The organism is Variovorax boronicumulans (assembly GCF_030812215.1).
GTDB lineage: Bacteria > Pseudomonadota > Gammaproteobacteria > Burkholderiales > Burkholderiaceae_C > Variovorax > Variovorax boronicumulans_C.
Genome location: NZ_JAUSSG010000002.1, coordinates 499,646 through 611,667, shown reverse-complemented (window position 1 = coordinate 611,667; position 112,022 = coordinate 499,646). Strand labels below are relative to the sequence as shown.

The 112,022-nt window shown below is 67.7% G+C and carries 104 protein-coding genes and 1 tRNA gene (2 of these 105 running past the window's edge); 52 read left to right on the top strand and 53 right to left on the bottom strand.

The features are described from left to right. The 9 genes from J2W23_RS09140 to J2W23_RS09100 form a co-directional block, all read right to left on the bottom strand. A protein-coding gene (locus J2W23_RS09140) for an ABC transporter ATP-binding protein (protein ID WP_307648474.1) crosses the window boundary here: on the bottom strand, positions 1–767 show its 5' portion. The gene continues 640 nt to the left of window position 1, outside the view; only the first 767 of its 1,407 coding nucleotides appear in the window; it begins with the start codon at positions 765–767; its stop codon lies off the left edge, out of view. Beyond that, positions 764–1,600 carry an ABC transporter permease gene (locus J2W23_RS09135; RefSeq protein ID WP_307648473.1) on the bottom strand — a complete coding sequence of 279 codons (837 nt, stop codon included), beginning with the start codon at positions 1,598–1,600 and terminating at the stop codon, positions 764–766. The genes J2W23_RS09140 and J2W23_RS09135 overlap by 4 nt, the downstream gene beginning before the upstream one ends. Beyond that, on the bottom strand, positions 1,597–2,574 hold the full coding sequence (locus J2W23_RS09130) for an ABC transporter permease (protein WP_307648472.1): 978 nt from the start codon (positions 2,572–2,574) through the stop codon (positions 1,597–1,599). The genes J2W23_RS09135 and J2W23_RS09130 overlap by 4 nt, the downstream gene beginning before the upstream one ends. 17 nt (positions 2,575–2,591) lie before the next feature. Further along, positions 2,592–4,157, bottom strand: a complete 1,566-nt coding sequence (locus J2W23_RS09125; RefSeq protein ID WP_307648471.1) for an ABC transporter substrate-binding protein — start codon at positions 4,155–4,157, stop codon at positions 2,592–2,594. 1 nt (position 4,158) lies between these two features. Beyond that, positions 4,159–6,354, bottom strand: a complete 2,196-nt coding sequence (locus tag J2W23_RS09120; protein WP_307648470.1) for a TonB-dependent siderophore receptor — start codon at positions 6,352–6,354, stop codon at positions 4,159–4,161. A gap of 101 nt (positions 6,355–6,455) precedes the next feature. Beyond that, positions 6,456–6,842 carry a DUF2946 family protein gene (locus J2W23_RS09115; protein ID WP_307648469.1) on the bottom strand — a complete coding sequence of 129 codons (387 nt, stop codon included), beginning with the start codon at positions 6,840–6,842 and terminating at the stop codon, positions 6,456–6,458. A 207-nt stretch (positions 6,843–7,049) separates the two neighbouring features. Next, a complete protein-coding gene (locus J2W23_RS09110; protein ID WP_176656341.1) occupies positions 7,050–8,369 on the bottom strand; it encodes a sulfatase family protein in 1,320 nt (439 codons plus the stop codon). Between the two features lie 16 nt (positions 8,370–8,385). Then, the gene (locus tag J2W23_RS09105; protein ID WP_307648468.1) at positions 8,386–9,381 is read right to left on the bottom strand and encodes a Bug family tripartite tricarboxylate transporter substrate binding protein; all 996 of its coding nucleotides are present in this window, start codon (positions 9,379–9,381) and stop codon (positions 8,386–8,388) included. A gap of 37 nt (positions 9,382–9,418) precedes the next feature. Continuing rightward, complete coding sequence (locus J2W23_RS09100) at positions 9,419–10,417, bottom strand: Bug family tripartite tricarboxylate transporter substrate binding protein (RefSeq protein ID WP_307648467.1); 999 nt, start codon at positions 10,415–10,417, stop codon at positions 9,419–9,421. A gap of 93 nt (positions 10,418–10,510) precedes the next feature. Between J2W23_RS09100 and J2W23_RS09095 the strand changes: the two genes are divergently transcribed. Both J2W23_RS09095 and J2W23_RS09090 read left to right on the top strand, forming a co-directional pair. After that, complete coding sequence (locus J2W23_RS09095) at positions 10,511–11,020, top strand: MarR family winged helix-turn-helix transcriptional regulator (protein ID WP_307648466.1); 510 nt, start codon at positions 10,511–10,513, stop codon at positions 11,018–11,020. A 117-nt stretch (positions 11,021–11,137) separates the two neighbouring features. After that, positions 11,138–11,749, top strand: coding sequence for a Dps family protein (locus J2W23_RS09090; protein WP_307648465.1), 612 nt, complete (start codon positions 11,138–11,140; stop codon positions 11,747–11,749). A 28-nt stretch (positions 11,750–11,777) separates the two neighbouring features. On the opposite strand, the gene J2W23_RS09085 is transcribed toward J2W23_RS09090, so the two are convergent. Together J2W23_RS09085 and J2W23_RS09080 are read right to left on the bottom strand one after the other, a co-directional pair. Continuing rightward, complete coding sequence (locus tag J2W23_RS09085) at positions 11,778–11,993, bottom strand: hypothetical protein (RefSeq protein WP_176656348.1); 216 nt, start codon at positions 11,991–11,993, stop codon at positions 11,778–11,780. Between the two features lie 6 nt (positions 11,994–11,999). Next, positions 12,000–12,290, bottom strand: coding sequence for a hypothetical protein (locus J2W23_RS09080; protein ID WP_176656349.1), 291 nt, complete (start codon positions 12,288–12,290; stop codon positions 12,000–12,002). Positions 12,291–12,468: 178 nt separating this feature from the next. On the opposite strand from J2W23_RS09080, the gene J2W23_RS09075 reads away from it, so the two are divergent. Together J2W23_RS09075 and J2W23_RS09070 are read left to right on the top strand one after the other, a co-directional pair. Then, positions 12,469–13,209 carry a Crp/Fnr family transcriptional regulator gene (locus J2W23_RS09075; RefSeq protein WP_176656350.1) on the top strand — a complete coding sequence of 247 codons (741 nt, stop codon included), beginning with the start codon at positions 12,469–12,471 and terminating at the stop codon, positions 13,207–13,209. Positions 13,210–13,320: 111 nt separating this feature from the next. Next, entirely contained in the window at positions 13,321–14,028 is a 708-nt protein-coding gene (locus J2W23_RS09070; RefSeq protein ID WP_176656351.1) for a Crp/Fnr family transcriptional regulator, read from the top strand. A gap of 38 nt (positions 14,029–14,066) precedes the next feature. Here the strand turns inward: J2W23_RS09070 and J2W23_RS09065 are convergent, their stop codons facing one another. After that, positions 14,067–14,321: a DUF1488 family protein gene (locus J2W23_RS09065; RefSeq protein WP_176656352.1), complete on the bottom strand. Its 255-nt coding sequence runs from the start codon at positions 14,319–14,321 to the stop codon at positions 14,067–14,069. A gap of 164 nt (positions 14,322–14,485) precedes the next feature. On the opposite strand from J2W23_RS09065, the gene J2W23_RS09060 reads away from it, so the two are divergent. Beyond that, positions 14,486–15,148, top strand: coding sequence for a suppressor of fused domain protein (locus tag J2W23_RS09060; protein WP_307648464.1), 663 nt, complete (start codon positions 14,486–14,488; stop codon positions 15,146–15,148). 11 nt (positions 15,149–15,159) lie between these two features. Here J2W23_RS09060 and J2W23_RS09055 read toward each other — a convergent pair whose 3' ends face one another. The 6 genes from J2W23_RS09055 to J2W23_RS09030 form a co-directional block, all read right to left on the bottom strand. Continuing rightward, positions 15,160–17,550: an excinuclease ABC subunit UvrA gene (locus J2W23_RS09055; protein ID WP_307648463.1), complete on the bottom strand. Its 2,391-nt coding sequence runs from the start codon at positions 17,548–17,550 to the stop codon at positions 15,160–15,162. A gap of 38 nt (positions 17,551–17,588) precedes the next feature. Further along, a complete protein-coding gene (locus J2W23_RS09050; protein WP_307648462.1) occupies positions 17,589–17,999 on the bottom strand; it encodes a VOC family protein in 411 nt (136 codons plus the stop codon). Positions 18,000–18,009: 10 nt separating this feature from the next. Continuing rightward, positions 18,010–18,477, bottom strand: a complete 468-nt coding sequence (locus tag J2W23_RS09045) for a helix-turn-helix transcriptional regulator (protein WP_307648461.1) — start codon at positions 18,475–18,477, stop codon at positions 18,010–18,012. Between the two features lie 76 nt (positions 18,478–18,553). Then, complete coding sequence (locus J2W23_RS09040; protein ID WP_307648460.1) at positions 18,554–19,630, bottom strand: mechanosensitive ion channel family protein; 1,077 nt, start codon at positions 19,628–19,630, stop codon at positions 18,554–18,556. Next, positions 19,630–21,870, bottom strand: coding sequence for an FUSC family protein (locus J2W23_RS09035; protein ID WP_307648459.1), 2,241 nt, complete (start codon positions 21,868–21,870; stop codon positions 19,630–19,632). The genes J2W23_RS09040 and J2W23_RS09035 overlap by 1 nt, the downstream gene beginning before the upstream one ends. Continuing rightward, complete coding sequence (locus tag J2W23_RS09030; RefSeq protein WP_307648458.1) at positions 21,870–22,919, bottom strand: inositol monophosphatase family protein; 1,050 nt, start codon at positions 22,917–22,919, stop codon at positions 21,870–21,872. The genes J2W23_RS09035 and J2W23_RS09030 overlap by 1 nt, the downstream gene beginning before the upstream one ends. Before the next feature lie 132 nt (positions 22,920–23,051). Here J2W23_RS09030 and J2W23_RS09025 point away from each other — a divergent pair, with 132 nt between their 5' ends. The 4 genes from J2W23_RS09025 to pyrF all read left to right on the top strand — a co-directional run bounded on the left by J2W23_RS09025 (position 23,052) and on the right by pyrF (position 26,813). Continuing rightward, entirely contained in the window at positions 23,052–23,795 is a 744-nt protein-coding gene (locus tag J2W23_RS09025; RefSeq protein WP_307648457.1) for an RNA methyltransferase, read from the top strand. Between the two features lie 57 nt (positions 23,796–23,852). Further along, the gene (gene cysE / locus J2W23_RS09020; protein WP_307648512.1) at positions 23,853–24,644 is read left to right on the top strand and encodes a serine O-acetyltransferase; all 792 of its coding nucleotides are present in this window, start codon (positions 23,853–23,855) and stop codon (positions 24,642–24,644) included. Positions 24,645–24,766: 122 nt separating this feature from the next. Beyond that, on the top strand, positions 24,767–26,008 hold the full coding sequence (locus J2W23_RS09015) for an MFS transporter (RefSeq protein ID WP_307648456.1): 1,242 nt from the start codon (positions 24,767–24,769) through the stop codon (positions 26,006–26,008). 1 nt (position 26,009) lies between these two features. Continuing rightward, positions 26,010–26,813 (top strand): orotidine-5'-phosphate decarboxylase, encoded by an 804-nt coding sequence (pyrF, locus tag J2W23_RS09010; RefSeq protein WP_307648455.1) that lies wholly within the window; start codon positions 26,010–26,012, stop codon positions 26,811–26,813. Positions 26,814–26,890: 77 nt separating this feature from the next. On the opposite strand, the gene cadR is transcribed toward pyrF, so the two are convergent. Further along, the gene (gene cadR / locus J2W23_RS09005) at positions 26,891–27,364 is read right to left on the bottom strand and encodes a Cd(II)/Pb(II)-responsive transcriptional regulator (RefSeq protein ID WP_176656364.1); all 474 of its coding nucleotides are present in this window, start codon (positions 27,362–27,364) and stop codon (positions 26,891–26,893) included. 71 nt (positions 27,365–27,435) lie between these two features. On the opposite strand from cadR, the gene J2W23_RS09000 reads away from it, so the two are divergent. After that, positions 27,436–29,733 carry a heavy metal translocating P-type ATPase gene (locus tag J2W23_RS09000; protein ID WP_307648454.1) on the top strand — a complete coding sequence of 766 codons (2,298 nt, stop codon included), beginning with the start codon at positions 27,436–27,438 and terminating at the stop codon, positions 29,731–29,733. Between the two features lie 12 nt (positions 29,734–29,745). Here J2W23_RS09000 and cysS read toward each other — a convergent pair whose 3' ends face one another. Both cysS and J2W23_RS08990 read right to left on the bottom strand, forming a co-directional pair. After that, the gene (cysS, locus tag J2W23_RS08995) at positions 29,746–31,125 is read right to left on the bottom strand and encodes a cysteine--tRNA ligase (RefSeq protein WP_307648453.1); all 1,380 of its coding nucleotides are present in this window, start codon (positions 31,123–31,125) and stop codon (positions 29,746–29,748) included. Between the two features lie 239 nt (positions 31,126–31,364). Further along, a complete protein-coding gene (locus J2W23_RS08990) occupies positions 31,365–31,943 on the bottom strand; it encodes a carboxymuconolactone decarboxylase family protein (protein ID WP_307648452.1) in 579 nt (192 codons plus the stop codon). Positions 31,944–32,061: 118 nt separating this feature from the next. Between J2W23_RS08990 and J2W23_RS08985 the strand changes: the two genes are divergently transcribed. The 4 genes from J2W23_RS08985 to J2W23_RS08970 all read left to right on the top strand — a co-directional run bounded on the left by J2W23_RS08985 (position 32,062) and on the right by J2W23_RS08970 (position 35,031). Further along, the gene (locus J2W23_RS08985; protein WP_176656368.1) at positions 32,062–32,385 is read left to right on the top strand and encodes a winged helix-turn-helix transcriptional regulator; all 324 of its coding nucleotides are present in this window, start codon (positions 32,062–32,064) and stop codon (positions 32,383–32,385) included. Between the two features lie 236 nt (positions 32,386–32,621). Next, positions 32,622–33,104, top strand: coding sequence for a DUF4148 domain-containing protein (locus J2W23_RS08980; protein WP_176656369.1), 483 nt, complete (start codon positions 32,622–32,624; stop codon positions 33,102–33,104). After that, entirely contained in the window at positions 33,101–33,577 is a 477-nt protein-coding gene (locus J2W23_RS08975; protein ID WP_373423903.1) for a DUF305 domain-containing protein, read from the top strand. The genes J2W23_RS08980 and J2W23_RS08975 overlap by 4 nt, the downstream gene beginning before the upstream one ends. Then, positions 33,574–35,031, top strand: a complete 1,458-nt coding sequence (locus tag J2W23_RS08970; RefSeq protein ID WP_307648451.1) for a YncE family protein — start codon at positions 33,574–33,576, stop codon at positions 35,029–35,031. The genes J2W23_RS08975 and J2W23_RS08970 overlap by 4 nt, the downstream gene beginning before the upstream one ends. A 4-nt stretch (positions 35,032–35,035) precedes the next feature. Here the strand turns inward: J2W23_RS08970 and J2W23_RS08965 are convergent, their stop codons facing one another. Continuing rightward, positions 35,036–35,776 (bottom strand): response regulator, encoded by a 741-nt coding sequence (locus tag J2W23_RS08965; RefSeq protein WP_176656372.1) that lies wholly within the window; start codon positions 35,774–35,776, stop codon positions 35,036–35,038. 153 nt (positions 35,777–35,929) lie between these two features. On the opposite strand from J2W23_RS08965, the gene J2W23_RS08960 reads away from it, so the two are divergent. From J2W23_RS08960 to J2W23_RS08950, 3 genes are all read left to right on the top strand, one after another. Continuing rightward, positions 35,930–36,292, top strand: coding sequence for a hypothetical protein (locus tag J2W23_RS08960; protein ID WP_307648450.1), 363 nt, complete (start codon positions 35,930–35,932; stop codon positions 36,290–36,292). Between the two features lie 8 nt (positions 36,293–36,300). Then, positions 36,301–38,820 (top strand): ATP-binding protein, encoded by a 2,520-nt coding sequence (locus tag J2W23_RS08955; protein WP_307648449.1) that lies wholly within the window; start codon positions 36,301–36,303, stop codon positions 38,818–38,820. 65 nt (positions 38,821–38,885) lie between these two features. After that, on the top strand, positions 38,886–40,160 hold the full coding sequence (locus J2W23_RS08950; RefSeq protein ID WP_307648448.1) for a cation:proton antiporter domain-containing protein: 1,275 nt from the start codon (positions 38,886–38,888) through the stop codon (positions 40,158–40,160). 22 nt (positions 40,161–40,182) lie between these two features. Here the strand turns inward: J2W23_RS08950 and J2W23_RS08945 are convergent, their stop codons facing one another. Then, complete coding sequence (locus J2W23_RS08945) at positions 40,183–41,502, bottom strand: heavy metal sensor histidine kinase (protein ID WP_307648447.1); 1,320 nt, start codon at positions 41,500–41,502, stop codon at positions 40,183–40,185. A gap of 97 nt (positions 41,503–41,599) precedes the next feature. Next, positions 41,600–42,277 carry a heavy metal response regulator transcription factor gene (locus J2W23_RS08940; RefSeq protein WP_176656377.1) on the bottom strand — a complete coding sequence of 226 codons (678 nt, stop codon included), beginning with the start codon at positions 42,275–42,277 and terminating at the stop codon, positions 41,600–41,602. A gap of 160 nt (positions 42,278–42,437) precedes the next feature. Here J2W23_RS08940 and J2W23_RS08935 point away from each other — a divergent pair, with 160 nt between their 5' ends. The 7 genes from J2W23_RS08935 (at position 42,438) to J2W23_RS08905 (ending at position 51,210) form a co-directional block, all read left to right on the top strand. Continuing rightward, the gene (locus J2W23_RS08935) at positions 42,438–42,812 is read left to right on the top strand and encodes a hypothetical protein (protein WP_307648446.1); all 375 of its coding nucleotides are present in this window, start codon (positions 42,438–42,440) and stop codon (positions 42,810–42,812) included. A gap of 95 nt (positions 42,813–42,907) precedes the next feature. Continuing rightward, a complete protein-coding gene (locus J2W23_RS08930; protein WP_307648445.1) occupies positions 42,908–44,278 on the top strand; it encodes a TolC family protein in 1,371 nt (456 codons plus the stop codon). A 17-nt stretch (positions 44,279–44,295) separates the two neighbouring features. Further along, positions 44,296–45,696 (top strand): efflux RND transporter periplasmic adaptor subunit, encoded by a 1,401-nt coding sequence (locus J2W23_RS08925; RefSeq protein ID WP_307648444.1) that lies wholly within the window; start codon positions 44,296–44,298, stop codon positions 45,694–45,696. Positions 45,697–45,706: 10 nt separating this feature from the next. After that, positions 45,707–48,928: a CusA/CzcA family heavy metal efflux RND transporter gene (locus J2W23_RS08920; RefSeq protein WP_307648443.1), complete on the top strand. Its 3,222-nt coding sequence runs from the start codon at positions 45,707–45,709 to the stop codon at positions 48,926–48,928. Beyond that, positions 48,918–49,835 (top strand): cation diffusion facilitator family transporter, encoded by a 918-nt coding sequence (locus J2W23_RS08915; protein ID WP_307648442.1) that lies wholly within the window; start codon positions 48,918–48,920, stop codon positions 49,833–49,835. Before J2W23_RS08920 ends, J2W23_RS08915 begins: the two co-directional genes overlap by 11 nt. Positions 49,836–49,973: 138 nt before the next feature. Next, a complete protein-coding gene (locus J2W23_RS08910; protein ID WP_307648441.1) occupies positions 49,974–50,726 on the top strand; it encodes an SDR family oxidoreductase in 753 nt (250 codons plus the stop codon). A 76-nt stretch (positions 50,727–50,802) separates the two neighbouring features. Further along, the gene (locus J2W23_RS08905) at positions 50,803–51,210 is read left to right on the top strand and encodes a cupin domain-containing protein (protein WP_307648440.1); all 408 of its coding nucleotides are present in this window, start codon (positions 50,803–50,805) and stop codon (positions 51,208–51,210) included. Positions 51,211–51,225: 15 nt separating this feature from the next. Here J2W23_RS08905 and mog read toward each other — a convergent pair whose 3' ends face one another. Both mog and yjgA read right to left on the bottom strand, forming a co-directional pair. Beyond that, positions 51,226–51,825 carry a molybdopterin adenylyltransferase gene (gene mog / locus J2W23_RS08900; RefSeq protein WP_307648439.1) on the bottom strand — a complete coding sequence of 200 codons (600 nt, stop codon included), beginning with the start codon at positions 51,823–51,825 and terminating at the stop codon, positions 51,226–51,228. Further along, positions 51,822–52,478, bottom strand: coding sequence for a ribosome biogenesis factor YjgA (yjgA, locus tag J2W23_RS08895; protein ID WP_307648438.1), 657 nt, complete (start codon positions 52,476–52,478; stop codon positions 51,822–51,824). The genes mog and yjgA overlap by 4 nt, the downstream gene beginning before the upstream one ends. Before the next feature lie 97 nt (positions 52,479–52,575). Between yjgA and pmbA the strand changes: the two genes are divergently transcribed. Together pmbA and J2W23_RS08885 are read left to right on the top strand one after the other, a co-directional pair. Further along, positions 52,576–53,946, top strand: a complete 1,371-nt coding sequence (gene pmbA / locus J2W23_RS08890; protein ID WP_176656387.1) for a metalloprotease PmbA — start codon at positions 52,576–52,578, stop codon at positions 53,944–53,946. 72 nt (positions 53,947–54,018) lie between these two features. Continuing rightward, complete coding sequence (locus tag J2W23_RS08885) at positions 54,019–54,969, top strand: AraC family transcriptional regulator (protein ID WP_307648437.1); 951 nt, start codon at positions 54,019–54,021, stop codon at positions 54,967–54,969. A 7-nt stretch (positions 54,970–54,976) separates the two neighbouring features. On the opposite strand, the gene J2W23_RS08880 is transcribed toward J2W23_RS08885, so the two are convergent. The 4 genes from J2W23_RS08880 to J2W23_RS08865 form a co-directional block, all read right to left on the bottom strand. Then, positions 54,977–56,212 carry an MFS transporter gene (locus J2W23_RS08880; protein ID WP_307648436.1) on the bottom strand — a complete coding sequence of 412 codons (1,236 nt, stop codon included), beginning with the start codon at positions 56,210–56,212 and terminating at the stop codon, positions 54,977–54,979. Positions 56,213–56,223: 11 nt separating this feature from the next. Beyond that, the gene (locus tag J2W23_RS08875) at positions 56,224–57,087 is read right to left on the bottom strand and encodes an alpha/beta fold hydrolase (protein ID WP_307648435.1); all 864 of its coding nucleotides are present in this window, start codon (positions 57,085–57,087) and stop codon (positions 56,224–56,226) included. Positions 57,088–57,284: 197 nt separating this feature from the next. Further along, the gene (locus J2W23_RS08870) at positions 57,285–57,734 is read right to left on the bottom strand and encodes a DUF4124 domain-containing protein (protein WP_307648434.1); all 450 of its coding nucleotides are present in this window, start codon (positions 57,732–57,734) and stop codon (positions 57,285–57,287) included. Positions 57,735–57,839: 105 nt separating this feature from the next. Further along, positions 57,840–59,570 carry a M4 family metallopeptidase gene (locus J2W23_RS08865; RefSeq protein WP_307648433.1) on the bottom strand — a complete coding sequence of 577 codons (1,731 nt, stop codon included), beginning with the start codon at positions 59,568–59,570 and terminating at the stop codon, positions 57,840–57,842. A gap of 333 nt (positions 59,571–59,903) precedes the next feature. Here J2W23_RS08865 and J2W23_RS08860 point away from each other — a divergent pair, with 333 nt between their 5' ends. The 9 genes from J2W23_RS08860 (at position 59,904) to J2W23_RS08820 (ending at position 69,292) form a co-directional block, all read left to right on the top strand. Further along, entirely contained in the window at positions 59,904–61,184 is a 1,281-nt protein-coding gene (locus J2W23_RS08860) for an ABC transporter substrate-binding protein (protein WP_307648432.1), read from the top strand. Beyond that, positions 61,181–62,065, top strand: coding sequence for a carbohydrate ABC transporter permease (locus J2W23_RS08855; RefSeq protein ID WP_307648431.1), 885 nt, complete (start codon positions 61,181–61,183; stop codon positions 62,063–62,065). Before J2W23_RS08860 ends, J2W23_RS08855 begins: the two co-directional genes overlap by 4 nt. Continuing rightward, on the top strand, positions 62,062–62,898 hold the full coding sequence (locus tag J2W23_RS08850) for a carbohydrate ABC transporter permease (RefSeq protein ID WP_176656394.1): 837 nt from the start codon (positions 62,062–62,064) through the stop codon (positions 62,896–62,898). Before J2W23_RS08855 ends, J2W23_RS08850 begins: the two co-directional genes overlap by 4 nt. Before the next feature lie 32 nt (positions 62,899–62,930). Then, positions 62,931–64,046, top strand: coding sequence for an ABC transporter ATP-binding protein (locus tag J2W23_RS08845; protein WP_307648430.1), 1,116 nt, complete (start codon positions 62,931–62,933; stop codon positions 64,044–64,046). Positions 64,047–64,081: 35 nt separating this feature from the next. Then, a complete protein-coding gene (locus tag J2W23_RS08840) occupies positions 64,082–65,131 on the top strand; it encodes an NAD(P)-dependent alcohol dehydrogenase (protein ID WP_176656396.1) in 1,050 nt (349 codons plus the stop codon). A gap of 117 nt (positions 65,132–65,248) precedes the next feature. Beyond that, positions 65,249–66,070: an SDR family oxidoreductase gene (locus J2W23_RS08835; protein ID WP_307648509.1), complete on the top strand. Its 822-nt coding sequence runs from the start codon at positions 65,249–65,251 to the stop codon at positions 66,068–66,070. After that, entirely contained in the window at positions 66,070–67,398 is a 1,329-nt protein-coding gene (locus tag J2W23_RS08830) for a flavin-containing monooxygenase (RefSeq protein ID WP_307648429.1), read from the top strand. The genes J2W23_RS08835 and J2W23_RS08830 overlap by 1 nt, the downstream gene beginning before the upstream one ends. A 17-nt stretch (positions 67,399–67,415) precedes the next feature. Beyond that, complete coding sequence (locus tag J2W23_RS08825) at positions 67,416–68,318, top strand: bile acid:sodium symporter family protein (RefSeq protein WP_176656398.1); 903 nt, start codon at positions 67,416–67,418, stop codon at positions 68,316–68,318. Then, positions 68,315–69,292 carry an SDR family oxidoreductase gene (locus J2W23_RS08820; protein WP_307648428.1) on the top strand — a complete coding sequence of 326 codons (978 nt, stop codon included), beginning with the start codon at positions 68,315–68,317 and terminating at the stop codon, positions 69,290–69,292. Before J2W23_RS08825 ends, J2W23_RS08820 begins: the two co-directional genes overlap by 4 nt. Here the strand turns inward: J2W23_RS08820 and J2W23_RS08815 are convergent. Continuing rightward, positions 69,279–70,184 carry a LysR family transcriptional regulator gene (locus J2W23_RS08815; RefSeq protein ID WP_307648427.1) on the bottom strand — a complete coding sequence of 302 codons (906 nt, stop codon included), beginning with the start codon at positions 70,182–70,184 and terminating at the stop codon, positions 69,279–69,281. The genes J2W23_RS08820 and J2W23_RS08815 overlap by 14 nt on opposite strands. A 101-nt stretch (positions 70,185–70,285) precedes the next feature. Here J2W23_RS08815 and J2W23_RS08810 point away from each other — a divergent pair, with 101 nt between their 5' ends. Further along, complete coding sequence (locus tag J2W23_RS08810; RefSeq protein WP_307648426.1) at positions 70,286–71,047, top strand: sulfite exporter TauE/SafE family protein; 762 nt, start codon at positions 70,286–70,288, stop codon at positions 71,045–71,047. A 3-nt stretch (positions 71,048–71,050) separates the two neighbouring features. Here the strand turns inward: J2W23_RS08810 and J2W23_RS08805 are convergent, their stop codons facing one another. The 11 genes from J2W23_RS08805 to pilQ form a co-directional block, all read right to left on the bottom strand. Continuing rightward, on the bottom strand, positions 71,051–71,539 hold the full coding sequence (locus J2W23_RS08805) for an NUDIX domain-containing protein (protein ID WP_307648425.1): 489 nt from the start codon (positions 71,537–71,539) through the stop codon (positions 71,051–71,053). Beyond that, a complete protein-coding gene (locus tag J2W23_RS08800; protein ID WP_176656403.1) occupies positions 71,539–71,988 on the bottom strand; it encodes a GatB/YqeY domain-containing protein in 450 nt (149 codons plus the stop codon). The genes J2W23_RS08805 and J2W23_RS08800 overlap by 1 nt, the downstream gene beginning before the upstream one ends. A 108-nt stretch (positions 71,989–72,096) precedes the next feature. Then, positions 72,097–72,309 carry a 30S ribosomal protein S21 gene (gene rpsU, locus J2W23_RS08795; protein ID WP_007833691.1) on the bottom strand — a complete coding sequence of 71 codons (213 nt, stop codon included), beginning with the start codon at positions 72,307–72,309 and terminating at the stop codon, positions 72,097–72,099. 111 nt (positions 72,310–72,420) lie between these two features. Then, positions 72,421–73,653 carry an NAD(P)/FAD-dependent oxidoreductase gene (locus tag J2W23_RS08790; protein ID WP_307648424.1) on the bottom strand — a complete coding sequence of 411 codons (1,233 nt, stop codon included), beginning with the start codon at positions 73,651–73,653 and terminating at the stop codon, positions 72,421–72,423. A 5-nt stretch (positions 73,654–73,658) separates the two neighbouring features. Further along, positions 73,659–74,450, bottom strand: a complete 792-nt coding sequence (locus tag J2W23_RS08785; RefSeq protein ID WP_176656405.1) for a YaeF family permuted papain-like enzyme — start codon at positions 74,448–74,450, stop codon at positions 73,659–73,661. After that, positions 74,447–75,571, bottom strand: a complete 1,125-nt coding sequence (locus J2W23_RS08780) for a sterol desaturase family protein (protein WP_176656406.1) — start codon at positions 75,569–75,571, stop codon at positions 74,447–74,449. Before J2W23_RS08780 ends, J2W23_RS08785 begins: the two co-directional genes overlap by 4 nt. Before the next feature lie 63 nt (positions 75,572–75,634). Then, positions 75,635–76,525 carry an ABC transporter permease gene (locus J2W23_RS08775; protein WP_307648422.1) on the bottom strand — a complete coding sequence of 297 codons (891 nt, stop codon included), beginning with the start codon at positions 76,523–76,525 and terminating at the stop codon, positions 75,635–75,637. A gap of 87 nt (positions 76,526–76,612) precedes the next feature. After that, entirely contained in the window at positions 76,613–77,530 is a 918-nt protein-coding gene (locus J2W23_RS08770; protein WP_307648421.1) for an ABC transporter permease, read from the bottom strand. Between the two features lie 16 nt (positions 77,531–77,546). After that, on the bottom strand, positions 77,547–78,815 hold the full coding sequence (locus tag J2W23_RS08765) for an ABC transporter substrate-binding protein (protein ID WP_176656409.1): 1,269 nt from the start codon (positions 78,813–78,815) through the stop codon (positions 77,547–77,549). A 58-nt stretch (positions 78,816–78,873) separates the two neighbouring features. Continuing rightward, positions 78,874–79,899 (bottom strand): ABC transporter ATP-binding protein, encoded by a 1,026-nt coding sequence (locus J2W23_RS08760; RefSeq protein WP_307648420.1) that lies wholly within the window; start codon positions 79,897–79,899, stop codon positions 78,874–78,876. 83 nt (positions 79,900–79,982) lie between these two features. Next, positions 79,983–82,103, bottom strand: a complete 2,121-nt coding sequence (gene pilQ / locus J2W23_RS08755; RefSeq protein WP_307648419.1) for a type IV pilus secretin family protein — start codon at positions 82,101–82,103, stop codon at positions 79,983–79,985. A 222-nt stretch (positions 82,104–82,325) separates the two neighbouring features. Here pilQ and J2W23_RS08750 point away from each other — a divergent pair, with 222 nt between their 5' ends. Then, positions 82,326–83,408 carry a hypothetical protein gene (locus J2W23_RS08750; RefSeq protein WP_307648418.1) on the top strand — a complete coding sequence of 361 codons (1,083 nt, stop codon included), beginning with the start codon at positions 82,326–82,328 and terminating at the stop codon, positions 83,406–83,408. Between the two features lie 3 nt (positions 83,409–83,411). Here J2W23_RS08750 and cobA read toward each other — a convergent pair whose 3' ends face one another. Genes cobA through nirB form a run of 5 tightly spaced genes read right to left on the bottom strand, consistent with a single transcriptional unit; the run spans position 83,412 to position 90,854 of the window. After that, complete coding sequence (cobA, locus tag J2W23_RS08745) at positions 83,412–84,212, bottom strand: uroporphyrinogen-III C-methyltransferase (protein WP_307648417.1); 801 nt, start codon at positions 84,210–84,212, stop codon at positions 83,412–83,414. Then, complete coding sequence (ybiB, locus tag J2W23_RS08740) at positions 84,209–85,114, bottom strand: DNA-binding protein YbiB (RefSeq protein WP_307648416.1); 906 nt, start codon at positions 85,112–85,114, stop codon at positions 84,209–84,211. Before ybiB ends, cobA begins: the two co-directional genes overlap by 4 nt. Positions 85,115–85,161: 47 nt before the next feature. Next, a complete protein-coding gene (locus J2W23_RS08735) occupies positions 85,162–87,966 on the bottom strand; it encodes a nitrate reductase (protein WP_307648508.1) in 2,805 nt (934 codons plus the stop codon). Positions 87,967–87,976: 10 nt separating this feature from the next. Next, positions 87,977–88,381: a nitrite reductase small subunit NirD gene (gene nirD, locus J2W23_RS08730; protein WP_307648415.1), complete on the bottom strand. Its 405-nt coding sequence runs from the start codon at positions 88,379–88,381 to the stop codon at positions 87,977–87,979. 13 nt (positions 88,382–88,394) lie between these two features. Further along, entirely contained in the window at positions 88,395–90,854 is a 2,460-nt protein-coding gene (gene nirB / locus J2W23_RS08725; protein WP_307648414.1) for a nitrite reductase large subunit NirB, read from the bottom strand. Positions 90,855–90,921: 67 nt separating this feature from the next. Here nirB and J2W23_RS08720 point away from each other — a divergent pair, with 67 nt between their 5' ends. Then, a complete protein-coding gene (locus tag J2W23_RS08720) occupies positions 90,922–92,628 on the top strand; it encodes a bifunctional protein-serine/threonine kinase/phosphatase (RefSeq protein WP_307648413.1) in 1,707 nt (568 codons plus the stop codon). Positions 92,629–92,729: 101 nt separating this feature from the next. Here J2W23_RS08720 and J2W23_RS08715 read toward each other — a convergent pair whose 3' ends face one another. Beyond that, positions 92,730–93,980, bottom strand: a complete 1,251-nt coding sequence (locus J2W23_RS08715; protein WP_307648412.1) for an MFS transporter — start codon at positions 93,978–93,980, stop codon at positions 92,730–92,732. A gap of 269 nt (positions 93,981–94,249) precedes the next feature. Between J2W23_RS08715 and J2W23_RS08710 the strand changes: the two genes are divergently transcribed. Continuing rightward, on the top strand, positions 94,250–95,530 hold the full coding sequence (locus J2W23_RS08710) for an ANTAR domain-containing protein (RefSeq protein ID WP_307648411.1): 1,281 nt from the start codon (positions 94,250–94,252) through the stop codon (positions 95,528–95,530). Positions 95,531–95,554: 24 nt separating this feature from the next. On the opposite strand, the gene J2W23_RS08705 is transcribed toward J2W23_RS08710, so the two are convergent. From J2W23_RS08705 to J2W23_RS08690, 4 genes are all read right to left on the bottom strand, one after another. Further along, positions 95,555–96,364 (bottom strand): ABC transporter ATP-binding protein, encoded by an 810-nt coding sequence (locus J2W23_RS08705; protein ID WP_307648410.1) that lies wholly within the window; start codon positions 96,362–96,364, stop codon positions 95,555–95,557. Then, positions 96,361–97,290, bottom strand: a complete 930-nt coding sequence (ntrB, locus tag J2W23_RS08700) for a nitrate ABC transporter permease (protein ID WP_307648409.1) — start codon at positions 97,288–97,290, stop codon at positions 96,361–96,363. Before ntrB ends, J2W23_RS08705 begins: the two co-directional genes overlap by 4 nt. Before the next feature lie 13 nt (positions 97,291–97,303). Further along, on the bottom strand, positions 97,304–98,548 hold the full coding sequence (locus J2W23_RS08695; RefSeq protein WP_307648408.1) for a CmpA/NrtA family ABC transporter substrate-binding protein: 1,245 nt from the start codon (positions 98,546–98,548) through the stop codon (positions 97,304–97,306). Positions 98,549–98,887: 339 nt separating this feature from the next. Further along, positions 98,888–100,168 carry a nitrate regulatory protein gene (locus tag J2W23_RS08690; protein ID WP_176656423.1) on the bottom strand — a complete coding sequence of 427 codons (1,281 nt, stop codon included), beginning with the start codon at positions 100,166–100,168 and terminating at the stop codon, positions 98,888–98,890. Between the two features lie 105 nt (positions 100,169–100,273). On the opposite strand from J2W23_RS08690, the gene tsaD reads away from it, so the two are divergent. Further along, positions 100,274–101,335: a tRNA (adenosine(37)-N6)-threonylcarbamoyltransferase complex transferase subunit TsaD gene (tsaD, locus tag J2W23_RS08685; protein ID WP_307648407.1), complete on the top strand. Its 1,062-nt coding sequence runs from the start codon at positions 100,274–100,276 to the stop codon at positions 101,333–101,335. A 77-nt stretch (positions 101,336–101,412) separates the two neighbouring features. Here tsaD and J2W23_RS08680 read toward each other — a convergent pair whose 3' ends face one another. Continuing rightward, entirely contained in the window at positions 101,413–101,784 is a 372-nt protein-coding gene (locus J2W23_RS08680; protein WP_176656425.1) for an Hsp20/alpha crystallin family protein, read from the bottom strand. A 124-nt stretch (positions 101,785–101,908) separates the two neighbouring features. Here J2W23_RS08680 and J2W23_RS08675 point away from each other — a divergent pair, with 124 nt between their 5' ends. From J2W23_RS08675 to J2W23_RS08620, 12 genes are all read left to right on the top strand, one after another. Beyond that, positions 101,909–103,201 (top strand): branched-chain amino acid ABC transporter substrate-binding protein, encoded by a 1,293-nt coding sequence (locus tag J2W23_RS08675; protein ID WP_307648406.1) that lies wholly within the window; start codon positions 101,909–101,911, stop codon positions 103,199–103,201. Positions 103,202–103,222: 21 nt separating this feature from the next. Continuing rightward, positions 103,223–104,395 carry a pyridoxal phosphate-dependent aminotransferase gene (locus J2W23_RS08670; protein ID WP_307648405.1) on the top strand — a complete coding sequence of 391 codons (1,173 nt, stop codon included), beginning with the start codon at positions 103,223–103,225 and terminating at the stop codon, positions 104,393–104,395. Positions 104,396–104,476: 81 nt separating this feature from the next. Then, the gene (locus J2W23_RS08665) at positions 104,477–105,406 is read left to right on the top strand and encodes a DMT family transporter (protein WP_307648404.1); all 930 of its coding nucleotides are present in this window, start codon (positions 104,477–104,479) and stop codon (positions 105,404–105,406) included. 89 nt (positions 105,407–105,495) lie between these two features. After that, a complete protein-coding gene (gene rpsO, locus J2W23_RS08660; protein WP_007837783.1) occupies positions 105,496–105,762 on the top strand; it encodes a 30S ribosomal protein S15 in 267 nt (88 codons plus the stop codon). 205 nt (positions 105,763–105,967) lie between these two features. After that, positions 105,968–108,277 carry a polyribonucleotide nucleotidyltransferase gene (gene pnp, locus J2W23_RS08655; RefSeq protein ID WP_176656429.1) on the top strand — a complete coding sequence of 770 codons (2,310 nt, stop codon included), beginning with the start codon at positions 105,968–105,970 and terminating at the stop codon, positions 108,275–108,277. Between the two features lie 88 nt (positions 108,278–108,365). Continuing rightward, a complete protein-coding gene (locus J2W23_RS08650) occupies positions 108,366–109,364 on the top strand; it encodes an NAD(P)H-quinone oxidoreductase (protein WP_176656430.1) in 999 nt (332 codons plus the stop codon). Beyond that, the gene (gene tpiA, locus J2W23_RS08645) at positions 109,358–110,143 is read left to right on the top strand and encodes a triose-phosphate isomerase (RefSeq protein ID WP_176656431.1); all 786 of its coding nucleotides are present in this window, start codon (positions 109,358–109,360) and stop codon (positions 110,141–110,143) included. The genes J2W23_RS08650 and tpiA overlap by 7 nt, the downstream gene beginning before the upstream one ends. Before the next feature lie 37 nt (positions 110,144–110,180). Beyond that, positions 110,181–110,591: a preprotein translocase subunit SecG gene (secG, locus tag J2W23_RS08640; protein ID WP_013542413.1), complete on the top strand. Its 411-nt coding sequence runs from the start codon at positions 110,181–110,183 to the stop codon at positions 110,589–110,591. A gap of 119 nt (positions 110,592–110,710) precedes the next feature. Next, a tRNA-Leu gene (locus tag J2W23_RS08635) sits at positions 110,711–110,795 on the top strand. Between the two features lie 67 nt (positions 110,796–110,862). Beyond that, positions 110,863–111,222, top strand: a complete 360-nt coding sequence (locus J2W23_RS08630; protein WP_041943881.1) for an NADH-quinone oxidoreductase subunit A — start codon at positions 110,863–110,865, stop codon at positions 111,220–111,222. 15 nt (positions 111,223–111,237) lie between these two features. Continuing rightward, complete coding sequence (locus J2W23_RS08625) at positions 111,238–111,717, top strand: NuoB/complex I 20 kDa subunit family protein (protein WP_007837763.1); 480 nt, start codon at positions 111,238–111,240, stop codon at positions 111,715–111,717. Positions 111,718–111,730: 13 nt separating this feature from the next. Beyond that, positions 111,731–112,022, top strand: partial view of an NADH-quinone oxidoreductase subunit C gene (locus J2W23_RS08620; RefSeq protein WP_176656432.1) — the 5' end (the start) only. It continues 320 nt past the right edge of the window; the window shows 292 of its 612 coding nt (coding positions 1–292); the start codon lies at positions 111,731–111,733; the stop codon falls past the right edge of the window.

Genomic DNA, 112,022 nt, shown 5'->3' with positions numbered 1-112,022 from the left:
GGCCAGCGCGCCGGGTCGGCCGCAACGAGCCTTCGGGTGAACGCATGCTGCGGGTTGGCGAGCACGGTGCGGGCGTCGCCGCGCTCCACGACCTGGCCGGCGCACAGCACGATGAGTTGTCCGCCGAGCGCCTGTGCCACGCGCAGGTCGTGCGTGATGACAACGACGCATCCACCGCCGCGCTGCACGCCCTGCAGCATGGCCACGGTGTGGTCGCGCCAGTGCGCGTCCAGGCCCTTGGTGGGTTCGTCGGCCAGCAGGATGCGGGCACCGCCCGCGCAGGCCACGGCGGCGGCGGCGCGCTGCGCCATGCCGCCGGAAAGCTGCCATGGGTAGTGCCGCGCGGAGGCCGCGAGCCCTGCGGCTTCGAGGTCGCGCAGGGCCGCGGCTTCCGCGTCGCCGAATGCGGCGCCGCGCACCAGTTCGTGCGTTTCCGAGAGCTGGGGCGCGATGCGCATCAGCGGGTCGAGGGCGAGGCTCGGCTCCTGGGGCAGCAGCGCGAGCGTGCGGCCCCAGCGCGGGCGCCGCGCGCGGGCGTCGTCGGCGCGGCTCGTCGCGCCGTCGAGGGTGACGCTGCCGCTGGCGCGCAGCGCGGCGGGCAGGTTGCCCATCACGGCTTGGGCGAGCAGCGATTTGCCGGCGCCGCTTTCGCCGAGCAGGGTCAGCACGTCGCCGGGGCGCAGGCTGAAGGACACGTCGCGCAGCAGGGCGCGGGTGCCGACGTGAACGCCGAGGTTGTCGGCTGCGAGGAGAACGGAAGCGGTCATGCGGTCTCTCCGTCGCCGGCCACGAGCATCATGCCGAGCACGACCGCCATGAGCAGCGCCACGGGCGCGGCAATGAGCCACGGCGCCTCTTCGTAGTGGGGAAGGAACTCGGTCATCATCAATCCCAGTTCGGGCGTGGGCGGCTGCAGGCCCACGCCGATGAAGCCGAGCGCGGCGAGCGCCAGCACGGCCTGCGCGGCACTGAAGGCGAGCAAGGTTCCCAGCACGGGCGCGAGGGCGGGCAGCAAGTGCCTGCGCAGCACGTAGCCCGTACCGAAGCCGAGCAGGCGCGAGGCCTGCACCGCATCGCCCGCGAGCACCTGCCGGCTGGCTGCGCGGCACACGCGGAAGTACTCGACCCACAGCGACAGCGACAGGCCGATGTACAGCGCCCAGTGCCGCCCCGGCGCCAGCGCGGCGAACAGCAGCACCAGCAGCAGGCCCGGCACCGAGAGCACGGCATCGGCCAGCATGACCAGCGCGCGTTCGGTGCGCCCGCCGCGCCAGCTCGCGGCCACGCCCAGCAGCACGCCGGGGATGGCCGCGGTCAATGCCGCGAGCAAGGCCAGGCCCAGCGAGAGCCGGGCCGCATGCGCGAGCCGCGCGAGCACGCTGCGGCCGAGCACGTCGGTGCCGAGCCAGTGGGCGGCGCCGGGCGGCATGAGCGTGTCGGCGAGGGTCTGGCGGGCGGGGTCGATGCCGATCAGCGCCGGTCCGAACAGGGAGAACGCGGCGACCAGCGCGAGGATGCCGAGGCCCGCGCGGCGGCGGGCTGCCGTACGCGGCGCACCGCGGCCTGTGAGCGGCGCCATGTCGATCAGGCTGCCGCTCATGCCACCGCTCCCATGCGCCGGCGCGGATCGAGCGCGAGGCAGGCCGCATCCACCAGCAGGTTGAACCCCACGAACAGGAGGCCCATGCACAGGGCCGCGCCCTGGATCATCGGCACGTCGCGCCCGAACACCGCATGCACCAGCGCATGGCCGATGCCGGGCCAGGCGAACAGGGTTTCGACGACGACCGCGCCTTCGACCAGGAACACCGCATGCACGCCAAGGTAGGCCACCACCGGCGTGGCCGCCTGGCGCAGGCCGTGGCGAATCAGCGCCTGCCGGTCGCTCAGGCCCTTGTTGCGGGCGAACTCGAAAGACGCGGAGGCGGCGGCCTCGCGCATGGCGGAGCGGGCCACGCGCGCCAGCCCGGCGGCCAGCCCGAGGCCGAGCGTCAACGCAGGCAGCAGCAGGCTGCCGCCGTGGTCGTCGCCCGCAACCGGCACGGCATCGAGCTGCACCGCGACCACCACCATCAGCAGCACGGCGAGCAGAAAGGGCGGCAGCGCGCGCAGCACCACGGCCAGCGCCAGCGTGAGGCGGTCGACCCATCCGCCCGCATGCAGGCCCGACCAGATGCCCAGCGGCAAGCCGACGACGGCCGCGACGAACACCGAGGCGACCGCCAGTTCGATGGTCGCGGCGAGTTGATGCGCCACTTCGCGCCACACGGCATGGCCGGTGACCAGCGAGGTGCCGAGATCGAGCCGCACGATGTCTCCCCACCAGTGCAGCAGCGCGAGCCACAGGGGCCGATCGAGCCCGAGTTCGAGGCGCACGGCATCGGCCGCCGCGTTGCTCACGAGGTCGTAGCCGTAGCGACCCGCGGCGATGCGGGTGGCCATGTCGCCCGGGAGCGAGCGGGCCATGAAGAAGCACACGGTGCCCACCAGGAGGCCGAGCGCGAGGATCTGGATGGCGCGGCGCAGCAGCATCGCGGTCCAGGCGGTGCGGCTGCGGGTGATGTCAGGAGTCATGGTCTTGAGGGTCTTGTTCACGCGGCCCACCTCATGGCGGTGAGCCGGTAGGAGCGTTCCAGCGGATCGAGGCTCACGCCCTCCAGGCGCCGGCCCACGGCGACTTGCTGGCGATACCAGGTGATGGGGATCACCGGCAGCTCGGCCTGGAGCACCGCCGTGACCTGCGTTCGCAGCACGGCCGCGCGTTCTGCCGATGACGTGCCGCGCGACAGCTCGGCCAGCGCGCGAGCGACCGCATCGCTGCGCCAGCCCATGGCGCCCCAGTCGCCGCCCGAGGTGCCGAAGTCCTGCATCAGCGTGCCCGTGGGGTCGGGCACGGTGGCGTAGTTGCGCGCGGCCAGGCCCAGTTGCAGGCTGCCGTCGCGGTGGCCGAGGGGAATGTCGCCCGAGTTGCCGATGCCGACCTGCACCGCGATGCCCGCCTGCCGCCATTGCTCCTGCAGCGCCGAGGCGATGAGCGGCAGCTCGGGCCGGTCGGGAAAGGTGCGCAACGACAGGCGAAGCGGCTGGCCCGAGGCGTCGCGCAGGCCCTCGGGCGAACGTTGCCAGCCGGCTTCGGCCAGCAGCCTTGCGGCGGCCTCGGGGTCTTGCTTCAACGGCGGCAGCGCGCTGTGGTGCCAGGCCTTCATCGTGGGCGGAAAGAGCTGCGTGGCCGCCAGTTCGGGGTCGCGCAACAGCGCCTTGGCAATGCCGGGCCGGTCGATCGCGAGGCTCAGCGCCTGCCGCACGCGAACATCGTTCAGTGCGGGCAGTCCGGCGTTGACCTTGAGGATCACGGTGCGCGGCAGCGTGACGGTGTCCACGTGCACGCGGCCGCGCTTGCGCAGCCGCACCAGGCTCGCCGGATCGAGGCCGTAGGCGAGGTCGGCTTGTCCGCCTTCGGCCATGAGCGCGCGGGTTTCGGAGCGGCCGGCCGCCAGATACCGCACGCGCTCGATGGCGGGCCGGGGGCCGTCGTAGCCTTCGAAGACGGCCGCCTCCACATGCTGCGGCGGTGCCATCGACACCACGCGGTAGGGGCCGCTGCCGACGATGCTTCGCACGCCCCCGTCGGCCGCGTAGCTGGCGGGCGCGAGCACCATCGTGCTGCTGTGCGCGAGCAGTGCGGGCAGCGCGCCGTAGGGCTGCGTCAGCCGGACCGCGACGACACCCGCGCCCTCGGCCTCCACCGCGCGGATCGGCGCCTGGCTCAGCAGGGCCGGCGCCACGCGCGCGGCCTGCAGGCAGCGCACGACGGCCGCGGCTGTGACCGCGGTGCCATCATGAAAACGCGCGGCCGCGCGCAGCGTGAAGTGCCACGCGAGGCCGTCGTCCGACACGCGCCAGCGCTCGGCCAGGCCCGGCAGCGGCATGCCGTCGTCGCTCGCATTCATCAGCGTTTCGGTGACCTGCATGCGCGTGAACACGTGGCCGCTGCTGGCGGGGGACAAGCCCGGAATCTCCCAGGGGCCTACGATTTGCAGCGGCGCACGCGCTGCGGCCGGCTGCGCCAGCAAGGTCGTCGATGCGGCTGCAGTGACCGGGCCGGCCGCAAGGAGTTGGAGCGCGCGGCGGCGCGTGAAGTCGGGCGGCAATGTCATTTCAGAACTTGGCCTGCAGGCCGAGGGTGATGCTGCGCGGTGTGCCGGGCGTAACCCAGAGGCGGCTGTACGAGCTCGCGTAGTAGGTCTTGTCGAACAGGTTGTCGACGTCCAGCGTCAGGCGCAGCATGGGGTTGATTCGCCAGTACGCGACCAGCTTGGCGGTGGTGTAGGCCGGCAGGTCGAACGCGGGCTTGCCGCCCTTGGCCTCGGCCTGCGTGCGGGCTTCGCCCAGGCGCTTGCCCATGTGCGTGATCCCGCCGCCGATGCCGTAGCGCTGTCCGTTGGCCAGGCCGTCTTCGTACACCGCGAGCACGCTGCCGTTGACGCGCGGCACGTTGAGGAGGCGGCCGCCGACTTCGAGCGTGTTGTCCTTTGCGATCTCCACGTCGTTGAACACCAGGCTGGCGGTAAGGCGCCAGTGCTTCGAGAGTTGGCCCGAGAAGTCGAACTCCAGGCCGCGGCTGCGTATTTCTCCCGCGGCCACCGAGTAGCCCGTGTTGACGGGGTCGGCGGTGAGCACGTTGCGCTTGCGGATGTCGAACAGCGCGGCGGTGGCGCCCATGCGCTGGTCGGCGCTCTCCCACTTGGTGCCCAGTTCCAGCGAGCGGCCGGTCTCGGGCGCGAAGCCGTTGGAGGCGACGTCCGAGCCGGTGTTCGGCCGGAACGAGCGGCCCGCGTTGGCGTACACGGTCCATTGCGGTGTCGGCAGCCAGCTCAGGCCGATGCGCGGCGAGGTGGACGATGGCTCCTGGCGGGCCGTGGTGCCGTTTCTGCGGTTCAGGAGCGACTGGCTGTAGTTGTCCGCGCGCACGCCCGCCACCAGCCGCCATTCGGGCGAGAGCCTGATCGCGTCCTGCACATAGAACGCGGTGTTCTTCTGGTGCTCCAGCGTGTCGGTGTTGGCGGTGGGCACCGGTTGGCGCTGGCCGTAGACCGGGTGGTGGATGTTGATCGCGTAGGGCCGCGCCGTGGTCGGGTTCGCGCGCAGCATCAGGGAGTCCATGTCGAAGCGGAAGCTCTCCACGCCGAACAGCAGCTCGTGTTCGATGTCGCCGGTCTTCAGGTTGCCCTGCAATTCGGCTTGCAGTGCGATGTCGCTGGAGTTGAAGTCGCGAAAGCGCCGCTGCCGCGTGAGGCTGCCGTCGGCCCGCAAGGCGGCGGGCTCGGTGGAGAAGCCGTTCACCGAGGTCTCGCGGTACGACACGCCCAAGCGGCTGCGCCACGTGGCGTTCCATTCGTGCGAGAGGATGAACTGGTGCGTCTGGTTCTTCACCGTCACGTTGCCGTCGGCCGGCTCGCCGAAGAAGCGGCTGCGCGGGACGGCGCCCAGCCGGTTGCCCACGGCCACCACGCCCCGGTCCAGCGGCGTGGCGTGGCGCAGGTACTCGCCCGAATATTCCAGCACGGTGTCGCGGCCCAGCTTCCAGGTGAAGGCGGGCGCGACCACTTCGCGCCGGGCGCCGACGTGGTCGCGAAAGCTGTCGCGGTCTTCGGCCGCCACGTTGAGGCGATAGGCGAAGTTCTCGCCGACCGGTCCGGTCAGGTCGAGCGCGCCGCGCTTGAGGCCCTGGCTGCCGGCATACACCTCGACGGCGTTGGCCGGTTTCCACAAGGGTCGCTTGGACACGATGTTGAGTGTGCCGCCGGGTTCGCTGCTGCCGTAGAGCGCGGCGGCCGTGCCCTTGAGGAATTCGATGCGCTCCACGCCGGCCAGGTCGCGCGGGGCGTTGAATCCGCGGTTCGAGGAGAAGCCGTTGAACAGCGTCGCCATGCCGGTGTTCTCGTTGCCCGGAAGCCCGCGGATGGCGATGTTGTCCCAGAGCCCGCCGAAGTTGTTCTGGCGCGAGACGCCGCCCACGTAGTCGAGCACATCGTCCAGCTTGGCGGCGCCCAGGTCGTCGATGGCCTGCCGCGTGACGATGCGCACGGACTGCGGCAGCTCGCGCAATGGCAGGTCGCTCTTGGCGCCGGCCGCTTCGTCCGCGTGGTAGGCGCCGGACTCGGTGCGGCCGACGACTTCGATGGGGGTGAGCTGCCCTTGTGCGGCTGCAGCCGGAGCAGGCGGTGCAGAGGGGGCATCCGCGGACTGGGCGATGGCCTGTCCGGAAAAAAGCGCCGAGGCCGCCAGCGCGAGCGGGAGACGGCGGAACAGGGAGGCGCGGCTGTGCGCGCGTGCGAGATCAATGGAGGTCATGAATGGCAATCGACTGCACGCCGCCGCCGTGCATTTCGAAGAGCCGGGCGCCGTGCAAAAACAAACGAGCCGCTGCCCTTCGAATCAAGGGCGGCGGAATGTCAGGTCGATGCGTTCGGAGGATCGCGCGAAGCGAAGGGCCAGCGGCCCGCAAAGGGCACGAAGGCCGGGCCGGGCGGGGCGCGCGGCAGTGCGGTGGTCTGCACCACCTCGAGTGCGGCCGGCAAACGTGAAGGCGCCTCGGCAAAGTGCACGTGGGCCAGGCAGCATTCGCAGGTCCCGTGAACTTCCTGGTCGCCATGTGCCGGGGAGGCCGCTTCCGAGCCCGCGTCCGCGATGGCGTCGAGGGCGGCCGCCTGCGCCGCGCCCTCGACCGCTTCCCGCATGTGCCCGGCCTCGTGCAAAGGCATGCCGATGGCCGCGTTGAAGAACACGGCCAGCAGCAGGAGACGGAGGAGGCGTTGGAGCCGAAGGGGGCGAAGCGGCATGGCGGGAGGCGCTGAATCATACCGGCGCAAAAAACCGCTGACGCCCGCTGCAAGGCAAGGCGCGCGAATGGCTGCACGGCTGCCCCGAACGCGGTCGTCGCTGCGTTTCTCGTGTTCGTCGGCTTGGCGATTTGGTTTTGTCTGCGTTGTCGTAGCTCAACTACGACAACGCGAACCAATCGAAATCGGCCGGGAGAACTGCAGGCTTCAACGCTGCGGCATGTCCTTCACCGAATACCCGAGGCTCACCGTCGCATCCTCCGGAATCGCCGGCATCGTCGCGTTCCACGCGAGCCAGTCTTCACGCATCGCGGCCAGCCGCTCGGGCTCTTTCTTGCCGAGGTTCGCGCGCTCGCGCTCGTCCGCCGGGATGTTGAACAGGTACTCGTTGCCGTCGACCTTCAGGTACTTCCAGTCGCCGTCGCGCATCGCCTGCTGGCCGCGGTGGTTCATGCGCCAGTGCAGCGGGCGGCGGAAGCTCTGCTTTGCATCCTTCAGCACGGGCATGAGCGACACGCCATCGAGCGGGTAGTTCGCATCGGCCTTCACGCCCGCCGCGTCGAGCATGGTGGCCGACCAGTCCATCGTCATGCACAGCTGCGTGCTCTCGCCGCCCTTGGCGATCACCGCGGGCCAGTGCGCGATCCATGGCACGCGGATGCCGCCTTCGGTCAAATCCATCTTGCCGCCGACCAGCGGCCAGTTGTCCGAGAAGCGCTCGCCGCCGTTGTCGCTGGTGAACACCACGAGCGTGTTGTCGGCCATGCCGTGTTTCTCGAGCGCGGCCATGATCCAGCCGATGCCCTCGTCCATGTGATGGATCATGCGGCGGTACACATGGATGTTGCCGCCGGCCAGGTCGAAGAGGTTGTCCTTCACGGCGGGCGCCTTCTCGGCGTCGTCGCGGGTTTCCCAGGGCCAGTGCGGGGCGGTGTAGTGCAGGCTGAGGAAGAAGGGCGATTCCTGCTTGGCCATGCGCTCCACGTAGTCCACGGCGCGCTTCGAAAGGATGTCGGTGAGGTAGCCGTCTTCCTTCTTGTCTTCTTCGCCGAACCACAGGTCGTGCTGGCCGGTGGAGTCGCAGTGGGTGAAGTAGTCGACGCCGCCCGACATCGGCCCGAAGAATTCGTCATACCCCGAGCGCAGCGGACCGAAGTGCGGCGGGTAGCCCAGGTGCCACTTGCCGATGAGCGCGGTCTGGTAGCCGCCGGCCTTGAGCAGCGAGGGCAGCGTGGGGTGGTCGGTCGGCAGGCCCAGCGTGGTGCTGCCTCGGCTGCTGCTGCGGATGGGCTCTTCGGCCGCGCCGCGCAGGCGGTACTGATACCGCGCGGTGATCATCGCGAAGCGCGTGGGCGAGCACACGGGCGAGTTCGAGTAGCCCTGCGTGAGCTTCAGCCCGTTCGCGGCCAGGCCGTCGAGCACGGGCGAGACGGGGCCGAACGCGGCATCGCGGCCGCCGTAGCAGCCGAGGTCCGCATAGCCGAGGTCGTCGGCGACGATGAAGATGATGTTGGGTCTGCGGGTCATGGATAACGGATGAGGTTCAGGGCTGGTAGCCGGACTTTTGAACGACAGGGGCCCACTGCGTCTTGTAGGCCTTGAGCATCGCGGCGGTCTGCGCCTGCGTGCTCACCACCGGCGTCATGCCCGAGTCCTTGAACTTGCGCTGCGTGTCCGGGTCCTGCATCACGTCGCGGATGGTCGCGGCCAGGCGCTCGACCTTGTCCTTGGGCATGGTGGCGGGCGCGAAGAAGGTGTTCCAGCCGGTGGCGGCGAGGTCCAGGCCGGCTTCCTTGAAGGTCGGGATGTTCGGCGCGAACGGCGAGCGCTTTTCGCCCGACAGCGCCAGGATGCGCAGCTTGCCCGCGTTGTGCTGGGGGATCACCACGTCTTCGGTGTCGACGGCGATGGGCACCTGGCCGCCGATGAGGTCGTTCAGGAGCGGTGCGGAGCCGCGATAGCCGATCACCTGCGTCTGCACCCTGGCCTTCTCGCCGACCATCAGGCCGAAGAAGTGCGGCAGGCTGCCGGTGGCGGGCACGCCCACGTTGGCCTGTTGCGGGTTGGCGCGCATCCACGCGAGCAGGTGCGGCAGTTCGCGCACGGGCAGGGTGGGCGAGACGGCCAGCGCGAAGTCGTAGGCGTTGACGTGCGACACGGGCACGAAGTCGCGCTCGGCGTCGTAGTTGTTGTCCTTGAAGACGAGGGGCGCGACCACCATCACGGCCGGGTTGGCGAGCATCAGCACGTTCTGGTTGGCGGGCGTGAGCTTGACCTGCTGCGCCGCGAGGCGCCCGCCCGCGCCGGGCTTGTTGTCCACGATGACGGGCACGCCGAGCTTGGTGCCGAGCTTCTCGCCGACGATGCGCGCTACGCGGTCGGTGGCGCCGCCGGGGGCGTAGCCGACGACGATGTGCAGGGGGCTGTCGAGCGTCTGCGCGCCCACGCCGGTGGCAATGGACGCCATGAGGCCGGCTGCGGCCAGCAGGCCGGCAACGCGGCGGGTGATGGAATGGGTGGGATGGTTGGGGTTCAGCATGGTCTAGGTTCCTCCTCGATCGGTTGTTCGGTTGTGTTCAATCATTGGCCTGGAAATTCACGGCCTTCATGATGCCGGCCCAGCGTGTCGTGTCTTCCCGCATGGTCTTCAGGAGCGCTTCGCTGCCGTCGGCAACGGGGTACATGCCGTTCTGCAGCAACTGCTGGCGCACCTCGCGCGAATTGACGGCGCGGGTGAGTTCGGTGCGCAGCTTGTCGACGGTGGCCTGCGGCGTCTTGAGCGGTGCGTAGTACGCGAACCACGCGGTCGCGACCACATCCTTGTAGCCGGCCTCGACGAAGCACGGCAGGTTGGGCATGAGCGGCGAGCGCTTCTCGCCGCTGGTGGCCAGCACCTTCACGCGGCCCGAGGGCAGCATCTGCTGCGCGCCGCCGACGGTGTCGAAGTACACGGGCACGGTGCCGCCCATGAGGTCCTGCCGCGCGGGCGTGGAGCCGCGATAGGGCACGTGCACCATCTTCAGGCCGGCCGCGCGGTTGAGCATTTCGCCGAGAAAGTGCGAGGGCGTGCCCGCGCCATAGGAGCCGAAGCTCAGCTTGTCGCCCTGCGCCTTGGCCCAGGTGATGAATTCGGGCAACGTGTTGGCGGGCACGTCCTTGTGCACGGTGAGCGCGAGTTCGAAGCGGGCCGCGTTCAGGAGCGGAACGAAGTCCTTCACCGGGTCGTAGGAGAGGTTGCGGTACGCGCTCGGGAACATGGTCATCATGCTGGCCGTGCCCAGGAGCAGCGTGTGGCCATCGGGCGGTGCGGTCTTCACCGCCTCGACCGCGATGCGGCCCGCGGCGCCCGAGCGGTTGTCGATGATGAGCGGCCCGAGCGAATCGCGCACCTGCTGCGCGATGGCGCGGGTCAGCACGTCCTGCGTGCCGCCGGCGGGCACGCCGATCAGCACCTTGATGGGCTGGCCGGGCACGAACCCCTGCTGGGCATGCGCAAGCTTGGCCAGCGGCGCAAGGGCCAGGCCGCCCAGCGCGGCGAGGGCATGGCGACGATCAAGGGCGAGGCGGCTGGACATGGGCGGTTCTCCGGGTTCTCGGTCGGTGGCGAACGACTTTAGAGACGCTACAGTCGATTGATCTAATCAACCATCACCCGGACTAACCCCCAGATGCCCGCCGTTGCTGCCGCGCCCCGCCGCCCGCTGGACGACCTGCCGCTGTACCGGCTGTCGCGGCTGCTGTCCGTGGCGGGGAGCATGGTGATCCGCCTCTGCGAGGGGCGCTTCGGCATCACGCGGCGCGAGTGGCGGCTGATCGCGGTGCTGGCGAGCAAGGGCGAGCTGGGGTCGTCGCAACTGGCCGAGCATGCGCAACTCGACCGGGCGCGCACCTCGAAGGCCGTGGGTTCGCTGGTCGCAAAGCAACTGATCTCGCGGGTGGCCAAGGCGGGAGACCGGCGGCAGGTGCAGCTGGGCCTTACCCAAGCGGGGCAGGCGCTTTACGACGAGCTCTTTCCGCTGGTGACGAAGATCAACGGCGATCTGATGAAGGCGCTGGATGCGGACGACGCGGCGCGCTTCGATGTTTCGTTGAACCTGTTGCAGGCCAAGGCGGAGCGCATGGTGGAAGAGGCGGTGCTGCCGAAGGCGGACCGGGGGCGGCGCGGGGCCAAGGCGTAAGTCCGGCCGGGGGCAAGCGCCCCGCACCGCGCGAACACTGCCGTCTGGCCTACGCGGAGGCCAATTGACGGGTGCTAGAAGTTGTTGATCGATTCAACCAACTCAGGAGCATCCGCAATGGCAGCCTCGAAGAAAACCAAACCCACAGCGAGCGCCTCGGCCGCCCGCTCGAAGCAGGAAGTCAAACCCGATCTCGACCAGAAGAGCCACGAGACGCAGCGCTACGGCGAAATCGTCAAACTGCCCAATGGCCTCTCCGAAAAGGTCTGCAAGGAAAGCGTGGCGCTGCTCAACCAGTGCCTGGCCGACACGATCACCCTGCGCGACATGTACAAGAAGCACCACTGGCAGGTGGTCGGCCCGACCTTCAACCAGCTGCACCTGATGTACGACCAGCACTACGAAGGGCAGGTGCTGCTGGTGGACATCGTGGCCGAGCGCATCCAGCTCCTGGGCGGTATCGCGCTTGCGATGGCGGCCGACATCGCCGAGACCACGAAGATCGCCCGTCCGCCGCGCGGCCGCGAGCCGGCAGCGGTGCAGTTGCGCCGTCTTGCGGAGGCGCATGAACACATCATCGTGAACGCGCGCGAGGCGGCCGAGAAGGTCGACAAATCAGGCGATCCAGGGAGCAACGACGTGTTCGTGAGCAACGTGCTGCGCACCAACGAACTGCAGGTGTGGTTCCTCACCGAGCATCTGGTCGCCGCGTCGCCCGTGACGGCCTGAGTGCGTTCATTACCGGGGGCGCGGTCAGTCAGCCGCGCTGCCTGGCTGTGTTCAGCCCCTTGGCGGTGACGCGCATGACCGTCGCCTGCCCTGCGTAGACGCTGCGTCCGTGTTCGTGAAGAACGGGTGGCAGGTCCGCCTCGATCAACGCCACCGCGCGAAGCACGTCGCACTTCTGGATGTCGAACTGGTCGTGCAACTGCATGGGCAGCCGCGCGCAGCACAGCTGGCGAAGCAGTTTCATCGGCATCTACATCCCCTCGGCCGAGCGCGGCTCGTGCCCGGCATCGCGGGGCGCGGGCGGGCCGGGCAGTGGGGCCGGCTGCACGGCCATGAGCAGCCGCGCCCGCGTGACGACGGCGTGGTTGTCGATGTCGGTCGTCAGCGTCTCGTCGAGCAGCGGCCGCTTGCCCGCTGAAATCCGTATTTCCACCGCCCACACGATGGCGTCGTACAGGACGGGGGGCATCGTTCGCCCGCGCAGATAGGCGCGCACGGCGTCGTCGGCTGCAAGCTCGGAAGGGGTCTTGAGGGGAGGCATGGTGTTCTCCAGTCGATGGAGGCTCTGAAAAACCACGCTACCCAGAAAAAGCCCGGCGCACCGTTCGCCAGCGCACGCAGCCATCGACAAATCAAATAGCCCGCATCTATGTGCGGCATCGCACAGACGCCAGGGTATCGGTCGCAGAATGATCCGAACTTTGGAATCCCCTTCCGCCATGGCATCGTCCCCGCATCCGACTTTCCCGCGCGCAGCCGTGGCGCGCAACAGTCTCCTGGAGGTCATGCCGCCGGAGGTGCTGGCCGGCCTCATGCCGCTCCTGGAGCTGGTGCCGCTCAAGCTTGGCGAGGTGCTCTACGAATCGGGCGTGGTACAGCAGTACGTCTACTTTCCGACCGACTGCATCGTCTCGCTGCTCTATGTGCTGGAGAACGGGCAATCGGCCGAGATCGCCGTCGTCGGGTTCGAGGGGATGGTGGGGGTATCGCTGCTGATGGGCGGGGGCAGCACGCCCAACCGCGCCGTGGTGCAGAGCGCGGGCAATGCGTTCCGGCTGAGCGCGAGCCACATCAAGCAGCTCACGGACAACGGCGGGCCGCTCCTGCACCTGCTGCTGCGCTATACGCAGTCGCTCATCACGCAGATGTCGCAGACGGCGGTGTGCAACCGGCACCATTCGCTGGAGCAGCAACTGTGCCGCTGGCTGCTGTTGAGCCTGGACCGGCTTCCAGGCAACGAACTGGTGATGACCCAGGAGCTGATCGCCAACATGCTCGGCGTGCGCCGCGAAGGTGTGACCGAGGCGGCCGGCAAGCTGCAGCGCCTGAACCTCATCAAGTATTCGCGCGGCCACATCACGGTGCTGGACCGCCCGGGCCTGGAGACGCAGGTGTGCGAGTGCTATGAGGTGGTCAAGCGCGAAACGGACCGCCTGCTGCCCCGCCAGCCCGCGACCTGAAGCGGCGGCCGCGCCGCGCTCGGTGCGCCTGCGCACAGACGCAGGAGGGCGGGTCGGCAACAATGCGCCCGGTTGCGCATTCCGCGCTCGTTCTTCCCAACAGGCGGTTCCGTGACACCAGATCCGCTTCGCCCCGTTCTCAACCGCCTGCTCGAGGCGCTGCCGCTCGCTGACAAGGCCCACCTGCTCGAACGCTGCGACAGCGTGGAGCTGGCCACGGCGCAGATCCTGTACGAGCCGGGCGACGTCATTCACCACATCCACTTTCCAACCAGCGCCTTCGTCTCGCTGGTGTCCACCGTCGACGGGCACGACGGCCTGCAGACGGGCATGGTGGGCAACGAGGGCGCGCTGGGCTACGAGCTCTCGCTGGACGTGCAGAGTGCGCCGCTGCGGGCACTGGTACAGGGCCCGGGCATGGCCTGGCGGCTGACGGCGCAGTCGTTCGCGCAGGAGCTTGCGCAGAACACGATGCTCAAGCGCATCCTCAACCGCTACGTGTGCGTGCTCCTGATGGAGTTCGGCCGCTCGGGCCTGTGCAACCGCTTCCACCAGATCGAGGAGCGCCTGGCGCGCTGGCTGCTCACCACGCAGGACTGCGCGCACTCGGCGCACCTGGCGCTCACCCATGAAGTGCTGGGGCGCATGCTGGGCGTGCGGCGGGTCGGCATCACCAACGCCGCGACGGCGCTGCACACGCGCAAGCTCATCGATTACCGGCGGGGCGTCATCACCATCACGGACCGCGAGGGGCTGGAGAACGCGGCGTGCGATTGCTACCGCGCCAACCGGCGCAGCTATGCGCATCTGATCGCATAGTTGGCGATTTGGCGATTTGGCGGTTGGCGGCCGCTGTTCTACGCAGGGGCGCGCAGGTCGTTCTCGCGCAGCATGATGGGCGCGGTGGAGCCCGCCGCCAGACGGCGCCGCACGGCCGCATCGAACTCCTCGATGTACAGGCGGTAGGTCTCGAGCGGGTCGGCGTTTTCAGTGGTGCGGTAGTGGTAGCGCAAGACTTCCTTCCCGATGCTCGCATTCACGTCCTGGCCCTCCACCGTCACCGAAAACCTGACCGTGCCCGAAGCGTCGTGAAAGAAGGGGGCGTCAGCCATGGCGTGGCTTCGTGTGTGTCAAGGAGATTCCTTTGGACGGATGCGCAGGAGGAGTCCCGCGTCGGACCACTCTAGTCCTTTCGTCGGGTGGCGTCTGTCGGGTGTCACGCCTATGCTCTGGCCGGCGCAGAAAAAGGGCACCGACGCGCAAGAAGGAGAAGCCGATGAGTTCCATGGAAGAAGTCTGGGCGTACCGCGAGGGGACGCTTTACCCGCAACTGTTCGGTGAAAAGCACAGCGGCATCTACGTGCTGGACTTCGACGTCTTCTCGTCGCTCGGCGCCGAGGACATCGACCCGGCCTGGCTGCACCTGGGCGTGTTCGAGTTCGAGCCGACGCCCGCGCGCAACTCGTGGCTCTATGTCACCTCGGGGGGATCGACCCCCTGGGAGACGGAGCCCGACGAATACGACCCCGAAGAGTATTCATGGCTCGGCTCCGAGCTGGTCATCGAGGTGCATTCGCAGCCCAAGGACCAGTGGGCCATCAAGCTCCTGCGCCGGGTGCTGGCCTTCAATGTGCTGCTCGCACACGGGCGTTTCGGCGAGGACAAGCCGCTGCTCGACTACGGCGACCGGATCCCGATGGGCGATGTGATCCGCGAGAAGGGCGCAGTGGGCCTGCGCAACATCGTGCTGGCCGAGCCGAAGCACTACCCCGCCACGGCGCAACTGGCCTCGGGCAAGTTCGACTTCCTGCATGTGGTCGGCATCACCGATTCCGAAAAGGACTGGGCCAAGGCGCACAGCTCCGAGGCGCTGGTGCGCCTGCTCGAAGTGCACGGCGGCTTTCCCGTGACGGACCCGGGGCGCAAGGCCGTCGTGTAAACCGGTTCGCTTCAGCCGCCGACGTACGCCGCGAGGTGCTTGCCGGTCAGTGTCGAGCGCGTCTTCACCAGCTCGGCCGGCGTGCCTTCGAACACGATCTTCCCGCCGTCATGCCCCGCACCGGGGCCGAGGTCGATGATCCAGTCCGCATGCGCCATCACCGCCTGGTGGTGCTCCACCACGATGACCGACTTGCCCGCATCGACCAACCGGTCGAGCAGGCCGAGCAGCTGCTCGACGTCGGCCAGGTGCAGGCCGGCGGTCGGCTCGTCGAGCACGTAGATGCCGCCTTTCTCGGCCATGTGCGTGGCCAGCTTGAGCCGCTGGCGCTCGCCGCCCGAGAGCGTGGTGAGCGGCTGGCCGAGGCTGAGGTAGCCGAGGCCGACGTCTGCGAGCCGTTCGAGGATGGCGTGTGCGGCCGGTGTGCGCGCATCGCCCGCGCCGAAGAACTCGGTGGCCTCGGTGACGGACATGGCGAGCACCTCGCTGATGTCGCGTTTGCCGAGCTTGTGTTCCAGCACGGAGGCGTGGAAACGCTTCCCCTCGCACTCCTCGCAGACGGTGGCGACGCCGGCCATCATCGCGAGGTCGGTGTAGATGACGCCCGCGCCATTGCAGGCCGGACACGCGCCTTCGGAGTTGGCGCTGAAGAGCGCGGGCTTCACGCCGTTGGCCTTGGCGAACGCGTTGCGTATCGGGTCCAGCAGCCCGGTGTAGGTCGCGGGGTTGCTGCGCCGCGAGCCGCGGATGGAACCCTGGTCGACCGACACCACGCCCGCGTCTGCGGGAATCGACCCATGCACGAGCGAGCTCTTGCCCGAACCCGCCACGCCGGTCACGACGACGAGGACGCCGAGCGGCACATCGACGCTGACATTGCGCAGGTTGTGCGCCTTCGCGCCACGGATCGGCAGCTTGCCGGTGGGCGTGCGCACCTTCTTCTTGAGCGCGGCGCGGTCGTCCAGGTGCCGGCCGGTGAGGGTGGTGCTCGCACGCAGTTCATCGACCGTGCCCTCGAAGCAGATCGTGCCGCCCGCCGACCCCGCGCCGGGGCCGAGGTCCACCACATGGTCCGCGATGGCGATGGCCTCGGGCTTGTGCTCCACCACGAGCACGGTGTTGCCCTTGTCGCGCAGCCGCAGCAAGAGGCCGTTCATGCGCTGGATGTCGTGCGGGTGCAGGCCGATGGTGGGTTCGTCGAAGACGTAGGTCACGTCGGTGAGCGAGGAGCCGAGGTGCCGGATCATCTTCGTGCGCTGCGCCTCGCCGCCCGAGAGCGTGCCCGAGGGGCGGTCCAGGCTCAGGTAGCCGAGTCCGATTTCCACGAACGAGTCGAGCGTGTGCGCGAGCTTTTCGAGCAGCGGCGCGACCGAGGGTTCGTCGAGGCCGCGCACCCATTCGGCCAGGTCGCTGATCTGCATTGCGCAGGCATCGGCGATGTTGATCTTCTTGATCTTCGAGGAGCGGGCGCCTTCGTTCAGCCGCGTGCCGTTGCACTCGGGGCAGGTGCTGAAGGTGACCGCACGTTCCACGAAGGCGCGGATGTGCGGCTGCATCGCATCGACGTCTTTCGCGAGAAAGGACTTCTGCACCTGCGGAATCAGGCCCTGGTAGGTGAGGTTGATGCCATCGACCTTGATCTTGGTCGGCTCCATGTGGAGCAACGCGTCGAGCTCTTTCTTTGTGAATTTGCGGATCGGCTTGTCGGGGTCGAAGAAGCCGCAGCCGTTGAAGATGCGGCCGTACCAGCCCTCCATGCTGAAGCCCGGAATGGTGAGCGCGCCTTCGTTGAGCGACTTGCTGTCGTCGTAGAACGCGGTGAGGTCGAAGTCCGTCACGGCGCCCCGGCCCTCGCAGCGCGGGCACATGCCGCCGGTGCGGTTGAAGGTCTGCTTGACGGTCTTGCTCGCGCCGCGCTCCACCGTGATGGCGCCGGTCGCCTTCACCGAGGGCACGTTGAACGCGAAGGCGCCCGGCGAGCCGATGTGCGGCTTGCCCAGGCGGCTGAAGAGAATGCGCAGCATCGCGTTGGCATCGGTCGCGGTGCCGACGGTGGAGCGCGGGTCGCCGCCCATGCGTTCCTGGTCCACGATGATCGCGGTCGTGAGGCCGTCGAGCACATCGACCTCGGGCCGCGCAAGCGTGGGCATGAAGCCCTGCACGAAGGCGCTGTAGGTCTCGTTGATGAGCCGCTGCGACTCCGCGGCGATGGTGCCGAAGACCAGCGAACTCTTGCCCGAGCCGGAGACGCCGGTGAACACCGTGAGCCGGCGCTTGGGCAGCTCGACGCTGATGTCCTTCAGGTTGTTCACGCGCGCGCCCTGCACGCGGATCATGTCGTGGTGGTCGGCGGCGTGGGGCGTGGTCTTCGAGGCGTCCTTCTTCGGGGCTTTGCTGCTCATCAGGTCTCCATCGTTTTCTTGTCGGGCGTGCGCTTCGTTCAGCGCAGTTGCTGGATGCGGATCATGTTGCCCGCCGGGTCGCGCACCGCGCAGTCGCGCACGCCGTAGGGCTGGTCGGTCGGCTCCTCGACGATCTCGGCGTCGGCGGCCTGCAGTTTCGCGAAGGCGGCGTCCAGGTCCCGGGTGGCCAGCAGCATCGTGGCGTAGGTGCCCTTGGCCATCATCTGGGCGATGGTTCGGCGCTCTTCGTCGGTGATGCCGGGCGTGGCGGCCGGCGGGTACAGCACGATGGAAACGCCGGGCTGGCCCGCGGGGCCGACGGTGATCCAGCGCATGCCGCCGTAGCCGACGTCCTTGCGGATCTCGAAGCCGAGGGTGTCTCGGTAGAAGGCCAGCGAGGTCTCCGCGTCGGCGTGGGGAAGAAAGGTCGAGTGGATGGTGATGTCCATGGCAATGGTGCTAGTTGGGTTCGGGCCGCGATGCTAGTTCGGGCTGGGGCATCGGCGCTTCTCGATTCCTGATCGGTCGCGTCACCTGCCTTGCCACGCACGAGGGCATGCCCTCGGTGGCGTTCGCGTCCTGCCGGCGGTAGATGCCGGGCGGCACCCCGACCAGTTCGGTGAAGCGGGTGGTGAAGGTGCCCAGCGACCCGCAGCCGACCGCGAAGCACACGTCGGTCACGCTCATGTCGCCGCGGCGCAGCAGCGCCATCGCGCGCTCGATGCGCCGGGTCATGAGGTAGGCGTAGGGCGGCTCGCCGTAGGCGATGCGGAACTGGCGGCTCAGGTGGCCGGCCGACATGCCCGCGTCGCGCGCGAGCGTCTCGACATCGAGCGGTTGCGTGTACTCGCGGTCGATGCGGTCGCGCACGCGGCGCAGCGTGGCGAGGTCGCGCAGCTGCTGCGCTTCGGTGGGTCTGCCGGTCATCCGCGGGATCGTGCCACGTCGCACCGACGGGCTCAAGGCGCCTGCGGCGCGCCTACGAACCTTCGGAGTCGGCCGGTCAGGCGCCGGCCGGGGCCGCAGAGGCCGCAGCCACGGCCGGATCGGCCTCGATGCGCATCTTCGGCAGGAACTGCGGGAACTCGCGCTGCATGAATTCGATGAGCCCTTCGCGCACGCTGCAGCGCAGGTCGAAGGCCAGGCCCGAGGTGGCGGCGGTGCACAGCACGCGGACCTGCATCGTGCGCTCGGTGGCGTCGGTCACGCGCAGGTTGAAGAAGCGGCCGTCCCATTCGGGCGCGGCCTTCACGATGCGCTCGGCCTCCGCGCGCAGCGGCGCGAGCGGCATGCCGTAGTCCACGTAAATGAAGACCGAACCGAGCAGCTGCGCCGAGTGGCGCGTCCAGTTCTGGAACGGTTTCTCGATGAAATAGGTGAGCGGCAAGATGAGGCGCCGGTCGTCCCAGATGCGCACCACGACAAAGGTGCCGGTGATCTCTTCGACGCGGCCCCATTCGCCCTCGACCACCAGCACGTCGTCGATGCGGATCGGCTGCGCCAGCGCGATCTGCAGGCCGGCGATGAGGTTGCTGAAGACCGGCTTGGCCGCAAGGCCGGCCACGATGCCGATCACGCCGGCCGAGGCCAGGAGGCTGGCGCCGACCTGGCGCGCGCCCGGAAAGGTCATGAGCATCATCGCGCCGCCGGCCACGATGACCACCGACATGGCGGTGCGCGCGAGCACGCGGGTCTGCGTGAGCACGCGGCGCGCCTGCAGGTTGTCGGCGACGTCGGACGGGTGCTGCGCCAGCACGCCGTCGGCAAAACCGCTGATGGCGCGCACGATGAGCCAGGTGGCCGCGGCGATGAGCAAGAGGCCGTTCAGATGCCGCACGCCGGCGATGAAGCGCAGGTCGTCGGGTGCGGCCTGGAAGATCAGCAGCAGCGCCACCAGCGGCAGCACCAGCCTGGCGGGCGACTGGCAGTTGACGACCATCGCATGCACCGCGGGCGCGGGTCGCGTGATGCGTTTGAGCACGAGGCCGCCGATGCGGTGGACCAGAAGAGCGAGCGGGACGGCGACGATCACGGCAAGCCAGGTGCCGAACCAGGGGTGGGCAAGAATCTCTTGGGTCATCAGGCAGTGGTGGTCGTTGGGGCTTCTGTCGTCTCGTTCAGAGGTTGAAGAATGCGCGCCGCGTCGTCGCGCAGCTGCGTGGCAAGGGCCGTCGCCAGGTCGAGCCGGCGCAGCAGCCAGGGGCTGATGTCGTTGTCGAACGGGTCGGGCAGGGGAATCGGGCCGCCCACCGTGGTGGAGCCCGGGCTCTCGGGTTGAGAGGGGCCGGTGGTCGGGGTAGTTCCGATGGCGGCCTCGATGCGTTGCGCGGTGCGCGCGAGCGGGCCCTCGACCTCGCCCGGCGTGAGGCGGTCGCGCCGCAGCACGAGCATCGATTTCACGGCGCTCAGCTGCGCGAGCATCTGGTAGCTGTGGGCCTGCAGGTGTTCCAGCGGCTCCAGCGGCGGCTGCACTGCGCGCGGCTCGGAGAGGGCGCGCTGCGTGGCCTGCACCAGCGCAGAGAGGCTGTCGAAGGCCTCGCGGCGCGCGAGCCGCCATTCGAGCTCGGGGCTGCTGTCGATGGTCTGCAGTTGCCCGAGGCCGAGCGCAAGACGCGCATGGCGGGCCTGCGCGGTGAGCACGCGCGCCACCAGCGCCGGGATCTGCGTGCGCTCCCACGAGGGCAGCACGTAGCAGAAGCCCCAGGCGAGCGCGGCGCCGATGAGCGTGTCGGCGATGCGCTCGAAGAGCGCGAAGATCGGCGCGGTGCCGGTGTTCAGCATGTGCGCCTGCACGAGGCCGAGCACCGTGGCCGCGACCGCGGTGATGAGGTAGCGCCGCACCGCGAAGCTGTGCGCGATGGCCTGGGCCACGGTCACGATGACCAGCAGCCACAGCGCCGAAGGGTGCGCCGAGAGCAGCCCCACCGCGAGCACGCAGCCCAGCAGCGTGCCGGCCACGCGGGCGTTGCGCCGCTCCAGCGTCTGCGAGAGGCTGCCGCGCAGCACCACCACGATGGTCAGGAGGATCCAGTAGTCGTGCGAGCCCCAGGGCATCGACACCGCGATGGCGTAGCCGGCCGCGATGGCCAGCGCCGCGCGGATGGCGTGGCGCAGCGGCGGCTGGTCCCAGCGCCACAGTGTGAAGAAGGGGCGCCACGTCCAGTCGGTCGGGCTCACGAAAAGCTGCCAGTTGGCGCGCACCACGGCCAGGTTGGGCTCGGCATCGCCGCGCGCCATGGCCGACAGGCGCAGCACCTCGTCGTTGATGTGGCCGATGCGGCTGGCGAGGCCGCGCGCGAGCATCGCGGCGGTCGGGCCGGGGCGGCCATGGTGGTGTTCATCGTCCGCCGAGACGTGAATGGCCGCAAGGCGCGGGCGGCGGTCGGTCACGGGGTCGGGGTGGCGGCCCAGCATGAGCGCGTCCGCGAGGGCGATGGTTTCGTCGGAGAGTTCTTCGAGCACCCGGCGCATTTCGATCAGCGCGTCGGCGTGGGCCGGGTGAGCCAGGAGCGCGTCGAGGTCGAGTTCGCTCGCGAGCAGCTGGTCGCGCATCTCCAGAACGATCACCAGCATGGCCGCGAGGCGCTGGCGGCGCGGCGTGCGGGGCGATTCGAGCACGATGTCGCGCGTGGCCTGCAGTTGGTCGGCCAAGGCGGCTTGTTCGCGCAGCAACTGGCCCAGCACGGGGGCGGGCGTGTCGCGGATGTCGCGGGTTTCGTCCTGCGGGGTGAACTGGCCGGCTTCGGTGCGCATGAGCGCGGCCAGCGAATACAGCACGTCGGCCACCGACTGGGTGCGAAAGCGCCCGTTGAGCGCGAGGTTGGCGAGCGTCGCCCAGATCACATAGAGGCCCGCGCCCAGCCCGAAATGCCAGGTGCGCTGGATGGCCTCGGCCATGTCGACCGGCGCGGGCGTGGCCATCGAGAAGACCATCGAGAACATCACCGCGATGGCGATGGGAATGCCGCGCTTGCCCCAGGCCATGGCGAGGAAGGCCATGAAGGTGGCCGGCACCAGCACCAGCCCTAGGCGGATCGGCGCGCTGTGCAGCATCTGCACCGCGAAGAACAGCGGCAGGCCGATGAGCGGCGCCGGCAGCATCTGGAAGAACTTGCCGCGGCGCGGGCCGGGCAGGTCGGGCGGCGCGGTGACGATCACGCCGGTGGCCGCGGCCGACGCGGCGATGGTGCCGAGCCAGAGGTGCACGCCGCCCGAGATGAACAAGAGGCCGAGCGCGACGGTGAGCCCGCTCGCCACGTAGTGGCTGAGCGCAATGCGCAACGCGGCTCGGACCCGGACGGCTGCGCTGGGCCCCGTCATCACTTGGCGGGAGCGTCGCCCTCGGCGGGGCTGGAAGGGGCCTCGCGGCGGATGCGCGTGAGCTTGCGCTGCGCGGGCTTGGCGGCGACGGCGGGCGCCTCACCCTCGGCCGTTTCGTCCGCGAAATCGACCACCGTGCTGCGGGCGTAGAGGTCGACCGAGGCGTCATCGGTATTCGCCTTGGTCGAGGCCGACACGGCGCGCACGCGGTCGCTGGCGCGCAGCTTGTCGTCCACGTTGGCGAACTTCGAGTACTTGGCGAGCAGCGGCACGATCTGGCCGTAGATGCGCGGCGCACCGGCCAGGCACTCGCGCTGCTCGAGGAACTCGGGCTCGCCGGTGAAGTTGCCGATCAGGCCGCCGGCCTCGGTGACCAGGAGCGATCCCGCGGCCACGTCCCAGGGGTTGAGGCCGGTTTCGAAGAAGGCGTCGGTGAAGCCGGCGGCCACGTAGGCGAGGTCGAGTGCGGCGGCGCCGGGGCGGCGCAGGCCCGCCATGCGGGGCATCATGTCCGCCATGATGGCCAGGTACTGCTTGAAGTTGTCGCCGGTGCGGAACGGGAAACCGGTGGACACCAGGCACTCGGAGAGGCGGGTGCGCTTGGAGACGCGGATGCGCCGGTCGTTCATGTAGGCGCCGCGGCCCTTGGTGGCGGTGAAGAGGTCGTTGCGGCTCGGGTCGTAGATGACCGCCTGCTCGATCTTGCCGCGCACCGACAGCGCGATCGACACGCAGTAGACCGGGAAGCCGTGGATGAAATTGGTGGTGCCGTCGAGCGGATCGATGATCCAGACGTAATCGGAGTCTTTGGCGCCATATTCGGTGCCCGATTCTTCGGCCAGGATGCCGTGCCCCGGGTATGCGCCAAGCAGCGTTTCGATGATGGCTTTTTCGCTGGCGTGATCGACTTCGGTGACGAAGTCATTGACCTGCTTTTGCGAGATGCGGACCGACTCGACGTCGAGGGCGGCGCGATTGATGATGGCGCCGGCGGCGCGTGCGGCCTTGACGGCCACATTGAGCATGGGATGCAGGTTGGGGGACGACATTCTGGATTGTGAGAAGAACGGTGGGATTGGTCTCCAAAATGCGATCTCTTGGCGACCCTGCGGCCCGGCGATGCGGGCGGCGAGAATCGGGCATTTTACCGGCTCCGCCCCGTTAGTGTCTCCAAACCCCCCATGCGCACCCGTTTCATCCTGATCCAGACCAGCCACGCAGGCAATGTGGGCGCCGCCGCCCGCGCCATGAAAACCATGGGTTTCGACGACCTCGTGCTGGTGGCGCCGCGCTGGGCCAACGTGCTCCGGCGGGAAGAAACCATCCAGCGCGCGAGTGGCGCCCTGGACGTGCTGACCAACGCCCGCATCGTCGAGACGCTGGACGAAGCGCTGGACGGGGTGACCCACTTGTGCGCCACGGCCATGATTCCGCGCGACTTCGGCCCGCCCACCCGCACGCCGCGTGAGCACCTGGAGCCGTTGGCGAAAGCGGGCGATGCGCAGCACGTCGCCTTCCTGTTCGGCTCCGAGCGTTTCGGCATGCGCAATGAAGACGTCTATCGCTGCAACGTCGCCCTGAGCATTCCCACCGACCCCAAATTCGGCTCGCTCAACCTCGGTGCGGCCATCCAGGTGGTGGCCTACGAATGGCGGCTGGCGCTCGGCGGGTACGAGGTGCGCGACGCCACGGCCCCCGTGCAGGCGGCCGATGCGCAGTCGGTGGCGGGCATGCTCGACCATTGGGAGCGCTCGCTGGTGGACATTGGTTTTCTCGACCCGGCCGCGCCGAAGAAGCTGATGCCGCGGCTGCAGCAGCTGTTCAACCGGGCCCAGCCGACACCCGAGGAAATCCACATCCTGCGCGGCATCGCCAAGGCCATGACGGACGCGGCCAAGGGCCCCAGGGGCGGCTCCGGGGGGTAAAACCCCATCGAAAGTACGCGAAGACACCGGGCTTTAGACTGCCCGCCCACTATCGATATAACGACAACAAGGGCAGCGATGTTTTCTCGACTGCGCGCCGACATCCGGTGCATCCTCGAACGCGACCCGGCCGCTCGCAGCGCCTGGGAAGTGATGACGGTCTACCCGGGCTTTCACGCCGTGGTGCTGCATCGCTGGGCGCATGCCTGTTGGACGCATGGATTCAAGTGGCCCGCCCGCTTCATCGCGCACTGGGCGCGCTGGATGACCGGCATCGAGATCCATCCCGCGGCCAAGATCGGCGAGCGCGTGTTCTTCGACCACGCCATGGGCGTGGTGGTCGGCGAGACGGCCGAGATCGGCGACGGCTGCACCATCTACCAGGGGGTGACGCTGGGCGGCACCTCGCTCTACAAGGGCACCAAGCGGCATCCGACGCTGGGAAAGAACGTGGTGGTGAGCGCGGGCGCCAAGGTGCTGGGCGGCTTCGTCGTCGGCGATGGCGCCAAGATCGGCAGCAACGCGGTGGTCATCAAGCCGGTGCCGGCCGGGGCGACCGCGGTGGGCATTCCCGCGCGCATCATCCCGTCGAAGACCGGCGAGAGCGCCGACGTGTCCGAGTCGCAGAAGTTTTCCGCCTACGGCATCACGCAGGAAGACGATCCGCTGAGCCAGGCCATGCGCGGGCTGATCGACAACGCGTCGGGCCAGGAACACCAGATCGCGCTGCTGTGGCAGGCGATTGAGAAGCTGTCGGCCCATCCGGGCACCAAGGACTGCGTGCCCGGGGATGCGGCGCGCGACGAGAGCTTCGAGGCAGAGAAGCTGACGCAGCTGGTGGGGAAGTGAAGTAGCCGGCCGCACGGTCGGTTGGCCAGTTCCCGAGTACAGGCAGAGGTCAGGTATCGGCGAGACAATCGCGGCGCCTTGGCCCACCCGGCGCGCGGTGGCAAGAACCCGGCCTCTCTCTCATGTCATCCCCGCCCGCCGCTTCGACTTCGTCCCCCACGTCCTCGTTCTCCCTGTGGCGCATCGCCATACCGGCCTTTGCCCCCTCGCTGTTGTTCGGATTGGGCGAGGGCGCCATCCTGCCGATCGTGCCGCTGACCGCGCGCGACCTGGGCGCTTCCGTGCCCATGGCCGCGCTGGTCATCGCGATGATCGGCATCGGCTCGCTGTTCAACAACATCCCGGCCTCGATGATCACCATGCGCTGGGGCGAGCGCTGGGCCATCGTCGCGGCGGGTGTGTGGAGCGGCCTCGGCATGCTCCTTTGCGTGTTGACTTCGCATCTGGGCCTGTTCGCCACGGGCTGCTTCATGGTGGGCATGTCGCAGGCGGTCTACAACCTGGCGCGCCAGAGCTACATGACCGAGGCGGTGCCCATCGAATACCGTGCGCGTGCGCTGTCGACGCTGGGCGGCGTCATGCGCATCGGCATGTTCGCGGGACCTTTCCTCGCGGCTGCGGCCGTGCATGCGTTCGGCCTGTGGGCGGCCTATGTCGTCGGCACCGTGGCGGTGATGGCGGCGGCTGCCATCGGCGCGCGCATCCCCGACCTGGAGGCGCCGCCGATCCCGGCCGGGCAGGCCGCGCCCGCCTCGACCTCCATCGTCTCGACGCTGCGGGATCACCGCCACGTGTTCCTCACGCTCGGTGTCGGCGTGGTGCTGGTCAGCGCGGTGCGCGCTTCGCGCCAGGCCGTGATCCCGCTGTGGGCCGACCACCTGATGCTGGCGCCCTCGGTGGCGTCGCTGATCTATGGCCTGGCGGGGGGCATCGACATGCTGGTGTTCTATCCGGCCGGCAAGGTGATGGACAGGAAAGGCAGGCGCTGGGTCGCGGTGCCGTCGATGCTGATCATGGGGCTGGCCATGCTGCTGATGCCTCTCACGTCCGGCGTCGTGACGCTGCTGATCGCTTCCCTCGCGATCGGGTTCGGCAACGGCATCGGCTCGGGGATGATCATGACCCTCGGCGCCGACCACTCGCCGCGCCACGGACGCGCGCACTTTCTTGGCATATGGCGCTTGATGTCCGACATCGGCTCCTCGTGCGGGCCGGCATTGCTGTCTCTGTTGGCCGGAGGGCTGTCGCTTGCTGCGGGGATCGCGGTGACCGGCTTGATTGCCTTTGCCGCGGCGGGGATGCTGGGGTATTGGATTCCGCGGCGTGGGAGTGCGGGTGGCAAGGGAACAGGTGTGACGGGGTAGCTTGCAAGCTGGCTGGCGCGAGACGGTTGAGACGTTGCTGTTTCGATTCGGTCTTGCACGGATGGGTACGATCGGCCAGGAGCAGGCATCAACAGCAATGACCTCATCAGTAATTGTTTCGCTCGACTTCGATTCCGCATCCGACGCGATGGCACTGGTCGCGCTGCTTGGCGCCGAAGCAGACCACTACAAGGCCGGTCTTCAGACGCTGACAGCGGCTGGCCCGGATTTGCCGCGCCACCTTGTCAGCCTGGGCAAGAGCGTGTTCCTCGACCTCAAGCTTCACGAGATTCCCAATTCGGTCGCGGGCGCCGTCAGGGAGGCGGGAAAGCTGGGGGTCACATGGGTAACGGTCCACGCTTCGGCTGGCTCGGCGGTCCTGCGGGCTGCGGTTGATGCGGCAGCGTCCTTCCCTCATCTCAAGGTACTGGCGCTGACGGTCATCACCAGCTTGAGCGATGAAGACTTGCCCGAAATTGGCCTGGCGCCCTCGGTCGATGCACAGGTCCAGAGGCTGGCCCTGTTGGCGAGCAAGGCAGGGTGCCAAGGCGTCGTCGCGTCGGCCCGGGAGGCAAGACTATTGCGTCGGATTCTTCCCGAAGGTGCCCTCATCGTCTGTCCAGGCATCCAGTTACTCGGTAGTGGAGGCGGCGATCAAATGCGGGTTGCCGACCCTGCGGCCGCAGCGGAAGCGGGCGCCTCACATGTGGTGATCGGGCGAGCGATTACAGCGGCTGGCGATCCGGTGATGGCATTCCGAACGGCAACGAATGCATTTCGTGATGGCGCGCGAAGGGCGGCTTGACTGCTGGCGGAGCGCCTTGGGGCCGGCCGCTTTTGAGCACGGGGCAATGTCCGAAGCGCCGCCCTGGATTCACCCCCTCAACCCGACCGCTTCCCCGCCGCGCCGTGCAACGACCCATGCACATGCCCCGCGTGCTGCCCGAAGCTCTCCGGCGCGAGCGCGGCGGTGTCCAGTTCCTGCAGGATGCCGCAGGCACTCGCCGACTCCGGTCCGCAGCACTGCAGGCGCAGTGCCTTCAACTGCTTCTCGAGGGTCTTCAGTTCGGAGATGCGCGCGGCCACGTGGCCGATGTGGTCGTCCAGCAACTGGTTGACCTGGCCGCAGTCGTCCTGCGGTGCGTCGCGGAATTTCAGCAGGCTGCGGATCTCGTCGAGCGTCATGTCCAGCGAGCGGCAGCGCCGGATGAAGCCCAGGCGCTGGGCGTGCTCGTCGTCGTAGATGCGGTAGTTGCCGTCGGTGCGCGCGGGCTCGGGCAGCAACTGCTCGCGCTCGTAGTACCGGATGGTTTCGACCGGCGTGTTCGCGACCTTGGCCAGTTCACCGATTTTCATGATGCGGCAGATCCAGAAGTGGGAATTCAGCGTTTGACTCTACACCTGCTTCAGGGTTTCCAATTGCCTTCATGACGAACCAGAACGCCCTGAAGCCCGTGACGCCGGCCCTTCATCACGACCACGACCATGGTCACGATCACTCCCATGGACCCGCGCACGCCCACGCCCATGCCCACGCCGAAACGTCTTGCTGCGGCAACCCGGTCTGCGGTTCGTCACCACCTGCCGTGGACACCGCCGACATTCCCAAGGGCGCCTTGCTTTTTCGCATTCCCACGATGGACTGCGCGGTCGAGGAGTCCGAGATCCGCCGCGCGCTCGAGCCGGTGGCCGGCATCCAGGGGCTGCGCTTTCGCCTCGGCGAGCGCACCATGGCCATCACGGCCGACGATGGCGCGCTGCCCCGAGCGCTCGATGCGATCCGCAAGGCCGGCTTCAAGCCCGAGCCGGTCGGCGGCACGGCTGCCCCGGCCGCTCCCGCGCGCATTGCGGGAATGAGCACCGGTCTCGCGCGCCTTGTCGCCGCGCTGGTGCTGGCCATCGCGGCCGAATCGATCTCCTTCCTGGCCCTCGACGGCGTGGGCTTCATGGCCGCCGAGATGGTGCTCGCGCTCGCAGCCATCGGCCTGGCCGGCCTCGACACCTACAAGAAGGGCTTCGGCGCACTGGTGCGCGGGCGCCTCAACATCAACGCGCTGATGGCCGTTGCCGTGACCGGTGCCTTCGTCATCGGCCAGTGGCCCGAGGCCGCGATGGTGATGGCGCTCTATGCGATTGCCGAGCTGATCGAAGCCCGCGCCGTCGACCGCGCCCGCAACGCGATCCAGAGCCTGCTCGCGCTCGCACCCGAACAGGCTGAAGTCAAGCAACCCGACGGCAGCTGGCAGACCATGAGGGCGGACGCCGTGGCGCTCGACGCCATCGCGCGCATCCGTCCCGGCGAGCGCGTGCCGCTCGACGGCGTGGTCACCGCGGGCCTGAGCGCCATCGACCAGGCACCGGTCACGGGCGAGAGCATTCCGGTCGACAAGACCGTGGGCGACCCGGTCTTCGCGGGCACCATCAACCAGACCGCCGCGCTGGAATTCCGCGTCACGGCGGTGGCGGCCAACACCACGCTCGCGCGCATCATCCACGCGGTCGAAGAGGCGCAGGGCACGCGGGCGCCCACGCAGCGTTTCGTCGACCGGTTCGCCGCGATCTACACGCCCGCGGTCTTCGTGCTGGCGCTGGCCATTGCGCTGTTCACGCCGCTCTTCATGGACTGGACCTGGCTGCAGGCCATCTACAAGGCGCTGGTGCTGCTGGTCATCGCATGCCCATGCGCGCTGGTGATCTCGACGCCCGTCACCGTCGTGAGCGCGCTCGCATCGGCTGCGCGGCGCGGCATCCTGATCAAGGGCGGCACTTACCTCGAAGAGGCACGCAAGCTCAAGGCGGTGGCGCTCGACAAGACGGGCACCATCACCGAAGGCAAGCCGAAGCTGGTCGAATCGACGGTGCTCGATGCCTCGGGCAGCAACGAAGCGGTGGTGTTCGCGATCGCCGCGAGCATCGCGGGCCGCTCGGACCATCCCGTGTCGAAGGCCATCGCCGAGGGCCTGAAGGGCGAGCGCGAAGAGGTCGGCGACTTCACCGCGCTGCCGGGGCGCGGCGTGCAGGCCGTGCTTTCGGGGCAGGGCTACATGCTCGGCAATCACCGTTTGATCGAGGAGAAGGGCCTGTGCACCCCGGCGCTCGAAGCCGAGCTCAAGCGCCATGAAGAGGCGGGCCGCACCGTGACCTTGCTCGCATCGAGCCAGGCGGTGCTCGCGCTGTTCGCCGTCGCCGACACGATCAAGGAATCGTCGCAAGCCGCCGTGGCTGAATTGCGCGCCCTCGGCGTCGTGCCCGTGATGCTCACCGGCGACAACGCCGCAACCGCCAGGACCATCGGCGGCCACGCCGGCATCGAGGACGTGCGCGGCAACCTGCTGCCCGAAGAGAAGCTCGGCGCCATCAAGGCCATGCAGGCGCGCTACGGCGCGGTCGCGATGACCGGCGACGGCATCAACGACGCACCGGCGCTCGCGCAGGCCGACATCGGCTTCGCCATGGGCGGCGCGGGCACCGACACCGCGATGGAAGCGGCCGACGTGGTCATCATGAACGACGACCTGCGCCGCATTCCCGAGACGATCCGCCTCTCGCGCCGCGCGCACGCGGTGCTGTGGCAGAACATCACGCTGGCGCTCGGCATCAAGGGCGTGTTCTTCGTGCTCGCGGTGTTCGGCAGCGCGACGATGTGGATGGCGGTGTTCGCCGACATGGGGGCGAGCCTGCTGGTGGTGGCGAACGGGCTGCGGTTGATGCGGGCCCCCAAGTAGGCTGCACGGCTTTTACTTCTCGTCCGGGCTCAACCGCTGCCCGCTCGCGCTGTCCTCGACCCGCCAGCCCAGGGCCCGCAATGCATCGCGCAAGCGATCGGCCTCTGCCCAATTCTTGCCGGCGCGTGCTTCCTCGCGGACCGTGAGCAGGGCTGCAACGTTCGCGGGAATGTCCGGAGCGAGCACCTGCCACTCGGCCAGCCGAAGTCCCAGCACGGTGTCGAAATGGTCGACCGTGGCGCGCCGGGTTGCCGCCGGCAGTTCGCTTCTGACCAGCTCCCAGAGAACCGCCAGCGCGCGCGGCAGGTTGAGGTCCTGACCGACCTCGGCGTCGAAGCGACGCACGAACCCTTCGTCGGCCGTGCCACCGCCAGGCCAATCCAGGTACGCCTTGCGCAAGCGGTCCAGCGCGGATTGCGCTGCGGTGATTGCTTCCTCGGTGAAGCGCAAGGTGCTTCGGTAGTGCGCCGTGAGGCAGAGATAACGGTAGGCCAGGGGATCGATGCCTTGATCGACCAGTGTCTGCAGGCGCACGAAATCGCCGTCCGTCTTGGCCATCTTCCTGTCGTCGAGCATGAGGAAGTGGCCATGCATCCAGAAGTTAGCGAGCCGGGTGCCGTGGCATGCCTGCGTCTGCGCGATTTCATTGCTGTGATGCACGCCGATGTGGTCCTCTCCACCGCAGTGGATATCGAACCACGGCCCCAGGTGCTTGGCGGACATGGCTGAGCATTCGATGTGCCAGCCGGGAAAGCCACGGCCCCAGGGGCTGTCCCATTCCATCTGCCGCTTCGAGTTCATCGGACTGAACTTCCAGAGGGCGAAATCGGAAACATCGCGCTTCTCGCCCATTGCGACACGCGTGCCGGCGCGAAGTCCTGCGCGGTCGAGGCGGGCCAGATGGCCGTAGTCGTCCTGCCTGGTTGTGTCGAAGTACAGGCCGTCGGCTGTCTGGTAAGTGTAGCCCTTGCGCTGCAAGGCCGCGATGAATTCCAGTTGCTCGGGGATATGGTCGGTCGCACGCGGCCACGCGGTGGGCTCCAGCAGGTTCAACGCCCGCCAGTCGGACAGGAAGGCTTCGGTGTAGTGCTCCGCGATCTCCCAGGCGGACTTGCCGGTTCGACGGCTTCCTTTCTCCATCTTGTCCTCGCCCTCGTCGGCATCCGAGACCAGGTGCCCGACGTCGGTGATGTTGACGATGTGCCGGACCTCGTACCCGTTCAGCATCAGCACGCGACGCAGCACATCCTCGAACACATAGGTTCGAAGGTTGCCGATGTGCGCGTAGTCGTACACCGTCGGCCCGCAGCAGTACAGGCCCACGTGGTCGGTCTGCAAGGGAGCGAAGGGGCGCACGGTGCGCGACCAGGTGTCGTACAAGGCAAGGGACATTCGGGCCTTTCGTGGAGAGAGTTGCCGGTTGCGCAAAACAAAAAGGCCACCGGTCTTTCAACGGGTGGCCTCAGGGATGCGGACGAAGATCAGGTGCTAGCCGCAAGTGCCCCTTGGCAGGCCGAGACAGCATGCGCGGACAAGTCGGGAGGGCAAAGAAGCATGAGCAACCATGCCAAAGATCCTAGCGGTCGCCTTGGGATCGGTCAATTGCAGGGGAGCGTTCCACGCCCCCGGGCCTACCAGCGCGCGCTCCATTTCTCCAGCGGCACGCGCGCCGCGTTGCACACATAGCTCACCGCGTGATACCAGCCTGCGAGCATCATCAGCTCGATCAGTTGCGCGTGGCTCCAGTGTTCGCCGAGCGATTGCCAGAGCGCCTCGTCGATGTCGCTGTGGTCGTGCAACTGATCGACCAGCCGCACCAGCAGCCGGTCGCGCGGCGCGAGTTGCGCCACGTCTTCGGCCACGGACGCCATCACGCGCCGGTTGACCTCGTTGAATCCGGCCGCATCGGCGAAGGCCGCCACATGCACGCCCCATTCGTACTCGGCGCCGCAGCGGGCGCAGGCGCGGGTGATCACCACCTCGCGGTCGCGCAGGCTGACGGCCGCCTTGCGACCCAGGAGATAGCGGCCCAGCCCCAGTGTTCGCTCTGCGAGTTCCGGGTTGATGGCCAGCACGCGGAAGAGCGCGAGGATCTCGGGTCTTCCGGGCGGGTTCATTCGCGCCAGCAGGTCGGCAATCGGTTCGGGAAAGGGGGCTTCGAGCGGTGGAATGCGAGGCGTGCGAGCGCTTGGCATGGCGGCAGTCGTCATGGTCGGAATCCTTCGTAGAATGCGTTGAAATCGCTACGAAAAGCGTAGCGATTCGGCGCAGTCTATCGCTACGTAATCCGTAGCGCAATGGCGGCCGTTCGATCACCGAAAGCACGACATGGAAAACGAAGAGGAAGCATCGGCGCCGCAGCCCGCGCCAGCAGCGCGGCGGCCCATCATGCGGCTGCTGGAGCAACTGGGCCGCAAGGGCACGCTGCGCATCCTTTGGGAACTGCGCGACGGCGCGCCGCAGAGCTTCAGGGCGCTGCGGGTGAGCACGGACGACATGTCGCCCTCGGTGCTGAACGACCGGCTCAAGGAGTTGCGCACAGCCGGCATCGTCGAGCTCTCGGGCACGGGCTATGTGCTCACCGAGGCGGGCGGTGAACTCGTCAAACGGCTGACACCACTCAACCAGTGGGCCAACCGCTGGATCGAATAGCCCGAAAGGCCAAAGGAAAACGGCCGCGTATTTCATCTGCAATCGTTCCCGCTTCATCTGAATCGGCCGCGCCGCGCGCGCAATCCGTGCGCAACGCGCGCTTCGCAAAGTAGAGCCCGAGACAAGCACCGCCCCCGGTGCCTGGATCACCCCGTGTTGGCTTGGGGCTTGCCGGACGCGTGTCTGCCGGCGCACCCCTTCTACTTTTTCAGATGCGCATCTAGAAGGAAACGATCATGAAGAAACTCAATGCCGCCATGGCTGCACTTGCCGCCACCGTGATGCTCACCGCGGCCGGTGCCGCCTCGGCCCAGAGCCTGACCCGCGCCGAGGTCGTCGCGCAATTGAAGGCGGCCCAGGCCAGCGGCCAACTGGCTGCGCTGACGGGCGAAGACAGCGGCTCGGCCTACCTGTCGCGCCATTTCCAGTCGAGCGAACCGCGCGCCGAAGTGAAGGCCGAACTGGCACAGGCCAAGGCCGACGGCACGCTCGGCGTGCTGGTCGCCACCGACAGCGGTTCGGCTTACCTCTCGCGCAACTTCAAGTCGACCGAGCCGCGCGCCGAGGTCAAGGCCGAGCTGGCCGCGGCCGAGAAGGGCGGTCACTTCGATGCGCTCTACGGCGAAGACAGCGGCTCGTTCTTCCTTGCGCACGGCGGTAATGCAGCGGCGACGAACAGCGCAGTCGCAATGGCCGCGCCGCAGAGCGCAGGCCAGTGAGCGCCGCGTCCCCGCGCCGCCAGCGCGGCATCGCGCTGGCGGCTGGGGCGGTTGCGGCGCTGGTCGCTGCCGTGGGCGTGTTGCCCGCGGCGGCCGACTCGCTCGCCGCCGCCTTCGCCGCCGAGAACGACGCCGCCATGAGCCGGATGATGGCCGCGATGGAGATCAAGCCCTCCGGCGACGTCGATCGCGATTTCGCCGCGATGATGATTCCGCACCACCAGGGCGCGATCGAAATGGCGCAGGCCGAGTTGCGCTACGGCCGCAACGAGCAACTGCGCCGCATCGCGCAGGAAATCATCGTCGAGCAGCAGCAGGAGATCGCGGCGATGCGCCTCGCGCTCGGCCAGCCGCTGCCGCCCTCGGCACCTGCACCGACGCAGGGCCTTGCCGCCACCGACACGACAAATTCCTTGCCGCATCCACCACACACGATGCCCGGCATGCACATGGAGCACCGAGACAACCCATGACCCCCATTCGTCACGCCGCCGCGCTGCTGTGCGCATCGCTTTTTCTCGCCTCGTCATTCGCGGAAGCGGGCCAGGTCCCCGGCGCCGCCGCGTCAGCCGACATTCCGGTGAGCCACCGCGACCGCGTCTACGCCGCCGAGCAGTTCTCCAACACCGTCTCCGTGACCGATCCGGTCGACAACAAGCTCTTGGGCGTGATCCGCCTGGGCGATCCGTCGCCTGGCAATTTCAGCCCGCTCTACAAGGGCCAGGTGCTGGTGCACGGCATGGGCTTCTCGCCCGACCACCGCACGCTCGCCATCGTGTCGATCGGCTCGAACTCGGTGACCTTCATCGACACCGCGACCAACGCCGTCAAGCACACCACCTACGTCGGCCGCTCGCCGCACGAGGCCTTCTTCACGCCCAACGGCAAGGAGGTGTGGGTCACGGTGCGCGGCGAGAACTACGTGTCGGTGATCGATGCGGCCACCTTCGAGGAGAAGACCCGCATCGTCACGCCCGCCGGGCCCGGCATGCAGATCTTCTCGCCGGACGGCAAGTACGGCTACGTGTGCTCCTCATTCAACCCAGAGACGGTGGTGATCGACACCGCCACGAAACAGATCGTCGGCCGCGTGGAGCAGGACAGCCCGTTCTGCCCCAACATCGCGGCCACGCCCGATGGCAGGCAGGTGTGGCTCACCCTCAAGGACGTAGGCCGCACGATGGTGTTCGATGCGAAGCCGCCGTTCGCGGTCATCAAGTCGTTCGACACCGGGCCGATCACCAACCACGTCAACTTCGCCGCCACGAAGAAGGGCACCTTCGCCTACGTGACCATCGGCGGGCTCAACCAGGTGAAGGTGTTCCGCACCGACGATTTCTCGCAGGTCGCAACCATTCCGGTCGGCAAGCTGCCGCACGGCATCTGGCCTTCGGGCGACGGCTCGCGCATCTACGTGGGGCTGGAGAACGCCGACGCGCTCGCCGCCATCGACACGGCGACGAACAAGGTCGTGGGCGAAGTGCCCATCGGCCAGGCGCCGCAGGCGATTGCCTATGTGCCGAATGCGGTGCCGGAGGGCGACGGCCTGCAGGGGCTGCAGCCGCTCGGCGTGGCGGGGCAGGCCGCGCACCTGACGCTCGTGGCCGTGCAGGGCGACAAGGCGGGTACGCCCACCAGCGTGACGCTGTTCGACCAGGGGCTCACGCAGGTGCTGCAAGCGTCCGCGACGGGGCTCGAGCCGAAGGCGCCCTATGTGCTGGCACTCGCCGAGCAGCCCGATGGCGGCGGCGCGCTGCAGCCGCTGGCCAACTTCATGACCAACCCCGCGGGCTCGGCCATCGTGAACGCCATCGGGCCGATCCGGCAGATCGTGCAGTCGAATGCGCAAGCTTCGCGGCGCTATCTGGTGATCGCGCCGCAGGTGGCGGGCCAGCCCGGCAAGCCGGTGCAGGTGCAGGGCCTTTGAGGCCCTAGTTCAGCGCGTCGACCGGCGTATCGAACACGTAACCCGCACCGCGCTCGGTGCGGATGAACTGCGGCGACGAGGCATCGACCTCGATCTTTCGCCGCAGGCGCAGGATCTGCACGTCGATCGACCGGTCGTACACCTCCGCGCCGTGCAGGCGCGAGAGTTCGAGCAGCTGGTCGCGCGAGAGCACGCGCTGGGGCGCCTCGCACAGCGCCAGCAGCAGGTTGAATTCGCCGTTGCTCAGTTCCACCCGCCGGCCGTCCGGACCGGTGAGGCGGCGCACCAGCACGTTGAGTTCCCAGCCCGCGAAGCGATAGGCCCGGCGTTCGGTGCCGCCCTTGGCCGGCGCGGCCGCGGTGGCGTCGCGCTGCACCTGGTAGCGCCGCAGCACCGCGCGGATGCGCGCGAGCAGTTCGCGGTTGCTGAAGGGCTTGGTGATGTAGTCGTCGGCCGCGATCTCCAGGCCCATGACGCGGTCGGCCTCGTCGCGCTTGCCGGTCACGATGATGACGGGAATGGCGCTGGTCTCGCGCAGGTGGCGTGCCAGGTGCATGCCGTCTTCGCCGCCCAGGCGCAGGTCGAGCACCACCAGGTCGATGACCGATTCCGCGAGCGCCTTCTTCATCTCGGCGCCCGAGACGGCGGTGGTCACGCGCAGCTCGTTCTCGGTGAGGTACTCGGCCATCAGTTCCCGGATGGCCGGATCGTCGTCGACGACAAGGATGTGGTGGCTGGCGCTCATGGAACCGAAGGGTAATGCAACTTCGCTGCGCGCGGCCTGCGAGCGGATTACAGATGAAATGTCCGCGCCACGGCCGACATGAGGGCGGCATGTGCGGGAGCGCCAATGGAGCCTGGGCGGCAACCCGCGCCGCCTGCACCGAACAGAGACACCATGCCGACCGTCGTAGTGATCGAGGAAGATAGCGCCATGCGAACACTGATTTGCGAATGGCTGCTGGGCGAGGGCTACGCCGTGCGGGCGCTGCCCGCGCAGGGCGCCTCCAGTGGTGCCGATGCAGACCTGGTGATCGTCGATGTGCCCGACCTGCGGGGCGGCGGCGCCGACACGGTGCGCGCCGTGCGGGCCGGCTATCCGCGGGCGGCGCTCATCGGCCTCTCGACCCGCCTCGGCCGCAGCCTGCACAGCGATTCGAACCCGGCCCTGGCCCTTGGCCTGCGCCGCCTCGTCGCCAAGCCCTGCGCGCGCGGCGAACTGCTGCAGGCCGTGGCCGACACCCTCGGCGCGGCTCACTGATTCCCTCCATGAAATCCGCCGACCGCCTGCGCCGCCGCATCGTTGCCGCCGGCGTGTTGCTGATCGCCGCGTGCATCGGCTCGGCGGGCTACGACGGCTGGCGGCTGCACCAGCAGATCATGCTGGCCAACGAGCGCGAGCTCGGCAACCTTGCCAAGGCGCTGGCCGAGCAGTCGCTGCGCAGCATGCAGGCGGTCGACGTGGTGCTGCGCGACACCGCGAACTGGTACGGGGCTGCCAGCGGCGGCTTCGGGCCCGGCGAGGTGTCGCCCGGCCTGGCCTCCCGCACGGTCGGCGTGCCGCAGGTGAGCGTGCTGACCGTCGTCGATGCCCACGGCATGCAGCGCCACCGCTCGCGCGACACCGGCGGGCCGCTGTCCGACGTGTCCGACCGGCCGTACTTCACCGCGCAGCGCGATTCGCGCGACACGGGCCTTTTCATCAGCGAGCCGATGACCACGCGCACGGAAGGCATGCCGGGGCTGGTGGTGTCGCGCCGCATCGACGGGCCGAACGGCGCGTTCGGCGGCGTGGTCACCGCCATCGTCACGCTGCAGCACCTGGAAGGCATGTACTCGGCCATCCAGCTGGGCAAGGGCAGCTCGCTGCTTCTCACGCTGAGCGACGGCACGCTGGTGGTGCGCCAGCCGGGGCCCAACGATCCGGCCAAGAAGCTGAGCTTTCCCGAACTCGCGGCACTGAAGGAAGGCGGCAAGGTCGCGCGCGCCATCAACCCGATGGACGGCCGGCCCAAGCTGATCGCCGCGGTGGGCGTGGGCAAGCGGCCGCTCATCCTGGCCGTCATGCGCGACGAGGAAGAGGCGCTGCGGCCCTGGTACGACGAGATGTGGAGCTCGGGCATCCGCACGGTGCTCCTGATCTTGCTGGTGGTGCTCACCATCGTCGGCCTCCTGCGCCAGTTGCGCCGGCAGGAGCGCGGCGAGCTGGCGCTGCGCCAGAGCGAGGAGCGCTACGCCATGGCCATGGAGGCCGCGAACGAAGGCCATGCCGAATGGAACGTCGCAGAGGACACGGTGTTCGTCTCCGACAAGTGGCGCGCGCTGCACGGCGTCGATGCGTCGGCGCCGCTCGCCACCTCGGCCGACGTGCTGCGCCATGTGCACCTGCACCCCGACGACGCGCCGCACGCCAAGGCCGCCCTCGACGACCACCTGGCCGGCCGCACGCACGCGGTCGAGCTCGAATACCGCGTGCGCCACGCCGGCGGAGAGTGGCGCTGGATCCACGCGCGCGGCCGCTGCGTGCGCGACGAGGCCGGCGCGGCGCTGCGCCTCTTCGGCGCCGCCACCGACGTGAGCGACCGCAAGCTCGCCGAGGCCGACAAGGCCCGGCTCGAGGCGCGCCTGCAGCAGACGCAGCGGCTCGAGGCGCTGGGCACCCTGTCGGGCGGCATCGCGCACGACTTCAACAACATCCTGGGCGCCATCCTCGGCTTCGGCGAAATGGCGCAGCAGCAGGCCGAGACCGGCAGCGCGATGCGCCGCCACATCGATCGCGTGATGCAGGCCGGCGCCCGCGCGCGCCTGCTGGTGCGGCGCATTCTCGATTTCAGCCGCAGCGGCATCGCCGAGCGCGTGCCGGTCAACATGCAGGCGCTGGTCGAAGAAGTGATCGCCATGCTCGTGCCCACGCTGCCGCCGGGCCTGCGCGTGGACGCGCGGCTGCAGTCCGGCGGCGCGGCCGTGGTGGGCGATGGCACGCAGCTCTACCAGGTGGTGATGAACCTTTGCACGAACGCCGTGCAGGCGATGGGCGAGGAGGGCGTGGTGAGCCTCCGGCTCGACCGCGTGGACATCGCCGGGAAGCGCGCGCTGCTGCACGGCGACATCGCGGCCGGTTCGTACGTGCGCCTGGATGTGGGCGACACCGGCCCGGGCATTTCGCCCGAGGTGCTGCAGCGCATGTTCGATCCGTTCTTCACCACCAAGAAGGTGGGCGAGGGCACGGGCCTCGGTCTTTCGGTGGTGCACGGTATCGTGGCCGATATCGGCGGTGCCATCGACGTGGCGACCGGCAACGGCCGGCCGACCGTGGTCTCGGTGTGGCTGCCGCTGTTGCAGGGACAGGTGGCGGACGGCGGGCCGGCGCAGGCACCGCTGGACACCGTGCCCGGCTGCCCGCGCGGCAACGGCGAGGTCGTGATGATCGTGGACGACGAGCAGCCCTTGCTCGAACTGGCCGAGGAACTGCTCGCGAGCCTGGGCTACGAGCCGGTGGGCTTCGGCACCAGCGAGCGCGCGCTGGCCGCGTTCGAGGCCGACCCGCGGCGCTTCGACGCGGTGCTCACCGACGAGATGCTGCCCGGCATGCCCGGCAGCGAGCTGGCCCGGCTGCTGCGCTCGAAGCGCCCGGAGTTGCCCGTCGCACTGGTGAGTGGCAACGTCAACGTGGCGCTCGAACAGCGGGCGCGCGATGCGGGCGTGGCCGCCGTGCTGCACAAGCCGCTGGGGTTGCAGGAGCTGGCCGAGTGCCTCGCGCGCATCCTAGCGGCCCGGCGGCCGGATTGAACCGGGTCCCCTGCGGCACTAACATCGGCGGCTACGCCCCCTGGCCCTCGCGCCCCCGATCTCCCATGTCCGTCACCACCCTCCTGCTGCAACTCGTCGTCATCCTCACCACCGCGCGCATCTGCGGCTGGGTGCTGCGCTACCTGGGGCAGCCCAGCGTGGTGGGCGAAATGGCCGCGGGCCTGATGCTCGGGCCGGCCGTGATGGGCGCGCTCTTTCCTGCGCTGCATGCGCAACTCTTCGCCAAGGACCTGCTGCAGGGCCTGTCGTCGCTGTCGACGGTGGGGCTGGTGCTGTTCATGTTCGTCGTGGGGCTGGAGCTGCGGTCCTCGCAGAACATGCGCTCGCAGATCAAGGCGGCGGGGGCGGTGGGCGTGCTCAGCGTGATCGTGCCGCTGGCGCTGGGCCTGGCGATCTCGCCGGCGCTGTACCCCACGCTCGCACCGGCCGGCGTTGCGTTCTGGCCCTTTGCGCTCTTCATGGCGGCCGCGCTCTCCATCACGGCCTTCCCCGTCATGGCGCGCATCCTGAAGGACCGCGGCATGACGCGCACGTCCTTCGGCCAGCTGTCGCTCAGCGCCGCCGCGGTGGTCGATGTGTTCGCCTGGGTCCTGCTGGCCTTCGTGGTGGCGCTGGTGGGCGCGGGCGAGGGCTATGCGGGGCTCATCAAGATCACCGTCGGCGTGGTGGTGATGCTGGCCTTTCTGTTCTTCGGGCTGAAGCCCGCCTTTGCCTGGCTGCTGCGCGTGAAGGCGCCCGACGGCGAGCCTTCGACCACGGTGATGGCCTCGCTGATGATCGGCCTCCTGGTCACCGCGCTGCTCACCGAATGGCTGCACCTGCACGCGGTGTTCGGCGCTTTCCTGTTCGGCGCCTGCCTGCCGCGCGACGACCGTCTCCTGCGTTCACTGAGCGAGCGCATCGAGCCCATTTCCATCGTCGTGCTGATGCCGCTCTTTTTCGCGCTCGCCGGGCTGGGCACCACCGCCAGCGCCTTCACCGGCACGAGCCTCGGCGCGATGCTGCTGATCATCGGCGTCGCCACCGTCGGCAAGATCGCCGGCGGCGCGGCCGGCGCACGCATGGCGGGCTACAGCTGGCGCGACAGTATGGCCACCGGCTCGTTGATGAATGCGCGCGGGTTGATGGAACTGATCGTGATCAAGATCGGTTTCGACGTGGGCCTGATCGGCCCCGAGCTCTTCACGATGCTGCTGGTGATGGCGCTCGCCACCACCGCGATGACCGGGCCGCTCATGACGCTGTGCCTCGGCCGCAAGCCGAAGCCCGCGGCCGACGCGGCGGCCCCGGCCGAAGCCGAGGCGCACGCCAAGCCCTGAGCGCGCCCGGCTTGCGCCGGCCTCAGCCGTTGCGGCGCACCGTGAAGCCGATGCGCGTTTCCCCGCCCTCGCTCGACGCGAACACGCGCCCGCCGTGCATGCGCGCGATGGCCTCGACGATGGAAAGGCCCAGCCCGTGGTGCCGCGTCGATTCGTCGCGTGCCTGCGCGGCGCGATAGAAACGTTCGAACAGGCGGGGAAGGGCGGTCGGATCGATCGGCTCCCCGCGGTTCACGACCGAGAGCACGAATTCGTCGCGATCCTCTTTCAGTTCGATGCGGATGGCCGACGCAGGTGCGGCGAAGCGGATCGCGTTGCCCAGGAGGTTCGAGAGCGCGCGCCGAACGAGCGAGGCGTCTACATCGGCCATCGCATCGCCGGCCACTTCGGCCTTCAGGCCGGCCTCCTCGAGCATCGCGTCGTAGAAGTCGATCACGTCGCGCGCCTGCGCCGCGAGGCTCACCACGGTGCGCGAGCGCGTCGAGGTGCCGCGGTCGGCTTTGGAGAGAAACAGCATGTCGGTGACGATGCCCGAGAGCCGGCCGATCTCCTCGAGGTTGGAGGTCAGCACGCCCTGCAGCTCTTCGTTGGAGCGTTGCCGCGTGAGCGCGAGTTCGGTGGATCCGATCAGGTTGGCGAGCGGCGTGCGCAGCTCGTGCGCCACGTCGGCGTTGAAGGATTCGAGCTGCACGTAGGCGCGCTGCACCCGCAGCAGCAGCGCATTGAACTGCGTGATCCACGGCCGCAGTTCTTCGGCGAAAGCCAGCGCATCGATCGGCTGGTTGGCCTTGTCGGGCGCCATGGCCGCGGTGCGGTCGGCCAGCGCTTTCAGTGGACGCAGGCCGCGCCTCACCAGCCACATGCCCGTGAGCGACACCAGCGCGGTGCCCAGCACCACGGCGCCCAGCAGCGTCCACGCGAGCCGCTCAAGCAAGCGCGCTTCTTGTGCGACGTTCACGCCGAGCTGCACCTGCAGGTTGGTTGTCAGGTCACCTTGCTGCCAGGGCACCGTCAGGTCGCGGCGCAGCCAGCGGCCACCGGCGGTCGGCCGCGACTCGAAGAGCTGCTTGCCCGCATGCGAGATCGACAGGCTCACGTCGTCCTGCATCGAGAAGAAATCGTCGAGCTTGTGCCTGAGGAAGACGAGGTCGCCGCCTTTCTCGGCCTCCTTCAGCAGGTGCTCTACCAGCACCGCCTTCTGGTCGAGTTCTTCCTCCTGCTTCTCGCCGAAGTTCCAGGCCGTCACGAGGTAGATGGCCAGGCAGATCACGCTGAGCCCGAAGAGCGTCTGCGCGGCGATCCAGAGCGAGAGGCGGCGCTGGATCGATTGCGGGCGATTCATCGCGAAAATGCCGCGGAACCGGCTTTGCCGGGCCGCAGGCATTGCCCCCTGCAAAGGGGTGGGCGGCCACACGAAGTGGGCAAGCCTGGGGGTCGGGTCATGCCCAGGAGCGGTCTTCCAGCACGTAGCCCATGCCACGCACCGTGTGCAGCAGCTTCACTTCGAACGGATCGTCGATCTTGCTGCGCAGGCGCCGGATGGCCACCTCCACCACGTTGGTGTCGCTGTCGAAGTTCATGTCCCACACCTGCTCGGCGAGCGTGGTGCGCGAGAGGATCTGGCCGCGCCGGCGCAGCAGCACCACCAGCAACGTGAACTCCTTGGCCGTGAGGTCGAGCCGCACGCGGTTGCGAAACACCTTGCGGCTCGCCATGTCGAGCTCGAGGTCGGCCAGGCGCAGCACGGTCGAATCTTGCGCCTTGCCGCGCCGAAGCAGCGCCTGCACGCGCGCCAGCAGTTCAGAGAAGGAGAAGGGCTTGACGAGGTAGTCGTCGGCGCCTTGTTGCAGGCCCTGCACCCGGTCTTCGACCTTGTCGCGTGCGGTGAGCACCAGCACGGGCACGTTCTTCGTGCGGCGTATCGCCTGGAGCACCGCGAAGCCGTCGATGCCGGGCAGCATCACGTCGAGCAGGACCAGGGCGTACTCTCCCTCGGTGGCGAGGTATCGGCCCTCGATGCCGTCGCGGGCGATGTCGACGACGTATCCGTTTTCCTCCAGCCCTTTTTTAAGGTAATCGCCCAGTTTGGGTTCGTCTTCGATGACAAGGATTCTCATCGTCAGATCGTACCCAATGGCTCTCAAAACACTGGTTACGATTTAGTAATCCTATTGACAGACAAAGCCTCGCCCTCAAGTCGTACATTGCGCCGGGCCCTCGATCCGGAGGGCTTTTTGCGGACGGGGCCTTGCACCCCGCCGATATACTTTTTGGCTCATGCGTCGCTGGCTCTTGATCTTTCTGCTGCTCCTGCTTCCTTTCCAGCTCAGCTGGGCGGCGTCGGCGGCGTATTGCCAACACGAGCGCGACACGCAGCCCGAGCATTGGGGCCACCACCAGGACGACCCCAACAGCACCGACCGCACGCACAACACCAACGGCGCGAAGCAGGACACCAGCACGCAGCCGAACGGCGCGGTCGGGCACTGCATCGTCAGCCACTTCGGCGCCGCGCAGCATGTGGGCATGGCGACCGGCGATGCCGCCGGCGCAGCGCAGCTGCCCCAGGTGCTGCACGCCAGAACGGAAGATCGTTTCGTTTCCCATGTCTCCGAAGTCCCCGTGCGCCCCGCGCGGACTCTCGCCCTTTGATTCGGCGAGAGAACACCACCCACCACTGATTCCTTTCATCAGCTGAGCTCTCGCCGAATTCGTCCGTCCGTTGTTTCGCAACCCAGGAGAATTCGATGCGCACGCTCTTCGTGCCGCTGGCCGTGTTGGCCTTGGCGGTGCCCCCGGCCCATTCACAGCAATCACAGCAGCTACAGCAATCACAGCAGCCCTCGCAACCAGAGGCTGCTGCCGGCTCCCAGTCTTCCTCATCCCGCCCGGCCGCCCGAACGCTGGAGCCCGCGGGTCCGCTGACCCTTCGCAGCGCCGTCGCGATGGTGCTGCAGTCCAACCCCAGCCTGTCCGCAGCCTCGCGGGAGCAGGAGGCCACCGAGGGCGCCATCGTCCAGGCCGGTGCCTGGCCCAACCCCGTGCTCGGCGCGCAGCTGGAAGACCTGCGGCGCGACAACCGCACCACCACGCTGCAGCTGAGCCAGCCCATCGAGCTGGGCGGCAAGCGTGCGGCCCGCGTGACGGCCGCGGAGCGCGCGCGCGACCAGGCCGCCTCGGCGCTGGTTGCACGCCGTTCGGAACTGCGGGCTTCGACGGTCACGCTGTTCTTCGAGGTGCTGACCGCGCAGGAGCGCCTGCGGCTCGCGCAGGACTCGGTCGGCCTCGCGCAGATCGCGACGAAGGCTGCCGCCAACCGCGTCACCGCCGGCAAGGTCTCGCCGCTGGAGGAAACCCGCGCGCGCGTGGCCGAGGCGGGTGTGCGCGTCGAGCTGCTGCAGGCCGAGGGCACGCTGCGCTCCGCGCGCCAGCAGTTGGCCGCGCTGTGGGGCAATCCGGCGCCGCGCTTCACGCAGGTGGATGGCGCGGTCGACCAGTTGCCGGCGCTTGTCTCGTCTCCAGACGTTGAGGGCCGGCTCTTCGCTGCGCCCGTGCTGCGGCAGGCGCGGCTCGAAATCGAACGGCGCGAGGCGCTCTCCAGCCTGGAGCGGGCCAAGCGCATCCCCGACATCACGGTGTCGCTGGGCGCCAAGCGCGTGCCGGCGTCCACCGACACCGAAGGCGCGAGCAGCCGCCGCAACCAGGTCGTCGTCGTCCTCTCGGTGCCACTGCCGATCTTCGACACCAACCGCGGCAACCTCGCCGAGGCATTGAGCCGCGAGGAGAAAGCGCGCGACGACCTCGCCGCCGCCGAGCTGCAACTGGGTGCCGACGTGGCGCAGGCCACCGAGCGCCTGCGCTCGGCGCGCGCCACGGCCGAGACGCTGCAGCGCGATGCGCTCCCCGGCGCCGAGACCGCCTACAGGGCCGCGACCAAGGGCTTCGAGCTGGGCAAGTTCAGCTTTCTCGAAGCGCTCGATGCGCAGCGCACGCTGTTCCAGGTGCGCAACCAGTACCTCGTCGCATTGGCCGAGGCGCACCGCGCGGCCGGCGAACTCGACCGCCTGCTCGGCACCGACGGCGAAGAAACCCTGCATGCGACGCCCGTCGCACGCTGACAAGGACACCCAAGATCATGAACACCCAAGAAGAACGCAAGACTTTCACCGAGCGCACCAGCAAGAAGCAATGGATGGCGGTCGTGGCCATCCTGGTCCTGGGCTTCGCGGCAGGGGCGCTGATCCTGCGCACCGAGCCATCCAAGCCCCAGGCGGCCGGCCATTCGGAGGCCGGCGGGCATTCCGATGGCGAGCACCACGAGGAAGGAAAGGCCGAGGGCAAGGACGACCATGACCACGGCCATGAAGAGGCCAAGGGCCATGGCGACAAGGAGCACCACGGCGAGGAGGCCAAGGCGCAGGGCGAAAAGAGCGAAAAGAGCGAAAAGGGCGCTCCCGCCGAAGCAAAGGCCGAGGCCAAGGGCGAGTCGGCAGCGCACAAGGAGGACGAGGAAAAGATCCCCTTCACCGACGAGCAGGTCAAGGCGGCCGGCATGGCCATCGAAAGCGCCGGCCCCGCGCGCATCAAGACCTCGCTGCAGTTGCCCGGCGAGATCAAGTTCAACGAAGACCGCACGGCCCACGTGGTGCCGCGCGTGGCGGGCGTGGTCGACAGCGTGTCGGCCAACCTCGGGCAGGAAGTCAAGCGCGGGCAGGTGCTCGCGGTGCTCTCGAGCCCGGGGCTCTCGGAGCAGCGCAGCGCGCTGCAATCGGCGCAGCGCCGCCTGGACCTGGCCCGCACCACCTACGAGCGCGAGAAGAAACTCTGGGAAGAAAAGATCTCGCCGCAGCAAGACTACCTGCAGGCCCAGCAGGCCATGCAGGAAGCGCAGATCGCCGTGGCCAATGCCAACCAGAAGCTGCTGGCGCTCGGCGCCACGCCGGGTTCGGCCGCGCTCGGCCGCTACGAGCTGCGCGCGCCTTTCGACGGCATGGTGGTCGAGAAGCACATCTCGCTCGGCGAATCGGTGGGCGAGGCCGTCAACGTGTTCACCATTTCCGACCTCTCGACCGTGTGGGCCGAGATCAGCGTGGCGGCCAACAACCTGAACCTGGTGCGCATCGGCGAGCCGGTGACCATCCGCTCCAGCGCCTTCGACCAGACGGCGAGCGGCACCGTGTCGTACGTGGGATCGCTCATCGGCGCGCAGACGCGCACGGCCACGGCGCGCGTCACGCTGACCAACCCGCAGCGCGTGTGGCGCCCGGGCCTGTTCGTGAACGTGGAGTTGGTGTCGTCCGAGGCGGATGCGCCCGTCACCGTCTCGGCCGATGCGGTGCAGACGGTGGAAGAAAAACCCACCGTCTTTCTCAAGGTGCCTGGCGGCTTTTTGCCGCAGCACGTGCAGACCGGTCGCAGCGACGGCAAGCGCATCGAAATCGTGGGCGGCCTGAAGCCCGGTGCGGCCTATGCCGCGAGCGGCAGCTTCGTCATCAAGTCGCAGCAGGGCAAGAGCTCTGCCACGCACACCCACTGAGGACGTCCGCATGTTCGAACGCATCATCGGGTTCTCCATTGCGCAGCGCTGGCTGGTGCTGCTCGCCGTGCTCGGCATGGCCGCGCTCGGCGTCTTCAGCTACCAGAAGCTGCCCATCGACGCGGTGCCCGACATCACCAACGTGCAGGTGCAGATCAACACCTCCGCGCCCGGCTACTCGCCGCTGGAGGCCGAGCAGCGCGTGACCTACCCCATCGAGACGGTGATGGCGGGCCTGCCGGGCCTGCAGCAGACCCGCTCGCTCTCGCGCTACGGCCTCTCGCAGGTGACGGTGATCTTCCAGGACGGCACCGACATCTACTTCGCGCGGCAACTCGTGAACGAGCGCATCCAGTCGGCGCGCGAGAGCATGCCGAGCGGCATCTCGCCGGTGATCGGGCCGATCTCCACGGGCCTCGGCGAGATCTACCTCTGGACCGTGGAAGCGGAAGAGGGCGCGAAGAAGCCCGACGGCAAGCCCTACACGCCCACGGACCTGCGCGAGATCCAGGACTGGATCATCAAGCCGCAGCTTCGCAACGTGAAGGGCGTGACCGAGATCAACTCCATCGGCGGCTACGACAAGGAATACCAGATCGCCCCCGACCCCGCGAAGCTCCTGGCGCACGGCCTCACGATGACCGACCTGGTCACCGCGCTGGAGCGCAACAACGCCAACGTGGGCGCGGGCTACATCGAGAAGCGCGGCGAGCAGTACCTCATCCGCGCGCCGGGGCAGGTGAAGTCGGTGGAGGACATCGGCAACGTGATCCTGGGCAACGCGGGCGGCATTCCGCTGCGGGTGCAGGACGTGGCCGAGGTCGGCATCGGCCAGGAGCTGCGCACGGGCGCGGCCACCGACAACGGCCGCGAGGTGGTGCTGGGCACCGTCTTCATGCTGATCGGCGAGAACAGCCGCACCGTGTCGCAGGCTGTCGACAAGAAGATGCAGGAGGTCAACCGCACGCTGCCCGCGGGCGTGAAGGCGGTGACGGTGTACGACCGCACGGTGCTGGTGGACAAGGCCATCGCCACGGTGAAGAAGAACCTCTTCGAGGGCGCGGTGCTGGTGATCGCGATCCTCTTTCTCTTTCTCGGCAACATCCGCGCGGCGCTGATCACCGCGCTGGTGATTCCGCTGTCGATGCTCTTCACTTTCACCGGCATGGTGAACCAGAAGATCAGCGCCAACCTCATGAGCCTGGGGGCGCTGGACTTCGGGATCATCATCGACGGCGCGGTGGTGATCGTGGAGAACTGCGTGCGGCGCCTCGCGCATGCGCAGGCCAAGCACGGCCGGCCGCTCACGCGCAGCGAGCGTTTCCATGAAGTGTTCGCCGCCTCGCAGGAGGCGCGGCGTCCGCTGCTGTTCGGGCAGCTGATCATCATGATCGTGTACCTGCCGATCTTTGCGCTCACGGGCGTGGAGGGAAAGCTCTTCCACCCGATGGCCTTCACCGTGGTGATTGCGCTGGTGGGCGCGATGATCCTGTCGATCACCTTCATTCCCGCGGCCGTGGCGCTGTTCATCGGCAACAAGGTCAGCGAGAAGGAAAACCGCCTGATGACGTGGGCCAAGCGCGGCTACGAGCCACTGCTCGCGCGCGTGATGACGGCCAAGCCTCTGGTGATCACGCTGGCTGCCGTGGCGGTGGTGCTCTCGGGCCTCCTGGCCACGCGGCTGGGCACGGAGTTCGTGCCGAGCCTGAGCGAAGGCGACTTCGCGATCCAGGCGCTGCGCATCCCGGGCACCAGCCTCACGCAATCGGTCGAGATGCAGAAGCAGCTCGAACGCACGCTGAAGGCGAAGTTTCCGGAGATCGAGCGCGTGTTTGCGCGCACCGGCACGGCCGAGATCGCATCGGACCCGATGCCGCCGAACATCTCCGACGGCTACATCATGTTGAAGCCCGAGAGCGAGTGGCCTGCGCCGAAACGCACGCGCGCGGAACTGCTCGCGGCGGTGCAGGAAGAGGTCGAGAAGCTGCCGGGCAACAACTACGAGTTCTCCCAGCCGATCCAGTTGCGCTTCAACGAGCTGATCTCCGGCGTGCGCAGCGACGTGGCCGTGAAGATCTTCGGCGACGACATGGCGGTGCTCGACAAGACAGCGGCCGAGGTGTCGAAGGTGCTTGCGGGCATCTCGGGCGCCGCCGAGGTGAAGGTGGAGCAGACCACGGGCCTGCCGATGCTCACGGTGAACATTGACCGCCAGAAGACCGCGCGCTACGGCCTGAACGTGGGCGACGTGCAGGACGCGATCTCCATCGCCGTCGGCGGCCGCGAGGCGGGCACGCTGTTCGATGGCGACCGGCGCTTCGACATCCTTGTGCGCCTGCCCGAGAACCTGCGCACCGACCTGGAGGCGATCAAGCGGCTGCCCGTGGCATTGCCCAAGGGCGCGGGTGCCGAGGGGCTGCGCACCAGCTTCATTCCGCTCGGAGAAGTCGCCACGCTGGAACTCGCGCCCGGCCCCAACCAGGTGAGCCGCGAGAACGGCAAGCGCCGCATCGTGGTGAGCGCCAATGTGCGCGGCCGCGACCTCGGCTCCTTCGTGGCCGAGGCCGAGGAAGCGATGCGCAAGGTGACCATTCCCACCGGCTACTGGACCGTGTGGGGCGGCCAGTACGAGAACCTCGCTTCGGCCACGCAGCGGCTGCAGGTGGTGGTGCCGGTGTCGCTGCTCCTGGTGTTCACGCTGCTGTTCGCGATGTTCGGCAACCTCAAGGACGGCCTGCTGGTGTTCACCGGCATCCCGTTCGCGCTCACCGGCGGCATCGTGGCGCTGTGGCTGCGCGGCATTCCGCTGTCGATCTCGGCGGCGGTGGGCTTCATCGCGCTCTCGGGCGTGGCGGTGCTCAACGGGCTGGTGATGATCTCGTTCATCCGCAACCTGCGGGAGGGCGGGCTGCCGCTGGACGCGGCGATCCGCGAAGGCGCGCTCACCCGGCTGCGGCCGGTGCTGATGACGGCGCTGGTGGCCTCGCTGGGCTTCGTGCCGATGGCGATCGCCACCGGCACCGGCGCCGAGGTGCAGCGGCCGCTGGCGACGGTGGTGATCGGCGGTATCCTGTCCTCGACCGCCTTGACGCTGCTGGTGCTGCCGCTCCTCTACCGCATCGCCCACCGGTGCGACGAAGACGAAGAACTGGAAGACGCCCGCGAACGGCGCCATGGCGCGCCGCTCGATCCTTCGCCAGGTTCCCAAGGAGTGACGATCCATGGCACATGAACATGCCCACGCGGTGGGCGGCAACGAGAAGGCGCTGCGCTGGGCCTTGCTGCTGACCTCGCTCTACCTCGTGGCGGAGGTGGTGGGCGGGTTGGTGTCGGGGAGCCTCGCGCTGTTGTCCGATGCGGCCCACATGTTCACCGACACGGTGGCGCTCGCAATCTCGCTGGCCGCCATCTGGATCGGCAAGCGGCCGGCGGACAAGCGGCGCACCTTCGGCTACTACCGCTTCGAGATCCTTGCGGCCGTGCTCAACGCGGTGCTGCTTTTCTTCGTGGCGATCTACGTGCTGTACGAGGCGTACCGGCGCATCTCGGCGCCGGCCGAGATCCAGTCGACCATGATGCTGCTGGTGGCCGTGGGCGGGTTGGTCGTCAACCTCGTCGGCATGCGCTTGCTGGCGAGCGGCAAGGACGAGAGCCTGAACGTGAAGGGCGCTTACCTGGAGGTGTGGGCCGACATGCTGGGCTCGGTCGGCGTGATCGTCGGTGCGCTGGTGATTCGCTACACCGGGTGGGCGTGGGTGGATTCGGTGATTGCGGTGGCCATCGGGCTGTGGGTCTTGCCGCGCACCTGGCGCTTGTTGCGCGAGAGCCTGAATGTGCTGCTCGAAGGCGTGCCCGATGACGTGGACCTGCCTGCCGTTGAAAGTGCGCTGCTTGGCAGTGAGGGTGTCGCGAGCCTGCACGACCTGCATGTGTGGGCGCTCTCCAGCGGCAAGGTCAGCCTGAGCGTGCATGTGGTGTGCACGCCCGAGGTGGGCGACATGGCGCCGCTGATGCTGCAGTTGCGTGCGCTGCTGGCCGAGAAGTTCGACATCCACCATTCGACGGTGCAGGTCGAGCGCGTGCCTTGCGAGCAGGCGGTGGAGAGCCATGGGTTCGGGCCTGCGGTGGCGGCCACCTAGCGCTGCCGATCGGCCGATTCCGGGATTTTTCGATCCCGCTGTCACAAACGCCCCCCAACGGACGTCTTGCTTGTATGGACGCCCATGGGGGGCGTACCTTTTTGACCCCGCTTCCACCCCTTTACCCAGGAATCGACCATGAAGATCGTCATCATCGGAGGCTCCGGCCTCATCGGCTCCAAGCTCGCTGCGCTGTTGCGCAATGCCGGCCACGAGGTCAACGCCGCCTCGCCCTCCACGGGCGTCAACACCCTCACCGGGGAGGGCCTGAAAGAGGCGCTGGCGGACGCCCAGGTCGTCGTCGACGTGGCGAATTCGCCCTCGTTCGCCGACGAGCCGGCGTTGCATTTCTTCGACACCGCGGGCCGCAACCTGCTCGCCGCCGAGGCGGAGGCGGGCGTCGCGCACCACATCGCGCTGTCGGTGGTCGGCACCGATCGCCTGCTGGCCAGCGGCTATTTCCGCGCCAAGCAGCGCCAGGAAGAGCTGATCGAGGCCTCGCCCGTGCCCTGGACCATCGTGCAGGCGACGCAGTTCTTCGAGTTCGTGGCCGGCATCGCCGACGGAAGCGTGCGGGACGGCGAAGTGCGGCTGTCGAACGCGCTGATCCAGCCGATGGCGGCGGACGACGTTGCTGCCGCGCTCGCCGTGGTGGTGGGCGAGCCGCCCGCGCGGCGTCGGATCGAGATCGCGGGGCCCGAGACCACACCGCTCGATGCGCTCGTGCGCCGCCTGTTCGCGGCGACCGGCGACAAGCGCCCGGTCGTCACCGACGCGGAAGCCAGCTACTTCGGCGTGCAGCTCGACGACCGCTCGCTGACGCCGGGCACCGCCCCGCGCCTCGGGGCGACCCGTTTCGCGGATTGGCTGGCGCAGCGTGCGCGCGCCTGAGCCGCCGGCGACCTGCTTGCGCTTGCTGATCCATTCATTGATTCAAGGCTCGCGACGCGGGCCGGAAAGACAACCCATGACCCGCTTCCAGAAGACCTGCATCTGCCTCGGCCTCGCGCTGGGCATGTTCGCCGCGGTGCCCGCCGTGGCCGCACCCGAGGCCGCCGCGACCATCCTCATGACGAAGGACCTGGCGGACATGCCCGGCAAGGAGGCGATCTCGTTCATCGTCGACTTTCCGCCGGGCTCGGTCGACCCGGTCCATCGCCATGACGCTCACGCCTTCATCTACGTGCTCGAGGGATCGATCGTGATGGGCGTGAAGGGCGGCAAGGAGGTCACGCTGACCCCGGGCCAGACCTTCTACGAAGGCCCGGCCGACATCCACACCGTCGGCCGCAACGCCAGCAAGACCAAGCCCGCGAAGTTCCTCGTGACGATGGTCAAGGACAAGGGCGCGCCGTTGCTGACGCTGGTCAAGTAAGCGGCGGCAAAGCGCTCAGCGCGCCGGGCGGATCGCCGACTTGGGCCGGAAAGCCTTGCAGACCGCGTCGTCGGTCTCCAGGTACGGCCCGCCGATCAGGTCGATGCAATAGGGCACCGCCGCGAAGATGCCGGGCACGACCTGCGTGCCGTCGGCATCCTTGAGCCCTTCGAGCGTTTCCGCAATCGACTTGGGCTGCCCAGGCAGGTTGATGACGAGGCTCTTGTCGCGGATCACCGCCACCTGGCGCGAGAGGATCGCGGTCGGCACGAAGCGCAGGCTGATCTGGCGCATCTGCTCGCCGAAGCCGGGCATTTCCTTGTGGGCGACGGCCAGCGTGGCTTCGGGCGTCACGTCGCGCAGGGCCGGGCCGGTGCCGCCGGTGGTCAGCACCAGCGAGCAGCCGGCATCGACCAGTTCGATCAGCGTGGCGCTGATCACGGCCGCTTCGTCGGGAATCAGCCGGGGCTCGAATTCGATGGGGTTCTTCAGCGCCCGGCCGAGCCATTCCTTCAGCGCGGGCAGGCCCTTGTCTTCGTAGGTGCCGCTGGAGGCGCGGTCGCTGACGGAGACGATGCCGATGCGCACCGGGTCGAACGATGGCGACGAACTCATGCGTCTTCTTCCCGGTCCTGTGCGGCGGCCGCGGCAGCGTGGTCGTCGCCGCCATGCACGGCCAGTTGCTCCCGCACCAGCTGGAAGATCTCGCGGTAGGCCTTGCCCTGGCGGGGCGCCTCGCCGGCCGGGCCGGTCTTCATGTCCTTGCGGGCCTGGCGCACCAGGGCGCGCAGTTGCTGAGAATCGGTGGCGGGGTGGGTCTCGATCCATCCGCCGAGGGCGTCGTCGTCGGCAATCAGCCGGTCGCGCCAGCGTTCGGCCTCGTGCAGGGCGGCGGTTTCGGCGGCCGGCACGCTGTTCTGCTCGGTCAGGGCGAGCTTGACGGCCTCCAGCACTTCGGGTTCGAGCTTGCGCATCAGCTTGCCAATGAATTGCATCTGGCGGCGCTTGCCCTCGAAGTTGGTGATGCGCTTGGCCTCGGCGACGGCGTCGACCAGTTTCTCGTCGAGCGGGAGGGCGTCGAACAGGCCGGCACGCAGGCCGAGCAGCTCGGTGCCGAGTTTTTGAAGTTCGTCGCTTTCGCGCTTGAGATCGGTGCGGCTGGCTTCGTCGGTGCCCTTGAGCTCACGCTTGAGCTCCAGGTCGAGTTCGCTGCCTTCGGCAACGAACTGGCCACGGACGAAATAGCCTTTTTTGGGTTTGCGGGACATGTGGGTGGATTCTGGGCCGCACCGTGCGGCGTTGCAATGTGTGCAACAGAGACAGTGGGGAAACGGGAAAGAGGGGCGCAAGTATCATAGCCACCACATGACGACATCCTCCTCGCGCGCCGATTCCGGCTTCGCCTACAGCCGCTCCTTCTTCGAAAACCTGGTCGACACGGCCTTGGCCCACGCCAAAAAGCTCGGGGCCACCGATGCCGGCGCCGAGGCCTCCGAGGGCTGCGGCCTCAGCGTCTCGGTCCGCAAGGGCGAGCTCGAGAATGTGGAGCGCAACCGGGACAAGTCCCTCGGCATCACCGTCTACGTGGGCCACCGCCGCGGCAACGCCAGCACCTCCGACTTCTCCGAGGCCGCCATCGCCCAGACCGTGCAGGCCGCCTACGACATCGCCCGCTTCACCGCCGAAGACCCGGTCAGCGGCCTTCCCGACGAGGAAGACATTGCCAAGGAACACCCCGAACTCGACCTGTTCCACCCCTGGGACGTGACCAGCGAGCAAGCCGCCAGGCTGGCGCTGGAGTGCGAAGAGGCCGCCCTTTCCACCGACAAGCGCATCACCAACAGCGAAGGCGCGGGCGTCTCGGCCCAGCAGAGCCACTTCTTCAGCGCCCACACGCACGGTTTCCGCGGCGGCTACGCCAGTTCGCGGCACTCGATTTCGGTGGCGCCCATCGCCGGCAAGGGCGACAACATGCAGCGCGACGCCTGGTACAGCTCCATGCGTTCGGCCGACGAGCTCGCCAGTCCGCAGGCCGTGGGCCGATATGCCGCCGAACGGGCCCTGAGCCGCCTGAAGTCGCGCAAGATCAAGACCACCGAATGCCCGGTGCTGTTCGAGTCGCCGCTGGCCGTGGGCCTCCTGGGCGGGCTGGTGCAGGCGGTGAGCGGCGGGGCGCTGTACCGCAAGAGCACCTTCTTGCTCGATTCGCTCGGCAAGCCGGTGCTGCCCAAGCACGTCGACGTGGCCGAAGACCCGCACCTGATGCGCGGCAAGGGCAGCTCGCCCTTCGACGACGAAGGCGTGACCACGCGGGCCCGCAAGGTGGTCGATGCCGGCCGGCTCGAGGGTTACTTCCTCTCCACCTATTCGGCCCGCAAGCTGGGCATGAAGACCACCGGCAACGCCGGCGGCTCGCACAACCTGACGCTGAGCTCGCGCCTGACCAAGCACGGCGACGACCTCGATGCCATGCTCGCCAAGCTGGGCACGGGCTTGTTCGTGATCGAGCTGATGGGGCAGGGCGTGAACTACGTGACCGGCGACTACTCGCGCGGCGCCAGCGGCTTTTGGGTCGAGAAGGGCCGCATCGCTTTCCCGGTGCAGGAGATCACCATCGCCGGCAACCTCAAGGACATGCTGATGGGCATTGAAGCCATCGGCGCGGATGCCTACACTTTCGGCGCCAAGACCACGGGGTCGATTCTGGTCAACCGCATGAAGGTGGCTGGCGCCTGACAGGCGCCTTTTGCCCGCACCGGCAACGTCGCATGCTCGAAAGCAACCCGTGGTCATATCCAGGGAGACGCCATGAGCAAATACAACAATGCACGCAAGCCGGAACTCGAACATGAGCTGATGCGCGACCCCCGGCTCGGGTTCGAGCCGGCGGGCGGCAGCTCGGTACGCTGCCTGCAGCACGGCGTGCCCTGGCCGTTCGACTGCTGGCACTACCACGACGAGTACGAGCTGCAGATCATCAACCGCAGCAGCGGCGATGCCTATGTCGGCAACCACATCGGCCGTTTCGAGCCGGGGTACGTCGCCCTTGTCGGCGGACGGTTGCCGCACACCTGGATCTCCCACGATGTGCCGCCCGAAGGCATCGCCGACCGCAGCATGGTCATTCATTTTCACGACGAGCCGCTGCGCAAGGCCTCGGGCCTGTTCCCCGAGCTGGAGGCGGTGCTGCCGATGCTCGACCGGGCACGGCTCGGCATCGAGTTCTTCGGCATCAGCGGGCGGATGCGGGAGCGCTTCGTGCGGGTGCAGGGCCGGGAGGGCATGGCCCGGCTCTCGGAATTCATCGGGTTGCTGCACGAGTTGGCGAACTGGGAAGACTGGCGCCAGATCTCCAGCACGGCTGGCTCGCTGGACGACGACCCGAGCGCCAACACCCGCATGCGCCGCGTGCTCGACTACCTCGATGCGCACCTGACCGAAGAGCTCTCGCTGCCGGCCGTGTGCGCGGTGGCCAACATGGCCGAGAGCAGCTTCTCGCGCTACTTCCACAAGCACATGGGCAGCACCTTCACCGATTTCGTGACGCGGCTGCGCATCACGAAGGCCTGCGAGATGCTGCAGACCTCCGACCGGCTGGTGAGCGACATCTGCTACGAGGTGGGTTTCGCGAACCTTGCGAATTTCAACCGGCGCTTCCTTCAACTCAAGGGCATGACGCCCTCGGCCTACCGCCAGCAGGCGCAGGACCGTTTCGGCCTGCGCACCGCGCAGAACACGCCGCTCGCCACCACGGCCTGAGCTTTCTTCAGCGGGGTGAATCCTGCGGCGTCAGGTGCCGGGTTGCGGCCCAGAACGCCAGCGCGACGCCACTGGTGATGGCACCCGCCACGCAGACACTGTTCCAGCCGCCGTGCGCGTACAGCATCGTCGAGGCGATCGATCCCGTCGCTGAGCCGATCGAATAGAAGATCATGTAGCCGGCGGTCAGCCGGCTCTGCGCTTCCGGGCGCACGCGGTAGATGAGGCTCTGGTTCGAGACGTGCACCGACTGCAGGCCGAAGTCGATCGTGACCACGCCGATCACCATCGCCCAGATGGACCATGGCAGCAGCGCGATGAGCGCCCACGACAGCAGCATGACCACGAGCCCGATGCCGGTGGTGCGCTGCGCCCGGCCCAGGTCCGCCATACGGCCCGCGCGCGAAGCGCCCAGTGCGCCCGCCGCGCCCGCCAAACCGAACAGCCCCACCTGCGTGTGCGAGAGCGAAAAGGGCGGCGCCGCGAGCGGCAGCACCATTGGCGTCAGCAGCATCGTGATGGCCATGAAGATCAGCATCGCGAGCACCGCGCGGATGCGCAGCACGGGCTCTTCGACGAAGAGCGTGAACACCGAGCGGATCAGCTGAAGGTACGGAATGCGCACGGCAGGCCGCACGTTTCGCGGGAGCGCCCTCCACAGCAGGCCAGCGACGACCAGCGTGGCCGCGGCCGACACCAGGTACACCGAGCGCCAGCCGAAGAGATCCGACAGCGTGCCCGACACGGCCCGCGCCAGCAGGATGCCGACGATGATCCCGCTGGTGACGATGCCCACCACGCGGCCGCGCTCGCCCGGCGGCGCCATGATCGCGGCGTAGGCGACCAGCACCTGCGTCACGACGGCCAGCACGCCGACCGCCGCCATCGCCGGCAGCAGCATCGTCGCACTGGGCGCTATCGCCACGCAGAGCAGCGCGATCACCGACAGCAGCGATTGCCCCACGATCAGCCGCCGGCGGTCGATCAGGTCGCCCAGTGGCACGACCAGCAGCAGCCCGAGGCCGTAGCCGACCTGGGTGATGGTGATGACGATGCCCACCGCCGCGGGGCGGATGCCGAAGGTGGCCGCGAGCGTGTCCAGCAGCGGCTGGGCGTAGTAGACATTGGCAACCGCAAGCCCGCATGCGATCGCGAACAGCAGTGCCATCGCGCCGGATATCGGCGGCGCAGCGGGACGTGTTTCCGCCTGCCGCGCTGCGGCGGCATCGATGTTCAATTCCATGGCGGACCTGCTCAGACCTTCAGGGCGTCGTGGAAGCGCTCGATGTGGGTGGCGATCGTCTCTCCCAGTTCCTCGAGTGCGAAGTGGCCGGTGTCGAGCAGCTTGAAGTCGATCTGCCGCAGGTCTCGCTGGTAGGGGTACGCGCCCGACGGCGGAAAGATCACGTCGTTGGCGCCCCAGACCACCAGCGTCGGCGGCTGGTGCTGGCGGAAATAGGCCTGCCAGGCCGGGTAACGCGAGAGGTTGCTGCCGTAGTCGTGCAGCAGGGCGGCCATCGCGTCCTTGTTGCCGGGCCGGGCGAGCAGGGCGCGTTGCAGCAGCCAGTTGTCCGGGTCGATGCGCGACGGGTCCTTCACGCCGTGGGTGTAGTTCCACTCCAGCGCCGCATCGGACATCGCGGCTTCGCGGATCTTTGCGTAGTTGGCGGGCGACGGGTCTTTCCACAGCGCACGCGCGAGGCTCCAGAAATCGTCGGGCAAGCCTTCTTCGTAGGCATTGGCGTTCTGCACCACGAGGAAGCTCACCTTCTCCGGATGGCGCGTGGCGAGGCGAAACCCGACCGGGCCGCCGAAGTCCTGCATGTAGAGGCCGTAGCGCGCGAGGCCGAGTTGCTCGGTGAACTTCTCCACGATGTCGGCGAGGCCGTCGAAGGTATAGCTGAACTCGACCACCGAAGGCGCGTCGCTGTGCCCGAAGCCCGGGTAGTCCGGTGCAATGACGTGGAAGCGATGGGCCAGCCGCTCGATCAGCTCTCGATACATGAAGGACGACGCCGGAAAACCGTGCAGCAGGAGCAGGGCCGGCAACGCGGGGTCGCCTGCCTCGCGGTAGAAGATCTTCAGGCCGTCGACGGTGGTGGTGCGGTAGTGGGTCATGGCGAATCCGGGAAGAGGTTGGCAGGGCAGGTGGCGGCTTCTGGTTTCAAAAGAAGACCGGGCAAATTCTATCTTTCCGGTTTTATGTTGCAACCAGTGAGGCCGCACCAAGACCAGGGCGATGGCTTTTCCACAACCCGGTTTCAGTCGGAATCGGCTATTTGCGCCTGCGTTGCGGCGCGCTCGGAATCACCCGGTCACTTGCAGAAGGACTTGATGTCGTTCTGCGCCACGTCGCGGTCGTATTGGTCGATGGGCTTGCCGTTGCTGTGCTGCAGCAAGCCGGCGAGAACATCCCGTGCGAGCGCGCAGCGCGATGCATCGGTGCCGTTCTCCCTTCCACCCGAGACCGACCTGGGCCTTGCCACGGGCGGCCCGTAGGGTGGCACTCCCGTCGCCGTCTGCGTCGGTGACGTGGCTCTGCTCCAGGCACGCCAGTCTTCCTTCGGTGCGGCGCTTTGCGGCGGCGCCGGTGCAGGCTTCACTTCCACCGTCCTGGCATCGCCTGCATCGGCCTTGCGCTCCGAGTAATGCGTCTGCCCCTTGGCATCGACCCACTTGTAGATTTCCGCATGGCTGGCGGATGGAAGAAGCAGCGCCGCGAGAGCGGCGCTGAGCACATGCCAGGCGGGATTCGGACTTTGCATCTTCGGGCGCAGAGAGATGAATCGGTGGGCACCGATCCTGGCCCGGATGATGCCCGACCGGCGGCCATCTGAGCCTGCCGGCAGGGGCCTTTCACCGCCGACTGGTCATTCGACCAGGACCGCGCTCCACGCGCGCGCCACGGCAGCCTTCTCGACCGAGCTGGCGCCATAGAGATCCGACGCCGCGCGGATCGATGCGGAGCGGGCGTTCGGGTAGGTCGAGTTGCCGTTCAGGTACAGCGTGAGGGTGCGGTACCAGATCTTGCCGGCCTTCTCGCGCCCGATGCCCGCCACGCCGGTGTCGCCGTTGCACACCAGGTCGTTCTTTGTCAGCCGGGTGTCGGTCGACGGCACCACGGCGCCTTCGGCCAGCAGATAGAAGAAGCGATTGCCGACCCCCGAGGTGAGGTGGGGGTCGTGCCTGGGATTCACGAGCACGCTCTTGAAGCCGCCCTGCGGATAGCAGACGTACGAACGCCCGTCGATGTCCTGCTTGTACATCTTGCGCAGGCCCGAGGCCAGGATGCGCGCGCCGATGACGTAGTTGCCCGGATCGTTCGCGTTGTTCGCGTGGTACTTGACCAGCGTGCCGAAGATGTCGGAGTTCGCCTCGTTCAGCCCGCCCGCGTCGCGCGAATACGCAAGGTTCGCGGTGGCCTGGTTCACGCCGTGGCTCATCTCGTGCCCGGCGACGTCGATGGACACCACCGGCCTGGGCAGCGAGGTGCCTGCCTGCCCGTCGCCGTAGACCATCATCCGGTACTCGCCGATCCATGCGGCATTGGCGCCCGTGATGCTGCCGTCCTGGTTGGTGAACAGCACGTGCGCATAGCTCTGGACGCCCTGGCCGTCGTTGAAGATGCCGTTGCGGCCGTGCACGGTCTTGTAGTAGTCCCAGGTCTTGGCCAGGCCGTAGTTGATGTCGACCGCGACGGTCTTGCGGTCCGTGACGGCACCGTTGCCCCACTTGTTGTCGGGGCTGGTGAACGGGACCAGGTCCGGTGCATCGAACAGGTCCGTGTACACCGAGTCGCGGCCATCGATCACCTCGCCGCCGCCGCGCGTCGGGTCGACCATGCGATAGGCGTTGTTGCCGGTCTGGTCGGTGGTGATCTGAAGGTCGCCGTAGTACAGCGACTTCCCCGTGCCCGTGGCGGCCGCGGTGTGCACCAGGTCTTCCGCGTCCAGCAGCTTGCCATCCGCCGCGTTGACGTAGTACGCAACGGCGCTCCCGTGCGACGCGGTGGCCCTGCCGTAGACGCGGACCTCGTAGGCCAGCACCGGCTTCTCGTCACGCGCGAAAACCACCAGCTCGGGCGTGCCGTAGCGCATCACCGCGCTGGCGAAGCGCTCGCCCGCAATCTGCTTGGCGCGCTCGGCGCCGATGTCGGGGGCGTTCTGGATCACGGTGCGCCCATCGACCTTGGCCAGCGTTTCCGGCAGGCGTATCGGGCTGCCTTGCGTGAGGCTGGACTGGGTGAGCTGCCCCCGCACCGAATGCACGACCACGTCGCCGCCGATCACGCGCAGCCCGTTGTGAAAGCGGTCGAAGCGCACATGCTCGGTGCCGTCCTTGTCCACGGTCACGTCGCGCGGCTTGAACTGGTCGCCCTCGGCGGGCGCCGCCGCGCTGCCTGCCGCGCCCTGGACGTCCAGCGAGCGGCGTGTGCGGCTGGGAGCAGGCGTCGCGACGCTGAAGCTCGACGGGTTGCTCTGGATCAACGCCAGTGCGCGGTCGATCGCCGCCTGCTTGCCCGGGTCCGCATCCGCGGCAAAGGCGCCATGCCCCGCCAATGCCAATACGGCGACAACGACAACTTTGAGTCTGGTTTTCATAGGCATTCCACAAAAGGTGATGTAAGGGATAGACACATACCGGCCGGCCGGCGCTTGTGACGCCGGTGAATGGCCGCGTGGATTACAGCGGGGATCGCATGCAGCGTCGATACGGGGGAAGTAGTCGATTCCGCGCTATTTCGTCGCACGCGTTTTCGGCCTGCAAACCTTCGGATTGCAATGAAAGAAAAGTAATTAGCACCCCGCACCCCCGGCAAAACCCCAAGTCCGCTGGTCATCGAAATACCAGTCCCCCGGCGCGCGTGTACGCGGGGCCGGGCCTTCGCTGCATACGCTTCGTCACCCTCACAAGGAACTCAAGGAGACGAGCAAATGACCCACCGAAACACCCGCCGGATCACTGCTGGCGCACTGCTGCTGGCGGCATTGGCCGCAGCCGGCCACGTTCAGGCCCAGCAGGCCTGCAAGGCCGACGTGCGCGTGCTCTCCCAGCCACGCGACGGTCTGACCCTGCTCGAAAAGTACAAGGACGAATTCAAGGCGCTGAGCGGCGCCTCGTTCACCATCGACAACCTCAACGAGAACGATCGCCGCACCAAGACGCGCGCCGATGCATCGACGGTCGGCAAGTACAACGTGTATTACGTCGACGAGGCCAACGTGCCCTTGTTCGCGCAGTCCAAGTGGATCGTGCCGCTGGCCAAGTACTACCCCGCCGACTACGACTACGCCGATTTCGACCCCGGCCGCCAGAAGGTCGCGACCTTCGCGGGCGAGGCATGGTTCGCGCCGCTCACCGGCGGCGGCGACCTGCTGGTGTACCGCAAGGACTTGCTCGAGAAAGCCGGCGTCAAGCCGCCCACCACGCTCGACGAGTTCGTCGCCGCCGCCAAGAAGCTCAACGACCCGGCCAACGGCATCTACGGCGTGGCCTTGCGCGGCCAGCGCGGCTCGGGCGCCAACGTGTGGCGCTGGATGCCGTTCTTCCGCGGCTATGGGGGCCAATGGTTCGACGGCGACAAGCCGGTCTTCAACTCGCCCGCCGCGCTGAAGGCCACGCAGACCTACCTGGAGCTCTTCAAGTATTCGGCGCCCGGCACCAAGACTGGCAGCTGGGACGAATCCACCGGCGCCTTCCTCGCGGGCAAGGTCGCGCTGCTGGTCGAGTCGACGCCGCTCGCGGGCAATGCGCTCGACCCCAAGACCTCGACCGTGATCGGCAAGGTCGCCTACCTGCCGCCGCCCACGCCGCTGACCGGCGGCGGCTACGGCCATGGCCTCGCGATCGGTGCCAAGGCCAACAAGACCGAAGAGGCGAAGAAGTGCGCGGGACTCTTCGTCGCGTGGGCCACCTCCAAGAAGCAGGAGCAGCGCCGCCTTGCCGAAGGCCAGTTCAGCGAACTCAACCGCACCAGCGTGCTGGGCAGCCCCGAGTTCGCCAAGCGATACGGCGCCGATCTCGGCAAGGCCCTGGCCGACACCGGCAAGGTGACCGCGGTGAACTTCTGGCAGGACCCGGCATGGCCCGACCTCGGCGACCGCTGGGGGATCATTCTCGAAGAGCTGGTCACCGGTTCTCGCACCGACATCCAGGGCGGGCTCGATGAACTCGACGCCTACGCGAAGCAGTTGATCGCACGGCGCAAGAAGTGAAGCCGACGCGAAGCAACAACAAGACCCGGCTGCCGGTCGTCTTCATCGGACCGGGCCTCCTGGTGCTGGCGGTCCTCGCGCTGGTGCCCACGATCTTCGCGATCGTCATCTCGCTGCAGGACCGGGAACTCGGCCACACCGATGCCGGCTGGGTCTGGTTCTCGAACTACGTGCAGCTGTTCTCCGACCGGCGCTTTCTCAACTCGGTGAGCGTCTCGCTCATCTGGGAGGTGCTGACCGTCACCTCGACGATGGCTGTCGCGGTGCTGCTGGGCGTGCTGCTGTTCCAGAACACCACGCCGCGCTGGCGCAATGCGTTGTGCATGCTGTTCATCGTGCCGGTGCTGCTGCCCCGCGTGTCGGCGGCCTTCGTCTGGAAGTTCGCGTTCCATCCGCTGTTCGGCTTGCTGACCTACCCGTACAAGGTGATCACCGGCGAGCCGCTGGACCTGCTGGCCAATCCGCTCACCGCGCTGCTCACGGTGGCTTTCGTCGATGTGTGGCAGTGGGGGCTGTTCTTCGCCGTCATCGTGCTCAAGCTGCTCGAGACCCTGCCGTCCCAGCCCTTCGAGGCCGCGCGCATGGACCACGCAAAGACCTGGGAGGTCTACGCCTACGTCGCGCTGCCGATGCTCAAGGCGCCGCTCATCAGCCTCACCTTCGTGAAGATGGTCGAGTCGCTGCGGGCCTTCGACCTCATCTACGTGATGACGCGCGGCGGCCCCGGCATCTCGACCGAGACGCTGGACATGTACGCGTTCTCGCAGGGTTTCATCGAGTCGGGCCGCATCTCGTACGCGTCGAGCATGGCCGTGCTGATGATGGTCGCGTCGACCGTGGCCTTCACCTACATCTGGAAATGGACGAGGCCCTCGTCATGAAAAAGCAATCGTCTCTTTCGGCCGGCACGCTGCTCGCGCGGCTGGTGCTCATCGTCGCGGGGCTCTCCGCGCTGGTGCCGGTGCTCTGGACCTTCATCAACTCGTTCAAGAACCGGGTGGACATCGTCTCGGCCGTGCCGAAGTTCATCTTCACGCCCACGCTGGAGAACTACGCCTACGTGCTGGGACGCGAGGCCGTGGCGCAGGGGCTCGTCAACTCGATCCTGGTGGTCGGCGCGGCCGTCCTCATCGGCGCGGTGCTCGGCTTGCCGGCCGCGTATGCGCTCGCACGCTATCCGCTGCGCTGGGCCGACGACATCCAGTTCTTCGTGCTGTCGATGCGCTTCCTGCCGCCTGTGGCGGTGGCCATTCCCTTGATGGTCATCTGGCTGCAGCTGGAGCTCTACGACACGCGCTTCGCACTCATCGTCACCTACACGCTCCTCACGCTCTCCACCGTGATCTGGCTTGCGATTCCGGCTTTCAAGGCGGTGCCCAAGGAAGTGGAGGAGGCCGGCAGGGTCGACGGCTACGGGCCCTACGCGATCTTCTTTCGCGTGTCGCTGCCGATTGCCGCGCGCTCGCTCATCGGTGCCATCGCCTTCGGCTTCGTGCTGGTGTGGAACGAGTTCCTCATCGCGCTGATGCTCACCACCTCCGATGCCAAGACGCTGCCCATCGTCGCCTCCGAACTCAGCCAGTTGGGGCGCGACGTGCCCTGGGGCATCTTGAATGCCTCGGTCATCCTGCTGTCGGTTCCGCCGCTCCTGATGGTCGGCGTGCTCAGCGGTTTTCTCAATGCTGCGTTCAAGCGCAAGCGGGAGGTCGCATGAGCCTTGTCATTTCCTCTTCTCCAGAACAAAAAATGTCTGCAATCAGCTGTCACAACATCATCAAGCGCTACGGGGAAACGCAGGTCGTCCACGAGTTCGACCTCGACGTGGCCGACAACGAGTTCGTCGTGTTCCTCGGCCCCTCGGGCTGCGGCAAGTCGACCATCCTGCGCATGCTCGCGGGCCTGGAGGACATCAGCGGCGGCGACCTGCACATCGGCGGCCGGCGCGTCAACGACCTGCCGCCGCAGGAGCGCGGCATCGCCATGGTTTTCCAGAACTACGCGCTCTACCCGCACATGACCGTGCGCGACAACATCGCCTTCGGTCTCAAGCGGCTGAGGGTGCCCAAGGCCGAGATCGACAGCCGCATCAAGGAGGTGTCGGACACGCTGGGCCTGGAGCGCTACCTGCAGCGCAAGCCCACGGAGCTCTCGGGCGGCCAGCAGCAGCGCGTGGCGATTGCGCGCGCGATGATCAAGACGCCCAAGGTGTTCCTGTTCGACGAGCCGCTGTCCAACCTGGACGCCAAGCTGCGCAACCACATGCGCATCGAGATCGCGAAGCTGCACCAGACGCTCAAGACCACCACGGTCTACGTCACGCACGACCAGCACGAGGCGATGACGCTGGCCGACCGCATCGTGCTGCTGCGCGACGGGCGCATCGAGCAGGTCGGCTCGCCCAAGGAAATCTTCGAGCGCCCGCGCTCGGCCTTCGTGGCCGGCTTCATCGGCACGCCGCCGATGAACCTGGTGGAGATGTCGGTGAAGGACCAAGGCAGCCATTTCGAGTTGAGCTGCAGGGCAGGTGTCGTGCATGTGAATGCGCGCCAGTTCGCGCTCGAAGGCCGCGAGCGCGCGACGCTGGGCATACGTCCCGCGCACCTGCAGGTGGACACCAGCGGCGGGCGCGACGGCGGCTTTTTCGGCGAAGTGCAGCTCATCGAATACCTCGGCAATGAAGTGCTGGTGAGCTTCAGCCAGAACGGCGGGGAGAGCAGCAACGAAATCTCCGCGCTCATGCCGTCGGCACAGGCGCCCCGCTTGCACGAACGCGTGAGCTTTGTGGCCGACCCGCAGCAGGTGCACCTGTTCGATATCGACACCGGCGCATCGCTGCGCATCGACAAGGCCTCCTTGCACTGAACCCCGAAACACACCTTGAGCGAAAGAAAAAGCAAATGAAAGCACTGGTCCTGGAAAAGGCGCACGAACTCACGCTGCGCGACGTCGACGTCCCCCTGCAGGTAGGACCGCGCGACGTCAAGATCCGCATGCACACCGTGGGCGTCTGCGGCAGCGACGTCCACTACTACCAGCACGGCGGCATCGGCCCCTTCGTGGTGAACGAGCCGATGATCCTCGGCCACGAAGCCTCCGGCGTGGTTGCCGAGGTGGGCGCCGAAGTCAAGCACCTGAAGCCCGGCGATCGCGTCTGCATGGAGCCCGGCATTCCCGAGATGGATTCGCGCGCCACCCGCGAAGGCATCTACAACCTCGATCCCGCCGTGCGCTTCTGGGCCACGCCGCCGATCCATGGCTGCCTCACGCCCTTCGTGGTGCACCCGGCCGCTTTCACCTTCCGCATGCCCGACAACGTGAGCTTCGGCGAAGGCGCCATCGTCGAGCCGCTGGCCATCGGACTGCAAGCCGCGAAGAAGGCCGCGCTGAAGCCGGGCGACGTGGCGGTGGTGGTGGGCGCCGGCACCATCGGCGCGATGACCGCGCTGGCGGCGCTGGCCGGCGGCGCGGCCCGCGTGATCCTGGCGGACCTCGTGCCCGAGAAGCTGGCCCTGTTCGCCGACAACCCGGCCGTGACGACAGTGAACGTGCGCGACACCGACCTCGCCGAAACCGTGAAGACCCTGACCGACGGCTGGGGCGCGAACGTCGTCTTCGAAGCCAGCGGCAGCACGCGCGCTTTCGACGGCATCTTCGATCTGCTCTGCCCCGGCGGCTGCCTGGTGCTGGTGGGGATTCCACCCGCCAAGGTCGCGTTCGACATCGTCGCCATCCAGGCGAAGGAAGTGCGCATCGAGTCGGTGTTCCGCTACGCCAACATCTTTCCGCGCGCGCTCGCGCTGATCGCTTCGGGGCAGGTGGACGTGAAGCCCTTCATCTCGCGCACCTTCGCGTTCGAGGACGGCATCCAGGCCTTCGAGGAAGCGGCCGCGGGCCGGGCGAGCGACGTGAAGATCCAGATCGAGTTTCCGACGACCTTGCCGGCCTGATTTCGACGGGCGGCGTACCGGCTGGCCGAGCGCTTTTCGCAAGGGAAAACGCCGGGGAGCGCGATGGCGATGCGCGGCTAAAGTGGCTGCGCCTTGCCACTCGCCCATCCGTCGCCCATGCCGCTGGTCTTTCGCAACGTCGTCCTCACCGGAGCCTGTGGTGGTCTCGGCCAGGCACTGGCGCGCGAACTGATCGGTGGCGGTGCGCAGGTGGCGCTGGTCGGGCTCGATAAGGCGAAGCTCGAGGCGCTTGCTGCGCTGGCACCGGGGCGATGCGCGGTCTACACGCCCGATGTGTCCAACAGCCCTGCGGTGCAGTCCATGGCCGTCGACTGGATGGCCAAGGCCGGCGTGCCCGACCTCGTGATTGCCAATGCAGGCGTGGCGGGTGGCTTCGACACCGCCGAGGCCGACGACCTCGAGGTGCTGCGCCGCATGCTGGAGATCAACCTCCTCGGCGCGGCGACCACCTTCCAGCCTTTCTTGAAGCCGATGCGCGCGCAGCAACGCGGTGCATTGGTCGGCGTGGCCAGCATCGCGGGCTGGCGCGGCATGCCGGGCAATGGCGCCTACTGCGCGAGCAAGGCGGGGTTGATCCGCTATCTCGAAAGCCTGCGCGCCGAGCTGCGCGAGACGGGTGTCACCGTGCACACGATCAGCCCGGGCTACATCCGCACCGCTCTGACTGCGGGCAACCGCTTCGCGATGCCGGGGCTGCTCGAAGCCGACGAGGCCGCGCACCAACTGCTCGCCGGTGTGCAGGCCGGACGCGAGCAGATCGTGCTGCCGCGCCGCATCGGCTGGCTCTCGAAGTTGCTGAACCTGCTGCCCGAGAAACTGCACGACCGCGTGCTGCGCGGACAGCCGCGCAAGCCGCGCGTGGGCGAGGCGGGCGCCACGGCCATTCCGGGCCTCTCTGAAAAACATCCACCCACCTGATGGCAGACAACGCACCCACCCACGAGAAGATCGCCCTCATCGGCGCCGGCCCTTCCGGCCTCGCCGGGGCGCGCAACCTGCAGAAGCACGGCGTTCCGTTCCAAGGCTTCGAGGCGCACAGCGATGTGGGCGGGCTGTGGGACATCGACAATCCGCGCTCCACGGTCTACCACTCGGCGCACCTGATCTCCAGCAAGCGCACCACCGAGTTCGCGGAGTTCCCGATGGCCGACACGGTGGCCGACTATCCGAGCCACCGCGAGCTGCGCCGCTACTTCAGCGATTTCGCCGACCGCTTCGGGCTGCGGGAGCACTTCCGGTTCAACACGCGCGTGCTGCGCGTGGAGCCTGTGAGCGATGCGCCGGACACGCGCTGGCGCGTGACCATCGACACGGGAAGTGGGGAGCCCGAAACCGCCGAGTACAAGGGCGTGGTCATCGCCAACGGCACGCTCGCCGAACCCAAGCGCCCGCAGTTCGAGGGCCGCTTCGACGGCGAGTTGCTGCACACCAGCGACTACAAGCACCCCGAGCTCTTCAAGGACAAGCGCGTGCTGATCGTCGGCGCGGGCAACTCGGGCTGCGACATCGCGGTCGATGCGGTGCACTACGCGAAGAGCGTCGACATCTCGGTGCGGCGCGGCTACTACTTCGTGCCGAAGTACGTGTTCGGCAAGCCGGCCGACACGCTGGGCGGCAAGCGGCCGCTGCCGCCGTGGCTCAAGCAGCGGGTCGATGCGACGGTGCTCAAGTGGTTCACCGGCGACCCGGTGCGCTTCGGGTTTCCGAAGCCCGACTACCGGATGTACGAGTCGCACCCCATCGTGAATTCGCTGGTGCTGCACCACGTGGGCCACGGCGACATCGGCGTGCGCGGCGACATCGCGCGGCTCGACGGGCACACGGTGCATTTCAAGGACGGCAGCGCGCGCGACTATGACCTGATCCTGGCTGCGACCGGCTACGCGCTGCACTACCCGTTCATCGACCGCGAGCTGCTCAACTGGCAGGGCATGGCGCCACGCCTGTACCTCAACATCTTCTCGCCGCGCTTCGAAAACATTGCCGTGCTCGGGATGATCGAGGCGAGCGGCATCGGCTGGCAGGGGCGCTACGAGCAGGCCGAATTGCTGGCGCGCTACTTCCGCGCGAAGGCGGCCGGATCGCCCAAGGCCGCGGCGTTGCGCGCGGCGGTGCAGGGGCCGCCGCCCGATCTTTCGGGCGGCTACAGGTACCTGCAGCTCGAACGCATGGCGTACTACGTGCACAAGGACACCTACCGCGCGGCGGTGCGCAGCGCCTCGGCGGCGCTGGCCGATCCACTCTGAGCGAGGCTTTCACACCCATGCTGCCCGTCGACGAAATCCGCCTGCACTTCAACCCGGCCTCGCTGGTGCTGCTCAACGTGGTGCTGGGTTTCCTGATGTTCGGCATTGCGCTGGACACGCGCATCGACGACTTCAAGCGCGTGGCGCGCATGCCCGGCGCGATGGCGGTGGGCATCGGTGCGCAGTTCATCGTGCTGCCGGCCGTGACCTTCGTGCTCACGCTCATCCTGAAGCCGGGGCCGAGCATCGCGCTCGGCATGATCCTGGTGGCGTGCTGCCCGCCGGGGAACATCTCGCAGATCCTCACGCACCGGGCGGGCGGCAACGTAGCGCTGTCGGTGTCGATGACGGCGATCTCGAACGCGCTCTCCATTGTGGTCATGCCGCTGAACTTCGCGTTCTGGGGCGGGTTGCATCCGACGGCCTCGGCACTGCTCAAGACGATCGCGCTGGACCCGCTCGACATGCTGGGCCACATCGTGATGATCATCGGCATTCCGTTCGTGCTGGGCGTGGCCTGCGCGCACAAGCTGCCGGGGCTCACGGCGCGCATCAAGAAGCCGGCGCGCATCCTGAGCTTTCTCGCGCTGATCGCATTCATCGTCGGCGCGATCGCGGGCAACTGGCGCTACTTTCTCGACTACGTGGGGTTGGTGCTGATGGCGGTGGTGATCCACGACGCGCTGGCCTTCGGCACGGGCTACCTGTGCGCGCGGCTCTCGGGGCTGGGCGACTACGACAGGCGCGCGGTGTCGATCGAGGTGGGCATCCGCAACGCGGGGCTCGGGCTGGTGCTGATCTTCAGCTTCTTCGGCGGGCTCGGCGGCATGGCGGTGGTGGCTGGCGTGTGGGGCTTCTGGGACATCATCGCGGGTCTCGCGCTCGCAAGCTGGTGGGGGCGCAAGCCCGCGACGCCATGAGCGCGCGCCGCGTGCTCGTGACGGGCGGCGATGGGTTTCTGGGGCGCGGCGTGCTGGCCGCGCTCGCGGGGAAATCGCTGGAAGTTCTCGTGGCCCTCGACGTGCGCGAGGTGCCGGCGGAGCGGCAATTGCCGGGCGTGGTCTATCGCCAGCAGGATGTGCGCGATGCGGGCATAGGCGACACGCTGGCTGAATACGCCATCGACACGGTCGTGCACCTGGCCTCCATCGTCACGCCGGGCAAGGACTCGAATCGCGCCTTCGAGCATTCGGTCGATGTGGGCGGCACGCGCAACGTGCTCGAAGCCTGCGTGGCGCGGGGCGTGCGGCACATCGTGGTGTCGTCCAGCGGCGCGGCCTATGGCTATCACGCGGACAACCCGGCGTGGATCACCGAGTCGCAGCCGCTGCGCGGCAACCCGGTGTTCGCGTATGCCGACCACAAGCGGCAGGCGGAAGAGATGCTCGCGGAGTACCGCACGGCGCACCCTGCGCTCGCGCAGACGGTGCTGCGCATCGGCACCATCCTCGGCGAGCGGGTCGACAACCAGATCACCGCGCTGTTCGAGAAGAAGCGGCTCATCGCGATCCGTGGCAGCGCGAGTCCGTTCGTGTTCGTGTGGGACGAGGATGTGACGGGCGCCATCGCACATGCGCTCGGCGGCGCGCCAGCCGGTTGCTACAACCTCGCGGGCGATGGCGCGCTCACCATCCACGAGATCGCATCGCGCCTGGGCAAGCAGGCGACCGACTGGCCGGCTGGCGTGCTCAAGACGGCGCTCGCGGTGGGTTCGGCATTGGGTGTCAGCCGCTATGGCCCGGAGCAGCTCGACTTTCTGCGCTATCGGCCGGTGCTGCTCAACACGGCGCTGAAGGAGCGCTTCGGCTATGTGCCGCGCAAGACCAGCAGCGAGGCTTTCGATGCCTTCGTCGCGGCGCGGGCGCGGCAGGGGCGGCCGGTCACTTCTTCCTGATTTCTTCCACGGGCGCGATCAGGTGCTCGAGCATGCGCCGGGCATTGATCGGCAGGTCTTCCGACGAGCGCACGCAGGCCATCAGCGTGCGCTCGGCCCAGGTGTCCGCGAGCGAGGCGCGTGCGATCTTCATCGAACGGGCGCAGCGCTCGGCCGCGGTCTGCGGCACGATGCCCACGCCGATGCCGTACTCGACCATGCGGCACACGGCCTCGAAGTTGCGCACGCGCACGCGGTAGGCCAGGTGCTTGCCGAGGGCGCGGACGTGGCCGGTCAGCAGTTGCTGCAGCGCGGTGTCCGCGGGCAGGCCCACGAACTCGTTGTCGACCACCTCGGCCAGGTGCACACGCCGGCGCGTGGCCAGCGCATGGCTGCGCGGCATCACGAGCACGAGGTCGTCGCGGCGGAAGGGGTGGCATTCGAGGCCCTCGCTGTCGATGGCGTCCGAGACGATGCCGATGTCGCACAGGCCCGCGCGCAACGCATCGACGGTGTCGGGACTCGGGCGCTCCTCGAGGTCGACCGAGATGCGCGGATGCTCCGCGAGAAAGCGGCTCAGCACTTCGGGCAGGTGTTCGGTCAGCGCCGAGGTGCCGCACATGAAGCGCACGTGGCCCTTCAGGCCCTGGCCGTATTCGCCGAGCTCACCGCGCAGCCGCTCCATCTGTTGCAGCACGACGCGTGCGTGGTGCAGCAGCGTGCGGCCGGCCTCGGTGGGACGCACGCCCTGCGCGTGGCGGGTGAGCAGCGGGCTGCCGAGCGCGTCTTCCATGCCGCGCACGCGCTGGCTGGCCGAGGCGAGCGTCATGTGCGAGCGCTCCGCGCCGGCCGTGAGGCTGCCGGCCTCGACGACGTGGATGAAGAGCTTGAGGTCGGTGAGATCGAATCGCATGGTGGGCCGCAAGGTAGCACGCCAGCCTCAGTCTGTGCCTGAGGCTGGGTGCGCGAATGCCGCATTTCCAGTTGCGCGCCGGGTCTGCAGACTCGGCGGCAATGACGATTTTTTCCAACGAACTGACGGCGGGCCACTGGGCCGCGGCGGCCGCCGTATTTCTTCTGGCCGGTGTGATCAAGGGCGTGATCGGGCTCGGTCTGCCGACCGTGTCGATGGCGCTGCTCGCGCTGTGGATGCCGCCGGTGCGGGCGGCCGCGCTGCTGATCGTGCCGTCGCTCGTCACCAACATCTGGCAGACCGGGCCGCGTGCGAGCTTCGGGGCTGTGCTGCGGCGCATCGGCGGCATGCAGGCGGGGGTCGTGGTGGGGACGCTGGGCGGGGCGTTGTGGTTCGGCGCGCCGGGCGGTGCCTGGGCGTCGGTGGCGCTCGGCATGGCGCTGGTGGCCTATGCGCTCTGGGGGCTCACGGGGCGACAGCTGCATGCACCCGAGGCGCACGAGTGGTGGCTCGGGCCGCTGGTGGGTGTTGCGACGGGGTTGGTGACGGCGGTGACCGGCGTGTTCGCGGTGCCGGCCGTGCCCTATCTGCAGGCGCTGGGTTTCCAGCGCGATTCGCTGATCCAGGCGATGGGGATTTCGTTCACCACCTCGACCGTGGTGCTGGGCATTGGGCTCGCGGGCAACGGGGGTTATCCGATGGCGGCGGTGGGCAGTTCGGTCGCGATGCTGGTGCCGGCGATCGGCGGCATGGTGATCGGGACGTGGCTGCGGCAGAAGCTGCCGGTGGCGATGTTCAAGCGCTGCTTCCTGGCCGGGCTGGCGCTGCTGGGGGCTTACATGGCGCTGCGCGCCATCGCCTGACCGTCAGGCGTCGGTCGAGGCGGGCAGCAGCAGGGCGGCGCGCACGCGCTCGATGGTCTGGCGATAGGGCAGCGCGAAATCGTCGAGGGCGTCGTCGGCGTCGAGCCAGCGGAAGGAAAACACCAGGCCTTCTTCTTCGGGGCTGCCGGTGGCCATGTGTTCGAAGGTCTCGGGCAGCGGCCCGTCGGCGCGCATCAGGAACAGGTGCCACAGCTGCGGATGGCGGTGCGTGTTGCCCTCGACGCCGGCCTCGCATTCGCGGTCCAGCGTGCCGAGCGGCTGCAGCGCGCCCGTGAAGTCGATGCCCGACTCCTCGAGCAGTTCGCGCCGCACCGCCAACTCGGGCGATTCACCGGGCTCGATGGTGCCCTTGGGCAGTTGCGTGTTGCCGTCCCCGGGGTGGCGGAACACCAGCAGCCGGCCCCGTGCGTCGACCAGGCAGGCGCAGGCCTTGAGGATCGGGTCGGAGGGGCTGGCGCTGCTGTCGCTCATCAGGCGCCCGTCAGTGCGGCCTTGACCGCTGCGCTGACCTGGCCCATGTCGGCCTTGCCGGCCAGGCGGGTCTTGACCACGCCCATCACCTTGCCCATGTCGCCGGGGCCGCTGGCGCCCAGTTCGGCCACGATGGCTTTCACGGCGGCGGTGGTTTCCTCGGCGCTCATGCGCTGGGGCAGGTAGACCTCGAGCACCTTGATCTCGGCGGCTTCCTTGTCGGCGAGGTCGGCGCGGCCGCCGGTGGTGAACGCGGCGATGGAGTCCTTGCGCTGCTTGACCATTTTGTCGACGATGGACACGACCATGGCGTCGTCCAGCTCCACGCGCTCGTCGACTTCCTTCTGCTTCAATGCAGCGAGCAAGAGGCGGATGGTGCCCAGGCGCTCGGAGTCCTTGGCGCGCATCGCCGTCTTCATGTCTTCGGTGATTTGTTCTTTGAGTGTCATGTCAGCCTTTCGGAAAAAACAAAAGCCGCGGCAGGTTTCCCTGGCGCGGCTGGTGCAACGGGGCGCTGGCGAGACTTTCGTCGAGGGCCGGCTGCCCGCAGGTGTTGCTTAGTACAGCTTCTTGGGGAGCTGCATGCTGCGCACGCGCTTGTAGTGGCGCTTGACGGCGGCTGCCTTCTTGCGCTTGCGCTCGGCGGTCGGCTTTTCGTAGAACTCGCGGGCGCGCAGGTCGGTCAGCAGGCCGAGCTTTTCGATGGTGCGCTTGAAGCGACGCAGAGCGACGTCGAAGGGCTCGTTTTCTTTAACGCGGATGGTGGTCATTGATGAATCGTTGAATTGAATTTGGCCTGGGGAGATCGAGGCCCCAAGCCGGGGTTCCTCAACTGAAATCTTTTTGCGGCCGTTGAGGGAAGGCCAAAAGTTAGCCCGCGATTATAGCGCGGTTGCGCAGGCATGGGCACTCGCCCAGGCCCATTGGAAGTTGTATCCGCCCAACCAACCCGTCACATCGACCACTTCGCCGATGAAATAAAGCCCCGGCTGCTTCGATTCCATGGTCTGGGAGGACAGATCGCGGGTGTCGACGCCTCCCGCGGTGACCTCGGCCTTCTTGTAGCCCTCGGTGCCGCTCGGGGTGATCTGCCAGCGGGCGATGCGCTCGGACAGCGCCGCCAGCGCCTTGTCGGCCGCTTCGTTGACGGGCCGCTGCAGCGCCGGATCCTGCCCGACCCAGGCGTCCGCCAGCCGGGAGGGCACCAGCGTGGCCAGTTCGTTGGCGATGCGCTTCTTCGAGCGCAGCTTGGCTTCGCCCAGCGCCTCGGCCACGTCCGTGCCGGGCGCGAAATCGATGGTGAGCGGGGCGCCGGGCTTCCAGTAGCTCGAAATCTGCAGCACCGCCGGACCGGAAAGCCCCCGGTGGGTGAACAGCAGATCTTCGAGAAAAGCCATCTTTTCCTTCTTGGCCCCGGTTTCGATCCGCACCGGCAGCGCGAGCCCGGCCAGTTCGGCATATGGCGCCCAGGCTTCACCGCCGAAAGTCAGCGGCACGAGGGCCGGGCGGGGCGTGACCACGCGCAGGCCGAACTGCTCGGCGATGCGATAGCCGAAGTCGCTGGCGCCAATCTGGGGGATCGACAGGCCGCCGGTCGCAATCACCAGCTTCGGTGTCTCGATGACGCCGCGATCGCTATCAATTCGATAGCTTCCAACGCCCGCTGCATCAGCGGTTGCTGGAGAAAAAGCAATGTCCCCCAGTTTGCACGGCTGCCACCGCGTCACCCCGCCGGCCGCGCATTCCGCCAGCAGCATGTCCACGATCTGCTGCGAGGAACCGTCGCAAAAGAGCTGCCCCTTGTGCTTCTCGTGAAAGGCGATGCCGTGTTTCTGCACCAGGTCGATGAATTGCTGCGGCGCATAGCGCGACAAGGCCGAGCGGCAGAAATTCGGGTTGTCTCCGATGAAGTGGCGCTGCGGCGCGCGCACGTCGAGGTCGCGGTTGGTGAAGTTGGCCCGCCCGCCGCCCGAGATGCGGATCTTCTCGCCGACCTTTTCGCTGTGGTCGACCAAGAGCACCTTGAGCCCGCGCTGGCCCGCCACCCCGGCACAGAACAGCCCGGCCGCACCGGCGCCGACCACGACGACATCGAACTGGAAAGGCGTGCTCAAGACGGTCAAGGCCCATCGGCCGCCAGGATCGGCGGCGCGTTGTACTTCAGGTGCCCGATGTAGCGCAGCGGCTGCGTCGCGGCAATGGAGGGCACGTCGCCCTCGCGCATGTGCAGGAGGTCGGCAGGGCTCACCCAGCGCGGATCGGCCACGGTGATCGGCAGGCCCGCCTGGCGGTAGGCCTCCAGCACGAACTGCGAGCAGAAGAACTGGTCGTCGCGGCTTGCGCCCAACTGCACCATGGCCATGCCGCTGATGCAGAAGTTGCTCACCGACGAAGGAATCAGCGGCAGCTCGCAGAGGCGCCGGTTCAGCACGAAGGGCGCGTTCAGCAACACGCCGGTGGTGTTGTAGCGCGTGCCGACCTGCGAATTGGCCCAGGTGCGCAGCTTCGCGACCCCCGCGTCGTCCAGGCCCGGCACGCGAAAGGCGACCACCATCTGTTCCTCGGCCACCACGTCGGCCAGCGGCCGCGCGCGCACGCCGGTGCCCACGGCTTCGGCGATCAGCCCGTCGCCCAGGTACAGCAGTGCATGGCTCACCGGCGAGAAAGTGCCCAGCCGGATGCCGAAGGAATTGACCGTGGCGATCGAGCTCAGCAGGATGTCGCCGGGCTCCAGCGCGCTGGCCGTGATGAGTTCGCCGCCGTTGCCCGGCGCGATGACCGAGCTCTGTACCCGAAGGCGCAGGCCCGAATCCTTGGAGGGCAGGTCGACCCGGGTGGCGCAGGCCGAGAGCAGCAGCGCGGCACCCGCCGCGGCCACGAGCGCGGCGGCGCGAAGAGCGGCGCGCATCATCCTTTCCAGACGAACGGGAACTTCAACTGCTTGAAGAAGCCGTTGGGCACGTAGTCGCCCAGCACGCCGTATTTTTCGGGCCAGAGCTTGGTGCTCTTCACCGCGGTGCCGAAGATGTAGTCGAGAAAGGCATAGTGCGCCGCGTAGTTCTTGTCGAGCGCCTCGATGTCCTGGCTGTGGTGCCAGTGGTGGAAGTTGGGCGTGACGATGAGGTAGCGCAGCGGCCCGAGCCGCACGCTCACGTTGCAGTGGTTGAACACCGCCTGGAAGCCCACCACCACGATGTAGGCGTCGATCACTTCCTTGCTGAAGCCCAGCACGTAGATCGGCGCGAGCACCAGCGTGCGCGTGATCAAGAGCTCCAGGATGTGCTGGCGCGAGCCGGCCATCCAGTCCATGCTTTTGACGCTGTGGTGCACCGCGTGCAGGCGCCAGAGCACCGGCACCTCGTGGTAGGCGCGGTGCGTCCAGTACTGCACGAGGTCCGCCACAAGAATGATGAGCAGAATGCCGGCCCAGAACGGCAGGTTGCCCACCCAGCCGCGGATGCCGTCGTTGGCAGCCCAGCCGAAGAGCTTGTGCACCATCAGGTTGGTGGCCAGCAGCACGAAGCCCACGATCATGTGGTTCACCACGAAGTGGTGGAAGTCGGTCTGCCACTCTTCGCGGAACACCGGCTGGTCTTTGCGCAGCGCGAACAGCTTCTCGATGAAGATGAAGATCAGCGACGAGCCCAAGAGGTCGAGGATGAACCAGTCCAGGCCGATGTACGGCGTGTTGTCCGCGAAGTCATGCACCGGCACCTTGTGCCCGCCGAGCAGCGCCGAGGCCGCCACCAGAAGAAACGCGGCCGACGAGAGCCAGCGCGAGCGGTTGAAGATGATGTTGACCAGCGAGAGCCCGCCCGAGATGACCAGCGCCGCGAGCAGGATGTAGCGCATCAGGTCGACGTTGTAGCTCTTGCGCAGCTCGGGCGTGGTGAGGTACTGCGGAAAATGGAAGGCCAGCACGCCGAGGAAGCACAGGATGGCCAGGCTGAGGGCAATGGTTCCCGTGACGAGGCCGCGGCCACGCTGCAGTTCGCCGTGGCTCGCCGTGAAGTCGTTCAGTTTGTCGAGCATGTCCGCCTCTCTCTCGCTTGCGTTTTTGTTGGAGCGCGATTTTAGGCGGCTGTAAGAAAACGCTCACATAGGCCGAACGGCACGTCGGCGCAGCAGCGAGGCCGCACCGAGCGCCACCGCCATGACCAGCAGCGAGACGACGGTGGTCACCGTCCCCAGGGCATAGATCGAGGGCGTGGTGACCGTCGAGGTCAGCCCCTGCAGCTCGAGCGGCAGCGTGTTGACGTCGCCGATGGCCTGCGAGGTGCGGGCGATCTCGTCCCACGAGAGCGTGAAGCCGAACATGCCGATGCCCACGACCGAGGGGCCGATCAGCGGCAGCACCACGAAGCGGAAGGTCTGCCAGGGCGTGGCGCCGAGGTCGCGCGCCGCTTCTTCGTACGCCGGGTTGAAGCGGTTGAACACCGCGAACATGATGAGCAGGCCGAAGGGCAGGGTCCACGTCAGGTGGGCGCCGAGGGCGGAGCTGAAGAGGCCGAGCGCGGTGCCGTAGCCTTCGAGCAGCGTGGTCGCGTCCATTGCTGTGAGCATGCTCTTGATCCCGGTATCGAGCAGCCGGAACTGCAGGCCGATGCCCAGCGAAATGATGATCGACGGCATGATCAGGCTCGCCACCGTCACGAAGAAGAGCGCGTTGCCGCCCTTGAGCTTCTTGCGGAACGCGAGCCCGGCCAGCACCGACAGCGCCACGGTGAAGGCCATCACCACCGCGCCCAACGCCAGCGAGCGCCTGAAGGCCGCGCCGATGTCGACCGTGCCGAGGCCCTCGGCCAGCTTGTAGAACCAGTGCAGCGAGACGCCGCGCAGCGGAAAGGTCAGGCCGCCCTCGGGGCCCTGGAAGCTCAGCACGAAGATCGTGATCATCGGGCCGTAGAGGAACAGCACGAACAAGGCGAACACGATGGCCAGGGGCCAGAAGCCGGGGGCGCGCTGCGCGCTGATGGGCGTCTGCATGTCAGTGCCGCCCGGCCGCCCGAAGGCACTGACGCACCCCCTTGGGGGGCAGCGATACGCGAAGCGATGAGCGTGGGGGCGTCATTTCTAGAGTTCCTTGCGAATGTCGACCAGCCGGGTCAATCCCCAGATGATCATCAGCACCACCGCCAGCAGGATCATCGCGTTGGCCGCAGCCAGCGGAAACTGCAGGTACGAGGTCTGCACCTGGATGATCTTGCCGATCGAGGCGATCTGCTGCCCGCCCATCACGCCGATGGTCACGAAGTCGCCCATCACGATGGTGATGACGAAGATCGAGCCGATCAGGATGCCGGTGCGCGACAGCGGCACCACCACGTTCCAGAGCGTCTGCCAACCCGAGGCGCCCGCGTCGTTCGCCGCTTCGAGCAGCGAACGGTCGATGCGCATCATGCTGTTGAAGATCGGCACGATCATGAACATCGTGTAGAGGTGCACGAAGGCCAGCACCACCGAGAAATCGGAGAACAGCAGCCACTCGACCGGCTGGTTCACGAGGCCTGCACCCATCAGCGCCTGGTTGACCAGGCCGTTGCGCCCCAGGAGCGGCACCCACGAGATCATGCGGATCACGTTCGATGTCCAGAAGGGCACGGTGCACAGCACGAACAGCACCGTCTGCATGGTCGAGGAGCGCACATGGAACGCGAGGAAGTACGCGACCGAGAAGCCGACCAGCAGCGTGATGCCCCACACCAGCACGCAGAACTTGAAGGTGCTCAGGTACGTGTTGAGCGTGACGCACAGGTCGCCGTTGTCGGTGAGGTGCGAGCAGCCCTCGAACAGGCTCAGGTAGTTGCGCAGCGTGATCGCGGGGATCAGCTCGTACTCGTTGAAATTCCACAGGCTGACCATCGCGACCAGCGCCAGCGGAATCAAAAAGAACAACAAGAACACCAGCGCGAACGGCGCCGCCTGCCACCACGCCTTCACGGTGTGGAGCGGGTCGGCGGCGGCGGAGGCGCGGGTGGCGGGAGCGCTCACAGGATCGGCGAGGCGGTCAGGCGGCGACGAACTCGTTCCACTTGCGGACCATGTATTCGTTCTCGTCCATCACCGCGTTCCAGCACGCGATGCCGCCCATGCGCTGCTCGTAGCTGCCGCCGTCGCGCACCGCGCCGGCCTTGGCGATCACGTCGCCCTGGGGACTCTTGATGTCCTGCGCGGCGGGCTTGCCTTCCATCCAGTAGGCCCACTCGTAGGCTTCCATCTTGGTCTTGGCGGTGTCCAGCACGGCGCTGTAGTAGCCCTGGCGGTTGAGGTACGCGCCGGCCCAGCCGTCGAGGAACCAGTTGATGAACTCGTAGGCGCCGTCGAGCTTCTTGCCCGAGAGCGTGGCCGGCAGGCCGAAGCCCGAGGCCCAGGCGCGATAGCCTTCCTTGAGCGGCTGGAAGGTGCAGTCGATGCCCTTGCCGCGCACGGCCGTGACGGCAGGCGACCACATCGACTGGATCACCACCTCGCCCGACGCCATGAGGTTGACCGACTCGTTGAAGTCCTTCCACAGCGCGCGGAACTGGCCGGCCTTCTTGGCTTCGATCAGCGTTTTGATCGTGAGGTCGATCTCCGCCTTGGTCATGTTGCCCTTGTCGGCGTACTTGTGGATGCCCTTGGCTTCAACCACCATCGCGGCGTCCATGATGCCGATCGAGGGAATGTTCAAGATGGCGGCCTTGCCCTTGAACTCGGGGTTCAGCAACTCGGCCCACGAGCCGATCGGGCGCTTGATGAGGTCGGGGCGAATGCCCAGCGTGTCGGCGTTGTAGGTGGTCGGAATCAGCGACATGAACTGCGTGGCCGACTTGGCGAAGGCCTTGCTCTTCTCGCCCTCGAGATAGATCACCTTCACGGGCGCCGTGCCCTGGTCGCCGACCTTCTTGCCGGCCACTTCGCCCTTGGTGAAGAGCGAGGTGATCTTGCCGGCGTTCTTCACGCGCTTGGTGTCGATGCCTTTCAGGTTGCCGGTCGGCACGATCTTCTTGAGCGAGAAGAACTCGGTGTCGATCAGGTCGAAGCTGTTGGGTGCGGTCACGGCGCGCTTGGTCACGTCGTCGGTGGTCACGGCCACGTACTGGATCTCGATGCCGGTGTCGGCCTTGAACTTCTCGGCGATGGCCTTGTCCTGGTTCACCGCGGTGCCCAGGTAGCGCAGCACGACCTTTTCCTGTGCATGCACGAAGGGCGCGATGCCCGTGGCCAGGATGCCGGCGGTGCCCTGCAGCAGGGTGCGGCGCTTGACGCCGGTGGACGAGTCGATGGGTTCGGTCATGGCAAGGGTCTCCGTAGAAAGAAGAAGTGGCGAACGAAAGGAAAAAGAAAGGAAGGGGTCACGGGGCCACGGCGAGCGCGCGCGCATCGGCCTCGGCCCACGACAGGCGAACCGCCTCGCCCTGCGCATAGGGGCTCGCAAGAAAGGCGGCTTCGCCCAGCAGCACCGACACGTTCCGGCGCTCCGGCGCGGCGGCTTCCAGCGCCAGGCCGAGCAGCACGTAGGTGCCCTGGTACTCGACGTCGGTGACCGCGGCGGCAAGGCCGTTGGCGTCGGGGCCCGGCGCGATCCGCATGTGGTCGTTGCGCACCGCGATCGGTCCGGCGGGCGTGTCGATCACGTTGTGGCCGCCCATGAAGCGCGCCACGAATTCGTTGACGGGGTGGTTGTAGATCTCGTGCGGCGAGCCGACCTGCTCGATCACGCCGTGGTTCATGACGACCATCGTGTCGGCCAGCGCCATGGCTTCTTCCTGCGAGTGCGTCACGTGCACGAAGGTCAGGCCCAGTTCCTTCTGCCAGCGCCGCAGCTCGGCGCGCATCTGGATGCGCAGGAACGGATCGAGCGCCGACAGCGGTTCGTCCAGCAGCAGCACCCGCGGCTCGGTGATGAGCGCGCGCGCCAGCGCCACGCGCTGCTGCTGCCCGCCGGAGAGTTCGCCGGGCTTGCGCTCGGCCAGGTGGCCCATGGCGACGCGCGCCAGCAGGTCGCGCGCACGCTTCTGGCGCTCGGCCTTGCCGACGCCTTTCATCTTGAGGCTGAAGGCCACGTTGTCGGTGGCCGAGAGGTGCGGGAACAGCGCGAAGCTCTGGAACATCATCGCCGTGCCGCGCGCGGCCGCGGGCAGGTTGGTGATGTTGCGGTTGTCCAGGAGGATGTCGCCGCTGGTGACCGATTCGTGCCCCGCAATCATGCGCAGCGTGGTGCTCTTGCCGCAGCCCGAGGGGCCCAGCAGGCAGCAGTAGCTGCCGCTGGCGATGCGCAGGTCGATGGCATCGACGGCGGCCGGCGTACCGGGGGCGTAGCGCTTGCTGAGCGCGACGATCTCGACCGCGGCGGGCGGAAGCGGGGCGGTGGCGTTCATTGCCGGGCGGAAAACGTGCGGGAGACGGGCATGCACGGTCTAAGCACGCTCCATGCCACATGGGCCCCGGAACGGGGCGGCTGTCAGGGCGCCGCGTTGGTGCGCCCGATCATCTTCGGCGTGATGAACACCAGCATTTCGGTCTTGTTGAGCGCTCGCTCGCGTTTGCGAAACAACGCACCCAGGTAGGGCACTTCGCCCAGCACCGGCACGCGCGATTCGTCGTTGGTCTCGGTCAGTTCGAAGATGCCACCGATCACCACGGTGCCGCCGTTGTCGATCAGCACCTCGGTCTGCACATGCTTGGTGTTGATGGCCGGGCCGGCCGAGGTGTTGACGCCGCGCGCGTCCTTGCTCACGTCGAGCGTGAGGATGATGTTGCCCTCGGGCGTGATCTGCGGCGTCACTTCGAGCTTGAGCACCGCCTTGCGGAACGAGATGGAGGTCGCGCCGCTCGATGTGGCCTGCTGGTACGGAATCTCTTCGCCCTGTTCGATCAGCGCCTTGGTCTGGTCCGCCGTCACCACCCGCGGGCTCGACACCAGCCGGCCCTTGCCCTCGGCCTCCAGCGCCGAGATTTCCAGGTTCAGCATGCGCGTGAAGCTCGAGTTGAAGAGCGACAGCGAGAAGGCCCCCGCGCTGTTGCCGGTGCCGCCCGCGTCGCCGGCCGGCAGGTTCACGAAGTTGCTGTTGGTGAACGAGGTGAAGGCGTTGTCGGTGCCCGTCGGGCTGCTGCCGAAGGAGGCGTTCTTGCCCGTGGCCCCGCCGCCCAGCTTCACGCCGAGCGACTTGCCGAAGGTGTCCGAGGCCTCCACGATGCGCGCCTCGATCAGCACCTGCCGCACCGGCACGTCCAGCTTGCGGATGAGCTCCGTCACCTCGGCCAGGCGGGCGGGCGTGTCGGTGACGAAGAGCTGGTTCGTGCGCACCTCCGCGATCGCGCTGCCGCGCGTGCTCAAGAGGCGCGTGGCCGTGGCGCCGCCGCTGCCGCCACCGCCCGAGTTGGCGCCCGTGCCCGTCAGGCTCTGCACCACCGTCGCCGCCTTGGCATAGTTGAGCTGGAACGACTGCGTGCGCAGCGCCACCAGGTTCTCTACCGTGGCCTGCGCCTCCAGCTCGACCTTTTCCTTGGCGTTGATCTCGTCCTTCGGCGCAATCCAGAGGACGCTGCCGTTCTTTCGCAGCCCCAGGTTCTTCGCCTGCAGGATGACTTCGAGCGCCTGGTCCCACGGCACCTCCTTGAGCCGCAGCGTGAGGGCGCCGGAGACCGAGTCGGAGGTCACCACGTTGAAGCCGGTGAAGTCCGCGATCACCTGCAGCAGCGCGCGCACGTCGACGTTCTGGAAATTGAGCGTGAGCTTCTCTCCGGTGTAGCCGGTGCCCTGCGTGAGCCTGGCCGGATCGGTCTTGCGCGCGCGCACCTCGATGACGAACTGGTCGTCGGTCTGGTAGGCGCTCTGCTCCCAGTCGCCGTGCGCGGTGATCGACAGGCGCACCCGGTCCCCGAGCTGCTGCGCGCTCACCGTGTCGACCGCCGTGCCGAAGTCGGTCACGTCCAGGCGCCGCCGCAGCCCCTCGGGAAGCGACGCCCGCATGAACTCGGCCACCAGCGTCGCGCCCTGGCGCCGCACGTCCACGCCGAGCTGGCTGTTGCCCATGGAAATGAGCACGCGGCCGGCGCCATCGCCGCCGCGGCGGAAATCGATGTCCTGCAGCGGCGTCACCTGGCGCTCCCTGCCTTCGGCGAACGCCGCGTTGGCCGGTGTCTTCGGCTGCTGGCCCGTGCCGGACTGCAGCGAGACCAGCAGCGACCGCCCCTGGATCTCCGCCTGGTAGGTCGCCGCGCGCTGCAGGTTCAGCACCACGCGCGAGCGCTCGCCGGCCTGCACGACGTTGGCGGTGCGCAGGTTGCCGATGTTGAATTCGATGGCCGAGCGCCCGACGGCGTTGGTCACGCCCGGAAAGTCCAGCGCGATGCGTGCCGGCTCCTGCACGACGAAGCCGGTGGGCAGCGCGGCGAGCGGCTCCTTGAAGTCGATGCGCACCAGCTCCGTGTCGCCCCTCGCGGTGCTCGTGACGGCTTCGACGGCGTTCTGCGCATGCGCGGCCATCGCGGCGAGCGAAAGAAGAACCGCAGCGCCGATCCATCGTTTCGGTCGCAGTCGCGTTCGCAGGACGCTCGGCGAGCGCGGGCAAGTCTTCATGGGTTCTCTCCGTGTGGGGCGAGGCGCGAACGACACGCGCGCCCTGCCTGTGACGGATGGATGGTTTCGCCCAATGTGGGAGGAATCTTGCCGAAGCGCGACGGATCGCAACTTGTGTTGCACGGATGCAATGGCGCGCAACGGCGGCTTGTTGCGGCCTCTCCGATTTCTCCGAATTTGCAGGGAACCATCGCGGCTTTCGGATTCCCGTGGAGCGAGCGAATGATGGTGAGTCGATCGATGGTGGCGATGCTTGTCGGTGCGCTGGGCATCGCCTGCGCCGGCTCGGGCGTGAGCGCGAGCCACGCGATGGCGCGGCACGAGGCGATGCCCGAGGCGGCACCTGCATTGCGCAGCGGCGCGCGCCCGTGGTGGTCGGCCTTCGGCAGCGAGACGCTGAACGCGTTGATCGTCGACGCGGGCCGCGGCGCGACTGCCAGCAGCGATCTCGATGCGCCTGCTGCAGAGATCGGCATCTCGGCCGCCTACGTCGCGCTGGTCGTGCAGACGCTGCAGCTGACCTACATCGAGAGCGCGCTCACCGCGGTGCGCCGGCAGTCGCAACTCGTCGCGGCCAGCCCGGCGCTGCACGACGACTTCGCCAGGGAGCTGAAGCGCCGCGAAGCCGGCGCGGCGGCAGCGGTGAAGAAGGTCGAGGCGCAGCGCCAAACGAACTTGGCGTTTCTCGTGGCGCGCTGCGGCCTGTCGGAAGAAGCGTTGAACCAGGCGATCGCCGACGAGGTCGCGCAGCGCAGGCTGCCCCGCTTCGCGGCCTCGCTGCCGCAAGCCGTGCCCACGGCGCTGCTCGCGAACCGCGACGACATCCAGCTGGCGGCGTCGCTCTACGGCATCGAGCCGCGTGCCTTGCTCGCCGGCACCATCGATGCCACCGAAGATGCCGGCGAGAACGATCCGCCTGCCGATGCGGACTTGCCCGGCGCGCCGCTCTTTCCGCAGGTCGTCGCGCAAGGCCGCGCGGAGGTCGCCGAGGCCTTGCGCAGGCTGCAGGCTTCGAACCACATGGCGGCCGACGCGACCCGGCGGACGCACGAGGCGAAAGACGAATTCGAGCGCTCGAAGGCGCAGATGAGCCGCGGGGAAATGTCGGAAGTCCGGATGCTGGAAGACTTCCAGGGCCTGATGCTCGACCAGCAGCGCATGGCCGCGGCCAACGGCGAACTGGCCATCGCCTGGATCGCGCTCGTTGCGAGCCTCGGAAGCCGGACGCCGGTGCTGCTGCGTGGGAGTCCTGTGCCGGAGGCCACCGCTTTCCGCGCGCGGCCCGGGCTCGTCGGGAGTTTCTGAGGGTTAGGTGCCGAAGCGGTCTGCGTCCACCGGCAGCGCAGCCGCGGCCAACCCGCGCAGCACATCGCCCACCACGATCACCGCGGGGCTCGCGAGCCCGGCTTCGGCGATGCGGGCCTGCAGTCCGTCGAGCGTGGTCGCGATGTGGCGCTGGTGCGGCAGGCTCGCGTGCTGCACCACGGCGACCGGCGTGTCGCCGGGCAGGCCTTGCAGCAGCTCGCGCTCGATGCGCGCTGCACCCGACACGCCCATGTAGATCACCAGCGTGAGGCGCGCGTTGTGCGCCATCGCGGCGAGCGCGCGCCAGTCGGTCGGGTCTTCCTGCGCGCCCGCGCCGGTCTTCGCGTGGCCGGTGACGAACACCACGCCTTGCGCATGGTCGCGGTGGGTGAGCGGCACGCCCAACGAGGTCACCGCCGCGAGGCCCGCGGTGATGCCGTTGACCACCGCGCATTCGATGCCGGCTTCGCGCAGGTGCTCCACCTCTTCGCCGCCGCGGCCGAAGATGAACGGATCGCCGCCTTTCAGGCGCACCACGGTGTCGCCTTCGCGCACCGCGGTGATCATCAGCCGCTCGATGAAGGCCTGCGGCGTGCTCTTGCAGCCGCCGCGCTTGCCCACGTGCACGATGCGTGCGCCGGGGCGGGCATAGGCCAGGACTTCGTCGCTCACGAGGTCGTCGACCAGCAGCACCGTGGCGGCCTGGATCGCCTTGACGGCCTTGATGGTCAGCAGTTCCGGGTCGCCGGGGCCGGCGCCCACCAGCGTGCAGCGGCCGGTGATGAGGGTGGATGGGTTGTTCATGCGTGGGATGCCAGTTGCTTGATGTGCCCGACCTGTGCGGCGATGGCTTCGGGCACGGGAAGCTCGCCGTTCAATACGCGTCGCGTGTAGTCGGCCGTGGTGGCGACGTCGATTTCCTTGGGCAGACCGGGCACTTCGGCCGCGGTGCCGCTGGCCTGCGCCTGCAGTTCAGTGCGCACGCCGCGCACGAAGCCGTCGATCTGCGCGGTGCGGCGCGGGTCGGAGACCACTTCGCCTTCGAGGCCGCGCGAGAGCAGGGCGGTGGTGCCCATCAGCTCGAAGGTCTCGGCCATGACGCGGGCGTATTCGGGGTGCGTGTAGCTGGCGACCACCACGGCCGGGCCGGCGGTTGGCTGCATCAGCTTGACCACGCTGTGGCCGGGGTTGCGAAGGCCGACGACGCGGCGCACGTCGAGCAGGCGCTTGAGCGCGGGGTTCAGCAGCTCGGTCGCGGCGAAGCCCACGGTGCCGCTGGCGACGGGACCGATGGCGGCCATGGGCGGCACGTCGAGTGCGGCGAGCACGTTCGAGGCGAGCACGCGTGCCGTCTCGGTGGCGCTGCCGTGCACCAGCACCGGCAGGCCTTCGCGGGCCAGCAGCAACGCCAGCAGCGGGGTGAGCACCGGGAGCTTGCGTGCGCCGTTGTAGCTGGGCAGCACGATGAGCGGGTGGTCGCCGGTGGGAATGTGCTGCAGCCGCGCATGCGTGGCGTCGAGAAAACCGGCCATCTCTTCGGGCGTCTCGCCCTTGATGCGCATCGCGAGGCAGAAGCCGCCGATCTCCAGGTCGGTGACGGTGCCGTCCAGCACCTGGCTGAACAGGTCGGTGGCCTGTTCGCGCGTGAGCGGCTTGGCGCCTCGCGCGCCGCGGCCGATTTCCTTGATGTATTGGCTGATTCCCATGGGTAGGCGGATTGTCCTGCAACGCTTATGCCGGAATGTGAGTCGGCTTATGCCCCCTCGGGGACGGCCTCGGCGGGCGTCATGCGGATCATGCGTTTGAGCTCCGGGATGCACGAGCCGCAGTTCGTGCCGCATTTCAGCGTTCCTTGCAGTGCGGCCAGCCGCTCGTCGGCCGATCCGCCGCAACGGCCCAGCTCGGACTGGATCGCCAGATCGGTCACGTTGAAGCAGGTGCAGACCGGTTTTCCGCGCGACTGCACTGCCAGCGGCGCACGGGCGCCGGGCGAGAGCAGCAGGCGACCGTAGCTCTGCGCCGGCAGTTCTTCCCGCAGCAGCGTGGCGATCCAGGCTTCGGCGCTGGTGTCGCCCGCGAGCAAAAAGGCTTCCAGGCCCGCACTCTGGTCGGCGCGGCGCACCAGCCGCACCGAACGGCGCTGGCCGCGCCGGCGGTCGGCGTAGCGCAGGGTGTCGGGGCTTTGCAGGCCGAGCAGGGTTTCGATCTGTTCGAGCAGCGCATCGGCTGGCGCATCGTGAGCCGCCGCGCGGAACAGGAGGCCGCTGCGCTCGGCGCCCGCCGCGTCCTTGGTGCTGCCCGAGAACGGCACGCAGGTCGCGAACGGAAACATCGCCATCAGCGGCTGCAGCGCGCGGTGCACCGCCAGCACCTCGTCGGTCGGGAGCCAGGCCATCGTGAGCAGCGACCACGGCAGCTCGGCCTTGAGGATCTTCACCGCCGTGTGCTTGAGCTCGGGCTGCTTCGAGGTGGGGCAGTAGGCGGGCGTGGTGAGCGCGTTGATGCCGGCCAGCCGCGTGCCGGTCGACGAGCATCCGCTCAGGTACTCCTCGCCCCAGTGCATCGCGACGAAGGCCTGGCTGAGGCCGATCTCGGTGCTCGCGCGCGCGGGCAACATGATCGAGCCGCGCTTCGAGGTCAGGTGCACCAGGTCGCCTTCGTTGATCTGGCGCCGCGCCATGTCCTGCGGGTTCATCTGCACCACGGGCTCGGCCACATGGCCGAACAGGCGACCCACGGTGCCGGTGCGGCTCATGCCGTGCCACTGGTCGCGCAGGCGCCCGGTGTTGAGCGAGAAGGGGTAGCGCGCCTCGCGGGCCTCGGCCACCGGCGCATAGGGCGTGTCGACGAAGCGGGCGCGGCCGTCGGCCGTGGGGAACACCCCGTCTTCATACAGGCGTGCCCGGCCGCTGCTTTCGCCTTCCTTCAGCGGCCATTGCTGCGGGCCGAGGTCGTCGAGCATCGCGTAGCTCAGGCCCGTGATGTCCAGGTCGCGCCCGCGCGTGGTCTCGCGGTGCTCGTTCCAGACCGATTCGGCGGTGTCGTAGGGAAAGAGCGTGCCCGCACGGCCCAGGCGCTGTTCGAGCCGACGCGCGAAGTCGGTGGCAATCGACCAGTCGTGCCGCGTTTCGCCCGGCGCGGCGATGGCCGGGCGCACGCGCGAGATGCGGCGCTCGCTGTTGGTCACGCTGCCTTCCTTTTCGCCCCAGGTGGTGGCGGGCAGCAGCAGGTCGGCGAAAGCACAGGTGGCGGTGGTGGAGAAGGCCTCCTGCACCACCACGAACTCGGCACGCTCCAGCGCGCGGCGCACCGTGGCCTGGTCGGGCATCGACTGGGCGGGGTTGGTGCAGGCGATCCACAGCGCGCGGATCTCGCCGTCGGCGGCGGCCTGGAACATCTCGACCGCGGTCTTGCCCGGCTTCTCCGGCACCGACGGCACGCCCCAGAGCGCAGCCACCTCGGCGCGGTGCGCGGGATTGGCCAGGTCGCGGTGCGCGCTCAGCAGGTTGGCCAGGCCGCCCACTTCGCGTCCGCCCATCGCATTGGGCTGGCCGGTGAGCGAGAACGGGCCGGCGCCCGGCTTGCCGATCTGGCCGGTGGCCAGGTGCAGGTTGATGAGCGCCGCGTTCTTCGCCGTGCCGCTCGAAGACTGGTTCAGGCCCTGGCAATAGAGGCTCAGCGTGGCGGGCGAGGTGGCGAACAGCCGCGCGGCCGCGAGCAGGTCGTCCTTCGAGATGCCGCAGACCTGCGCCACCTTGTCGGGCGTGCATTCGCGCACCGTGGCCTTCAGCGCGTCGAAGCCGTTGGTGTGCTCGGCGATGTACTTCGCGTCGGTCCAGCCTTCCCACAGCATCAGGTGCAGCATGCCGTGGAACAGCATCACGTCGGTGCCGGGCTGGATCGGCAGGAACAGGTCGGCGATCTCGACCGTGTCGGTGCGGCGCGGATCGGCCACCACGATCTTCATCGCGGGGTTGGCCGCCTTTGCATCCTCGATGCGGCGAAAAAGAATCGGGTGCGCCCACGCCGTGTTGCTGCCCACGATGAACAGGCAGTCGGCGTGCTTCAGGTCGTCGTAGCAGGCCGGCGGCGCATCGGCGCCCAGCGTCTGCTTGTACCCGGCGACCGCGCTGCTCATGCACAGGCGCGAGTTGGTGTCGACGTTGTTGGTGCCGATGAGGCCCTTGGCGAGCTTGTTGAAAACGTAGTAGTCCTCGGTCAGCAGCTGGCCCGAGATGTAGAAGCCAATGGCATCGGGGCCGTGGTCCTGGATGACCTGTGCGAACTTGCCCGCGGCGTTGCCGAGCGCCGCATCCCACGACACGGCCGTGGGCGCCTCGCCCCGCACCAGGCGCTGCAGCGGCTGCAGGAGCCGCGCCTGCCGCGTGACCGGCGCCGTGGCCGTCAGGTGCAGCGTAGAGCCCTTGGTGCAGAGACGCCCGAAGTTGGCCGGGTGGTCGGGGTCGCCGCGCACGCCGGTGATCTGCGCGCCGTCGGATTCGATGATCACGCCGCACCCGACGCCGCAGTACGGACAGGTGGACCGGGTCTCTTGCACCATGAAGGGCTCAGCTTTCTTCCGTGGACAGGATCGCCATCGTGGCGAAGGGCTTCGGCCCGGCGACCGGACGCTCCAGGTCGATGGCGTGCGCCGCAAGTTCGCCCGCGTCGAGGTGCACGACCCCGCCTTCCACCTTCACCGCGAACTTCGGCGTGCAGCCTTCGTCGGGCGACTTGGCGCAGCCGTCGTCCAGCCCGAGGGTCCAGTTGTGCAGCGGGCAGGCCACGCTGGTGCCGAACACGATGCCCTGGCTCAACGGGCCGCCCTTGTGCGGGCAGCGGTCGAGCAGCGCGAAGACCTGGTCCTCGGCATTGCGGAACACGGCGACGTCCACGCCCGCGGGCCGTGCCACGCGGCGCGCGCCGAGCACGGGGATGTCGTCGATGCGGCAGATGGCTTTCCATTCGCTCATGGCGCGTTTCCTTTCAGGCGGATTGGATGGAATGGGCCGGCACCGACAGCGGCGCGAATTGCCGCACGTCCACGTTGGCCTCGACCGACTCGAACCACGGATCGGGCTCGCCGTCGAGCGCGAACTGCAGCCGCTCCCAGAGCGCCTTGCGGCCGTCCGTGTCGTCGAGGATCTTCTTCTTCACGTAGTCCAGGCCCACGCGGCCGATGTAGTGCACCGTGCGCTCCAGGTACCAGCCCTCCTCGCGGTAGAGCTGCAGGAAGGCGCCCGAATACTCCATCACCTCGGCGGCCGTCTTCACCTTCACGAGGAACTGCGCCACCTCGGTCTTGATGCCGCCGTTGCCGCCCACGTAGAGCTCCCAGCCCGAGTCGACGCCGATCACGCCCACGTCCTTGATGCCGGCCTCGGCGCAGTTGCGGGGGCACCCCGACACCGCGAGCTTGACCTTGTGCGGCGAATACATGGCCCAGAGCGCGCGCTCCAGGTCCTTGCCCATCTGCGTGGAATCCTGCGTGCCGAAGCGGCACCACTCGCTGCCCACGCAGGTCTTCACCGTGCGCAGCGATTTGGCATAGGCAAAGCCCGAAGGCATGCCGATGTCCTTCCACACGCCTTCGAGGTCTTCCTTCTTCACGCCCAGGAGGTCGATGCGCTGGCCGCCGGTGACCTTGACGGTCGGGATCTTGTACTTGTCCGCCGCATCGGCGATGCGCCGCAGCTCGTCGGGCGTGGTGTGGCCGCCCCACATGCGCGGAATGACCGAGTAGGTGCCGTCCTTCTGGATGTTCGCGTGGCTGCGCTCGTTGATGAAGCGGCTCTGCGGATCGTCCTTCGCCTCTTTCGGCCAGGTGCTGATCAGGTAGTAGTTGATGGCCGGGCGGCAGGTGGCGCAGCCGTTGGGCGTGCGCCAGCCGAGGTTGCGATACACCTCGTCGTGCGTGAGGTAGTGTTCCTTCCGGATCGCGTCGCGCGCGTCCTGGTGGCTCACGTCGGTGCAGCCGCAGATCGCTTTTTTCTTCGGCGTGGCCGAGTAGTCGCCGCCGGCGGTGAACATCAGAATCTGCTCGACCAAACCGGTGCACGAGCCGCAACTGGCACTTGCCTTCGTGTGCTTCTTCACCTCGTCGAGCGTGAAGAGGCCCTTGTCCTTGATGGCCTTGCAGATGGTGCCCTTGCTCACGCCGTTGCAGCCGCACACCTCTGCATCGTCGGGCATGCTCGCGGCCTTGCTGTGGCCTTCGTGGCCGGTGTCGCCGATGTTCGACTCGCCGAACATCAGCTTGTCGCGGATGTCGTGCACGCTGCGGCCATCGCGCAGGAGCTTGAAGTACCAGCTGCCATCGACCGTGTCGCCGTAGAGGCAGGCGCCCACCAGCTTGTCGTCCTTGAGCACCAGTTTCTTGTAGACGCCGCCGAAGGGGTCGCTCATCACGATTTCCTCGGTGCCTTCGCCGCCCATGAATTCGCCGGCGCTGAAGAGGTCGATGCCCGTCACCTTGAGCTTGGTGGAAGTGAGCGAACCCAGGTAGCGGCCGATGCCGAACTGGGCCAGATGGTTGGCCGCGACCTTGGCCTGCTCGAACAGCGGCGCCACGAGGCCATACGCGATGCCACGGTGCGCCGCGCATTCGCCCACGGAGTAGATGCGCGCATCGGTCACGGTCTGCATGGTGTCGGTGACCACGATGCCGCGGTTGCAGTGCAGGCGCATCTTCTCGGCCAGCTCGACGTTGGGGCGAATGCCCACGGCCATGACGACGAGGTCGGCCGCGACCTCGGTGCCGTCCTTGAAGCGGATGGCCTTCACGCGGCCGTCTTCGCCACCGACCATGTCCTGCGTCTGCGCGCCCATCAGGAACTTGAGGCCCCGGTCTTCGAGCGACTTCTGCAGCAGCTTGCCCGCCACGTCGTCGAGCTGGCGCTCCATGAGCCAGGGCATGACGTGCACCACGGTCACGTTCATGCCGCGCAGCATCAGGCCGTTGGCTGCTTCCAGGCCCAGCAGCCCGCCGCCGATGACCACCGCGTTCTTGTGCGTGCGCGCGGTCTCGATCATGTAGTCGGTGTCGGCGATGTCGCGGTAGGCGATCACGCCCTTCAGGTCCTTGCCCGGCACGGGCAGCATGAAGGGGTTGGAGCCGGTGCACATCAGCAGGCGGTCGTAGGCGGCCTCGGTACCGTCTTCGGCACGCACGATGCGCTTGACGCGGTCGACTTCGACCACCTTCTTGCCCGCGTGCAGCGTGATGTGGTTGTCGCTGTACCACTCCCAGCTGTTGAGCACGATCTCGTCCACCGTCTGCTCGCCCGCGAGCACCGGCGACAGCAGGATGCGGTTGTAGTTCGGATGCGGCTCGGCGCCGAAGACGGTGATGTCGTAGAGGTCGGGCGCGATCTTCAGGAGCTCTTCGAGCGTGCGCACGCCGGCCATGCCGTTGCCGACCATCACGAGTTTCATTTTTTTCTTCATGGGGCTGGACCTTTCCTCGAAATCAAGCGGACAACAAAGAAGCGCAGTGCCCATGGAGAATCGACCCATGAGCTTTGAAGTGGACATCGGCTACAGCAGCCTTCGCGGACCCCGCGAGGTGAACGAGGATTTCGCCGGTGCCGTGCATGCGCCGCGGGGCGACGAGGCGCGCGGGCTCATCGCGGCGATTGCCGATGGCGTGTCCACCGGCGGGCGCGGCCTGGAGGCGGCGCAGACCACGGTGATGGGCCTCCTGGCCGACTACTTCGCCACGCCCGACACCTGGGAGCCGACCGCCGCGCTCGACCGCCTGATCGGCGCACAGAACGCCTGGCTCGCCGATCACAACCGGCGCCGCGCGGGCGGCGCGACCGCACTCACCACGCTCACCGCCCTGGTGCTGCACGGCCAGAGCTACACGCTGGCCCACGTGGGCGACACGCGCGCCTGGCGCGTGCGCGCCGATGGCGATGCGGCCGTGCCGCTCACGCTCGACCACGCCTTCGAACATCCCGACATGCGCAGCCGCCTCACACGCGCCATCGGCCTGGACGACCAGGTGCGCGTCGATTACGCGCAGGGCGACGTTCGCGTGGGCGACTGCTTCGTGCTGACCTCCGACGGCGTGCACGGCGTGCTCAAGCCGCAGCAGGTGGCCGCGATCGCGCTGAAGGGCGATGCCGAAGCCGCGAGCGAGGCGCTGGTGCATGCGGCGCTCGACGCCGGCACGCGCGACAACGCGACCGCGCTGGTGATCCGCGTGGTCGGCCTCGATGCGCGGCAGCTCGACGACGAACTCGGCGACGGACGCCGGCTCGCACCGCCGCCCTTGCTGAAAGTGGGCGACGTGCTCGACGGCTACGTCGTCACCGGCCTGGTGGCCGACACCGGCGTGCACCTGCTGTACCAGGCGCGCCATCCGGTCACGCGCGAGCTGGTGGCGCTCAAGACCTTGCACCCCTCGCGCGCCAGCGATCCGCAGGAACGCGCGATGTTGGCGCACGAAGCCTGGCTGGGCCAGCGTGTCGGCGAGGGCGGCGGCTTCGTTCGCGTCCACGAACGCGCGGAGAACGCGAGCGCGCTCTACATCGTGTTCGACTGGCACGGCGGCCGCACGCTGGAGCAGATGCGCAAGTCCGGGGCGCGCGGCACGGTGGCCGAGGTGGTCGCCGCGGCCATCGAGGTGAGCAAGGCGCTCGGCCGGCTGCACCGCCACGGCGTGGTGCACCGGGACATCAAGCCCGGCAACCTGCACCTGGGCGACGACGGGCGCTGGCGCATCCTCGACCTGGGCGTGGCCTTGTCTGGCCGCGAAGGGGCGGCTCAGCGCGAACTGCATGCGGGTACGCCCAGCTACATCAATCCCGAGCAGTGGGAAGAGGGCGGTGTCGCGGACGCGGGCAGCGACCTGTTCGCGCTCGGCGCCACGCTGTACCAGTGGCTCGGCGGCCACCTGCCCTACGGCGAGATCGAGCCCTACCAGGTGGCGCGCTACCGGCGCGACCCGGTCGCGCTCTCGCGGCTGCGGCCCGATGTGCCGGTGTGGCTCGACCACCTTGTGCGCAAGGCCGTCGCCCGCGATCCGCGCGAGCGCTTCGAAACCGCCGAGGAGATGCTGCTCGCGCTGGAGCGCGGTGCTTCGCGCCCCGTCGGTGCGCCCATGGCCACGCCGCTCGTGCGCCGAGACCCGGTGATGCTCTACAAGATCGCCCTCGGCGTGTCGTTGCTGTTCAACGCACTGCTGGTGGTGTGGCTGCTGTTCCTGCCGCGCTGAAAACGAGAGCGACCCCCATCCCCGTTCGGGCTGGGCTTGTCGAAGCCCTGCTCGCGATGGAGACAGCCCTTCGACAGGCTCAGGGCGAGCGGGGGGGAAGGTCATGCGGCTCTCCGCGCGGGGGACGGGGTGGCAGCAGGTGAAGTGCGCGCCCGGCCACCCTTCTCGGCCCAGGTGCGCGTCCAGCGGATCTGCATGACGCGCATCACGCCCAGCATCGCCAGCGAGAGCGCACCGAAGAAGACGAAGCCCCAGGTGTAGCTGCCCAGGTACTGCTTCGACAGGCCCATGGCGTTGGGCACCAGGCCGCCGCCGAGCGCGCCGATCTCGCCGATCATCGAGCCGGCCACCGCGGTGCTCAGCGGCCAGCGCAGCGGCACCAGTTGAAAGAGCGCACCGTTGCCCGCGCCCAGCGCGGCGAAGCACACGATCAGGAGCAGCGTGGTGAGCGCCAGCGAGCCCGATGAAAAACCGATGAGCACGAGGCCCACCGCCACCACCAGCAGCACCACCGTGAGGGTGTTCACGCCGCCCCAGCGGTCGGAAAGCCAGCCGCCCACGATGCGCACCGCCGCGCCCATGAAGGCCGCGAGCATCGTGAGCTGGCCCGCCTGCACCTTGCTCACGCCGAACTGGTCGTAGTAGTACGAGGGCAGGAAGGTGGTGAGGCCGATGAAGCCGCCGAAGGTCACGCCGTAGATCAGGCTGAAAACCCAGCCGTCCTTCTCGAACAGGCAGGCGATGTGCTCGCGAAAGCTCGCGTGGCTGTCGACGTCAGGCGGCTCCTTGGCGAAGATCACCATCACGACCATCGGGATCAGGATCGCAACCGCGGCCACGCCGTACACCGCCTGCCAGCCCAGCCACTGCGCAAGCGGCGGCGCCACCAGCACCGACACCGCCGTGCCCACGTTGCCCGCGCCCACGAGGCCCATCGCCAGGCCCTTGTGCTGCGGCGGGAACCAGCCTGAGCCCAGCGACAGCGCCACGCCGAAGCTTGCGCCGGCAATGCCCAGCAAGACGCCCATGGCGAGCAGGTCGTTGAAGCTCTTGACGAAGAAAAAGCCGAACAGCATCGCCACGGCGATGAGGCCCATCTCCACCAGCGTGGCCTTCTTGCGGCCGATGTACTGCGAGAGGATGCCCAGCGGAAAGCGCATGAGCGCGCCCGCGATGATCGGCACCGACAGCATCAGGCCCTTCTGCGCGGGCGAGAGGTCGAAGGTCTCGCCGATGAAGGGTGCCATGGCGCCGTTGAGCACCCAGATGCAGCAGGAGAACGAGAAGTACAGGAACGCCGCGAACAGCGTGGGACTGTGGCCTGACTGCAAGAAATTCCTGAAACCGGACATGGTGTTCAAAGGTGCAAAAAGCCGCGGCGCGACCTGGGAGAGGTCGTGTCGACGGACGGGGTTGGGGTCGGAGTGCCGGCAGCGGACGCTGTCGGCGTGGGGGTGCGTGCGGCCTGTGCATGGCCGAACCGGTTGCAGGAGCCTGCAGCCTCACCAAAGCGGTGCTTCGTTACACCGCGCCCCATTCGATGCAAGAGGCGTGCCCGCGAAATTGCGCCGGTGCGCGCGCACGCCTGGCCTATGCTTGCCGTGCCTTTCGACACCCCGCCATGACTTCCCTTCTTCTCGTCCTGCCCAATGAATTCGATGCCTCCGGGCCCTTGCCGGAGCCGCTGCGGCAGGGCCTCGCGGGTGCCGGCGCCACGGTGCTCGGGCGCGCCACCTGCCGCACGCTGGTGCAGCAGGCGGATGCGCTTGCACCGCAACAGGTGCTGGCCTGCCTGCCCGACGCGGCGCAACTGCTGGCGTTGCGCGATGCGCTGGAGAACTGGAACGGCGTGCCGCCCTGCGCGGTGAGCGTGGCCGGTGCGCCGCTGGAGGGTGTGCAGCACGAGGCGCTGGTTGCGCTCGGCGTGCATGCATGGGCGCCGCTCGATGCGCTGTCGATTCCTGCGTTGCTGGCCCGCGCGCAGGCCCGATGGATGCGTGAAACCGCGTTGCGCACCGAACTCGACAACCTGCGCACCCGCATGGACGAGCGCAAATGGATCGATCGCGCCAAGGGCCTCCTGATGTCCGCGCGCGGCATCGGCGAGGACGAGGCCTTTGGCCTGCTGCGCGGCGCCGCGATGCATGCCAATCTGCGGCTCGGCGAAGTGTCGCGCTCGGTCATCGAGGCCGCGCAGTGGGCCGAGGCGATCAACCGCGCCGGGCAACTGCGCATGCTGTCGCAGCGCCTGGTGCGGGTGGCGGCGCAACTGCTCGCGGGCATCGACGTGCAGCGCGCGCGGGTCCTGCGCACGCAGTCGACCGAGCGGGTGCAGCAGAACCTGGATCACCTGTCGGCCCTCGACTTGGGCGCTGCCGGCGTGCGTGCGCTTGGCGAGGTGCAGGCGGCATGGCACGGGTTGAGTGCGGCACTGCCCGTGAAACCCACACCGCAGGGGCTTGCGGAGATCGATGCGCGCGGCGAGGCCTTGCTGCTCGCGGCCGAAGCGATGACGGAGGCGCTGCAAGCTTCGGGCGCACGGCGCGCGCTGCGCATCGTCAACATCTGCGGGCGGCAGCGCATGCGGGCGCAGCGCTTGGCCAAGGATGCGCTGCTGGCTTCGACGCTCGCCGCCAGCGCCTCGCGCGACCGGTTGCTGCCGACCATGAACGAGTTCGAAGCCGCGCTCGTGGAACTGGAGCGCGCGCCGCTCAGCTCACCCGAGATTCGCGCCGGCTTGATGACGGCGCGAGACGAATGGCTGCGCCTCGTAGGCGGCGTGCAAGCGCTCGACAGCCCCGAAGGCCGCGCCACGCTGGTGCGTTCCAGCGAAGCGCTCGTCGACACCTTCGAGCGCCTCACCGGGTGGTACGAGCACAGCCTGCAGGTCATCATGTCCTGAGCCGGTTGTGCCGGGCCTGCTGCGTCAGGCCGCGACCTTCTCCACATGCGCCTGGCGCGTGTAGAGGAAATCGATCACCGCCTTGCGCGCATGCACGTACGCCGGGTCTTCCGCCAGTTCGACGCGGTTGCGCGGGCTGGCGATGTCCACCGCCAGCACGTCGCCGATGGTGGCGGCGGGGCCGTTGGTGAGCATCACGATGCGGTCGCTCAGCAGCACGGCTTCGTCCACGTCGTGCGTGACCATGACGACGGTGCTGTGTGTCTTCTGCACGATGGCGAGCAGCTCGTCCTGCAGCTTGGCGCGGGTCAGGGCGTCGAGCGCGCCGAAGGGCTCGTCCATCAGCAGCACCTTGGGTTCCATCGACAGCGCACGGGCGATGCCCACGCGCTGCTTCATGCCGCCGGAGATTTCGCCGGGGCGCTTCTGCGCGGCGGGCGTGAGGCCGACGAGGGCCAGTGCCGCATCGGTGCGCTGGCGCAGTTGCGCCTTGCTCTCGGTGGCGGAGAACACGCGTTCGACGGCGAGGTACACGTTCTCGAAGCAGGTGAGCCAGGGCAGCAGCGAGTGGTTCTGGAATACGACGGCGCGCTCGGGGCCCGGGCCCTTGATCTCGCGGTTCGCGCACAGCAGCACGCCCTGCGTCGGCGTGGTCAGCCCGGCGATCAGGTTCAGCAGCGTCGACTTGCCGCAGCCCGAGTGCCCGATGAGCGTGATGAACTCGCCCTTGGCGACGTTCAGGTTGATGTCGCGCAATGCCAGGAAGCTGCCCTTGGCGGTTTTGAAGCGCTGTTCGACGTCGCGGATCTCGATGTACTTCGAATCGTCGTTCATGACTTCACCTCTTCGAACGTGAATGCAGTAGCCAGCTTGATGAGCGCGAACTCCAGCACCAGCCCCACGATGCCGATCACGAAGATCGCGATGATGATGTTGGCGACGTTGAGGTTGTTCCACTCGTCCCATACCCAGAAGCCGATGCCCACGCCGCCGGTCAGCATCTCGGCCGCGACGATCACGAGCCACGCGGTGCCCACGGCCAGGCGCACGCCGGTGAGCATGTAGGGCAGCACGGCGGGAAAGAGGATCTTGGTGAGGATCTTCCATTCGGAAAGATTGAGCACCTTCGCCACGTTCATGTAGTCGCTCGGCACGCGCTGCACGCCCACGGCGGTGTTGATGACCATCGGCCAGATCGAGCAGATGAAGATGGTCCAGATGGCCGCCGGGTTCGCGCCCTTGAACACCAGCAGGCCGATGGGCAGCCACGCGAGCGGCGACACCGGGCGCAGGAGGCTGATGAGCGGATTGAACATGCGCGCAAGGAATTCGAAGCGTCCGATCGCGAAGCCCGCCGGAATGCCCACCAGCGCCGCGAGGCCGAAGCCCAGTGCCACGCGCTGCAGCGACGAGAGCACGTTCCAGCCCACGCCCTGGTCGTTTGGCCCCTTGCTGTAGAACGGATCGCTGAACACGGTGACCGCCTGCTGCCAGGTGGCGAGCGGCGTGGGAAAGCCGGTGGTGCTCTTCATGGCCACCAGCTCCCAGACCAGCAGCAGCAGGCCGAAGCCCGCGAGCGGCGGCAGCACGCGCATCCAGAAGGCGCGCAGGTCGATGGGCGTGCGGCTGCGGGGCTCGGGCGCCGGGGCCGCGGAAGCCACCACGGCGGCAGGCGCAGCGGCTGCGGGCTTGGGCACAACAGGCGCGGTGGCCTGCGAGGCGACCGCTTCGAGCGGGGAGTGAAAAACAGCGCTGACCATGGTGCGTTTCTCCTCAGACATGGAGCTTGAAGGACTCGGCGTACTTCTTCGGGTCCTTGCCGTCCCACACGGAGCCGTCGAAGAGCTTGCTGGTGCGCAGCACGTCCTTGGGCACGGGCGTCTGCGTGGCGGCGGCGGCCTGCTTGTAGATGTCGATGCGGTTGATCTCGGTGGCCACCTTCAGGTAGTCCGGATGCTCTTTCAGCAGGCCCCAGCGCTTGTGCTGCGTAAGGAACCACATGCCGTCCGAGAGGTACGGGAAGTTCACCGCGCCGCCGTTGTAGAACTTCATGTGGTTCGGGTCGTCCCAGCTCTTGCCCAGGCCGTTGACATAGCGGCCCAGGATGCGCTGGTTGATCGCGTCCACGCTGGTGTTGACGTAGCTCTTGTCGGCAATGGTTTCGGCCATCTTGTTCTTGTTCTGCAGGCCGGTGTCGATCCACTTGCTCGCCTCGAGGATCGCGGCGGTCACGGCGCGTGCCGTGTTGGGGTACTTCTTGGTGAACTCGGCGGTGCAGCCGAGCACCTTCTCGGGGTGGTCCTTCCAGATGTCCTGCGTGGTGATGGCGGTGATGCCGATGCCGTCCATGATCGCGCGCTGCCCCCAGGGCTCGCCTACGCAGTAGCCGTCCATGTTGCCCACGCGCATGTTGGCCACCATCTGCGGGGGCGGCACGGTGATGTTCTTCACGTCCTTGAACGGATCGATGCCGGCCGAGGCGAGCCAGTAGTAGAGCCACATGGCATGCGTGCCGGTGGGGAAGGTCTGGGCGAAGGTGTATTCGCGCTTCTCGGTGGCGATGAGCTTTGCGAGCGAGGCGGCATCGACCGCGCCCTTGTCGGAGAGCTTCTTCGAGAGCGTGATCGCCTGGCCGTTGTTGTTGAGGGTCATGAGCACGGCCATGTCCTTCTTCGGGCCGCTCAGGCCCAGGTGCATGCCGTAGACGAGGCCATAGAGCACGTGCGCCATGTCCAGGTCGCCGTTGGAGAGCTTGTCGCGCACGCCGGCCCAGCTGGCTTCCTTGCTGGGAACGATCTTCACGCCGTATTTCTTGTCGATGCCCAGCACCGAGGCCATCACCACGCTCGCGCAGTCGGTCAGCGGGATGAAGCCGATCTTGACTTCTTCTTTTTCGGGCTTGTCGGAGCCCTGGGCCCAGACGGCGGCGCGCAGCGCGGGGTCGATGCCCACGGCGCCGATGGCGGCGGCTTGCAGTACGCGGCGGCGGCTGAGGCGGGTTTTCAGCAGGTCGGTCATGGGGCGGGCTCCGGTTGAAGAACGAACAAACAAAAAAGCAAAGTCGAAAACAAAAAAAGGCGTCCCGACCACGCAAGGGCTGCTCGCGAACGAGCCCTTGCGGGATGGGGACGCCTTTGTCCGGTTCGGTGGGAGACACCCGCCGTTGGGTGCCGCCTGCCTGAAGACCACGAAGGTCTTATGTACTCACTTATGCAAACTGCGTGCCAGTGCTTTCGGGGTGTGCGGTGCTATCGAAAAAGTAGCTCGAACGCAGGGCGCGCGCTGGGGGAAGTGCCCCCCGGGTCTCGCCGCCCATCGAAAGCACGTTTTTGTGCGTTGCACCAAGTTGAAACGCTTTCAGCGCGGCCCACGGGCATCGGGCATCGGCAGGTAATCGGCCATGGCGAGCATCGACTCGGCCACGTCGACCAGCCGGCGCTTCTGGTTCATGGCGGTCTGGCGCAGCATCTTGTGGGCCTCGTCCTCGCTCAGACGCCGGTGCGCCATGAGGAGCCCCTTGGCACGCTCGACCACCTTGCGCTCGTTGAGCGACGCGCGCACGGTCTGGAGCTCGTCGCTCATGGCCTGCAGGCGCTGCGACTGCTCCTGCACCATGTCCAGCACCGAGCGCTCCAGCACACGGCCGTACGAGGCGGGGGCCACGGCCTGCGTGCCGGCATCGTCGAAGAACAGGGCCTCGCCGGACTGTTGCGGCGCCAGCGTGCCGAGCAGTTGCTGGTAGGCCGCGAGGTCGGTGCGCGCTTGCGCGGTCTTGCGGTTGCAGAGAGCGCGCAGGTCGGCGGCCAGGCGGTCTTCGACCATGCGCATGGCGTCGATGCGGCGGGTGCAGCAGTCGAACCAGTCCTGGCTCAACTGGCTGTACTGCGCGTCCGGCGCCGCGGCCGGCGTGGTGCCGATGCGGCGCAGGCGTTCGAGCTCGGCCATGGTGGCATCGGCCTCGCTCTCGCGCCAGAGCGCCAGCACCTCGTCGCTCGAGAAATCGGTGAAGACGTGAAAGCAGCGCTCCTGCGATTCGATGAGGTGCAGCCATTGAACCCGCTGCGCTTCGTTGCTGCGGCCCAGCGCCAGCGTGGCGGCGCCGAAGGCGCGCTCCTGGCCCGCGAACTCCTTGCCCTGCATGAAGTTGAACATCGCGACCAGCAGGCGCGAAATCTCGGGATCGGTGGCGCCATCGGCCGCCTCGAACACCACGGCCAGCAGGCCGGCGACGAGCTTGGCGAAGGCCGCGGTCGATTGCGCCGGGGAAAGTTCGAGCGCGCCGACGCGGCCGCGCAGTGCGGGCAGGGCGTCCAGCCCCGGCAGCACCCAGGCGATGCGGCTGAACAGGCGTGCGCTGTTGCCGGCGCTGGCGCGCTGGCGGGCTTCGGTTTCCAACTGGTCGAATCCGTTGCGCACCGCCTGCTCCAGCGCCCGGCATTCGGCGATCTGCGGATCGCGCTGGTCGGCGAAGCGCCGGCCGCGCGAGGCGAGGAACACGTTCGACATGCCGCGCTCGCGCTGCAGCGCATGCACCAGCCGGCCGATCAGGCCGACCAGCTCGCTGGTGCGCGCGAGCTGGTCGAGCTCGTCGATTTCGCACTGGCGGGCGGCGATGAGGAAGTGCAGGCCGGATTTCATGGTGGGTGGGGAAGGGGACGCACACCGTTGCTGCAACATCCGTGCCTTGCCCCGCGGCTTGTCCCTTGGCGGGCACCCCGCGCAGGCGCCACCTACACTCGCGGGATGCTCTTGTTGGGAATCGAATCATCCTGCGACGAGACCGGCGTGGCGCTGGTCGAATCGCACGGCGACGCGCTGCCGGTGCTGCTTTCGCACGCGCTGCACAGCCAGATCGCCATGCACCAGGCCTACGGCGGCGTGGTGCCCGAACTGGCCAGCCGCGACCACATCCGCCGCGTGTTGCCGCTCACCGAAACCGTGATGGCCGAGGCCGGGCGCTCGCTGGGCGAGATCGACGTGGTGGCCTACACGCGCGGGCCGGGGCTCGCGGGCGCGCTGCTGGTGGGCGCCGGTGTGGCTTGCGCACTGGGCGTGGCGCTCGGCAAGCCGGTGCTGGGGGTGCATCACCTCGAAGGGCATCTGCTGTCGCCGTTCCTCAGTGCCGATCCGCCGGAATTTCCGTTCGTCGCGCTGCTGGTGTCGGGTGGCCATACGCAGCTAATGCGGGTCGACGGCGTGGGCCGCTACGAGCTGCTCGGCGAAACCATCGACGATGCAGCCGGCGAAGCCTTCGACAAGAGCGCCAAGCTCATGGGCCTGCCGTATCCCGGCGGCCCGTGGCTCGCCAAGCTGGCCGAAGGCGGCAGTGCGACGGCGTTCAAGCTGCCGCGCCCGCTCTTGCATAGCGGCGATCTCGATTTTTCATTTGCCGGCTTGAAGACGGCCGTGCTCACGCAGGCCAAGAAGCTTGGCGACCAGCTCGAGGCGAACAAGGCCGATCTGGCGGCATCCACGCAGGCAGCGATCGTCGAAGTGCTGCTGAAGAAGTCGCTCAGCGCACTCGACCAGACCGGGCTCAAGCGCCTGGTGGTGGCTGGCGGGGTGGGCGCGAACAAGAATTTGCGTGAGCAGTTGAATGCGGCGTGCGCCAGGCGCAAGGTGCGGGTGCATTACCCCGAACTGCATCTGTGCACCGACAACGGCGCCATGATCGCCATGGCCGCCGCGATGCGCCTGCAGTCGGGCCTGTCGCAGGCCAGCGAGCGCTATGCCTTCGACGTCAGGCCGCGATGGCCCATGGCTTCGCTGGCGGCCGAGGCGCAGCCTCTGCCTGAGGCGATGTAAAGCGGCGCGTGCCGCCCCGCAAAGGCGGGGCAGCACGTCGCATCAAGGCCTGGCCATCTTGGCCAGTCGGGGCCGCCTTAGTTGATCTGCAGTTGCGAGGCTTGGCTCACGGGCGTGAGCTTTCCGAGCTTCAGCGTGAGCACGCCGTTCTCCAGCTTGGCTTCGCTCGCTGCCACGTCGATGTCCTGCGGCAGCTCGTAGGCAGCCTTGAACTGGCGCTTGGCTTCGGCCTTGCTGTCGATGCGAACCACGGCGCCTTCGAGGCTGATCGCGAGGTCTTCGCGCGAGAGGCCCGGCACGTCGAGCGAGAGGGTCCAGCTCTTGTCGTCCTGCTCCACCAGCGGCGAGCGGCGGGGGGCCGCGAAGGCGTCGTTCACGAAGCGCTCGAAGGCGCGGTCGTACGAGCGGGGAACGAAGCGGGTGGTGCGGACGGTGGGTGCGAAAAACATGATGAAAAGCTCCTGAATGAACACAATGGGGACAAGGAATGTGTGTCCCTTACACTGCGCGGCCATTCAATCCTGAGTGCCGCTTGACACCTCATCTAGGCGCAGCCGCACGCGTTTCAAGACGATGACTCCCCCCTTTATTTGGCGCCGCCAGGCCTTGAAATTCGCGGCGCTGGCGCTATGCGCGAGCCCCTTCGCCGCGCTCGCGCAAACCGCATCCGTGCCGCCCGCGCCCATCCGTCTTGCGTTGATCGAAAGCATGAGCGGGCCCTTCGCGAACACGGGCGAAGCGGTGTTCCGCAACCTGCTGTGGGCGGTGGAGCGCGTCAATGCGCGCGGCGGCGTGAAGCTGCCCGGCGGTGCGCGTCCGCTGCAGTTGGACCGCTACGACAGCAAGGGCCAGAACGAAGAAGCGCTCTCCGCATTGCGCGCTGCCATGGACGACGGCGCGCGCATCGTGCTGCAGGGCAACTCGTCGGCCACCGCGGCGGCGCTGGTCGATGCCATCGACAAGAACAACGAGCGCGATCCCGCGCGGCGCGTGATCTTCCTGAACTACGCGGCGGTCGATCCGGCGCTGACCAACGAGCGCTGCAGCTTCTGGCACTTCCGCTTCGATGCCCACGCCGACATGCGCGTGGCCGCACTGATGGACGTGGTGAAGGACGACGCCGCGCTCAGGCGCGCCTACCTGATCGGGCAGGACTACAGCTTCGGCCAGGCGGTGCTGCGCGAGGTGCGGCGGCAACTCGGCGTGCAGCGGCCCGACGTGGAGATCGTCGGCGACGAACTGCACCCGATGGGCAAGGTGAAGGACTTCGCGCCCTATGCCACCAAGATCCTCGCGAGCGGCGCGCAGGCGGTGTTCACCGGCAACTGGGGAAACGACCTCACGCTGCTCGTGAAGGCGGCGCGCGAGGCGGGCTTCAACGGCAGCTTCTATACCTTCTATGGCAACGCGCTCGGCGCGCCCGCGGCCATCGGCGATGCGGGCATCGGCCGCGTGGTGGCGGTGGCCGACTGGCTGCCCAACGTGCAGACGGTGCAGTCGGAGGCCTTCTATCGCGCGTTTCGCGCACGCTTTCCGAAACCCGCGGACGACTACGTGCACATGCGGATGCAGTTGCTCGTCGAGTCGCTCGCGCAGGCCGTCGAGCGCGCGGGCAGCGTCGATGCCGTGCCGTTGGCACGCGCGCTGGAGCAGGCCGACGTGAGTCTGTACGGCCAGCGCGGCCGCATGCGCGCGGCGGACCATCAGTTCCAGCAGCAGCTCGTGGTCGGCGTGATGGACAGGCAGGGCAAGCCCGGCGTGCAGTTCGATGTCGAGGGCTCGGGCTACGGCTTCCGTGTGATCAAGACGATTGCCCCGGAGCGCGCAGAACTGCCGACTTCGTGCAAGATGAAGCGCCCCCAATGACGACCCACAGGACGACAGCCGATGCGTGAAGCCATCCACAACCTCGAAGCCTCCAAGATCCGCGAAGTCGCCAATGCAGGCCTCGGCCGCGACGACGTGCTGGCCTTCTGGTTCGGCGAAAGCGACGAAGTCACGCCCGAGGTGATTCGCCAGGCGGCCATCGAGTCGCTGCAGCGCGGCGAGACCTTCTATGCCCACAACCTCGGCCTGCCCGAGCTGCGCGAGGCGATCGCGCGCTACACCAGCGCGTTGCATCCCAAGGTAGACGCCTCGCGCATCGCGGTCACTTCGGGCGGCGTCAGCGCACTGATGCTGGCGGTGCAGGCGCTGGTCGAGGCGGGCGACGACGTGGTCGCGGTGACGCCGGTGTGGCCGAACCTCACGGCGCAGCCGGCGATCATGGGCGCGCATGTGCGCTCTGTGCCGCTGGTGCCGGTCGAAGGGCTGTGGACACTCGACCTGCCCGCGCTGCGCGCGGCGGTCACGCCGAAGACGAAGTTGCTGATCGTCAACGCCCCCAACAATCCCACCGGATGGACGATGACGCGCGACGAGCAGCAGGCCGTGCTCGACCACTGCCGCCAGACCGGCACCTGGATCCTGGCCGACGAGGTGTACGAGCGGCTCTACTTCGAGCCCACGCCGAACGGCTGCGCCCCGAGCTTTCTCGACATCTCGAAGCCCGATGACCGGCTTGTCGTGACGCACAGTTTCTCGAAGAGCTTTCTCATGACCGGATGGCGTCTCGGCTGGCTGGTGCTGCCGCCCGCGATGGTCGAGGGCATCGGCAAGCTGATCGAGTTCAACACCTCCTGCGCGAGCGTGTTCACACAGCGCGCGGCCATCGCCGCGATCGAGCACACGGCACAGATCACGCCGCGCGTGGTGGCGCACCTGAAGCTGTGTCGCGACACGCTGGTGCCGCTCTTGGCCGGGGTGCCCGGCGTGCAGGTGGCGCCGGCCAAGGGCGGCATGTACGCCTTCTTCCGGCTCGCGGGTTTCGGCGATTCGCTCGACGTGGCCAAGCGGCTGGTGGTCGAGGCGGGCCTGGGGCTCGCGCCGGGCAACGCCTTCGCGCCCGAGGCGCAGGGCTGGCTGCGCTGGTGCTTTGCTTCGAAAGACCCGCAGCGGCTGGTGCAGGGCGTGGAGCGCCTGCGCCACTGGCTGGCGAAGCAGCCGCAGCGCAAGGGCTGAGCCGCCGCCTGCAATTTCGTTCAATACGCGGCGCGTGCGGCCCGCGAAGCTCGGCCTTTCTTCGAAAGCGAAAGGTCATGCATGTCGGAACGAATCAAGGGAATGGTGCTGTGTGCACTGGCGATGGTCACGGTGGGCAGCACGGTGGTCGCCAGCAAGGTGATCGCGGGCGGGTTGCCGCCGTTCACCGCGACGGCGCTGCGGTTTGCGATGGCTCCGCCGGTGTTTCTCCTGCTGCTGCGGGTGACGCGGACGCCCTGGCCTCGTCCCGACCGGCGCGATCTGGCGCTGCTCTTGTTGCAGGCCGGGCTGGGCAGCGTCGGCTACACGGTGCTGTTGATCCTGGGCGTGCGGTGGGCGCCGGCGGCCAGCGCGGGCGTGGTGGCTGGAACACTGCCGGCCGTCGCGGCGCTGGTGGCGGTGCTGGCGCTGCGCGAGCGGCCGGGGCGCTATCTCATCGGCAGCATCGCGCTGGCGACGGCGGGGGTGCTGGCGATCAGCTGGCCGGGGGAGGGCGCTGTGGGGGATGCCAGATCCGCGGCGGCGATGGTCGGCAACCTGCTGGTGCTGGGGGCGGTCGTCTGCGAAGCGATGTTCATCCTGCTCAACAAGCGCCTGCGGGTGCCGGTTCGGCCGCTGGCGCTGTCTACGCTGATGACGGTCTTCGGGCTTCTGTTGTCGCTGGTGCCTGCGCTGCTCGAAAAAGCCTGGGAACGCCCGTTGCCGACCGCGGCCCTGGCCGGCGTTGCCTACTACGCGCTGGTGCCGACGGTGCTGGGTTTCGTCCTCTGGTTTGCCGGATCGGCGCGGCTGAAGGGGGCGGAAGCCGCGCTGTTCACGGCGCTTTTGCCGGTCTCGGCACTGATACTGGCGGCCGTTTGGCTGGGTGAAAGTATCAGCCTTGCACAAGTCGGCGGAGCGGCCTGTGTCCTGGGCGCCGTGGGGTTGGCGTCGCTCGATGGAAGAGGCGGAAAGCGGCCCGAAAGCCCCCTTGAGCCCGCCGAGCTATAATCCCGAGGCTTTGCATGCCGCAAGGCGCACGGTGAGGGCAGTTCCAGTGCTCACCGCAAGTCAAACATCCCGGAACAAGGAAATTCAACATGATCGCAGCCTCCATCAAGGCCGAAGTTGTCAAGGACAACGCCCGCGCCGCCAACGACACCGGCAGCCCTGAAGTGCAAGTCGCACTGCTGACCGCCCGTATCAACGAGCTCACCCCCCACTTCAAGACCCACGCCAAGGACCACCACGGCCGTCGCGGTCTGCTGCGCATGGTGAGCCGCCGCCGCAAGCTCCTGGACTACCTCAAGTCCAAGGACGCCGACCGTTACACCGCGCTGATCGCCAAGCTGGGTCTGCGCAAGTAAACCGAATCGCATGAAAAAACGCCTGGGTTAGTCCGCTAGCTCAGGCGTTTTTTACTTCGCGATCCACTTTCGGAGTGCCAAAACAGAGCGAAGCTGTGTCATTCCAATGAAGTTCGCCCCGAGCTTCGCTGGAATGGCATCGTGTTCTGAGAAGCCTCCGCCCCTTGCGAACCCTGAGCGGTTCGCTACTAAAACAGGAGCAAACATGAGCCTCTTCAACAAAGTCACCAAGTCCTTCCAATGGGGCGACAAGACCGTTGTCATGGAAACGGGCGAAATCGCCCGCCAGGCCAGCGGCGCAGTGCTCGTCGACATCGACGGCACCGTGATCCTGGCGACCGTGGTCGCCTCCAAGACCGCCAAGCCGGGCCAGGACTTCTTCCCGCTGACCGTCGACTACATCGAGAAGACCTACGCCGCGGGCAAGATCCCCGGCAGCTTCTTCAAGCGCGAAGCCAAGCCCAGCGAACACGAAACGCTGACCAGCCGCCTGATCGACCGTCCGATCCGCCCGCTGTTCCCCGAAGGCTTCCTGAACGAAGTGCACGTGGTCATCCACACCGTGTCGCTCAACCCTGAAGTCGATGCCGACATCGCCGCCATGATCGGCGTGAGCGCCGCCCTGTCGATCTCCGGCATCCCGTTCAGCGGCCCGATCGGCGCCGCCCGCGTGGGCTACATCAACGGCCAGTACGTGCTGAATCCGGGCCAGACCGCCCGCAAGGATTCGCAGATGGACCTCGTGGTCGCCGGCACGCAAGCCGCCGTGCTGATGGTCGAATCCGAAGCCCTGCAACTCAGCGAAGAAATCATGTTGGGCGGCGTGGTGTTCGGCCACGAACAAGCCAACATCGCGATCAACGCGATCCATGACCTCGTGCGCGACGCCGGCAAGCCGGTGTGGGACTGGCAAGCGCCGGCCGAGGACGAAGCCTTCGTCGCCAAGGTCAAGGGCCTGGCCGAAGAAAAGCTGCGCGCCGTCTATCAAATTCGCAGCAAGCAAGCCCGCACGCAGGCCCTGCGCGAAGCCAATGCCAGCGTGATGAGCGCGCTGAAGGAAAGCGGCGAGCCCTTCGATGCCGGCAAGGTCAACGACCTGCTGTTCGCCATCGAATCGAAGATCGTGCGCAGCCAGATCCTGTCGGGCGAGCCCCGCATCGACGGCCGCGACACGCGCACCGTGCGCCCCATCGAGATCCGCAACTCCGTGCTGCCCCGCACCCACGGCTCGGCGCTGTTCACGCGCGGCGAGACGCAGGGCCTGGTCATCACCACGCTGGGCACCGAGCGCGACGCACAGCGCATCGATGCACTGGCCGGCGAGTACGAAGACCGCTTCCTGTTCCACTACAACATGCCTCCCTTCGCCACCGGTGAAGTGGGCCGCATGGGTTCGACCAAGCGCCGCGAAATCGGCCACGGCCGCCTGGCCAAGCGCGCGCTCGTCGCCGTGCTGCCGACCAAGGAAGAATTCCCCTACACCATCCGCGTGGTGTCGGAAATCACCGAGTCGAACGGCTCCTCGTCGATGGCTTCGGTCTGCGGCGGCTGCCTCTCGATGATGGACGCCGGCGTGCCCATGAAGGCGCACGTGGCCGGCATCGCCATGGGCCTCATCAAGGAAGACAACCGCTTCGCGGTGCTGACCGACATCCTGGGCGACGAAGATCACCTGGGCGACATGGACTTCAAGGTGGCCGGCACGACCAACGGCATCACCGCGCTGCAGATGGACATCAAGATCCAGGGCATCACCAAGGAAATCATGCAGGTCGCACTGGCACAGGCCAAGGAAGCGCGCATGCACATCCTGGGCAAGATGCAGGAAGCCATGGGCGAGGCCAAGGCCGAAGTCTCCAGCTTCGCACCGCGCCTGACCACGCTGAAGATCAACCCCGAGAAGATCCGCGACGTGATCGGCAAGGGCGGCTCGGTCATCCGCGGCCTGCAGGAAGAAACCGGCACGACGATCAACATCGACGAAGACGGCACCATCACCATCGCCTCGACCGATCCGGAAAAGGCGGAGCTCGCCAAGAAGCGCATCGAGCAGATCACGGCCGAAGTCGAAATCGGCAAGGTCTACGAAGGCCCGGTCACCAAGATCCTGGACTTCGGCGCGCTCATCAACCTCTTGCCCGGCAAGGACGGCCTGCTGCACATCAGCCAGATCGCGCACGAACGCGTCGAGAAGGTGACCGACTATCTGAGCGAAGGCCAGATCGTGAAGGTCAAGGTTCTGGAAACCGACGAAAAGGGCCGCGTCAAGCTGTCCATGAAGGCCTTGACCGAGCGTCCGGCCGGCATGGAATACAGCGAGCGTCCGCCGCGTGAAGACCGTGGCGATCGCGGCGACCGTGGCGGCGACCGCCGCGAGCGTTCGGACCGTGGTGACCGCGGCGGCGATCGTGGCGAGCGCGCGCCGCGCTTCAACGACCAGCAGCCGCGCAACGACCAGCAGCAGGCTCCGGCCGGCGAGCAACAGTCGCAAGCACCGCGCGAGCCTCAGGAGTAAGAAGGGCGCAATGGCAGGTTTTCCTGCCGTTGCTATCTTTTGAACAACTAGCTGCGCCCCAGCTGCGGGCGTTGGAGGCCGAAAGACCATGAAAGCCATTGAAATCACTTCGTACGGCGCCCCTGAGGTGCTGCGCGTGGCCGATCGCCCCGATCCGGTGGCGGGTGCGGGCGAACTGCTGATTCGTGTCGCGGCCAGCGGGGTCAACCGCCCCGACGTGCTGCAGCGCATGGGCCACTACCCGGTGCCTCCGGGTGCATCCGACCTGCCGGGCCTCGAAGTGGCCGGCGAGATCGTTTCGGGTGATGCTGCGGCGCTGGCCGAGGCAGGCTTCAAGGTCGGCGACCGCGTCTGCGCGCTGATTGCTGGTGGCGGCTACGCCGAGCTGTGTGTGGCGCCGGTGGCGCAATGCCTGCCGGTACCCAAAGGCTGGAGCGATGTCGATGCGGCCTCTCTGCCTGAAACCTTCTTTACCGTCTGGAGCAACGTCTTCGAGCGCGGCCGCCTGCAGAAGGGCGAGACGCTTCTGATCCAAGGTGGCTCGAGCGGCATCGGCGTCACGGCGATCCAGATTGCCAAGGCACTGGGCGCGACGGTGATCGTCACGGCCGGCAGCGACGACAAGTGCGAAGCCTGCAAGAAGCTGGGCGCCGACCATGCCATCAACTACCGCACGAGCGACTTCGTCGAAAAGGCGAAGGAACTCACGGGTGGCAAGGGCGTGGACGTGATCCTCGACATGGTGGCTGGCGACTACGTGGCGCGCGAAATCGAGTGCCTGGCCGAAGACGGCCGGCTCGTGATCATCGCGGTGCAGGGCGGCGTGAAGGCGCAGATCAATGCGGGCCTCGTGTTGCGCAGGCGGCTCACGGTCACCGGCTCGACGCTGCGGCCACGGCCGGTGGCGTTCAAGGGTGCCATTGCCAAGGCGCTGCGGGATAAGGTCTGGCCACTGCTGGAAAGCGGCGCGATCAAGCCCGTGATCCACAGCACTTTTGCGGCAGCAGGTGAACCCAGCGGCGCAGCCCAGGCTCACACGCTGATGGAATCGAACCAGCACATCGGCAAGATCGTGCTGACATGGTGACAACGAACAACGCGATGACAACCAAGAAGAAACTGATCGCCGGCAACTGGAAGATGAATGGCGGCCTGGCCGCCAACGAGGCGCTGGTGAAGGCTCTGCAGCAAGGACTGGCCGCAAGTCCGGCTGCTTGCGATGTCGTGCTGTGCGCGCCGGCACCGTATTTCGCCCAGCTGCAATCGTTGCTGGCGGGTACGCCGTCGCTGACGCTGGGCGCGCAAGACGTTTCGGCGCATCCGCAAGGTGCGTTCACCGGCGAGCAATCGGCGGCGATGTTGAAGGATTTCGGCGTGCGCTATGCCATCGTCGGGCACTCCGAGCGTCGGCAGTACCACGGCGAGACCGATGAGACGGTGGCTGCGAAGGCGGCTGCTGCATTGGCGAACGGCATCACGCCGATCGTCTGCGTTGGCGAGACCCTGGCTGAGCGCGAAGCAGGGCAGACCGAGGAGGTCGTCAAGCGCCAGTTGGCCGCGGTGATTCATGTGAACGGCCATTGCATCAGCGAAATCGTCGTTGCCTACGAGCCGGTCTGGGCTATCGGTACAGGCAAGACGGCGTCGCCGGAGCAGGCGCAAGCGGTGCATGCCGTGCTGCGTGCGCAGTTGCATCACGCCGCGAGCGAGCACGCTGCTGGGATCAGCATTCTTTACGGCGGCAGCATGAACGCGGCCAATGCCGCCGAACTGCTGGCGCAGGCCGATATCGACGGCGGCCTCATCGGCGGCGCGTCGCTCAAGGCCCCCGACTTTTTGCAGATCATCTCTGCCGCTGCGCGCTGAACGCGCAACGGCTGTTATCAATTAGGAGTAAGAACGAATGAACGTGGTCCTCAACCTTCTGGTCGGCGTGCAAATGCTGGCGGCCCTGGCGATGATCGGCCTGATCCTGGTCCAGCACGGCAAGGGTGCCGATATGGGCGCCGCCTTCGGCAGCGGCAGTGCCGGCAGCCTGTTCGGTGCCAGTGGCAGCGCGAACTTCCTCTCGCGCACCACGGCCGTGCTGGCTGCGGTGTTCTTCGCATGCACGTTGCTGCTTGCGTACTTCAGCCATGCGCGTCCTGCGGGCGGCGGCAGCCTCCTTGAGCGCGCAGCCGTGGGCACGCCCGCTGCACCGGCCAAGCCGGCATCTGGCGCAGCAGGCGAGATCCCTGGTGCAGGCGCTCCGAGCGCACCCGCATCGGCACCTGCCGCACCCGTTTCGGGCGCCGGTCAGATTCCGAACAAGTAATCCAGTCGTTTTCATGCAGTCGTCAGCGAGAAACGGCTGTATTTCAGGGTAAACTCTAAAGCTGTTCAGAAAGCCAAATGCCTTAACCGGTACCTCATGCCATCTGAACAGCAAAAACCGCGGTCGTGGTGAAATTGGTAGACACGCTATCTTGAGGGGGTAGTGGCGAAAGCTGTGCGAGTTCGAGTCTCGCCGACCGCACCAAATCTCATCGGCAGAAAACCTCATCCAGAGGTTCTTCTTGCCGGTGGCAAGCGGTGAAAAATTCTCGATGAACCTCGATTCCTACCTTCCCGTCCTTTTGTTCATTTTGGTCGGAGTCGGCGTAGGCGTCGCCCCCCAAGTCATCGGATACATCCTCGGCCCCAATCGGCCTGACGCTGCGAAGAACGCTCCCTACGAGTGCGGCTTCGAAGCCTTCGAGGATGCGCGCATGAAGTTCGATGTGCGCTATTACCTCGTTGCCATTCTCTTCATCCTGTTCGATCTCGAAATTGCCTTTCTTTTCCCGTGGGCCATTGCGCTCAAGGAGATCGGTGCTGTCGGCTTCTGGGCCATGATGATCTTTCTCGCCATCCTCGTCGTGGGTTTCATCTACGAGTGGAAAAAAGGCGCGCTCGACTGGGAATGACAAGGAAAGCACACGATGGCCATTGAAGGCGTTCTCAAAGAAGGTTTCGTCACCACCACCTATGACTCGGTGGTGAATTGGGCGAAGACCGGATCTCTCTGGCCGATGACGTTCGGCCTCGCATGCTGTGCGGTCGAAATGATGCATGCGGGCGCCGCCCGCTACGACATCGACCGTTTTGGCATGCTGTTCCGTCCCAGCCCGCGCCAGTCCGATCTGATGATCGTGGCCGGCACGCTGTGCAACAAGATGGCGCCGGCGCTGCGCAAGGTCTACGACCAGATGCCCGAGCCGCGCTGGGTGCTCTCCATGGGCTCGTGCGCCAATGGCGGTGGCTACTACCACTACAGCTATTCGGTCGTGCGTGGCTGCGATCGCATCGTGCCGGTCGATGTCTACGTTCCGGGTTGCCCGCCCACCGCCGAAGCGCTGCTCTACGGCGTGATCCAGTTGCAGCAGAAGATTCGCCGCACCAACACCATTGCCCGCGCCTGAGGGATTGCCGACGATGACTGACTTTGCAATTTCGCCGGAGGTGCTGCGCGCCACCATCGCCGAGACGCTCGGCGCCAAGGCCAAGAGCGTCACGCTCGCACTGGGCGAGGTGACTGTCGTGGTGGGTGCAGCCGACTACATCGAGGCTGCCACGCTGTTGCGCGATGCGCCCGGCTGCCGCTTCGAGCAGCTGATCGACCTCTGCGGCATGGACTATTCCGACTATCGCGAAGGCGAGTGGCAAGGCGAGCGCTACGGCGTCGTCTCGCACCTGCTGTCTGTGAGTCTCAACCAGCGCGTGCGCC

Bases quoted from the DNA above. Each gene is read 5' to 3' on its own strand.
- J2W23_RS09025 (WP_307648457.1), top strand. From the start codon at position 23,052: ATGCGCACCCGTTTCATCCTGATCCAGACCAGCCACGCAGGCAATGTG.
- J2W23_RS08830 (WP_307648429.1), top strand. From the start codon at position 66,070: ATGGCAGACAACGCACCCACCCACGAGAAGATCGCCCTCATCGGCGCC.
- J2W23_RS09135 (WP_307648473.1), bottom strand. From the start codon at position 1,600: ATGAGCGGCAGCCTGATCGACATGGCGCCGCTCACAGGCCGCGGTGCG.
- nirD (WP_307648415.1), bottom strand. From the start codon at position 88,381: ATGAGCGAATGGAAAGCCATCTGCCGCATCGACGACATCCCCGTGCTC.
- J2W23_RS08665 (WP_307648404.1), top strand. From the start codon at position 104,477: ATGTCGGAACGAATCAAGGGAATGGTGCTGTGTGCACTGGCGATGGTC.
- J2W23_RS08980 (WP_176656369.1), top strand. From the start codon at position 32,622: ATGAAGAAACTCAATGCCGCCATGGCTGCACTTGCCGCCACCGTGATG.
- J2W23_RS08710 (WP_307648411.1), top strand. From the start codon at position 94,250: ATGACTTCCCTTCTTCTCGTCCTGCCCAATGAATTCGATGCCTCCGGG.
- J2W23_RS08720 (WP_307648413.1), top strand. From the start codon at position 90,922: ATGAGCTTTGAAGTGGACATCGGCTACAGCAGCCTTCGCGGACCCCGC.
- J2W23_RS08750 (WP_307648418.1), top strand. From the start codon at position 82,326: ATGATGGTGAGTCGATCGATGGTGGCGATGCTTGTCGGTGCGCTGGGC.
- J2W23_RS08885 (WP_307648437.1), top strand. From the start codon at position 54,019: ATGAGCAAATACAACAATGCACGCAAGCCGGAACTCGAACATGAGCTG.
- J2W23_RS09045 (WP_307648461.1), bottom strand. From the start codon at position 18,477: ATGACCGGCAGACCCACCGAAGCGCAGCAGCTGCGCGACCTCGCCACG.
- J2W23_RS08780 (WP_176656406.1), bottom strand. From the start codon at position 75,571: ATGCTCGACAAACTGAACGACTTCACGGCGAGCCACGGCGAACTGCAG.
- J2W23_RS09075 (WP_176656350.1), top strand. From the start codon at position 12,469: ATGGCATCGTCCCCGCATCCGACTTTCCCGCGCGCAGCCGTGGCGCGC.
- cadR (WP_176656364.1), bottom strand. From the start codon at position 27,364: ATGAAAATCGGTGAACTGGCCAAGGTCGCGAACACGCCGGTCGAAACC.
- J2W23_RS09120 (WP_307648470.1), bottom strand. From the start codon at position 6,354: ATGACCTCCATTGATCTCGCACGCGCGCACAGCCGCGCCTCCCTGTTC.
- J2W23_RS08670 (WP_307648405.1), top strand. From the start codon at position 103,223: ATGCGTGAAGCCATCCACAACCTCGAAGCCTCCAAGATCCGCGAAGTC.
- J2W23_RS09065 (WP_176656352.1), bottom strand. From the start codon at position 14,321: ATGGCTGACGCCCCCTTCTTTCACGACGCTTCGGGCACGGTCAGGTTT.
- J2W23_RS09050 (WP_307648462.1), bottom strand. From the start codon at position 17,999: ATGGACATCACCATCCACTCGACCTTTCTTCCCCACGCCGACGCGGAG.
- J2W23_RS08835 (WP_307648509.1), top strand. From the start codon at position 65,249: ATGCCGCTGGTCTTTCGCAACGTCGTCCTCACCGGAGCCTGTGGTGGT.
- J2W23_RS08705 (WP_307648410.1), bottom strand. From the start codon at position 96,364: ATGAACGACGATTCGAAGTACATCGAGATCCGCGACGTCGAACAGCGC.
- J2W23_RS08935 (WP_307648446.1), top strand. From the start codon at position 42,438: ATGCGTCGCTGGCTCTTGATCTTTCTGCTGCTCCTGCTTCCTTTCCAG.
- J2W23_RS08880 (WP_307648436.1), bottom strand. From the start codon at position 56,212: ATGGAATTGAACATCGATGCCGCCGCAGCGCGGCAGGCGGAAACACGT.
- J2W23_RS08925 (WP_307648444.1), top strand. From the start codon at position 44,296: ATGAACACCCAAGAAGAACGCAAGACTTTCACCGAGCGCACCAGCAAG.
- J2W23_RS08945 (WP_307648447.1), bottom strand. From the start codon at position 41,502: ATGAATCGCCCGCAATCGATCCAGCGCCGCCTCTCGCTCTGGATCGCC.
- J2W23_RS09035 (WP_307648459.1), bottom strand. From the start codon at position 21,870: ATGACGGGGCCCAGCGCAGCCGTCCGGGTCCGAGCCGCGTTGCGCATT.
- J2W23_RS08845 (WP_307648430.1), top strand. From the start codon at position 62,931: ATGTCTGCAATCAGCTGTCACAACATCATCAAGCGCTACGGGGAAACG.
- tsaD (WP_307648407.1), top strand. From the start codon at position 100,274: ATGCTCTTGTTGGGAATCGAATCATCCTGCGACGAGACCGGCGTGGCG.
- pilQ (WP_307648419.1), bottom strand. From the start codon at position 82,103: ATGAAGACTTGCCCGCGCTCGCCGAGCGTCCTGCGAACGCGACTGCGA.
- J2W23_RS08930 (WP_307648445.1), top strand. From the start codon at position 42,908: ATGCGCACGCTCTTCGTGCCGCTGGCCGTGTTGGCCTTGGCGGTGCCC.
- J2W23_RS09090 (WP_307648465.1), top strand. From the start codon at position 11,138: ATGGCAGCCTCGAAGAAAACCAAACCCACAGCGAGCGCCTCGGCCGCC.
- J2W23_RS08675 (WP_307648406.1), top strand. From the start codon at position 101,909: ATGACTCCCCCCTTTATTTGGCGCCGCCAGGCCTTGAAATTCGCGGCG.
- J2W23_RS08825 (WP_176656398.1), top strand. From the start codon at position 67,416: ATGCTGCCCGTCGACGAAATCCGCCTGCACTTCAACCCGGCCTCGCTG.
- J2W23_RS08990 (WP_307648452.1), bottom strand. From the start codon at position 31,943: ATGACGACTGCCGCCATGCCAAGCGCTCGCACGCCTCGCATTCCACCG.
- J2W23_RS08680 (WP_176656425.1), bottom strand. From the start codon at position 101,784: ATGTTTTTCGCACCCACCGTCCGCACCACCCGCTTCGTTCCCCGCTCG.
- J2W23_RS08960 (WP_307648450.1), top strand. From the start codon at position 35,930: ATGCCGACCGTCGTAGTGATCGAGGAAGATAGCGCCATGCGAACACTG.
- J2W23_RS08840 (WP_176656396.1), top strand. From the start codon at position 64,082: ATGAAAGCACTGGTCCTGGAAAAGGCGCACGAACTCACGCTGCGCGAC.
- J2W23_RS09000 (WP_307648454.1), top strand. From the start codon at position 27,436: ATGACGAACCAGAACGCCCTGAAGCCCGTGACGCCGGCCCTTCATCAC.
- J2W23_RS08870 (WP_307648434.1), bottom strand. From the start codon at position 57,734: ATGCAAAGTCCGAATCCCGCCTGGCATGTGCTCAGCGCCGCTCTCGCG.
- J2W23_RS08810 (WP_307648426.1), top strand. From the start codon at position 70,286: ATGACGATTTTTTCCAACGAACTGACGGCGGGCCACTGGGCCGCGGCG.
- J2W23_RS09100 (WP_307648467.1), bottom strand. From the start codon at position 10,417: ATGTCCAGCCGCCTCGCCCTTGATCGTCGCCATGCCCTCGCCGCGCTG.
- J2W23_RS08865 (WP_307648433.1), bottom strand. From the start codon at position 59,570: ATGAAAACCAGACTCAAAGTTGTCGTTGTCGCCGTATTGGCATTGGCG.
- J2W23_RS08965 (WP_176656372.1), bottom strand. From the start codon at position 35,776: ATGAGCGCCAGCCACCACATCCTTGTCGTCGACGACGATCCGGCCATC.
- secG (WP_013542413.1), top strand. From the start codon at position 110,181: ATGAACGTGGTCCTCAACCTTCTGGTCGGCGTGCAAATGCTGGCGGCC.
- J2W23_RS08805 (WP_307648425.1), bottom strand. From the start codon at position 71,539: ATGAGCGACAGCAGCGCCAGCCCCTCCGACCCGATCCTCAAGGCCTGC.
- J2W23_RS09055 (WP_307648463.1), bottom strand. From the start codon at position 17,550: ATGAGCAGCAAAGCCCCGAAGAAGGACGCCTCGAAGACCACGCCCCAC.
- J2W23_RS08715 (WP_307648412.1), bottom strand. From the start codon at position 93,980: ATGTCCGGTTTCAGGAATTTCTTGCAGTCAGGCCACAGTCCCACGCTG.
- J2W23_RS08860 (WP_307648432.1), top strand. From the start codon at position 59,904: ATGACCCACCGAAACACCCGCCGGATCACTGCTGGCGCACTGCTGCTG.
- yjgA (WP_307648438.1), bottom strand. From the start codon at position 52,478: ATGTCCCGCAAACCCAAAAAAGGCTATTTCGTCCGTGGCCAGTTCGTT.
- J2W23_RS08775 (WP_307648422.1), bottom strand. From the start codon at position 76,525: ATGCAGACGCCCATCAGCGCGCAGCGCGCCCCCGGCTTCTGGCCCCTG.
- J2W23_RS08820 (WP_307648428.1), top strand. From the start codon at position 68,315: ATGAGCGCGCGCCGCGTGCTCGTGACGGGCGGCGATGGGTTTCTGGGG.
- J2W23_RS09040 (WP_307648460.1), bottom strand. From the start codon at position 19,630: ATGACCCAAGAGATTCTTGCCCACCCCTGGTTCGGCACCTGGCTTGCC.
- J2W23_RS08905 (WP_307648440.1), top strand. From the start codon at position 50,803: ATGACCCGCTTCCAGAAGACCTGCATCTGCCTCGGCCTCGCGCTGGGC.
- J2W23_RS09080 (WP_176656349.1), bottom strand. From the start codon at position 12,290: ATGCCTCCCCTCAAGACCCCTTCCGAGCTTGCAGCCGACGACGCCGTG.
- J2W23_RS08785 (WP_176656405.1), bottom strand. From the start codon at position 74,450: ATGATGCGCGCCGCTCTTCGCGCCGCCGCGCTCGTGGCCGCGGCGGGT.
- J2W23_RS09015 (WP_307648456.1), top strand. From the start codon at position 24,767: ATGTCATCCCCGCCCGCCGCTTCGACTTCGTCCCCCACGTCCTCGTTC.
- J2W23_RS09060 (WP_307648464.1), top strand. From the start codon at position 14,486: ATGAGTTCCATGGAAGAAGTCTGGGCGTACCGCGAGGGGACGCTTTAC.
- pmbA (WP_176656387.1), top strand. From the start codon at position 52,576: ATGACGACATCCTCCTCGCGCGCCGATTCCGGCTTCGCCTACAGCCGC.
- J2W23_RS08815 (WP_307648427.1), bottom strand. From the start codon at position 70,184: ATGCGATTCGATCTCACCGACCTCAAGCTCTTCATCCACGTCGTCGAG.
- J2W23_RS08985 (WP_176656368.1), top strand. From the start codon at position 32,062: ATGGAAAACGAAGAGGAAGCATCGGCGCCGCAGCCCGCGCCAGCAGCG.
- mog (WP_307648439.1), bottom strand. From the start codon at position 51,825: ATGAGTTCGTCGCCATCGTTCGACCCGGTGCGCATCGGCATCGTCTCC.
- ybiB (WP_307648416.1), bottom strand. From the start codon at position 85,114: ATGGGAATCAGCCAATACATCAAGGAAATCGGCCGCGGCGCGCGAGGC.
- J2W23_RS08850 (WP_176656394.1), top strand. From the start codon at position 62,062: ATGAAAAAGCAATCGTCTCTTTCGGCCGGCACGCTGCTCGCGCGGCTG.
- J2W23_RS09030 (WP_307648458.1), bottom strand. From the start codon at position 22,919: ATGTCGTCCCCCAACCTGCATCCCATGCTCAATGTGGCCGTCAAGGCC.
- J2W23_RS09085 (WP_176656348.1), bottom strand. From the start codon at position 11,993: ATGAAACTGCTTCGCCAGCTGTGCTGCGCGCGGCTGCCCATGCAGTTG.
- J2W23_RS09105 (WP_307648468.1), bottom strand. From the start codon at position 9,381: ATGCTGAACCCCAACCATCCCACCCATTCCATCACCCGCCGCGTTGCC.
- J2W23_RS08625 (WP_007837763.1), top strand. From the start codon at position 111,238: ATGGCCATTGAAGGCGTTCTCAAAGAAGGTTTCGTCACCACCACCTAT.
- J2W23_RS08910 (WP_307648441.1), top strand. From the start codon at position 49,974: ATGAAGATCGTCATCATCGGAGGCTCCGGCCTCATCGGCTCCAAGCTC.
- rpsU (WP_007833691.1), bottom strand. From the start codon at position 72,309: ATGACCACCATCCGCGTTAAAGAAAACGAGCCCTTCGACGTCGCTCTG.
- J2W23_RS08695 (WP_307648408.1), bottom strand. From the start codon at position 98,548: ATGACCGACCTGCTGAAAACCCGCCTCAGCCGCCGCCGCGTACTGCAA.
- J2W23_RS09110 (WP_176656341.1), bottom strand. From the start codon at position 8,369: ATGACCCGCAGACCCAACATCATCTTCATCGTCGCCGACGACCTCGGC.
- pnp (WP_176656429.1), top strand. From the start codon at position 105,968: ATGAGCCTCTTCAACAAAGTCACCAAGTCCTTCCAATGGGGCGACAAG.
- J2W23_RS08920 (WP_307648443.1), top strand. From the start codon at position 45,707: ATGTTCGAACGCATCATCGGGTTCTCCATTGCGCAGCGCTGGCTGGTG.
- J2W23_RS08690 (WP_176656423.1), bottom strand. From the start codon at position 100,168: ATGAAATCCGGCCTGCACTTCCTCATCGCCGCCCGCCAGTGCGAAATC.
- J2W23_RS08800 (WP_176656403.1), bottom strand. From the start codon at position 71,988: ATGACACTCAAAGAACAAATCACCGAAGACATGAAGACGGCGATGCGC.
- nirB (WP_307648414.1), bottom strand. From the start codon at position 90,854: ATGAAGAAAAAAATGAAACTCGTGATGGTCGGCAACGGCATGGCCGGC.
- J2W23_RS08765 (WP_176656409.1), bottom strand. From the start codon at position 78,815: ATGACCGAACCCATCGACTCGTCCACCGGCGTCAAGCGCCGCACCCTG.
- J2W23_RS08970 (WP_307648451.1), top strand. From the start codon at position 33,574: ATGACCCCCATTCGTCACGCCGCCGCGCTGCTGTGCGCATCGCTTTTT.
- tpiA (WP_176656431.1), top strand. From the start codon at position 109,358: ATGGTGACAACGAACAACGCGATGACAACCAAGAAGAAACTGATCGCC.
- J2W23_RS09115 (WP_307648469.1), bottom strand. From the start codon at position 6,842: ATGCCGCTTCGCCCCCTTCGGCTCCAACGCCTCCTCCGTCTCCTGCTG.
- J2W23_RS08940 (WP_176656377.1), bottom strand. From the start codon at position 42,277: ATGAGAATCCTTGTCATCGAAGACGAACCCAAACTGGGCGATTACCTT.
- J2W23_RS09125 (WP_307648471.1), bottom strand. From the start codon at position 4,157: ATGACATTGCCGCCCGACTTCACGCGCCGCCGCGCGCTCCAACTCCTT.
- J2W23_RS09130 (WP_307648472.1), bottom strand. From the start codon at position 2,574: ATGACTCCTGACATCACCCGCAGCCGCACCGCCTGGACCGCGATGCTG.
- rpsO (WP_007837783.1), top strand. From the start codon at position 105,496: ATGATCGCAGCCTCCATCAAGGCCGAAGTTGTCAAGGACAACGCCCGC.
- J2W23_RS09095 (WP_307648466.1), top strand. From the start codon at position 10,511: ATGCCCGCCGTTGCTGCCGCGCCCCGCCGCCCGCTGGACGACCTGCCG.
- J2W23_RS08760 (WP_307648420.1), bottom strand. From the start codon at position 79,899: ATGAACGCCACCGCCCCGCTTCCGCCCGCCGCGGTCGAGATCGTCGCG.
- J2W23_RS08650 (WP_176656430.1), top strand. From the start codon at position 108,366: ATGAAAGCCATTGAAATCACTTCGTACGGCGCCCCTGAGGTGCTGCGC.
- J2W23_RS08915 (WP_307648442.1), top strand. From the start codon at position 48,918: ATGGCACATGAACATGCCCACGCGGTGGGCGGCAACGAGAAGGCGCTG.
- cysS (WP_307648453.1), bottom strand. From the start codon at position 31,125: ATGTCCCTTGCCTTGTACGACACCTGGTCGCGCACCGTGCGCCCCTTC.
- J2W23_RS08950 (WP_307648448.1), top strand. From the start codon at position 38,886: ATGTCCGTCACCACCCTCCTGCTGCAACTCGTCGTCATCCTCACCACC.
- J2W23_RS08955 (WP_307648449.1), top strand. From the start codon at position 36,301: ATGAAATCCGCCGACCGCCTGCGCCGCCGCATCGTTGCCGCCGGCGTG.
- J2W23_RS08875 (WP_307648435.1), bottom strand. From the start codon at position 57,087: ATGACCCACTACCGCACCACCACCGTCGACGGCCTGAAGATCTTCTAC.
- ntrB (WP_307648409.1), bottom strand. From the start codon at position 97,290: ATGGTCAGCGCTGTTTTTCACTCCCCGCTCGAAGCGGTCGCCTCGCAG.
- J2W23_RS08630 (WP_041943881.1), top strand. From the start codon at position 110,863: ATGAACCTCGATTCCTACCTTCCCGTCCTTTTGTTCATTTTGGTCGGA.
- cobA (WP_307648417.1), bottom strand. From the start codon at position 84,212: ATGAACAACCCATCCACCCTCATCACCGGCCGCTGCACGCTGGTGGGC.